Below are 106,050 nucleotides of genomic sequence, written 5' to 3' on the forward strand. Positions count from 1 at the left end.
GTTGTCCTTTTGTTGTCTACGCGTCGTGGGCGCCTGTCTGTGCGGGGGGGCGCTCGGCTTTTGGGGGCCCCCCCCCCCGCCCCGTCACGTCGGCCGGCCCGGCAGGGCCGTTACGCGTCCTTCGACAGGTTCGGACCGGTGCCACCGGCCGCCTGCTCGATCGGCGGGACGTCGGGCAGAGCCGACTTCTCCTCGCCGCGGAAGGTGAACTTCTTCTCCTCACCCTCGCCCTCGGTGTCCACGACCACGATGTGACCGGGGCGCAGCTCGCCGAAGAGGATCTTCTCCGACAGGATGTCCTCGATCTCGCGCTGGATCGTCCGGCGCAGCGGCCGGGCACCCAGGACGGGGTCGTAGCCCTTCTTGGCGAGGAGCGACTTGGCCGTGGCGCTGAGCTCGAGGCCCATGTCGCGGTCCTTCAGACGCTCGTCCACCTTGGCGATCATGAGGTCGACGATCTGGATGATGTCTTCCTCGGTGAGCTGGTGGAAGACGACCGTGTCGTCGACACGGTTGAGGAACTCCGGCCGGAAGTGCTGCTTCAGCTCTTCGTTGACCTTGACCTTCATCCGGTCGTAGTTCGACTTGACGTCGCCCTGGGCGGCGAAGCCCAGGTTGAAGCCCTTGGAGATGTCCCGGGTCCCGAGGTTGGTCGTCATGATGATGACCGTGTTCTTGAAGTCCACGACGCGGCCCTGGGAGTCGGTCAGACGACCGTCCTCCAGGATCTGCAGAAGGGAATTGAAGATATCGGGGTGGGCCTTCTCGACCTCGTCGAAGAGGACGACGGAGAACGGCTTCCGGCGCACCTTCTCGGTGAGCTGGCCGCCCTCTTCGTAGCCCACGTATCCGGGGGGCGAACCGAAGAGACGGGAAACCGTGTGCTTCTCGCTGAACTCCGACATGTCGAGGGAGATCAGCGCGTCCTCGTCGCCGAAGAGGAATTCGGCGAGCGTCTTGGAGAGCTCGGTCTTACCCACGCCGGACGGACCGGCGAAGATGAACGAGCCACCGGGGCGCTTCGGGTCCTTCAGACCGGCTCGCGTACGGCGGATGGCCTGCGAGAGGGCCTTGATGGCGTCCTTCTGCCCGATGACGCGCTTGTGGAGCTCGTCCTCCATGCGCAGCAGACGCGAGGACTCCTCCTCGGTCAGCTTGAAGACCGGGATGCCGGTGGCGGTCGCGAGGACCTCGGCGATCAGCTCGCCGTCGACCTCGGCGACGACGTCCATGTCGCCGGCCTTCCACTCCTTCTCCCGCTTGGCCTTCGCCGCCAGCAGCTGCTTCTCCTTGTCGCGGAGCGAAGCTGCCTTCTCGAAGTCCTGGGAGTCGATCGCGGACTCCTTGTCGCGGCGGACACCGGCGATCTTCTCGTCGAACTCGCGCAGGTCCGGCGGCGCGGTCATCCGGCGGATACGCATCCGGGAGCCGGCCTCGTCGATCAGGTCGATCGCCTTGTCCGGCAGGAAGCGGTCCGAGATGTACCGGTCGGCCAGGGTGGCGGCCTGGACCAGCGCCTCGTCCGTGATGGAGACCCTGTGGTGGGCCTCGTAACGGTCGCGCAGACCCTTGAGGATCTCGATGGTGTGCGGCAGCGACGGCTCCGCGACCTGGATGGGCTGGAAGCGGCGCTCGAGCGCTGCGTCCTTCTCCAGGTGCTTGCGGTACTCGTCGAGCGTGGTGGCGCCGATGGTCTGCAGCTCGCCTCGCGCCAGCATCGGCTTGAGGATGCTCGCGGCGTCGATCGCGCCCTCGGCGGCGCCCGCACCCACCAGGGTGTGGAGCTCGTCGATGAACAGGATGATGTCGCCGCGGGTGCGGATCTCCTTGAGGACCTTCTTCAGGCGCTCCTCGAAGTCACCGCGGTAGCGGGAGCCGGCCACCAGCGCGCCGAGGTCCAGGGTGTAGAGGTGCTTGTCCTTGAGGGTCTCGGGCACCTCGCCCTTGACGATGGCCTGCGCCAGGCCCTCGACGACCGCCGTCTTACCGACGCCGGGCTCGCCGATGAGGACCGGGTTGTTCTTGGTACGGCGGGACAGCACCTGCATGACCCGCTCGATCTCCTTCTCGCGCCCGATGACCGGGTCGAGCTTGGACTCACGAGCGGCCTGGGTGAGGTTCCGGCCGAACTGGTCGAGGACGAGGGAGGTCGAAGGCGTGCCCTCGGCCGGGCCGCCTGCCGTGGCGGCCTCCTTGCCCTGGTATCCGGAGAGCAGCTGGATGACCTGCTGCCGCACCCGGTTGAGATCGGCGCCCAGCTTCACGAGGACCTGGGCGGCGACGCCCTCGCCCTCGCGGATCAGGCCGAGCAGGATGTGCTCGGTGCCGATGTAGTTGTGGCCCAGCTGAAGAGCCTCGCGGAGCGACAGCTCCAGGACCTTCTTGGCACGGGGCGTGAAGGGGATGTGACCGGACGGGGCCTGCTGGCCCTGGCCGATGATCTCCTCCACCTGCTGGCGGACCGCCTCGAGCGAAATCCCGAGGCTCTCCAGGGCCTTAGCGGCGACACCCTCACCCTCGTGGATAAGGCCCAGGAGGATGTGCTCGGTGCCGATGTAGTTGTGGTTGAGCATCCGGGCTTCTTCCTGAGCCAGGACGACAACCCGCCGCGCGCGGTCGGTGAACCTCTCGAACATCGTTAATCGCTCCTCAGAGCGGTCAGGCAGTAAGGGGTCGGTCCCCTCCCTGTCCTTCCGCAGCTTAGTCCCGCAAGCGGGGACCGCTCATTCCAACTGCCGACACCCGTCTGTGGCCTCCTGACCCCTGAACGCCGACAACTGCTCCAACCCGATGGTGCGAGACGATGTTCCCGCAGGCCAGGCAGTTACCCCCACCGCCACTACGCCGATGGCGAACGTGAGACTGCCGTGCGAGCGTGTCGCCCCTCCCCACTAGGACTGTCTTACCCTCAGCCACCGACAGTCCATGCCGCGTGCACCCCGTCCCTCCGCTACGGGCGAACAACCTTGCGCCGTTCCGCGCGCGTGCGCGCCCCCGATTCCGTGACGGTCTGCACTGGATACGGCACTGTGCGTAACCCTCACGGCGGGTGCGGAGTTTGCGGGACATGCCCTTCACCGTGCCGTCCCCCCGCACGCCCTTCGAGGGCGGCGCCGCGCAGTGGTACCGCAGCGAGCTCGGCTGGGCGGCGACGGACGGCAGTCCCGTGCGGCTCGCGACGGGAGTGCGGTTCGACGTGCTCGACCTGTCGGCGGACGCCGGAGCGGCGGTGCTCCGCCGGGTCGCCTGCACCGGGCCGGTCGCCCTCATGGGGCGGCGCATGCGGCTGCTGGTCGCTCCGGGAAGCGCGGAGGAGCTGCCGGGACTGCTCGACTGGCTGGAATGGGGCGGTGTCGATCTCGACATCACGGCCCTCGGCGCGGGCGGAGCGATGACCGCCCCGCCGCCGCCCGGGCGTCCTGGCACCCGCCCGGCCGCCATGTGGCTGCGGCCCCCCGCGCCGGGGCGCGAGGCACAGCTGCCCGCTCTCGCCGGCCTCGGGGGCAGTGGGGATGCCCCCGATCTCGTACGGCTGGTGGACACGGCGGCCACAGAGTGCCACCGGGCCCGGCTGACGCGTACGGCGCGTGCGGACACGCGACGGGCGACAAGTCAGCCGTTGGCCTTCTCGTAAGCCTCACGAACCGTCGCGGGGACACGGCCGCGGTCGTTGACCTCGAAGCCGTTCGCCTTCGCCCAGGCGCGGATCTCGGCGGTGTCCTTGTTGCCGCCCGTCGTCGCGCGACCCTTGCCACGGCCGGTCGCCGCACGGCCACCGGTACGCCGGCCGCTCTTGGTGTACGGCTCGAGCAGACCCCGGAGCTTGTCCGCATTGGCGGTGGTGAGGTCGATCTCGTAGGTCTTGCCGTCCAGTGCGAACGTCACCGTCTCGTCCGCCTCGCCGCCGTCGAGGTCGTCGACAAGAAGGACCTGAACCTTCTGTGCCACCGGGATTTCCTTTCATCGAAAATGCAGTACGCGGAAAGGAAACCGCTTTTCCCTGGAAAACACAAACCCTTGACAGAGGTTCAGAACCGCGAGAACGCGGGAAACGTGCGCGATTCGGACATAGGGATCCGACGCTCTAGTGGCGATCACAGGTGCAGAAGCATCCGACTGTTGCCCAAGGTGTTCGGCTTCACTCGTTCGAGACCGAGGAACTCGGCGACACCCTCGTCATAGGAACGCAGGAGCTCGGCGTAGACATCGGTGTCGACGGGCGTCTGAGTCTCCCCGATCTCGACGAAGCCGTGCTTACCGAAGAAGTCCACTTCGAAGGTGAGGCAGAAAACTCTGCGCACTCCCAGCCTGCGCGCGGTGGCCACCAGCTTCTCGAGAACCCGGTGTCCGATGCCGTGACCCTTGAAGGCCGGGTCCACGGCGAGAGTGCGCACTTCCGCGAGGTCCTCCCACATGACGTGGAGGGCGCCGCAGCCGACAACCAGGCCGTCCTCGTCGCGTTCGGCGACCCAGAACTCCTGGATGGCCTCGTAAAGGGTCACCGTCGCTTTGTCGAGCAGGATGCCTTCACCGACGTACGGGTCCACGAGCCGGCGCACGTCCGGCACATCGCCGGTCCTCGCGCGCCGGACGGTGAAGGCATTTGCTGCGGCATAAGGCATGGGCCGACGCTATCGCTCCGCGGCTCCCGGGTCCTCGGCGGCCTCGTTGCCCTGAACGAGACGCACTGCGGCTTGCAGCGACTCGCGCTGCTCGGGGGACATCATGCCGAAGAAGGCGACAAGAGCCGCCGCGGGGTTGTCGCTCTTGGACCAGGCTTCGTTCATCAGTGCGGCCGCGTACGCGGCACGGGTGGAGACCGCTCTATATCGATAGGCCCGGCCCTCGACTTCCCGGCGGACCCAGCCCTTCTGATGGAGATTGTCCATTACCGTCATGACAGTGGTGTAGGCGATGGACCGTTCCTTCTGGAGGTCTTCCAGGACTTCCCTGACCGTCACCGGCCGGTTCCATTGCCAGATCCGTGTCATGACGGCGTCTTCGAGCTCTCCCAATTGGCGGGGCACACCACCACCATAGTGGGAGATCCAGGATCAACCGTCCTTCGACGTGACAAAAAGGACGCACGGCGGGAATTCCGCCGTGCGTCCTCGGTCGTCGGGGACGGCCCTCAGTTGTCGCGTCCGGTCTGCGGACCGGACTCCGTCCGGGCCAGCGCCGCGTCCACGGCGGCGTCCTCCTTGGCCTTGTTCGGACCGCCCTGGCTCTTGACGATCGTCACGACCAGGCCGATGAAGAACACGGCCATCACCACGGGAGGCACAAGCGCGGAAACGTAGTCCATGCCGTCCAGGGTAACTAGCCGACGGCCCACTGCTCCGGCGGGGGCACGGGCTTTCGGCGCGGCGGGAACACCTCGGAGGGCTTGGGAACGGGGCGCTCGTCCGGCGACGGCTGCTTCGGCTGAGGCTGCGGTTGCGGTTTGGGCTTCGGCGCGTCGGCGGCGCGGCCGCCGGGGAGGGCGAGGAGCCGGGCACGCCGGGGCGCCTGGGCGGGCGCCGGGACGTGGACGACGCGGCCGGCGAGCCGGTCGCGCACCGACTGCTCCGCCAGACCCTGACAGCGCCGCAGCACGGCCGCGGCGGCCGGATTGCCGCGCAGGGCGCGCAGAGCCGCCAGATCGTCCGGGCGTGGGTCGTAACCGGCGGCTAGGGCGTCCTGGAGGCGCTCCAGGTAGCTGGTGGCCGTGCCGGGCAGGGCGTCGCGGTAGCGGGCGAGGTCGGCGACGAGGAACGCACGCAGCCGGCCTGCCTCGCGGACCGCCTCGTCGACGGAGTCGGCCAGGCGCAGACATTCCCGGACATCGTCGTCGGCCAAGGGGACGGGGTGAAGGGCGACGGCGAGGGCGCGTCGGAGCACACGCAGCTCGTCCGCACCGAACGCCATGCCGCCACGGGATCCGTATGGCGTGGGCATGCCCCGGACCATACGTGCTAAATGGACAAAATCCTCTTAACGCCCGAATGTGGGCGCGGCGTGGGGTCCGGGTACGGATGACGTGGCGGCGCCCGGCCCGGTCCGCGCCGAGCTGAACCACGTCCGGCACCCCCCGGCGTCAGGGCCTCCGGGCCCGGAAAGGCCTCCAGCGCCCAGCGGCAGAGGGCCGGCAGGCAGGGCATCCGGCCCGCCGGCAGAAGTTGCAACGGCGGACGGCAGCGCTTCCCGCCCCCGCCGGGAGGCGCCGCAGACCCGGCGCCTCCGGGTGTCACATGCGGGAGACGTTGCGCTCGTAGACCAGGCGGAGCCCGATCAGCGTCAGCCACGGCTCGTGCTCGTCGATCGCCGTCGCCTCGCCGAGGACCATCGGGGCGAGACCGCCCGTCGCGATCACCGTCACGTCGTCCGGGTCCTCCGCCAGCTCGCGCTTCATCCGCTGGACGACGCCGTCCACCTGGCCCGCGAAGCCGTAGACGATGCCGGACTGCATGGCCTCCACGGTGTTCTTGCCGATCACGCTCCGCGGGCGGGCCAGCTCGATCTTGCGCAGCTGCGCGCCCTTGACGCCGAGCGCCTCGACGGAGATCTCGATACCGGGAGCGATCACACCGCCGGTGTACTCGCCCCGCGCGCTGACCGCGTCGAACGTCGTCGCCGTGCCGAAGTCGACGACGATCGCGGGGCCGCCGTAGAGGTCCACCGCGGCGACCGCGTTGATGATGCGGTCCGCGCCGACCTCCTTCGGGTTGTCCATCAGGATCGGCACACCGGTCTTGATACCGGGCTCCACGAGCACCGCCGGGACGTCGCCGTAGTAGCGGCGGGTCACCTCGCGGAGCTCGTGCAGCACCGAGGGGACGGTGGAGCAGATCGCGATGCCCTCGATGCCGTCGCCGAGTTCGTCGCCGAGCAGCGGGTGCATGCCCATCAGGCCCTGGAGCAGGACGGCGAGCTCGTCGGCGGTGCGCCGTGAGTCCGTGGAGATGCGCCAGTGCTCGACGATCTCCTCGCCGTCGAACAGGCCCAGGACGGTGTGGGTGTTGCCGACGTCGATGGTGAGCAGCATCAGCTCTCGACCTCGCGGAGGTCGAGGCCGATGTCGAGGATCGGCGAGGAATGCGTGAGGGCGCCCACCGCGAGGTAGTCGACGCCGGTCTCGGCGTACGCACGGGCGTTGTCGAGCGCGAGGCGGCCCGAGGACTCCAGGACCGCGCGGCCCGCGACCAGCGTGACCGCCTCCGCCGTCTCGGCCGGGGTGAAGTTGTCGAGCAGGATCAGGTCGGCGCCCGCGTCCAGGACCTCGCGCACCTGGTCGAGGGTGTCCACCTCGACCTCGATCGGCAGGTCCGGGAAGCGGTCCCGCACGGCCTTGAAGGCCGCCGCGACGCCGCCGGCCGCCACCACGTGGTTGTCCTTGACCAGCGCGGCGTCGGACAGCGACATGCGGTGGTTGACGCCGCCGCCGCAGCGCACCGCGTACTTCTCCAGGGCGCGCAGGCCGGCCGTGGTCTTGCGGGTGTCTCGGACCTTCGCCTTGGTGCCCTCGAGGACATCGGCCCAGGCGCGGGTGGCCGTGGCGATGCCGGAGAGGCGGCACAGGATGTTGAGTGCGCTGCGCTCGCCGGTCAGCAGGTCGCGGGTGCCCGCGGTGACGGAGAGGAGCTTCTGGCCCGCCTCGACGCGGTCGCCGTCCTCGACGTGCCGCTCCACCTCGAACTCGGTGGTGCAGACGATCGACAGGATCGCCTCCGCGACCCGCAGACCGGCGACCGTGCCCGCCTCACGGGCGGTGAAGTCGCCGGTGGCGACGGCGTCCTGGGGGACGGTCGCGACGCTCGTCACGTCGACGCCGCCGTCCAGGTCCTCCTCGATGGCCAGGTGCGCGATGTCCTCGACCTGGACGGGGTCGAGCCCTGCCTCGGCGAGGAGCGTGGCGAGCGCGGGGTCCAGACCGCACTCGTACACCTCGTCGGCGCAGCCGCAGTCGTCCCCGCAGCCGCCGCCGGCCGGGGCGCCGATCTGGATCAGCGGTACGTCCACGGGGCTCGGGCGTTCATCGGGCGTGCTCACGGTTACGGCTCCCTGGGTGCGTCGGGGACGGACAAGGTATCGGTGGACGGGAACCCGGTCCCGTCGGTGTGCCGGACGACGAGCCGGCGGTCCGGCTCGAGCCGTACGACGAGATGGCGCCGCCAGTCGGCGTCGTCGCGCTCGGGACGGTCCTCGCGCCAGTGGCAGCCGCGGGTCTCCTCGCGCTCCAGGGCCGCCGCGGTCAGCACGCGGGCCACGCACAGGAGGTTCGAGGTCTCCCACGACTCGACGCCGGGCTCCGCGGTCTTTCCGGAGCCTTCGCGCTCCTGCACGGCGGTCACGTACACCGACTCGAGGGCGGCGGCCGCGGCGGTGAGCGACGCCGCCGAGCGCAGCACACCCGCGCCGTGGGACATGATCCGCTGGATCTCCGCGCGCTCCTCCGGGGCGATGAGCGGCAGCAGGGACGGCTCCCGGGGTGCGGCGGGCGCGACGGCCGGCCAGGGCCGCCTGGCGGCGATGTCGGCGGCGATGCGCTCCGCGAAGACGAGCCCCTCGAGCAGCGAGTTGGACGCGAGCCGGTTGGCGCCGTGGACGCCGGTGCAGGCGACCTCGCCGCAGGCGTACAGACCGGGGACGGTGGTACGGCCCTGCAGATCGGTGCGCACGCCGCCCGACGCGTAGTGGGCGGCGGGAGCGACCGGGATCGGCTCGGTGACCGGGTCGAAGCCGTGGGACCGGCAGGCGGCGAGGATCGTGGGGAAGCGCTGCTCCCACATCTCGGCGCCGAAGTGGCGGGCGTCCAGGAGCATATGGTCGGCGCCCTGCTCCTGCATGCGGCGCATGATGCCCTTGGCGACGATGTCGCGGGGGGCGAGCTCGGCCAGTTCGTGCTGTCCGACCATGAAGCGGACGCCGGCCGCGTCGACCAGGTGGGCGCCCTCGCCCCGTACCGCCTCGGAGACCAGCGGCTGCTGGCCCTCGCTGTCCGGGCCGAGGAAGAGCACCGTCGGGTGGAACTGGACGAACTCGATGTCCGAGACCTCCGCGCCGGCGCGCAGCGCGAGCGCCACGCCGTCGCCGGTGGACACAGCGGGGTTGGTGGTCGCGGAGAAGACCTGTCCCATGCCGCCGGTGGCGAGCACGACCGTCGGCGCGTGGACCGCGCCCACGCCGTCGTGCTGGCCCTCGCCCATGACGTGCAGCGTGATGCCCGCCGTCCGCCCGTCGGCGTCGGTGAGCAGGTCGAGGACCAGGGCGTTCTCGATGGTCCGCAGCCCCTGGTCGCGAACCGCGTCGACCAGGGCGCGGGAGATCTCCGCGCCGGTCGCGTCGCCGCCGGCGTGCGCGATGCGACGCCGGTGGTGACCGCCCTCACGGGTCAGCTCGATCTCGCCGGACGCCGGGTCGGTGTCGAAGTGCGCGCCGGTGGCGATCAGCCGGCGCACGGCGTCGGGCCCTTCGGTGACGAGGGCCCGTACCGCCGCCTCGTCACACAGGCCGGCACCCGCCACCAAGGTGTCCTCCAGGTGCTGTTCCGGGGTGTCACCGTCGCCCAGCGCCGCGGCGATGCCGCCCTGCGCCCAGCGGGTGGAGCCGTCGTCGAGACGGGCCTTGGTGACGACGACCGTGTCCAGACCGGACGCTGCGCAGCGCAGGGCCGCCGTGAGTCCGGCGACACCCGAGCCGACCACGACGACGTCCGCGTCGATGGCCCAGCCCGGGGCGGGGGCGGTCAGCCGTATTCCGGTCACGTGGCGGCTCCGTCGGTCAGTGCGGTCCCGGGGTGGGCGGTCCCGAAGTCCAGGGGGATGTTGTCGATGAGGCGGGTCGAGCCGACCTTGGCCGCGACGGCGAGGACCGCCTCGCCCCTGTGGTCGTCGGCAACCTCCTCGAAGGTCGCCGGGTCGACGAGTGCCACATAGTCCAGCGCCAGCGGCGGTTTCGCCTTCGCCGCCTCGTCCAGGACGGTCCGGGCAGCGGCCCGTACGGCGTCGGCGCCGACGGGCGGCCATGCCTGCGCGACCGCGTGCGCGTCCGCCGCCGCGCGGGCCTCGCCGAGCTTGGAGAGCGCGGCGGCCCGGGCGGGCGCGGCCGGCACCGCTTCGGCCCTGGCGTGCAGGGCCTGCTGGGCGGCGAGCCGGTCGGCCGCCGCGAACAGGGCGCGGGAGAGGGCGAGGGCGGTCCGTCGCTCGCCCGCCGACAGGTAGCGGTTACGGCTGGACAGCGCGAGGCCGTCGTCCTCGCGGACGGTGGGCACGCCGACGATCTCGACCGGGAAGTTCAGGTCGCGCACCATCCGGCGGATCAGGGCCAGCTGCTGGGCGTCCTTCTGCCCGAACAGCGCCACGTCCGGGCCGGTGAGATGGAGCAGCTTGGCGACGACGGTGAGCATGCCGTCGAAGTGGCCCGGGCGGGTGCGGCCTTCGAGACGCTCCCCCATGGGGCCGGCCGTGATGCGGACCTGCGGCTGCCCGCCCGGGTAGACCTCGTCGACGGACGGGGCGAACACCACGTCGGCGCCCGCCTCTTCGGCCGTCCGGAGATCGGCGTCGAGGGTGCGCGGGTAACGGTCGAGATCCTCGCCCGCTCCGAACTGGAGGGGGTTGACGAAGACGGTGACGATGACGAAGCCCTTGGGTCCGACACGCTCACGCGCGGTACGGATCAGGGAGGCATGTCCCTGATGGAGGGCGCCCATGGTCATCACGACGGCGGTGCGGCCGGGGACGGCGTGGTGCTCCACCACGTACCGCAGGTCCTCCCTGGTCGGTACGAGCTCGAAGGCGCGGCTCATCGCAGGTCCCCCTCGGCCAGCACGCCCAGCAGGTCTTCCGCGAGCTCCGGCTTGAGCATGCCGTGCGCGAGGGCGCGGTCGGCGGTCGTACGGGCCATCGCCAGATAGCCGGCGACGGCGGCGGGAGCGTGTTTGCGCAGCTCGGCGACGTGCGCGGCGACGGTGCCCGCGTCGCCTCTGGCGACCGGCCCCGTAAGGGCCGCGTCACCGGAACGCAGGGCGTTGTCCAGGGCGGCGCCGAGGAGGGGGCCGAGCATCCTGTCGGGCGCGCCGACGCCCGCGGCGCGCAGCAGCTCCATCGACTGGGCGACCAGCGTGACCAGGTGGTTCGCGCCGAGCGCGAGGGCCGCGTGGTAGAGCGGGCGGTTCTGCTCCTCGATCCACTCGGGCTCGCCGCCCATCTCGATGACCAGCGCCTCCGCGGCCAGCCGCAGCTCCTCCGGCGCGGTCACGCCGAACGAGCAGCCGGCCAGCCGCTGCACGTCGACCGCCGTGCCGGTGAAGGTCATCGCGGGGTGCAGGGCCAACGGCAGCGCCCCGGCCCGCAGAGCGGGCTCGAGCACCTTGGTGCCGTACCGGCCGGACGTGTGCACGAGCAGCTGCCCGGGCCGTACGGCGCCGGTCTCGACGAGGCCCTCCACCAGGCCGGGGAGCGCGTCGTCGGGCACGGTCAGCAGCACGAGCTCCGCGCGGGCCAGCACGTCCGCGGGCGTCACCAGCGGGACATCGGGAAGCATGGCGGCGGCCCGGCGGACGGAGGCGTCGGAGACTCCCGACGCGGCGACCGGCCGGTGACCGGCGAGTTGCAGGGACGCGGCGAGCGCGGGCCCTACCCGGCCCGCTCCGACCACGCCGACGGTGAGCCGGGCGGGGCGGTCCCGCGGGTCGAGCGGTTCCTGTGGTGCTGTGGGATTCACGCGGCGGTGCCTTCCGTTCCAGTCCGCACGGGTACCGGACGTTTTCTCGTCCACGATGCTACGCCAGCGTTTCCGGCACCCCCGCAGTTGTCCACAGGCTGTGGGCGATGATCGGACCGTGACGGACACGAACGGAACGAACGAGTACGGCAAGCAGGCGGAGCCCGACGACCGGGACCACCGGACGGAGCCGGACGCCCTGGACGGACAGACCGGGCAGGACGGGCAGGACGCCCCGGACGAGCAGGAGGCGCGGCGCCGCCGCCTCGCCGCGTGGCGCGCGTCGGACCGCGTGCTGTCGCGTGTCTCAGCCGACCGGCGGATCGGCGAGCGCCTCGCGGCGCTGGCGGAGGCCGCGGGCGACGTGCACGACCTGGACGACTGGACCGACGTGTACGGCAACGGGGTCGTCACGGAGCTGGAGCGGCGTACGGCCTCGCTGCTCGGTTTCCCGGCCGCCGCGTTCTTCCCGACCGGCACGATGGCGCAGCAGGTGGCGCTGCGCTGCTGGGCGGCGCGCACCGGGAACGCGACGGTCGCGCTGCATCCCCAGGCGCATCCGGAGGTGCATGAACGCTCCGCCTTCTCCGTGGTGAGCGGCCTGCGCACGGTCCACCCGACGGCGGAGCCGCGGCTGCCGACGGCCGACGAGGTGCGCGAGTGCGACGAGCCCTTCGGCGCGCTGATGCTCGAACTGCCGCTGCGGGACGCCGGCTTCGTCCTGCCCACCTGGGACGAGCTGGTGGCTGTCGTGGAGGCGGCGCGTGAACGTGATGCGGTGGTGCACTTCGACGGCGCGCGTCTGTGGGAGTGCGCCCCGCACTTCGGCCGCCCGCTCGACGAGATCGCGTCCCTGGCGGACAGCGTGTACGTGTCGTTCTACAAGTCCCTGGACGGCATGTCGGGGGCGGTGCTCGCCGGCCCGGCGCCGCTGATCGACGAGGCACGGGCCTGGCGGCACCGGTACGGGGGCCAGCTGTTCCAGCAGTACCCGGCCGCGCTGTCGGCGCTGCTGGGCCTCGAGCGGGAGCTGCCGCGGCTGCCGTCGTACGTGGCCCACGCGAAGGTCGTCGCCGCGGCGCTCACGGACGCGCTGCGCGAACCGGCCGTCCCCTGGGCACGGATCCACCCGCCCGTTCCGCACACCCACCAGTTCCAGGTCTGGCTGCCGTACGACAAGGACGTGCTGAACGAGGCGGCACTGACCCAGGCGGAGGAGACGGGCGTGACGCTCTTCCGCCGCTGGTTCTCGGAAGGCTGCCCGCCGGGTGTCTCGGTCACCGAGGTGACGGTCGCGTCCGAGGGCCTCGAGTGGACACCGCGGGACGTGTCGGAGGCGGTCTCGGAGTTCGTACGCCGCGTCCGGGCGACCGCCCCCGCCTCGGCCTGACCCCCCGGCGGCCGCGCCTGTGCCGGCCGTCGCGGCAGGGCGCCGGCGTGCACGGCCCGGGGACAGCAGGACGCGCGGCGCGCAAGGGCGGGCGGTCAGCAGGCCGCCCTTGCGGGCATCGGGCCCGCAACAGCAGACGCCGACATCCATCGGCCGATCATCAGTGTGAACCCCGGCGGACCGCCCGGGGCGCGGGATTCCCGGCGGACCGGCCCGGTCGATGGGGCACCTGGCGCGCGATGACCCTGGGCGGCGGGACGCCCCGGCGCGCAACGGCAGGCGGTCAACGGGATGCCCGGGGTCGGCGCGGCCCGCCGGGTGGTCAGCAGGGCGCCCGGTGGGCATCGGCCGCCGGGCCGGCGGGCCGGCGGGCCGTGAGGACCGCGCGGAGACGGCGGTGGCCGCGTGCCTCGCGGAGCGCCCGCAGGTCGTGGTCGCCGGGGCGCGGCGGCGGTGGGGTGTCGGTCCGCGCGGCCCGGTACAGGTCGAGCAGGTGCTGCTGGATCGCGTTCATGGCTTCACGCTGCTCCCGCCGCCCGGCGCGCGTCGCGTCGATTGACGAGGCACGTCAAACGTGGCCGCGCCGGTCCCGGGACCCCGCACCATGGAGTCGTGAGCGTGACCATCGACATCACGGGGCTGGCCCCCGAGCGCATCGTCTTCGACATCTCCCCACTCGCCGAGCTGGGCGTGGCCCTGCACGCGCTCTCCGAGCCCGGGCACCATCCCGGGCTGCACGGCTGGGCCACGGCGACGGCGGCCGGGCTGAAGCCGGACCTCGCCGACCGGCTGCACGAGGCGGACTTCCTGTGGCGTTCGACGTTCTCGGACATCTTCCTGCCCTTCGCCGGGCTGCCGGCGGCGCCCGGACGGATCGGCACGAGCCTCAAGGAGGAGCTGGACCTGCTCGACCGGCTCGACGACGAGCGGTTCGTGTCGTCGGCGCTCGAGTTCACCTGTGCCAGCACGTACTCGACCGGCGCCCCGTCCCCGCTCGTCGACGCCTCACGACGGGCGCACGCGCTCGATCTGGCGGCCAATCGCGGGCCCCGCCAACTGGACTTCACCCGGCGGCTGCTGGCCGACCCGGCGTCCGTACGCGCCTGGCTGCGGCGGCTCTTCGAGGACTGCGACGACGCCTTCTTCGCGGACACATGGAGCCGCGTCTCGACCCAACTCGCCGCCGACGCCCGCCACAAGACCGAGCTGATGCGCCGCAAGGGCCTCGCGGAGGCGCTGCGGGCCGTCTCCCCCGCGCTGTCGCTCGACGAGGGCGGCACCGTGATCAGCGCCGACAAGCTCGCGGACGGGCGGACCACCGCCACCGACCCGGCGTTCGGCGCCGGGCTCACCCTGCTGCCGTCCAGCTTCGGGTGGCCGCATCTGATGGTGGTGCACGCGCCCGGCTGGCAGCCGGTGATCCAGTACCCGATCGGGGCGCCCGAACTGCCGGGCGCCGCCTCCGTGGAGCTGCTGAAGCTCCGCATGGACGCGCTCGCCCATCCGATGCGGATGCGGCTGTCCCGCAACCTCGGCCGGGCCGCGTACACGACCAGCGAGCTCGCGGACTCCCTCGGCATCAGCGCACCCGAGGTCTCGCGCCACCTGGCCGTGCTGAAGAAGGCCGAGCTGATCTCCACCCGCAGGCGCGGCCGTTACGTGCTGCACCAGCTGGACGTGACGGCCGTCGCACGGCTCGGGAGCGACTTCCTCGAGACGGTGCTGCGCTGACGGCGGGGCCGCGGCGTGGAGCCGTCGGCGGCAGGCCGGTCAGCCCGCCCCGCCACCGGCCCGGACCAGCCCGGTCTCGTAGGCGAGCACGACCACCTGCACGCGGTCACGGAGGCCGAGCTTGGTCAGGATGCGGCCGACGTGTGTCTTGACCGTGGCCTCGGAGAGCACCAGGCGGCCCGCGATCTCCCCGTTGGACAGGCCCTGGGCGACGAGCATCATCACTTCCCGCTCCCGCTCCGTCAGCCTGGCCAGCTCCTTCTGCCGAGGCTCCGGGCCGGCGCTGGGCAGCATCGGGGAGAAGCGGTCCAGCAGCCGCCGCGTCGTCGACGGCGCCACGACCGCGTCACCGCTGTGCACGGAACGGATCGCGCCGAGCAGTTCGCCGGGCGGCACGTCCTTGAGCATGAAGCCGCTGGCGCCGGCCTTCAGCCCCGAGAAGGCGTACTCGTCGAGGTCGAAGGTGGTCAGGATCAGCACCTTGGGGGCGTCCGGCTCCGCGCAGATGCGCCGCGTCGCCTCGACGCCGTCGAGCCGCGGCATGCGTACGTCCATCAGCACGACGTCGACGGCGGTCGACCGGAGGTTCTCGATCGCCTCCGCGCCGTCGCCGGCCTCCGCGACGACCTCCATGTCCGGCTGGGCGGCGAGCACCATGCGGAAGCCGGTGCGCAGCAGCACCTGGTCGTCGACGAGCATCACGCGGATGGACATGTGGGTTCCGTCCCTCGGTTCTGTGGGCACTAGTGGGCGGGCTTGAGCGGCAGCAGCGCACTGATACGGAAGCCTCCGCCGGGCCGGGGTCCGGCGTCCAGGGTGCCGCCGACCATACCGACGCGCTCCCGCATACCGATGAGGCCGTGGCCGCGGCCGTCCGCGCCGCCGTCCTCGTACAGCTCGTGCGAGGCGCCGCGGCCGTCGTCCTCGACGAGCAGCCCGAGCCCGTCGTCGAAGTAGACGAGCCGCACGCTGGCGCCGGCGTCCGGGCCGCCGTGCTTACGGGTGTTGGTGAGGGCTTCCTGCACGATCCGGTAGGCGGTGAGCTCGACACCGCTCGGCAGCGGACGCGGCGTTCCCTCGACCTTGAAGTCCACGGTCAGGCCCGCCCGGCGGACGTGCTCGACCAGTTCCTCGATCTGCTGCACATCGGGCTGGGGGACGTACTCGCCGCTCTCCGGCCCGTCGCCGGTGCGCAGCACGCCGAGCAGCCGGCGCATCTCCGCGAGCGCCTGGCGGCCGGTGCTCGAGATGGTTTCGAGGGCCTGCTTGGCCTGGTCGGGGGCGGCGTCCAGGACATAGGCGGCGCCGTCGGCCTGCACGACCATCACGGACACGTTGTGGGCGACGACGTCGTGGAGCTCGCGGGCGATCCTGGCCCGCTCTGCCGCCACCGCGACCTTGGCCTGCGCCTCGCGTTCCTTCTCCAGGCGGGTGGCGCGCTCCTCGAGCTGGTCGAAGTAGGCGCGCCGGGTGCGTATGGAGTCGCCGAGGACCCACGCCAGGACGAACGGCAGGCTCATGACGACGGTGATGAAGATCCGCTCGGAGACCGCGGACGCCTCCTCCGGCCAGCGGATCTGCGCCAGCGACGCCGCCGACAGACCGCCGATCAGGGCCAGCCGCGAGGCCCACCGGGGCGAGCCGACCGCCGCGACGGTGTAGATGATGACCATCATCGCGAAGTCCGCCGGATTGACGCCGACGTCGAACACGAGCTGCGCGACGCCCGCCAGCGCGGCGAGGACCAGCATGTGTTCGGGCATCCGCCGGCGCATCGCCACGACCAGGCTCAGTGCCGTGACGATGATCGCGGCCGCGCCGGTGCGGCCGGCGCCGTCCGGCACCTCGACCACCCACAGCATGGCGAATCCGAAGAGCGCGACGGCCCAGAAGGTGTCGACGCCCGTCGGGTGTCTGCGGATGAAGTCATAGAGGCGCTGCACGTAACCCAGAGTAGGGAAGGCAGATAGGTGCAGGGGTCAACCGGAGGGGCGATCCGGGGAGCGGAGGCGTACTCCGCAAGGTGGAGACTGGTGCCCGTGACGTATGAGACCGGCGATTGGCGCGGCTGGCGGGACGCGGCGGAGACCGCGCTCTACGGACCGCGGGGGTTCTACCGGCGGCCGGAGGGTCCGGCGGGCCATTTCCGTACCTCCGTCCACGCGTCCGGGCTGTTCGCCGCCGCGGTGGCCCGGCTGCTGGCCTCCACAGCCGGGTCGCTGGGCCTGGCGGAGCCGGCGCTGATCGACGTGGGGGCGGGCCGCGGCGAACTGCTGACCGGTGTGCTCGCCGCGCTGCCGCCCGGCCTGCCGGTCCGGGCGTACGCCGTCGAGCGGGCGGACCCGCCCGCGGACCTCGACCCGCGCATCGAGTGGACGTCGGAGATCCCCCAGGGTCTGAGCGGGCTGCTGTTCGCGAACGAGTGGCTCGACAACGTCCCCGTGGACGTCGCGGAGGTGGACGCGGACGGGGTGGTCCGCCGTGTGCTGGTACGCGACGACGGCGAGGAGCGGCTCGGCGGCGAGGTCACCGGGGCGGACGCCGACTGGCTCGCCCGCTGGTGGCCGCTCGGCGGGCCGGGAACACGGGCGGAGATCGGGCGGCCCCGGGACGAGGCGTGGGCATCGGCGGCGGGCTCGCTGGCGTCGGGGCTCGCGGTCGCCGTGGACTACGCGCACACGGCGGGGGCCCGGCCGCCGTTCGGCACGCTGACCGGCTTCCGCGACGGCCGCGAGGTGCGCCCCGTGCCGGACGGAAGCTGCGACATCACGGCCCATGTGGCGCTGGACGCGTGCGCCGCGCCGGCGGGCGCCGAGCTGGTCGGCCAGCGGGAGGCGCTGCGGGGACTGGGCGTGAGCGGGGAGCGTCCGCCGCTCGCCCTGGCGTCGTCGGACCCCGCGGCCTATGTGCGCGCCCTGTCACGGGCCGGGGAGGCGGCGGAGCTGACCGCGAAGGGCGGCCTCGGCGACTTCACCTGGCTCATGCAGCGGGTGGGCCGGCCTCTGAGAGACTGGGCGGCATGACGGAGACGACGGTCGGCATCGGCGGTGCGGCGGAGAACACCGACATGGTGCTCAACATCGGGCCCCAGCACCCTTCCACGCACGGCGTGCTGCGTCTTCGTCTGGTGCTCGACGGCGAGCGCATCCGGGAGGCCGAGCCGATCGTCGGCTATATGCACCGCGGCGCGGAGAAACTCTTCGAGGCCCGCGACTACCGGCAGATCGTGGTGCTCGCCAACCGGCACGACTGGCTGTCCGCGTTCTCCAACGAGCTCGGCGTCGTCATGGCCGTGGAGCGGATGCTCGGTATGGAGGTCCCGGAGCGCGCGGTGTGGTCCCGTACGCTCCTCGCCGAGCTGAACCGGGTCCTCAACCACCTGATGTTCCTCGGCTCCTATCCCCTGGAGCTGGGCGGCATCACGCCGGTCTTCCACGCGTTCCGCGAGCGTGAAGAGCTGCAGACCGTGATGGAGGAGATCTCCGGCGGCAGGATGCACTACATGTTCAACCGGGTCGGCGGCCTCAAGGAGGACCTGCCCGCCGGCTGGCTCGGCCGTGCCCGGCACGCGGTCGCGGACGTCCGCTCCCGCATGGACGTGTACGACCGCCTCGTCCTCGGCAACGAGATCTTCCGCGGCCGGACGCGTGACGTGGGAGTGCTCTCCGCGGACGCCGTCCACGCCTTCGGCGTCAGCGGTCCCATCGCCCGCGCCTCCGGTGTGGACTTCGACCTGCGCCGGGACGAGCCCTACCTCGCCTACCCCGAACTGCAGGACACGCTCCGGGTGGTGACCCGGCAGGAGGGCGACTGCCTGGCCCGCTTCGAGGTGCTCCTCGAGCAGACGCACAACGCGCTGGACCTGGCGGACGCCTGCCTCGACCGGATCGCCGACCTGCCGCCGGGTCCGATCAACCAGCGGCTGCCGAAGGTCCTCAAGGCGCCTGAGGGCCACACGTACGCCTGGACCGAGAACCCGCTCGGCATCAACGGCTACTACCTGGTCTCCAAGGGCGAGAAGACGCCCTACCGGCTCAAGCTCCGCTCGGCGTCCTACAACAACATCCAGGCGCTCACGGTGCTGCTGCCCGGGACGCTGGTCGCCGACATGGTCGCCATCCTCGGGTCGCTCTTCTTCGTCGTCGGCGACATCGACAAGTAGCGCCCGCCGCTGTCAGGAGACGGCGTTGCGCAGCCCGGCGACGTCCATCTGCTCCGTCTCGTCGTGGGCGGTCAGGTCGATGACCTTGCCGACCGCGCGGGGGCCGCTGACGCGCTGGGCCGCGAGGGCCTCCTCGCCCACCACGTCCGCCAGGTCCTCGTGCTGGACCGCTTCGATCGCCTTCTGCGTGCCGGGCGCCTCGATGGCCCGCAGGGCGGCGGCGCCCTCGACGGCCTTGACGCCGTCGCCGGCCTCGGCACCGGACCCGTCCTCGGCTCCGACGGGAGTTCCGTCGCCCGTACCGCCGTTCGCCGCACCGCCCGTGCCGAAGAAGTCGAAGCCGCCCTCAGGGCGCTTCACGCGGGAACGCTGACCGTACGGGACGATCGCGGCGGCGGCAGGAACGGTCCGGCGGGCGGGAAGGGCGGACGACGGGCGTACGTGCTGCTCGGCCCCGGCGCCCGCCGCGTGCTTCCCCTGCGGCTCGTCCGCCTCACGGGAACGCTCCGCGAGGTCCCGTCGGCGCGCTTCCTCGACCGTGTGTCTGGCCTCCTGCGCCGCGGCGTTGCGCGACAGGTCCTCCAGCGCCTTGGCCGCACGCAGATACGTCGAGGGCGTCGGCGTGGAACCGGCGGGCGGCAGTGCCTTCGCCGGCGCGGCCGCCTCGATCGCGAGCTGCCTGCGGCCCTCGAGGGCGCTGGCCCGCTCCGTCTCCGCGTTCGCGTACCGTCGCAGCAGCGCCGCGTGCTCGCCCCGCAGCGCGGCGAGCTCGACCCGCTTGGCGCGCAGCCTCGCGTCGAGCTTCAGGCGCAGCTCGCGGGACTCCTCGACGTCCGTCTCGAGCTCCGCTATGCGTTCCTCGAACTTCCACTGGTCGCCGGCCCGGCCACGCGTCAGCTCGGCGACCCTGCGCCCGGCCTCGCGGTCCCAACTGCGCATGAGGACGGCACCGGTGACAGCGGCGGCCGCCGCGGCGGCGACCAGCACACGGAGCGCCACGGCATCGCCGACGAACCACGCGCCGGCGGCGCACAGAACCGACGCTCCGGCGACCGCCGAGGGGGGCAGCAGCTTGTGCAGGGGCGGGGAATGGCGGTGGCGTCCTCGTGGCATGGCCCGAAATTTACCGTGCGTAGGCACTGAATGGGGCGTCGGCCCGGCAAATCTCTCGGAGAGAATGCCGGGCCCGGCGACCGCTACTTCCGCAGCAGTCCCTCCGCCTCCAGATAGGCCCTCGCGACGTCCGCGGGCTTCGCGCGTTCCCCGTCCACCTTGCGGTTCAACTCGGCGAGATCCTCGGTGGTCAGGGCCTTGGTCAGCCCGGCCAGGACATCGGCGATCTCCGCGCTGCCGGCATCCTTCGCATTGACGACCGGGAGAATGTTGTCCGCGTTCTGGAGCTTCTTGTCGTCCTCCAGGAGCACCAGGCCGTAGCTCTCGAGCGTGCCGTCGGTGGTGTAGGTGAGGACCATGTCGTCCTCACCGTCCTTGACGGCCTGCTTTGCCTGCGGGGTCCCCACGCCCTTCGGGTCGATGCCCGCGACGTCGATGCCGTAGGTCTTCTTCAGACCCGGCGCGCAGAAGGGCCGCACCTCACACTCGTCGCCGGCCGCGATCTTCACCGGTCGCTTCGTCCTGCCGAGATCGCTGAGCGTCTTCAGTTTGTTCTTCTCGGCGAATTCCTTCGTCACGGCGAAGGCGTTCTGGTCGACGGCTTCTCCGACGGGCAGCACCTTCAGTCCGAGCGGCTCCGCGAGCTTGGTGAGCTCCTGAACGGTCGCGGTGACATCACCCGACGCGACGGGCTTCTCCTCCGGCGCCTTGGGCCCGTTGACCTTCGCGTTGAGGAATTCGGCGAGGGTCGCCGCGTATTCCGGTACGACGTCGATCTCGCCCTTCTCCAGGGACGGTTCGTACAACTCGCGGTTCTTCACGGTGGTGACCGACGTCTTGTAGCCGGCGTCGCCGAGCAGCTGTGCGTACAGCTCGGCGAGGACCTTCGACTCGGTGAACGCCGCGGCCCCGACGACCAGGGTGCCCTTCTTTCCCGAGCCGGTCCCCGGTGACGTGCCGGCGTTCTCCTGCTCGAGGGATTCACCGCCGCACGCGGCGAGGGAACCCGTCAGGGCCACCACACCGAGTACCGCACCGGCGATGCGTGAGGTCTTGCTCATCAGGTTCTCCGTCCACAGCGACATGGGAAGCGAATCATCGACACGAGTAGGTCGGCGCGTGCCGTCAGCCCGACGACGGCACGGTCCTGCGCAAGGGACTCAGCAGCCGGTCGGCGGCCACCAGAAGCCCTTCCACGACGAGGGCCAGCAGCGCCGCGAGCAGCGCCCCCGCGACCACCTGCGGGGTGTTGTACGTGTTGAACCCGGCGGTGATGATGCGGCCGAGGCCTCCCTGGCCGACCATCGAGGCGATCGTGGCCGTGGCCACGACCTGGACGGCGGCCGACCTCAGCCCGGTCATCAGCAGCGGATAGGCGAGGGGCAGCTCGACCCGCAGGAAGACCTGCCCGCCCGACATGCCCATCCCGCGCGCGGCCTCCACCACGGCCCGGTCGACCTCCCGCATGCCCACGTACGCGTTGGTCAGCAGCGGCGGCACGGCGAACAGCACCAGGGCGATGATGGTCGGCACATAGCCTGCGCTGCGCAGCGGCGTGAGCATGAACAGCGCGAGGACCGCGAAGACCGGCACGGCCCGGCCCGCGTTGGAGATGTTGACCGCGAGCGCACCGCCCTTGCCGATGTGCCCGAGCCACAGGGCGACGGGCAGCGCGATCGCACAGGCGAGGACGAGAGCGACACCGCTGACGTAGACGTGTTCCCCGAGCCGGTGCCAGGCCCCGCCCTCCCCGGACCAGTTGGCGCCGGTGGTGAGCCAGGTCCACGCACCCGGGACCACACTCATCGGACCTTCACCTCCGCCGTCCGTACGCGGGTCCAGGGGGTGAGCAGCCGCTGCACGCCGAGAAGCAGGAGATCGGCGACGGCCGCCAGCAGCACGCACAGCACGGACGCCGTGAGCACCTGGGCCTTGAACGTGGTCTGCACGCCGTCGTCGATCAGATTGCCGAGGCCGCCCTTGCCGACGAGCGCGCCCACCGTCGTCAGCGCGATCGTCGACACGGTCGCGATCCGGATGCCCGCCATCAAGGCCGGCAGGGCCAGCGGCAGTTCCACCTCCCACAGCAGGCGCGCGGGGCCGTAGCCCATGCCACGGGCGGCCTCACGCGCCTCCGCCGGGACCGCTTCGAGCCCGGCCATGATGTTCCGCACGAGGATGGTGAGGGAGTAGAGCACGAGCCCCGTCACCACCAGGGCGGCGGACAGCCCGAAGAACGGCAGCAGCAGCGAGAACATGGCCAGCGAGGGGATCGTGTAGAGCAGCGTGGTGAGCCCCAGCACGGGTCCCGCGAACCGCGGCCTGGCACGGGCGAGCAGCGCCAGCGGGAAGGCCACCGCCAGCCCGATCAGTACCGACGCGACGGTGATCCAGACATGCTGGACCGTCGCGTCGGTCAACTCCTGGCTGCGGGAGCGGATGTACTCGCCGCAGATCCAGTCGTTCGCCGCGAGACAGCTCCCCGCCGCCCGCTCCGTGCCCGCCCACCCCGTACTCATCCACTCCCACCTCCCCCGCGACCGCCGAACGTATGTCTGGTGACCATAACCCTGGCCACCGACAATCCCCCGGAACCGCCACAGTGCAGCAACATGGCTTTCACACAGCACCCGTCACAATGGGGAGTCATGATCCGGTTCGAGCACGTCACCAAGCGGTACCCGGACGGCACCACGGCCGTCGACGATCTCTCCTTCGAGGTCGCGGAGGGTGAACTGGTCACGCTCGTCGGACCGTCCGGCTGCGGCAAGACCACCACCATGAAGATGGTCAACCGCCTCATCGAACCGAGCAGCGGGCAGATCTTCGTGGACGGCCGGGACATCGCCGGAACGGACCCGGTCGAACTGCGCCGCCGTATCGGTTATGTGATCCAGCAGGTCGGCCTCTTCCCGCACCGGACGGTCCTGGAGAACACGGCCACCGTCCCCCGCCTCCTCGGCGTCAAGCGGTCCGCCGGCCGGGCACGCGCCGCCGAACTCCTCGAACTGGTGGGCCTCGACCCGTCCGTGTACGGCGACCGCTACCCGGAGCAGTTGTCGGGCGGCCAGCGCCAGCGCGTCGGCGTCGCCAGGGCACTGGCCGCCGACCCGCCCGTGCTGCTGATGGACGAGCCTTTCGGCGCGGTCGACCCCGTCGTGCGCGAGCATCTGCAGAACGAGTTCCTGAAGCTCCAGGCCCAGGTCCGCAAGACGGTCCTGTTCGTCACCCACGACATCGAGGAGGCCGTGCGCCTCGGGGACCGCATCGCCGTCTACGGACAGGGGCGTATCGAGCAGTTCGACGCCCCCGCCACCGTCCTCGGGGCCCCCGCCACCCCGTACGTGGCCGAGTTCGTCGGCGCGGACCGCGGGCTCAAGCGGCTGTCCGTCACCCCCATCGAGCCCGCGGACCTGGAGCAGCCGCCGGTCGTCCACCTCGACGATCCGCTCCCCCGCGACCTCGGCGCCCGCTGGGCCGTCGTCCTGGACGGCGAGGAGAACCTGCACGGCTGGATCTCCGCGGAAGGAGCCCGGCAGAGCGGTTCGGTGCGCGACCACGCCCGCCGTATGGAGGCCTGGCTGCCGGTGGGCGCCTCGCTCAAGCAGGCGTTCTCCACGATGCTCCAGCACGACGCGGGCTGGATAGCGGTGATCGACAAGGAGGAGACCGGGCGCTTCCTCGGGGTCCTCACACCGGCCCGCCTGCACGAGGCACTACGGCGCTCGATCGACGCGGACGCCCAGGACATCGCGCGTGCGGAGGTGGCCCTGGAGTCCATCGCGAGCGTCCCGCCGGCAGGCCCCGTCACGAAGGACTGAGCCGGCCGGCCAGCCACTGAAGGGCCGGCGGGATCTCCCGCCGCCAGGTGTTGAAGTTGTGCCCGCCGCTGTCGAGGACGATCGACGACACCCGCGCCGGCGCCTTCACCTTCTTGACGAAGGCGCGCGTCCCCGCCAGGTTGCCTTCCCCCTGCCGGGAGGTGGTGACCAGGAACGACGAACGGCCCTGCGGCAGATGGTCCAGGCTCCACAGCAGGTCGGCCCGCTTGCGCTCCCGGTCGTCGCCGTGGAACAGGTCACCGGTCGTGGGGTCCTCGGCCGCCTTGTAGTACGCCGAGAGCCCGACACCCGCCGAGAACCGCTCCGGATGGTGCAGCGCGATCTTCAAGGCGCAGTAGCCGCCCGTGGAGTTGCCCATGAAACCCCAGTTCCGCGCGTGGGTCCCCACCCGGTAGGTCTCGGACACGGCCCTCGGCAGGTCCTCGGCGAAGAACGTCTCCGTCTTCGGTCCCCCGGGCACGTCCACGCATTCGGTGTCCCGTGGCGGCGCCACCGTCGGCCGCAGCATCACCAGGACCATCGGCTGCATCCGCCCCTCCTTGGCCTGCTCGTACGCGGTCCTCGGGTATTTGAGGCCCTTGAGCAGGTTCTCCGCGGTGCCCGGGTAGCCGGTCAGCACGACGGCCGCCGGAAAGGTCCGCTCGCGGTGCTCCGCATGGAAGTACTCCGGCGGCAGATAGACGTACGCGGGGCTGTCGATCCCCGACTTGGCCCCGGACACGACCACCTTGTGTATCTGGCCGCCCGTCTCCGGGCGGGACGCGCCCGGCACGCCGGGTCTCTGCTTCTCGACGACTCTCAGGTGCGTGCCCTGCGAGTGGTCCACGACCACGCCCATGTCCTGCTGCTGCCCGAAGAGATCGGCCCAGGAGCCGTAGAACAGGAAGGAGTTGTTGGCCGCGAGCCCGACCGCGGCGAACAGCGACAACTGCGTGGCGAGCAGCAGACCGACACGCCCCGCCACGGCACGCGGTCGGCGGTGCGCCAGTCGCGGCCACAACCACACCGTGGCGGCGAACAGCAGCACGGCCGCCGCGGCGGCCAAGGCCAGGACTTTGTTACTGGTCAGACCCATGACTCGGGTGTGCCTTCCGTGTCGACGAATTCCGGATGAGGATGAACCCGCCTCCCCGAAGTCCCGTCCTAGAGGGCGCAAATCGTCCGGGCCGACCGACCTGAGGCCTTGGGCACGGGATCTCATCCGAAATCACGGGAAGCGATGTCTGCAACGGTAGATGGGGACAAATCAGGATCGGTTCCGAATCGGGTGCGCCGCCTGCTGCACGGCCCACGGCCCGAGACGGTCCCGGCCCTCGTCGGCACGGCATGCACGTTCGTCGGCCTGATCGACATCGGGGCAGGGATCTTCCCGCGGTTCCGGCACAGCCGGATGCACACGATCGCCGAGGTACTGCCGGGCGCCACCGGCCCGTTCGCCGCCGCGCTCTCGCTGAGCGCGGGCATGCTGCTGCTCCTGCTGGCGCACGGGATCAAGCGCCACAAGCGCCGGGCATGGCGGGCGGCCGTCGTGCTGCTGCCGGCCGGGGCCGTCGCGCAGTTCGTCTACCGGCACTCCGTCATCGGCGTGCTGCTCTCCCTCGCGCTGCTCGCACTGCTGCTGCGCCACCGGGGCGAGTTCGCCGCCCTGCCCGACCCGCGCAGCCGCTGGCGGGCGCTCGCCAACTTCGTGTCGATGGGCGCCGGTTCGCTCGTCGTCGGCCTGGTGGTCGTCAGCGCCCACCCCGGCCGGGTCGTCGGCGACCCGGGCCTCACCGACCGCCTGGAGCACGTCATCTACGGGCTCTTCGGCTTCGAGGGCCCCATCGATTACACCGAAGGGGTCTCCTGGACCGTCGGCTACTGCCTCGGCGCACTCGGCCTGCTGACCGCCGTCACCACCATCTACCTCGCCTTCCGTCCCGAGCACCCCGCCGCCCGCCTCACCGAGGACGACGAGCGCCGGCTGCGCGAGCTGCTCGCCGTCCACGGCGGACGTGACTCGCTCGGCCACTTCGCGCTCCGCCGCGACAAGGGCGTCGTCTTCTCCCCCAGCGGCAAGGCCGCCGTCTGCTACCGCGTCGTGTCCGGCGTGATGCTCGCGAGCGGCGACCCGATCGGCGACGTCGAGGCCTGGCCCGGCGCCATCGAACGCTTCATGGACGAGGCGAAGGCCCACTCCTGGACGCCCGCGGTGATGGGCTGCTCGGAGACGGGCGGCGAGGTCTGGACCCGCGAGACCGGCCTCGACGCCCTGGAACTCGGGGACGAGGCGGTGGTGGATGTCGCGGATTTCTCCCTCACCGGGCGCGCCATGCGGAACGTGCGCCAGATGGTGAAGCGCATCGAGCGGGGCGGCTACCGCACCCGCGTACGCCGCGCCCGTGATCTCACCGACGACGAGGTCCGGCAGATCCGCCGCGCCGCCGCCGACTGGCGCGGCACCGACACCGAACGCGGCTTCTCCATGGCGCTCGGCCGCATCGGCGACCCCGCCGACGGCGACGCCGTGATCGCCACCGCCCACAAGGCCGACGAGAGCGGGGCGTCCCCGTACGGCGACCTGAAGGCCGTCATCCACTTCGTCCCGTGGGGCACGGACGGCATGTCACTGGAGCTGATGCGCCGCGACCGGTCCGCCGACCCGGGCATGAACGAGCTGCTGATCGTCGCCGCCCTCCAGGCGGCGCCCGGCCTGGGCGTCGAGCGGGTCTCGCTCAACTTCGCGATGTTCCGGTCGGCGCTGGCCAGGGGCGAGAAGATCGGGGCCGGACCGGTGCTGCGGCTCTGGCGCGGGCTGCTCGTGTTCCTCTCCCGCTGGTTCCAGATCGAGTCGCTGTACAAGTTCAACGCCAAGTTCCGGCCCCGCTGGGAACCCCGGTTCGTGGTCTTCCCCACCACCCGCGACCTGCCCCGTATCGGCTTCGCCGCGATGCAGGCCGAGGGATTCGTCAATCTCTCGCTGCCGCGCCCCTTCGCCCGCCGGCGCACCCGGGCGCCGCGCCCCTGCGCCCATCTGCCGGCCCGGCCGGAACCGCGCGAGGCCCGCGCGGCATGACCGGGTCCGCCCCCCGTGCGTCACCGCCCCGGTGGGGGCCGTGGACGCCCGGGTGCGGCACGAGCACGGCCCGAGCCCGCCCCCGGCGCCGCACAGGTCCCGCACGAGCCACACCCGGCCACGAGTGGCATGGGCGTGGTCCGTACGGGCCTAGGCTGGGTTCCATGAGTACGTTGCGCGGACGGGGCACGGCCGACGGCCTGCCGGAGTGGGATCGCTGTGCGGTCATGGGAGTCGTCAATGTGACGCCGGACTCCTTCTCCGACGGCGGGCGCTGGTTCGACACCACGGCCGCGATCAAGCGCGGTCTCGAGCTGGTGGCCGAAGGCGCCGACCTCGTCGACGTGGGCGGCGAGTCCACCAGGCCCGGGGCCAGCCGGGTCGACGAGGAAGAGGAGCTCCGCCGCGTCGTCCCCGTCGTACGGGGCCTCGCCGCGGAAGGCGTCACCGTCTCCGTCGACACCATGCGCGCCGTGGTCGCGGAGCAGGCGGTCGCGGCCGGCGCCGTGCTCGTCAACGACGTCAGCGGCGGCCTCGCCGATCCCAGGATGGTGCCCGTCGTGGCCGCGACCGGCGCTCCGTTCGTGGTCATGCACTGGCGGGGCTTCAGCGAGGACATGAACAGCCGCGCCGTCTACGGCGACGTGGTCGCCGAGGTGGTCGCCGAACTGCGCGCCCGTATGGAGGCCGTCGTCGAGGGCGGGATCGCGCCGGAGCGCATCGTCGTCGACCCGGGCCTCGGTTTCGCCAAGCAGGCGGAGCACGACCTCGCGCTCGTCGCGCATCTCGCGGACCTGCGGGCCCTCGGCCGTCCGGTCCTGGTGGCCGCCTCCCGTAAGCGCTTCCTCGGCCGCGTACTGGCCAAGGACGGCCCGCCGCCGCCCGCCCGTGAGCGGGACGCCGCCACCGCCGCTGTCTCCGCCATCTCCGCCCACGAGGGCGCCTGGGCGGTCCGGGTCCACGAGGTACGGGCCACGGCCGACGCCGTCAGGGTCGCGCGGGCCGTCGAGGGCGCCCGGTGAGCCTGACCGACACCGAGCTCGTCGAGCAGGCGAACACCGCCTTCTACGAGACGATGGAACGCGGCGACTTCGACGAGCTGTCCGACCTGTGGCTGGACGACGACATCTCGTGCATCCACCCCGGCTGGCCGGTGCTCTCCGGCCGCGGGGAAGTGCTCCGCTCGTACGCCCTGATCATGGCGAACACCGAGTACATCCAGTTCTTCCTCACCGACGTGAAGGTGCACCTGGCCGGTGACACGGCGCTGGTCACCTGTACGGAGAACATCCTCAGCGGCGGTCCGGCGGAGGACGGCGGCGAGCTCGGGCCGCTCGTCGGCCAGCTGGTCGTGGCGACCAATGTGTTCCGCCGCACGGCCGACGGCTGGAAGATCTGGTCGCACCACGGCTCCCCGGTGCTCACGGAAACCGACGGCGAAGAGGACGAGAACGGCCCCTCATAAGTGGGTAGGGGCCAACAAGAGGGTTCGTCGCCGCGCATGCGCGGGTATACGCGCCTACCCGGCCTCTCGTGAGTCCTCCACGGCCCCATGGGCAGGTCCTGTCGGTGCGCGCAGGTAGATTCGAACGCGGGCACCACGCCATCCGCATGTGGCCGCGTGCCCGCAGACCTACAGAAGCAGGAGTGATTCGCGTGGATCGTGTCGCGCTGCGCGGCCTCAAGGCCCGTGGGCACCACGGCGTTTTTCCCAAGGAGCGGGAAGAGGGCCAGACCTTCATCGTCGACCTGGTGCTCGGTCTGGACACCCGCCCCGCGGCGGCCGACGACGACCTGGCGAAGACCGTGCACTACGGAGTGGTCGCGGAGGAGGTCGTCGCCGTCGTCGAGGGCGACCCGGTGGATCTGATCGAGACGCTGGCGGAGCGGATCGCCCAGGTGTGCCTCAAACACGACCCCGTCGAGGAGGTCGAGGTGGTGGTGCACAAGCCGGACGCCCCGATCACGGTGCCCTTCGACGACGTCACCATCACGATCACCCGGAGCCGAGTATGAACCAGGCAGCGAGCGACCCGACCGTGCAGCCGGTGCCGTCGTCCGTCACGGAACAGGTCGACGCGGCCGACGTCACCCTGTCCAACCCGAAGGACGCCGTGCTCTCCCTCGGCTCCAACCTCGGCAACCGCCTGGAGACCCTCCAGGGCGCCATCGACGCCCTGGAGGACACTCCGGGCCTCCGGGTGAAGGCCGTGTCTCCCGTGTACGAGACGGAGCCGTGGGGCGTCGACCCGGGCAGCCAGCCGTCGTACTTCAACGCGGTGGTCGTGATCAGGACGACCCTGCCGCCGTCCTCGCTGCTGGAGCGCGGCCAGGCCATCGAGGAGGCGTTCGACCGCGTCCGCGACGAGCGCTGGGGCCCGCGCACCATCGATGTCGACATCGTCGCCTACGCGGACGTCGTGTCCGACGATCCGGCCCTCACCCTTCCGCATCCGCGCGCCCATCAGCGTGCCTTCGTCCTCGCCCCGTGGCACGACGTGCAGCCGGAGGCACAGCTCCCGGGCCGCGGCGCGGTGGCCGAGCTGCTGGCCGGTGTGGGCGCCGGCGGCGTCCAGCCGCGCGGCGACCTGGAACTGCGGCTGCCCGAGTAGTCGTTAGGCTCGTACGGAACGATCTCCCGCGGCGGGGTCGGCGGGTCACGAACGACAGGCGAAGGGCGGCTTTCTCGGTGAAGCAACTACGGCTCGGTGTGCTGGCCGGTCTCTTCGCCGTGGCAGGAGTCCTTTCCTGGGGCGGCGCCCGCCTGTGGGACTCACTGGGCACCCTGCCGAGCGTGCCGCTGGCCGCGCCGATCGTGCTCGCCGCGATCGCCGTCGTCCTCGCCGCCACCGCGCTCTCTCTGCGCGCCCGCCTTCGGGCGCAGCGCGAACGCCGGCCGGGCGCCAAGGGCGTCGAGCCTTTGATGGCCGCCCGCGCGGTCGTCTTCGGCCAGGCGAGCGCCCTGGTGGCGGCCCTCGTCAGCGGCATGTACGGCGGCACGGGCGTGTTCCTGCTGGGCTCGCTCGACGTCCCGGCCCGCCGCGACCAGGCGATCTACGCCGGATTCGCGGTGGTGACCGGCATCGCGGTGATCGCCGCCGCCGTCTTCCTGGAGCGGGTCTGCAAGCTCCCGGAGGACGGCGACGACGAGAACGGCGGCGGCGCGGCCAGGACCTGACGCCGGGCCGCCACGCCACGGCCGGCTTCACGCCGGTCATCCGGTCATCCGGTCATCCGGTCATCCGGTCAGAGCAGCGTGCCGCCCTCCACCTCGGTGGACGACAGGATCGCCGAGAGCCGCTCGAGCACCTCCCCCGGCAGCTTCACCCTCCCCGCCGCCAGGTTCTCCTCGATGTGCGCGGGCGTCCGGCTGCCCGGAATCGGGACCGCGTGCTCGTCCTGGTGCAGCAGCCACGCCAGCGCCAACTGGGCGGGCGTGATCGACAGCTCGGCCGCGATGCCGCGGACCGGGGCGAAGCGGTCGTTGTTGGCCTTGAGGTTGGCGGCGGCGAAGCGCGGCGCGTTCTGCCGGAAGTCGCCTTCCTTGACCTCGCTGACGGCGCCGCTGAGGAATCCGCTGCCCAGCGGGGACCACGGCACGATACCCACGCCCAGTTCCCGTGCGGCCGCCAGCAGCTCCGGGTCGATCGGCCGCCACATCGACCACTCGGTCTGCACGGCCGCCACCGGGTGGACGGCATGCGCGGCGCGCAGCTGCGCGGCGGTCACATTGGACAGACCGAGGTGCAGGACGAGGCCGTCCTCGACCAGTTCGGAGACCGCGCCGACGGTGTCCTCCAGCGGCACCCGCGGGTCCGGGAAGTGCGGGTAGTACAGGTCGATCCGGTCCGTACCGAGGCCGCGCAGGCTCGCTTCCGCGTAGCCGCGGACATGCTCCGGCGCGGCGTTGACGGCCAGCTCGCCGAAGGCGAACCCGACGGGGAACGGATGCGGTTCGACACCGTCCGGCAGCCGGAAGCCGAACTTCGTGGCGATGGCGACCTCGTCCCGCCTGCCACGCAGGGCCCTGCCGATGAGCTGCTCGTTGTGGCCGTCGGTTCCGTAGCCGTCGGAGGTGTCGATGAACGTGGCGCCGGCGTCGACGGCGGCGAGCAGTGCCCGCTCGCCGCGCTCGTCGTCGATCTCGCCGTACACACCGGGGGAAAGGACCATCGCGCCGAAGCCGAGTGCGGAGACCTCGAGGCCACCGAGCCGGCGCGTGGGCAGCAGTTGTTCGGTCATGCGACCGATCCTTGCAGCAACTCCCGGTTGTCACCGGGGAGTTGACGAAGAACGCGGGCTCTGTCCGGAGTGTGGGATCAGTGCGCCATGATCAGGCTCATCGCCTCGTTGCGCGTCGCGGAGTCACGCAGCTGACCGCGGACCGCCGAAGTGATCGTCTTGGCCCCGGGCTTGCGGATACCGCGCATCGACATGCACATGTGCTCGCACTCGACGACGACGATGACGCCCCGGGGTTCCAGGATCTCCATCAGGGAGTCGGCGATCTGGGTGGTCATGCGCTCCTGCACCTGCGGCCGGCGCGCGAAGACGTCCACCAGCCGGGCCAGCTTGGACAGGCCGGTGATCTTGCCACTGGTGGACGGGATGTAGCCGACATGCGCCACACCCCTGAAGGGGACCAGGTGGTGCTCACACGTCGAGTACACCTCGATGTCCTTGACGAGCACCATCTCGTCGTGGCCGAGGTCGAACGTCGTCGTCAGGACGTCCTCCGGCTGCTGCCACAGACCGGCGAATATCTCCTTGTACGCCCGCGCCACGCGCGCGGGCGTCTCACGCAGACCCTCGCGGTCCGGGTCCTCGCCGACCGCGATGAGCAGTTCACGAACGGCGTTCTCCGCCCGCTTCTCGTCGAAATCGGCGAGATAGCCCTCGCCGTCCAGCGTCACCGGGTCGGTCATCTGTGCCTCGTTCCTCTGCTCCGACGTGGCGCGAAAACGCCGCACCTCCCAGGCTAGAACCCGGGAGGTGCGGCGTTCATTCCGGGCCGGTGGCCCTGGAGCGACGAATGCCCTGGTCAGGCCTCCGGACGCTCCTCCGGGACCGGCTCGGCGGACGCCTTGGTGACATCGGTCACCGTGGTCGCCGTGGCCGAGGCCGACGTCGCACCGTTCGCGGCGCCGTTGGTCAGGGCCAGCTCCTTGGGCGAGAGCACCGGCGGGCGGGTGGAAGGCGTACGCCGCGAGGAGCCGGTCCACGCCGGGCGGGCCGGGCGCTTCACGATCGGCGCGAAGATCTCCGCGATCTCCTCCTTGCCGAGCGTCTCCTTCTCCAGCAGCTGGAGGACCAGGTTGTCGAGGACGTCGCGGTTCTCGACGAGGATCTCCCAGGCCTCGTTGTGCGCGGTCTCGATGAGCTTCTTGACCTCTTCGTCGACCAGCGCCGCGACCTCTTCCGAGTAGTCGCGCGGGTGGGACATCTCCCGGCCGAGGAACGGCTCGGTGTTGTCACCGCCGAACTTGATCGCACCCAGCCGCTCGGTCATGCCGTACTGCGTGACCATCGCGCGGGCCGTGGCGGTGGCCTTCTCGATGTCGTTCGCCGCGCCCGTGGTCGGGTCGTGGAAGACGAGCTCCTCGGCCGCACGCCCGCCCAGCATGTACGCGAGCTGGTCGAGCATCTCGTTGCGGGTGGTGGAGTACTTGTCCTCTTCCGGGAGCACCATCGTGTAACCGAGGGCACGGCCCCGGGACAGGATCGTGATCTTGTGGACCGGGTCGGAGTTGGGTGAGGCCGCCGCGACCAGGGCGTGACCGCCCTCGTGGTACGCGGTGATCTTCTTCTCCTTGTCGGACATGATCCGGGTCCGCTTCTGCGGGCCCGCCACGACACGGTCGATCGCCTCGTCCAGCGCGTGGTTGTCGATCAGCTTCTTGTCGCCGCGCGCGGTCAGGAGCGCGGCTTCGTTCAGCACGTTCGACAGGTCGGCGCCGGTGAAGCCGGGCGTGCGCCGGGCAACGGCGCCCAGGTCCACGTCCGGAGCGACCGGCTTGCCCTTCTGGTGGACCTTGAGGATCTCCAGACGGCCCTGCATGTCCGGCCGGTCGACCGCGATCTGCCGGTCGAAGCGGCCCGGGCGCAGCAGCGCCGGGTCGAGGATGTCGGGCCGGTTGGTGGCGGCGATCAGGATGACGCCGCCCTTCACGTCGAAGCCGTCCATCTCGACGAGCAGCTGGTTCAGCGTCTGCTCGCGCTCGTCGTGGCCACCGCCGAGACCCGCACCACGGTGCCGGCCGACGGCGTCGATCTCGTCGACGAAGACGATCGCCGGGGCGTTCGCCTTGGCCTGCTCGAAGAGGTCGCGGACCCGGGAGGCACCGACACCGACGAACATCTCGACGAAGTCGGAACCGGAGATCGAGTAGAACGGGACGCCCGCCTCGCCGGCGACGGCGCGTGCGAGCAGCGTCTTACCCGTACCGGGCGGGCCGTAGAGCAGCACACCCTTCGGGATCTTGGCGCCCACCGCCTGGAACTTGGCCGGCTCCTGGAGGAACTCCTTGATCTCGTGGAGCTCCTCGACGGCCTCGTCGGACCCCGCCACGTCGGCGAAGGTCGTCTTCGGGGTGTCCTTGGTGATCAGCTTGGCCTTGGACTTCCCGAAGTTCATGACCCGGGAGCCGCCGCCCTGCATCTGGTTCATCAGGAACAGGAAGACCACGACGATCAGCACGAAGGGCAGCAGGGAGAGCAGGACCGAGACGAACGGGCTCTGCTTCGACGGCGAGACCGTGTAACCGTCCTCGATCTCACCGGCCTGGAACTTCTCCTGCAGCTTGTCGGCCAGGTCGGCGCCCTGGGTGCCGATGTAGCTGGCCTGCACCTTGCTGCTGTTGTCGACCTTCTGGTCTTCCTTGAGCTCGATCTTGATGATCTGCTCGTCACCAGTGGTGAGTTTTGCCTGCTTGACCTGGTTCTTGTCGATCGCCTGGACGACCTCGCCGGTGTCAACCGTCTTGTAGCCACCGGACGAGCCGACGACCTGCATCAGCACGACCACGGCGAGGACGGCCAGCACGATCCACATGACCGGCCCACGGAAGTATCGCTTCACGTCCATCCATACGGGGCGGTGTCGCCCCGTCCCTCCTGCCCGTAGGTAAATGCTGCTGTGAGAAAAGACAACTGTTCTTCGGACGGTACCTCAGCATGGACGCCGACGACCGCCTTCCCCTGCTCCAACGGCGAAAAGGCGGGCTTGGTTCCCCGGCGTGCCGTTGCTTCAGCCTCCGTAGACGTGCGGCGCCAGCGTGCCCACGAACGGGAGGTTCCGGTACTTCTCCGCGTAATCGAGGCCATATCCGATGACGAACTCGTTCGGGATGTCGAACCCGATCCACTTCACATCGATCGCGACCTTGGCCGCGTCCGGCTTCCGCAGCAGGGTGCAGACCTCGAGTGAGGCCGGCTCCCGGGAGCCCAGGTTCGACAGCAGCCACGACAGGGTCAGGCCCGAGTCGATGATGTCCTCGACGATCAGGACGTGCTTGCCCTTGATGTCGGTGTCGAGGTCCTTGAGGATGCGGACCACACCGGACGACTGGGTGCCGGCGCCGTACGAGGACACCGCCATCCAGTCCATCGTGACGGGGGTGGACAGCGCGCGCGCCAGGTCCGCCATCACCATCACCGCGCCCTTGAGGACTCCGACGATGAGCAGGTCCTTGCCCGCGTACTCTGCGTCGATCTTCGCGGCCAGCTCGACGAGCTTCGCGTCGATCTCTTCCTTGGTGATGAGCACCGACTGAAGGTCGGTGCCCATGTCCTTCTCGTTCACCCGCGTCGCTTTCTCTCGGCGGTTCAGCCTTGCCGAATGACCAGTCTGCCACCCTGGCGTCGCGCTTCGACCCGGCCGGGCAGGTTGATGGCGCCCTGACCGCGCCATCCGGTGATGAGACGGTCGACTTCCTCGACGTGCCGGGCGAACAGCGATCCGGCGGGCGCCCCGGCCTCGATCACGGCCCGGCGCAGCACCCGGCGGCGCACCGCGGGCGGCAGGACGTAGAGCTTGGCGCATTCCAGCCGGCCGCTCTCGTCCCGCACGGTGGCCTCCGCGTCGGCGGCCCAGCTGTCGAGGGCGTCGGCATCGTCGCGGGAGAGCTGGGCGGTACGGGCCAGGGCCTCGACGACGCCCTTGCCGAGCGCCTTCTCCAGGGCGGGCAGTCCCTCATGGCGCAGCCGGGAGCGGGTGTAGGCGGGGTCGGCGTTGTGCGGGTCGTCCCACACGGGCAGCGACTGGACCATGCAGGCCTTGCGGGCCGTCTGCCGGTCGATGTGGAGGAACGGCCGGCGGTAGCGGCCGGCGGTGCCCGATACGGCGGCCATCCCGGACAGCGAGCGGATGCCGGAGCCTCTGGCGAGTCCGAGCAGCACGGTCTCCGCCTGGTCGTCGCGGGTGTGGCCGAGCAGCACGGCAGCGGCCCCGTGGCGCTCGGCGGCGTCGTCCAGGGCGGCGTAGCGGGCGTCACGGGCCGCGGCCTCCGGCCCGCCCTCGCGGCCGACCCGGACGGCGATGGCCTCGACCGGGTCCAGCTGCATCGCGGTGAGGCGTGCGGCGACCTCGGCGGCACGCATGCCGGAGCCGTCCTGGAGGCCGTGATCGACGGTGATGCCGCCGGCCCGGACGGAAAGTTTGCGGGCCTCGAAGGCGAGGGCGGAGGCGAGCGCCATGGAATCAGCACCGCCGGAGCACGCCACGAGGACGAGCGGGGGTTCGCTCGCGGGCGCCGGGCCCGGGGCGGAGTGCGCGAAGCGTGCGGCGTTCTCTGTCTGGTCGGTGAGTACGTCGTGGAGTACGCGGCGGACCGCCAGGCGTATCGCCGCGACCGCAGGATGGGGACCCATGTCCGGTGCCCTTCGTGAACGGTTCGGGAGTGGGGTGACTCGGTCGAGTCGGACGATCAGGACGGCCACTGGACGAAGACCGTCACTCCGAGAGCAGTCACTCAGAGTGCGTCGATGGTGACAGAACTGAGCCAATACCCGAGCATTGCACGCCTATCCACAGCCCACGGTCCCTCGGACGGGTGATTGGAGGGGCGCCCTTCTGCCGATGCCCGCCTGTCTTTCGCGACTCTCCTCTACGGCGCGCCCTCCCCCTTGCGGTGCACTCGCGCGACCCAGTCCGCCGGTTTGGCGATCTCCGCCTTGGTGGGGAGCGTGTTCGGTGAGGTCCAGACGCGGTTGAAGCCGTCCATCCCCACCTCCTCCACCACGGCCCGCACGAAGCGCTCGCCGTCGCGGTACTGGCGCAGCTTGGCATCGAGCCCCAGCAGCTTGCGCAGCGCGAGGTCCAGCCGGCTCGCGCCACGTGCCCTGCGCTGCTGGAACTTCTCCCTGATCTCCGCGACCGAGGGCACCACGGCGGGGCCGACGCCGTCCATCACGAAGTCGGCGTGGCCCTCCAGCAGGGACATCACCGCGGTCAGCCGGCCGAGGATCTCGCGCTGGGCGGGGGTCTGCACCATCTCGACGATGGAGCGGCCGTCCTCGTCCTGCTCGCCCTCCGGACGCGCTCCGACGAGCGACTGCGCGGCCTCCCGGAACCGCTCGAGGACGGTCATGGGATCCATCTCGGTCTCGCTGAGGAACGACTGGATCTCGCCCTCGAGATGGTCGCGCAGCCAGGGCACGCCGGTGAACTGGGTGCGGTGGGTCTCCTCGTGGAGGCAGACCCAGAGCCGGAAGTCGTGCGGCTCCACCTGCAGTTCGCGTTCGACGTGGACGATGTTGGGCGCGACCAGCAGCAGCCGTCCGCCGCCGTTGCCCTCGGTGAGATCGCCGGCCGGCAGGTCGCGGCCGCCCGGTGCGAAGGTCTCGTACTGTCCCAGCACCCGCGAGGCCAGGAACGACAGCAGCATGCCGACCTCGACGCCGGTCACCTTGCCGCCCACGGCGCCGAGCACCGCGCCGCCGGGAGTGCCGGAGCGCCGTTCCTGCATCTTGTCCAGCAGCGGGCGCAGCAGTTCGCGGAAGCCCGCGACGTTCGCCTTGATCCAGCCGGCCCGGTCCACCACGAGGACCGGGGTGTCCCGTGGCGTGGCGCCCTCCGGGATCATCCGGGTGAACTCCCGGACGTGCTCCTCCGAGGCCTTGGCGTGGCGGCGGAGCTCGGCGACGACGGCGCGCGCCTCGTCCCTGCTCACGTCGGGACCCGGCCGCACGAAGCGGGTCGCGGTCGCCACGGCGAGGTTCCAGTCGACCATCTCGGCACCACCGATGCTCGTCATGCGTCAACCGTACGTTCTCGGCCCGTGCCGCGGAGAGGTGTTGTCGCCCGCCGATCCGGTCCCCCGGCCGGTTCGGGCCCCTGCCGTCAGGACACCAGGGCGGCCGCCAGCCGGTCGAGAGCGGGCTGCGCCTCGTAGGGTGAGGGTGTGTCCGCGGCGAGGAACGCGAAGCCGAGGAGTCGGCCGCCCGGGGCAACGACGGTGCCGGCCAGGGAGTTGATCCCGGTGAGGGTGCCCGTCTTGGCGCGGACGAGGCCGGTGCCGGCGGAGGTGTCGGAGTAGCGGTCCTCGAGCGTGCCGCTGAAGCCCGCGACGGGCAGACCGGTGAGGATCGGCCGCAGCTCGGGATGGGCCGCGTCCGCCGCCCGCGCCAGAACGGTCGTGAGCAGCGCCGCCGACACCTTGTCGCGGCGGTCGAGCCCGCTGCCGTCGGCGAACCGGGTCCCGGCCAGCGGTACCTGGAGCCGGCGGAGCTGCTTGGTCACGGCCCGTTCCGCGCCGGCGAAGGACGCCTTGTCGCCGGTGGCGACGGCGGTCTGGCGGGCGAGTGACTCCGCGATGTCGTTGTCGCTGTCGGTGAGCATGCGCTCGACGACGGACGACAAGGGCTCGGAGAGGACCTGCGCGAGCGGGACCGCCTCGGCAGCCGCCCGCCCGGGGGCGGGTGGCGAGGTGCGGATCCCGCGTTCGGAGAGCTGCTCCCGGAAGACCCGGGCCGCTTCGCCGGCCGGGTCGGCGCTGCGGGTGGCGGGCCCTCTCGTGCGGTCGTCGAGCCGGCCCTGACCGACCATGAGGGCGGTGACGGGGGCGATGTTGTCGTTGGGGCCGATGGGATGCAGGACGGGGCCCTGGTAGAGCGAACCGTCGTACACGAGCCGGACCGTGGCGGCCTTGCCGCCCTTCTTCGCGCCTTCCGCGCGATCACGCAGGGCGCTCGCCGTCAGGTCGGCGAGTTCGGCGAGACGGACCCGGTCGAGGGTCGCGTCGCCGCCTCCGACCAGCGTGATCGTGTCGGCGTCCGGAGCGGCGACGACCGTGGTGGGGATGCGGTGGTCCGGTCCGAGTGCGGTGAGGGCCGCGGCGGCCGTGGCGATCTTGACGGTGGACGCCGGGACCATGGGGGTCTCTGCCCGCCTCCCGTACAGCCGCTCGCCGGTGGTGAGGTCGACGACGCAGACGGCGGGCGCGGGGCCGAGGCCGGAGTCGGCGAGCAGCGGGCCGAGCGTCCCGGCCAGGCCGTCAGCCCGCGGGTCCTCGGCGGACACGGTCCGCGGGCCGCCGAGGGCCTCGAGCACGGAGGCGGCGGAGGGCGCCGGTGCGGGGCGCTTCGGTGCGGGCGCTTCGTGATGTGCGCCACCCGTGGGGCCGTGGGCCGCCACCCGCTGCTTCTCGGCCTTACGCTGACCGGAGTCCCAAGGTCCCGCCGCGGCCACCACCCCGGCGGAGAGGGTGAGGCCGACCACGGCAGCACCTGCTGCGAGCTGCCACGTCCTGACCTTCGGCACCTCGCACCAGCCCCTTTCGCGATCACACATGTGCGTGAGGGACACTTAATCACCAGTACTGCGTCTTGCTATGTGTTGATCATGGAGGAGCCACCCGTGGAGTTCGACGTCACCATCGAGATCCCGAAGGGTTCGCGGAACAAGTACGAGGTGGACCACGAGACCGGTCGGATCCGCCTTGACCGTCGACTCTTCACCTCGACCAGCTACCCGGCCGACTACGGTTTCGTCGAGAACACCCTCGGCGAGGACGGCGACCCGCTGGACGCGCTGGTCATCCTCGACGAGCCGACCTTCCCGGGCTGCCTCATCAAGTGCCGTGCCATCGGCATGTTCCGGATGACGGACGAGGCGGGCGGCGACGACAAGCTGCTGTGCGTGCCGGCGTCCGACCCGCGCGTGGAGCACCTGCGGGACATCCACCACGTGTCCGAGTTCGACCGCCTGGAGATCCAGCACTTCTTCGAGGTCTACAAGGACCTGGAGCCGGGCAAGTCCGTCGAGGGCGCCGACTGGGTCGGCCGCGCCGAGGCCGAGGCCGAGATCGAGGCCTCCTTCAAGCGCCTCGAGGCGCAGGGCGGCGCGCACTGACGCCGTACCGCTGACGTACGCGACGCGGGCGGGACACTTCGGTGTCCCGCCCGCGTCGCGTTTCTCCCCATGCCCGTGCCCATACTGGGCAGAAGCGCCGGTCAAGGGGCGGTACGACAGGGAGCGAGGAACACGAGTGGTGGCGGAGCCCGAGGGTCCGGAAGACCGGAAGCCTCAGTCCGACGAGGCGCACAGCGCTTTCGTCCCGCCCGCGGGGGTGGAGCACCCCGAAGCGCCGGAAGACGACCATCCCAGTTCCGAGTTCGCCGTCCCCGAAGGTCTGGCCCCGGAACCGCCCGCGGAGCCGGAGGGCTCCGCGTTCGCTCCGCCGCGCACCTACAGCGCCAGGACGTCGCCGCCCGCCTTCACCCCGGCGCACGGCATCCCGATGGTGCGGCTCACCAAGGACGCGCCCTGGCAGGACCGTATGCGGGCGATGCTGCGGATGCCGGTGGGCGAGCGGCCGGTGCCCGAGTCACCGCACCGGCACGACGAAGCGGGTCCGGCCGTTCCCCGCGTGCTCGACCTGACCCTGCGAATCGGTGAGTTGCTGCTCGCGGGCGGCGAGGGGGCGGAGGACGTCGAGGCGGCCATGTTCGCCATCTCCCGCTCGTACGGGCTGGACCGCTGCGAACCGACGGTCACCTTCACCCTGCTGTCGATCACGTATCAGCCGTCCCTGGTCGACGACCCGGTGACCGCGAACCGGACCGTCCGGCGGCGCGGCACGGACTACACCCGGCTCGCCGCCGTCTACCGGCTGGTCCACGACATCAGCGTCGAGGAGTCGGACGTCACGCTGGAGGAGGCGTACCGGCGCCTCGCCGAGATCCGCCGGAACCGGCACCCCTACCCCGGCTGGGCGCTGACACTGGCCGGCGGTCTGCTGGCGGGTTCCGCCTCGGTGCTCGTCGGCGGTGACCCGGTGGTGTTCCTCGCCGCCGCGGTCAGCGCGATGCTCGGCGACCGGCTGGCCTGGCTGTGCGCCGGGCGCGGGCTGCCGGAGTTCTACCAGTTCGTCGCCGCGGCGATGCCGCCCGCGGCGATGGGTGTCGCACTGAGCCTGTCACCGCTGGAACTGCGGGCGTCCGCGGTCATCACCGGTGGACTCTTCGCCCTGATCCCGGGGCGTGCGCTGGTGGCCGGCGTGCAGGACGGTCTGACCGGCTTCTACATCACGGCGGCCGCGCGTCTGCTCGAGGTGGGCTATCTGGTGGTCGGCATCGTCGTCGGCGTGCTCGGGGTGCTGTATCTCGGGGTCGCGCTGGACGCCGGACTCAGCCCGGAGACCGCGATCCACAGCGTGCCGCGGCCGGTCACCCAGACCCTCGCGGCGATGGGCCTGTCCCTGTGCTTCGCGGTGATGCTCCAGCAGGAGCGCCGGACCGTGGCCCTGGTGACCTTCAGCGGCGGCGTGGCCTGGGTGGTGTACGGCGCGGTCGCGGACGTCGCCGGGGGCTCGCCGGTGGCCGCGACCGCCCTCGCCGCAGGCGTGGTGGGTCTGTTCGGCCAGATGCTCTCGCGGTTCCGGTTCGAGTCGGCCCTGCCGTACGTGACGGCCGCGATCGGCCCTCTGCTGCCGGGTAGCGCCACGTACTTCGGGCTGCTGGAGGTCGCCCGGGGCAATCTGAACACCGGTCTCGCCTCGCTGAGCAAGGCGGCCGCCCTGGCGCTGGCCATCGCGATCGGGGTGAACCTCGGTGGCGAGATCTCCCGGCTGTTCCTGCGGGCGCCGGGTGTCACCGGCGCCCTGCCGGGCGAGGAGACGCCGGGCGGACGCCGCGCGGCCAAGCGGACGCGCGGCTTCTAGGGCCTCCGCGTCAGCGCTTGGCGTGACGGCCGCCGCGGGACGACGGGGGGATCTCCCCGTCCGGCGCGGAGGCGGCGGCTGCCGCCGACTTCTTGTTCTTGGAGCGGGCCCGCAGGAACTCGACCGCGATCGGGACGACCGAGATCAGGACGATCAGGATCAGGATCGCCTCGATGTTCTTGTGGACGAACTCGACCTTGCCGAGCGCGGCGCCGAGCAGTGTGACGCCGGCGCCCCACAGGACGCCGCCGATGATGTTGAACGTGACGAACGAGCGGTAGTTCATCCGGCTCACACCGGCGATGATCGGCGTGAACGTGCGCACGATGGGCACGAAGCGGGCCAGGACCAGGGACTTCGGGCCGTACTTCTCGAAGAAGTCGTGCGCCTTCTCCACGTTCTCCTGCTTGAAGAGACGGGAGTCGGGACGCTTGAAGAGGGCCGGGCCGACCTTGCGGCCGAACAGGTAACCGACCTGGTCGCCGATGACGGCGGCCAGCACGATCAGCGTGCAGACCAGCCACAGGGGCATGTCGATCTTGCCGGTGGTCACCAGCAGACCCGTGGTGAACAGCAGCGAGTCGCCGGGCAGGAAGAACCCGATCAGCAGGCCGGACTCGGCGAAGACGATCACCAGGACACCGATCAGCCCGAATGTGGTGATCAGGTAGTCCGGGTCGAGCCAGCTCGGTCCGAGCGCAAGGGTGTTCACGAGGTCCGGGCTCCTGTGGTGATAGTCGTCGGCAGGGTCGGCTGCCCAAAGCTATCAACGCATACGGGTGACACCGGGTTCCACCTGCCTCTCCGGATGCGGGGTGAACGCAGGGCCACGAAGCTTTTCACCATGGGAATCGATGATTACGGCGGCGGGCAGGGCCCGCAGGCGGATGTGCTGGTCGTCACGACGAACGACCTCCCGGGCTTCCGCGTGGAGCAGGTGATCGGCGAGGTCTTCGGCCTGACGGTGCGCTCGCGCCATCTGGGCAGCCAGATCGGGTCCGGCCTGAAGTCGATGATCGGCGGTGAGCTCAAGGGCCTGACCAAGACCCTCGTGGAGACCCGCAACCAGGCCATGGAGCGTCTGGTCGAGCAGGCCCGGTCACGGGGTGCGAACGCGGTGCTCGCGTTCCGCTTCGACGTGACCGAGGCCGCGGACGTCGGCACGGAGGTCTGCGCGTACGGCACGGCGGTGAAGGCCGCCAGGGTGTGACACGGGCGGGGGCGGCGGACCGCCTGACCCCGGTCGCCGGTCCCCCGCCCGGCCCGTCCCCTTGGCCGCCTCCGTCCCGACCGCGCGGCTCAGAGGTGCCGGATCGCGTTCGCGAGGATCGCCTCCCGCTCGTACGCCGCCAGGCCCGGCCTGGCCTTGTCGATGTTGCGGGTGAACCGCTCGTCGGCGACGTACATCTCGGCCAGGCCCGTGTGGATCTCGTACGTGCAGGTGTAGTGGTTGCTCGAGATCCACCGGCGGTGGTCCTCCGCCACGTCCATCGCGGCCTGGGACTCCGGCTCCTCGCCCGCGTCCATCAGGGCCACGAAGCGCCGGGTGATCTCGTCGGCCTCGCGCTGGATGCGCAGCCAGTCCTCCTTCGTGTACGAGGCCGTGCGCCGCCGGGACTCCTGGTACGCGTCGGTGCCGCCCCAGCGCTGCTCGGTCTCCTCGGCGTACTCGTCGGGGTCGAAGTCCCCGAAGACCTCGAACTTCTCCTCGGGCGTGAGGTTGATGCCCATCTTCTTCGCCTCCATGGCTCGTTCCACGGCGGCGGCCATCTCCTTGAGCCTGGTGATCCGCGCCGAGAGCAGTTCGTGCTGCCGCCGCAGGTGGGCCTGCGGATCCGCGTCGGGGTCGTCGAGGAGTGCCGCCACCTCTTCGAGGGGAAAGCCGAGCTCCCGGTAGAACAGGACCTGCTGCAGCCGGTCCAGGTCGGCGTCGTCGTACCGCCGGTGGCCCGACCCGCTGCGGCCGCTGGGGCGCAGCAGTCCGATCTCGTCGTAGTGGTGCAGGGTGCGCACCGTGACTCCGGCGAAACGGGCGACCTGTCCCACGGAGTAGCTCATCGCCTTCGCTCCTTCGTTCGCGTGACGGACCCAGGCTGCTGCCTCACGTTGCGTGAGGTGCAAGCCCGTACGAGCCTGAGACCTATGGCACTCCACCAGGGCACCACCGGGACCGAGGACCACACGCCGGAACGGCGCAGACTCGCGGTCAACCCGTTCTTCGGTCCGGCGGACCCGGTCGGCGGGATGACGGCCGCCCCGCCCACGCACCGCCTCCCGGACGGCCCGATGCCGCCTCTCACGGCGTATCAGCTGGTGCACGACGAGCTGATGCTCGACGGGAACTCCCGCCTCAACCTCGCCACCTTCGTCACCACCTGGATGGAGCCGCAGGCGGCGCGGCTGATGGCCGAGTGCCGCGACAAGAACATGATCGACAAGGACGAGTACCCGCGCACGGCCGAGCTGGAGCGCAGGTGTGTGGCGATGCTCGCCGATCTGTGGCACGCGCCGGACCCGGCCTCGGCCGTCGGCTGTTCGACCACCGGGTCGAGCGAGGCCTGCATGCTCGCCGGGATGGCCCTCAAGCGGCGGTGGGCGAAGCGGAACGGCGACCGCTATCCGGCGAAGGCCCGGCCCAATCTGGTGATGGGCGTCAACGTGCAGGTCTGCTGGGACAAGTTCTGCGCCTTCTGGGAGGTCGAGCCACGGCTCGTGCCGATGGAGGGGAACCGCTTCCATCTCGACCCGCAGGCCGCCGCCGAGTTGTGCGACGAGAACACCATCGGGGTGGTGGCGGTGCTCGGTTCGACCTTCGACGGCTCCTACGAGCCGGTCGGCGAGCTCTGTGCCGCGCTGGACGACCTCCAGGAGCGCACCGGCCTGGACGTCCCGGTCCATGTCGACGGGGCGTCGGGCGCGATGGTCGCCCCGTTCCTCGACGAGGACCTCGTCTGGGACTTCCGGCTGCCGCGGGTGTGCTCGATCAACACCTCCGGGCACAAGTACGGGCTGGTCTACCCCGGTGTGGGGTGGGCGCTGTGGCGGTCGCCCGACGAACTCCCCGAGGAGCTGGTGTTCCGGGTGAACTACCTGGGCGGCGACATGCCGACGTTCGCCCTCAACTTCTCCCGCCCCGGCGCGCAGGTGGTGGCGCAGTACTACACGTTCCTGCGGCTCGGGCGCGAGGGCTACCGGGCCGTCCAGGGGACGGCCCGCGAGGTCGCGACGGGGCTCGCCGCCCGGATCGGGGCACTGGACGACTTCCGGCTGCTCACCGCGGGCGACCAGTTGCCCGTCTTCGCGTTCACGACCGCGCCCGAGGTGACGTCGTTCGACGTCTTCGACGTGTCGCGGCGGCTGCGGGAGAAGGGGTGGCTGGTGCCCGCCTACACCTTCCCGGCGAACCGCCGGGACCTCTCGGTGCTGCGGGTGGTCTGCCGCAACGGCTTCTCTGCGGACCTCGCGGAACTGCTCCTGGAGGATCTGCGGCTGCTGATTCCCGAACTGCGGGCCCAGTCGCACCCTTTGAGCAGGAGTACCGCGGAGGCGACGGCGTTCCACCACTGAGGGCGGCACCGCACCGGCCGCGGCGGTGTCCCGCCGCGGCCGGTGCGGTGTCCCGCCGTCTCAGCGGCCCAGACGCCGGAAGCGGGAGACCGCCAGCGGGAAGAAGACCGCGACCAGCACCAGCGGCCAGGCCACCGCCAGCAGGGCCGCGTGCTCCGCCGCCCACGAGCCCGTGGCCACGTCCGGGATGCCGGCGAGGTCGCGGACCGTCGTCGCGGTCGCCGAGATCGGGTTCCATTCGACGGCCGCGCCCAGCCAGCCCGGCATCGATTCGGGCGTCGCGAACGCGTTGGACAGGAAGCCGACCGGCCAGACGAGGATCTGCACGGCCTGCACCAGCTCCGGCTTCCCCGCGACCATCGCGAGGTGGATGCCGGCCCACAGCATCGCGAAGCGCAGCAGGAGGAGCAGTCCCACGGCCCCGAGCAGCGCGCCGAAGCCGCCGTTCCAGCGCCAGCCGATGGCATGGCCGACGCCGATCATGACCAGCAGGCCGAGTGCCGACTGGAGCATGTCCGCGAAGCTGCGCCCGACCAGCACCGCCGACGACGCCATGGGCATGGACCTGAAGCGGTCGATGACGCCCTTGTTGAGGTCCTGGGTGACGGCGAGCATCGTCGCCTCGAGGCCGAAGGCCATGGTCAGCGCCAGCATGCCCGGAATCAGGAAGTCGACGTAGGCCCCTTCCACGCCCCGGCCGCCGCCGATGAGATAGCCGAACATCAGCAGCAGCATCACGGGGAAGACGAGCCCGACGACGACCTGCACGGGCTGTCGTGCCCAGTGCGCGAGTTCGCGCCGGGTCATGGTCCAGGAGTCGGTCAGTACGTACCCGCTCATGCCGCGTGCTCCTTCGTCAGGTGGAGGAAGACCTCGTCGAGGGTGGGGCGGCGGACGGACAGGTCCTCTGCCTCGACCCCGGCCGCCTCCAGTGCCCGCACGGTCTCGGTCAGGGCGGCCATCCGGTCGCTCACCGGCGCGCTGACCATCCGCCGGTCGGTGTCCACGGTCGCCTCGCCGGGGAGCAGGGAGGCCACGAGGGCGAGGCGGTCCGCGTCCCGCAGGACCACGTCGATCCGGTCGCCGCCGGTCTTCGCCTTCAGCTCGTCCGCCGTGCCCTCCGCGATCACCCGTCCGGCGTCGACGACCGAGATCCGGTCGGCCAGCTGGTCGGCCTCCTCCAGGTACTGCGTGGTCAGCAGCACCGTGGTCCCGGCGCCGACGAGGGAGCGCACCGAGGCCCACACCTCGGCCCGGCCGCGCGGGTCGAGCCCTGTCGTCGGTTCGTCGAGGAACAGCACTTCGGGCTCGGTGATCAGGGAGGCCGCGAGATCGAGCCTTCTGCGCATGCCGCCGCTGTAGAGCTTGACCGCCTTGCGTCCGGTGTCCGCGAGGTCGAACCGCTCGAGCAGTTCGTCGGCCCTGGTCCCCGCCCGGCGCGCGCCGAGGTGGTAGAGCCGCCCGAACATCTCGAGGTTCTGCCGGCCGCCGAGCTCCTCGTCGACCGCCGCGTGCTGCCCGAGCAGACCGATCCGCCGACGGACCTCACCGGCCTGGGTACGTACGTCGTGACCGGCGACGCGCACCACGCCCTCGTCGTGCCGCAACAGTGTCGCCATGACCCGTACGGCGGTGGTCTTGCCGGCGCCGTTGGGACCCAGCACGCCGTGCACGGTGCCGCGCGCCACCGTCAGGTCCAGGCCGTCCAGAGCGCTCTTGTCCCCGTACCGCTTCCGTACACCCTCGACGACGATCGCGTCCGTCATCCGTCTCCTCCAGCACCCTCGGGGCAGTAGTCAAATTTGACCACCGCGTTAAGATAGTCCCCTGGAAACGATTGGTCAAACTTGATTAGCTGAGATCGCCCTCATGCGGCTCACCCGTCGCGTAAGGGTTCTCCTCACCCTCGGCCCGCACCCCGACGAACGGTTCGCCCTCACCCGCGAAGGTGTAGGCGCCCTCCTCGATCCGCCGGATCAGGCCGCGCGTCCACTCCGCGCCGAAGTCCGCGGACGAGACCCACATGTTCATGATCTCGCCGATGTGGCCCAGGGACTGAGGACCCTCTTCCGGCGTGTAGTACTCGGTGACCGACGCACGCCAGTGCTCCAGACCGCGCACCCTCTCCTTGAGCAGCGCCACCGCCTCGTCCCGGGGCAGATCGACGATGAACCCGATCGCGGCCGAGAGCACGTCCGTCTTCTGGTCGTGCGCCGTCAGGGATTCGCGCAGGAGCGAGAAGAACTCCTCGGTGCCCCGTTCGGTGATCTCGTACTCGGTGCGCGGCGGCCCGCCCGCCGTCGACGGGGCGATCTCATGGGCGTGCAGCAGTCCCTGCTTCGCCATCTGCTTGAGCGCGTGATAGATCGACCCCGGCTTGGCGTTGGACCACTCATGGGCGCCCCAGTACTCGAGGTCGTTGCGGACCTGGTAGCCGTGCGCCCGCCCGTGCTGGCGCACGGCCCCCAGGACGAGAAGCCGGATCGCTGACATCCGCGTACCTCCTGATCAACTTCGACCAGGGTACGCAGCGGTCGTCACGCGCCCCAGTCCCCACCCTGTTCCAGCGCGATCAGGTCGAACGCGCCCTTGCCGTCCAGCGACTCGCGGATGATGTCCGCGTGGCCCGCGTGCCGGGCGATCTCCTCGACCAGGTGCATCATCAGCCACCGCATCGAGACCCGCGCGTCCTTCGGGTACCAGGGCGCCGGGGGCAGCGGGAAGGTGTCGTCCATGCTGGGCACGGAGCGGATGAACTCCTCCGTCTCCTTCGCGACCGCGTCCCAGAAGGCCAGCACACCCGGCACTCGCTCGTCGCCGACCAGACGGAAGCTGTCGCCCCAGGTCTCCTCGCTGCGCTGCCGTTCGTTCGGCCGCTGCTGCGCCAGCCTCAGCCAGTTCAGCTCCATCTCCGCCACATGCTTGAGCAGCCCCGACAGCGACAGCTCGCTCGCGCTCGGCCGGCTCGCCGCCTGCTCCTCCGTCAGACCGAGGACGGAGCGCCGGATCGCGCCCCGCTGCGCCTCGACGAAGGACAGGAGCGCGCCGCGCTCGTCGCCGTGGGCCTCCGCGGGAACGTGGGTGACCATGGTGTGTCCGCCTTCCGGATCGTGGCGGGGGCCGTCCGCCCTCCTGCCGACACCTCAGAAGCTACGGGCCCTTGCGGTCAGCTTCTGTCCGCAAGGGCCCGGCGGCGGGAGGTTTCGTCAGAACGGGAACCGCGAGCGCCCGTGCTGCACCGAGATCCACTTGTGGGTGGTGAAGGCGTCGAGCATCGAGTCGCCGTTCAGCCTGCCGAGACCCGACTGCTTCTCACCGCCGAAGGGCACGATCGGCTCGTCGTGCACGGTGCCGTCGTTGATGTGGATCATGCCGGTGTCCACCCGCCTGGCGAGCCGCACACCCCGCTCCACGTCACCGGTGTGCACGGCGCCGCTGAGGCCGTACGGCGTTTCGTTGGCGATCCTGACCGCGTCGTCCTCGCCGTCGAAGGGGACGATCAGGGCCACCGGGCCGAAGATCTCCTGGGTCAGCACCGGCGAGTCGGCGGGGATACCGGTCAGCACCGAAGGGGACACGAGATTGCCGTCCGTGGCGCCGTGCAGCAGCGCCGTCGCGCCCGCCTCCACCGTCTGCTCGACCAGCGCGGAAACCGCGTCCGCCTGGGAGGAGTTGATGAGGGGGCCGATGTGGGTCGCCGGGTCGGCCGGGTCGCCCACCTTGAGGGTCCGCACCTTGGCGACGAACTTCTCGGTGAACTCCTTCTCGACCGAGCGGTCCACCAGGATGCGGTTGGCGGCCATGCAGACCTGGCCCTGGTGCACGAACCGGCTGAAGACCGCGGCGTCCACCGCGTAGTCGATGTCGGCGTCGTCGAGCACGATCAGCGCGCTGTTGCCGCCGAGTTCGAGAATGGCGTGCTTGAAGTTGGCCGCGCAGACGGTGGCCACGTGCCGGCCCACCTTGTCGGAGCCGGTGAAGGAGATCACCTTCGGTATCGGGTGCGCGATGAGCGCGTCGCCTATCTCGGCTATGTCCGTGATCACGACGTTCAGCAGACCGGCGGGCAGCCCCGCCTCCTCGAACACCTTGGCCACCAGCGAGCCACCGCAGATCGGGGTGTTCTGGTGCGGCTTGAGGACCACGGCGTTGCCCAGGGCGAGCGCCGGGGCCACCGACTTGACCGACAGCAGGAAGGGGAAGTTGAAGGGGCTGATGACGCCCACCACACCGACCGGCACCCGGTAGACGCGGTTCTCCTTGCCGTCGACCGGCGAGGGCAGGATGCGCCCCTCCGGCCGCAGCGCCAGGTGCACCGCCTCGCGCATGAACTCCTTGGCGAGGTGCAGCTCGAACGCCGCCTTGAGGCGGGTGCCGCCGAGCTCGGCGACGATCGCCTCGGCGATCTCCTCCTCGCGGTCCTCGATGATCCGAAGGGCCCGCTCGAAGACGGTCCGGCGGGCGTACGGGTTGGTGTCCGCCCACGCCCGCTGGGCGCGCTCCGCCGCCCGGTAGGCCTGGTCCACCTCGTCGGCCGTGGCCACGGCGATCGAGGCGAGCTTCTCACCGTCGTAGGGATTGAAGTCGATGATGTCCCAGGAGCCGGTCCCCGGCCTCCACTCGCCGTCTATGTACTGCTGGGCCAGATCGGTGAAGAAGGACATGTGATCCCTTACTCCAGAGGCATGAGCACGGACGTCTGATGTGGCGTCATCGTACTTATGTTTCAGATGAGTTGAAGGAGGCCCCGGAGAAGGTCCCGGGTCTCGGCCGGATCCGGACTGTCCTCGGTCAGCCGCCGCATCACCCGCTCGTACTGGGCGACCTCCTCGCGCTTGTCCAGATACAGCGCACTGGTCAGCTGCTCGAGGTAGACGATGTCGGAGAGGTCCGACTCCGGGAAGCGCAGCATGGTGAACGCGCCGCTCTCGCCCGCGTGGCCGCCGAAGCTGAAGGGCATCACCTGGAGCGTGATGTTGGGGTGCTCCGAGACCTCGATCAGATGGCGCAGCTGGGCCTGCATCACCGCCCGGTCGCCGTACGGGCGGCGCAGGGCTGCCTCGTCCAGCACGGCGTGCAGGTGCGGGGCCCGCTCGGAGACGAGGGTCTTCTGGCGCTCCAGGCGCAGCGCGACCCGGCGGTCGATCTCGGCCCGGGGCGCGTCGGGCATGCCGCGGGTGACGACGGCGTGCGCGTACGACTCGGTCTGCAGCAGCCCGTGCACGAACTGCACTTCGTAGATGCGGATCAGCGAGGCGGCGCCCTCGAGGCCGATGTATGTCTGGAACCAGCCGGGCAGTACGTCACCGAAGCTGTGCCACCAGCCGGCGACGTTGGCCTCCTTGGCGAGCCCGAGCAGCGCATCGCGTTCGCTGTCGTCGGCGACGCCGTAGAGCGTCAGCAGGTCCTCCACGTCGCGCGCCTTGAAGCTCACCCGGCCCAACTCCATACGGCTGATCTTGGATTCGGACGCGCGGATCGAGTAGCCGGCCGCCTCCCGCGTGATGCCACGCGACTCCCTCAGCCTTCTGAGCTGTGAGCCCAGCAGGATGCGCCGCACCACCGAACCTCCGCCCGGGCCCTCGGCGCGGGACTGTTCCCACGACCACGCTGACTCGCCTGCTGCCACGACTTCGACCCTCCCCATCCCTGCTGCGCACGCTCTGTTCGCTCGACACCGATGCTTCCGGAGGTCCCCCCGAACCCCAAGAGCCGGATTCTGCCACCAAAACGCTTCAGCCCGTACTCATTCGATTACGGAAATGGGAAGGCGCCGGGCAGAGCTCGCAAGATATTGGTGGAAGAAATGAGCAAGAACCGGCACGGGGACGGACAGGTCCGGCGCGTGCACGTGCATCTGCCCTTGCATCTGCCCTACGCATTCGGAACCATGGTCCTCGCGCACCTGCGTGCTCGTTCGTGTTGTAGCGTCACAGCCGCGATTCCCGGGAGTGCCTCGCATGGGACCGAATGGATCCACCATGCTCGAGCCGTTACGGCAGGGCCTTCCCCCCTTCGACCCCGCGGCCGTCTCGAGCTCGGCCTCGTGCGCCCTGCCCGCCCGCTTCGAAGCGGTACGCGGCGCCCGCCTGTTCACCAAGAACACACTGGGCCAATGGCAGCTGGACGAACGCTTCGACGATGTCGCCCTGGTCGTCTCCGAGCTCGTGACCAACGCCCTGCGGCACGCGCTGCCGTCCGACGGCACCGCGCACGAGCCCGCCAAGGAAGCCCCGGTCCGGCTGCACCTGATGCGGTGGACCGGCCGGCTGGTGTGCGCGGTGCGCGACCCCAGCCACGACGGCCCCCGGTCACGGGAGGCCGAGGAGGACTTCGCCGCCGAGTCCGGCCGCGGGCTCTTCCTGGTCGACTCCTTCAGCGACGGCTGGGGCTGGCACCCGCTCGCGGGGTCGCTGCGCGGCAAGGTGGTCTGGGCGCTGTTCCGTCTGGGCTAGGGCCTTTCGTCCGGAACCCGGTCGGGGGCCCGGCGACGCGCGCGCCGGCGCGGCCGGGCCTCACGCCCCCGCGATCAGGTGATCGAACTCCCCGTCCTTGACGCCCAGAAGCAGCGCTTCTATCTCCGCGGGCGTGTAGACGAGCGCGGGCCCGTCGGGGTGCCGCGAATTGCGCATCGCCACGTCGCCGCCCGGCAGTCTGGCGAGCTCCACGCACGAACCCTGCGAATTGCTGTGCCGGCTCTTCTGCCAGACGACCCCACGAAGCTCCGTCGCCGCCATGCCGTTGTAGACCTGGTGCACAAGTCGCTCCCGGGGTGCAAGGTGCAGGTGTCAACTATCCGGGATCATAGCTGTGTTCACATGCAGATGCATGAGGCGGATGCGCGAGCAGATGCACGTGCACGCCGGGTGTTCCCACGGTTACAGCGGCCCCGTTCATAGAGACGTCTGCCCCCGCCGATCGGTGCCATCCTTCGCGACCCGGTTCCGGCCCCGGGGATACGTACGGCCGCGCCCGCCCGTTCAGCCGGGCGAGCCGGAGGAGTAGGGCAGCAGCGCCATCTCCCGTGCGTTCTTGACGGCCCGGGCCAGTTGCCGCTGCTGCTGGGCGGTCACCCGGGTCACCCGGCGGCTGCGGATCTTCCCCCGGTCCGAGACGAACTTCCGCAGCAGGTCGGTGTCCTTGTAGTCGATGTAGGTGACCCCGTCCCGGTCCAGCGGATCGGGACGGGACTTGAGCGGCGTGCGCGTTTCCTTGCGGCGGGGTGACATGTCAGACCTCCAGGAGGGTGTCGAAGGCGGGTGGCAGCCGCTTCCAGGCCTCACGGCCCGCGGCGTACTCGGCGTCGGTCAGCAGGCACGACTCGAGGAGCCGCTCGAGTCCGTCGCGGTCGAGGCCCGGCGAGGTGAACACCAGGTGCTGGCAGCGGTCGCCGTGCTCGGGGTGCCAGTCCAGAGCGGCCGCCGCCCGGCGCACCGGCGGGACCATCTCCCAGGCGGCGTCCGGCAGCGAGGCGAGCCAGGGCCCCGCGCTCTCGACACAGAGCGCGCCCCCGGCGGCGTCCCAGGCCAGCAGGGTGTCCGGCCGGTCGGCGAGCCAGAACCGGCCACGGCTGCGGGCCGCCGCGCAGGTCAGGTCCTCCAGCGCCTGGTAGAGGCGCTCCGGGTGGAAGGGCCGACGGCTGTGCCAGACACAGGTGGCGACACCGTGGTCGTCGGCCTCCTGCGGCAGCAGTGCGCAGGCCGGATGCTGCGCGGCGGCGGCCGCGTCCACGTCGAACCCGGCGACGGCCGCGGCGGCCAACTCCTCGCCGTCCACGGCGATCCGCCGGGCCGTCGGGTGCAGCTGTGTCAGCAGGGCGCGGTCCTCGTCGTCCGCCTCTTCGCTGTCGACGAGGGCGAGGACCGGCGGATACTCCAGCTGACGCGCCCAGGTGTCCGCGATCGTGCGCCGGTCCGTGGCCGCCGCGGCGAGGCCCGCGTCCGCGAGGTCGTCGCCGTTGGCGAGATACGGCAGCAGCAGGGCGGGGTCCACGGCGGTCATCACCGAGGTCAGGGCGAGGCCTTCGCCACCGTGCGCGGCGATCACCTCGGCCATGGCCTTGGGCTCGACCGAGTCCCACAGCTCGACGATCGCGAGGCCGGTGGCGCCGTCCGCGGCGAGCCGCGCCAGCTCGGGCACCAGGTCCTCGCGCAGTGCGCAGCAGGCGCAGTCGTTGACGAGCGGCGTCTCACCGGTGTCGCGGACGCCCCGTGCGTCGCGGACCGTCCTGACGACCGTGCCCCGTCCGGCGGTCGAGAGGTCGTGGTGCAGGGCGACGCTGCCGGGCACCGTGGTGAGCAGCCGTTCCACCGCGGCCCGGCGGGCGTCCGCGTGCAGCCCGCCGACCAGTGCGACGGGCAGCGTCACTGTCGGCCTCCGTACCGGCGCTCGAAGCGTTCGACGCGGCCGGCGGTGTCGAGCACCCGTGCCGTCCCTGTGTAGAAGGGGTGGCTCGCGGAGGAGATCTCCACGTCGATGACGGGGTAGGTGTTGCCGTCCTCCCAGTCGACCGTCCTGTCGCTGGTGGCGGTCGACCGGGTCAGGAAGGCGAAACCGGCGGCCTTGTCGCGGAAGACGACAGGTGCGTAAGGCGGGTGGATACCGGACTTCATGTCAGCGCTCCTCTCGGAAGTCGACGTGACGGCCGGCGACGGGGTCGTACTTGCGCAGGGTCAGCCGGTCGGGGTCGTTACGGCGGTTCTTGCGGGTGACGTAGGTGTAGCCGGTGCCCGCGGTGGAGCGGAGCTTGATGACCGGGCGGATGTCGTTGCGAGCCATGGGGCTAGTATATGGAAATGATTTCCATTACCAAATGAGCTTTGACGAGAGGTGCATCACCATGTCCGCGCACTGCATGCTGACCGGGGCCCGGCCCGGCTTCGGCAACCGGATCTCCCACTCGCACCGGCGCACGTCCCGCCGCTTCGACCCCAACATCCAGCGCAAGCGCTACTGGCTCCCCGGCGAGGGCCGCCATGTCCGTCTCACCCTCAGCGCGCGGGCGGTCAAGACCGTCGACGTGATCGGCGTCGAGGCCGCCGTCGCCAGGATCCGTGCCCGAGGGGTGAAGGTCTGATGGCGAAGAAGAGCAAGGTGGCACGCAACGAGCACCGCAAGGCGGTCGTGGAGCGGTACGCGGCCCGGCGGGCGGAGCTGAAGGAGATCCTCCGCAGGCCGGACACGGGCGAGGAGGAGCGGCGGGCCGCGCAGGCGGAACTGCGCCGTCAGCCGCGTGACGCCAGTCCGACGCGCGTCCGCAACCGGGACGGCGTGGACGGCCGACCGCGGGGCCACCTGCGGAAGTTCGGGCTCTCCAGGGTGCGGATGCGTGAGCAGGCGCACGCCGGCTTCCTGCCCGGAGTACGCAAGTCCTCCTGGTAGCTTGGCGCGGTCTTGCTATCGATCAGGGGGACAGATCAGTGCTCAAGCTCGTACGTACATCGGCCGTCGCGGCGGGCCTCGTCGCCGCCCTCGCGCTGACCGGATGCGGCAGCGGCGACAGCGACGACGCCGGCAAGGACAAGGCCACGGCCTCGCCCACCGAGGCCGGCGGCGACAGCGGCGGCGGCGAGGGCAGGGCCCGTGACATCGAGGGCACCTGGACCGGTCTGAGCGACGGGAAGCCGGTCGCGCTGTCCGTCCAGGGCTCCAACGCCGCGATCGTCGCCGACGGGCATGCCTGCACCGGCGAGGTGCGGGACACGGGCAAGCAGATGCTGTCGCTGAAGTGCGCGGACGGGAACACCGACCGCGCGCTGGGCTCGATCGAGTCCAACGACGGGACGACGCTGGTCATTTCGTGGGACGCCGGCAAGAAGGACACGCTCAAGAAGAGCGAGGCGGGCGCGCTGCCCGACGGTCTGCCGACGGGCCTGCCGTCGGACTTCCCGACCCCGTGACGGCTGCGGCTCACCGACCGGCGGTCCGCCGCCGGTGAGCCGCCGGTGAGCCGCACCGCACGTCGCCTCGACCATCACCGGGCCGCGGGCCCCTCGTGGGTCCGCGGCCCGTCGTGGGTCCGCGGCCCGTCGTCGCCCCGCCTCGCCGCCATGGCGTCGGCCAGGTCGTCCAGGGCGGCGAGGAGTTGGACGGCGCCGCCCCGCAGGACGGCGTCGGACGTCTCCTTCGTCCCCCAGCGGTCCACGACCTCGTGCACCGGCCCCCAGTCCGGCACCCGGTTCTCGCGCACCGCCTCCGCGCCCTCCTCGACGGCGTTACGCAGCACCTCGGCCAGCGCGGCGGCGGCAGGTACCGGCGCGGCGCCCTGACCGCCGGCGTACTCGGGCAGGTGCGCCTCGATGAGCATCACGACCCTGCCCGCCTGGGCGAGCGCCCGGCCCGCGTCCTCCGCCGTGCTCCGTGACAGCACACGGGAGCGCACAGGCTCGTGCTTGGCCTTGGTCAGGGCGTCCCGCCAGGCGATCCGGGCGTCCCGCGAGTCGAGCAGCGCGCCCCGGACGTCCGCGGATCCGGGTGACCCGGCGGTGTCCTGACCGTCGGCGGGATCGGCGTACCGGTCGAGGACGGCCGCGGCGTAACGGCCGTGCGCGAGCAGCCAGTCGGCGAGCCGGTGATGCAGGCGCGGGGTCTCCCAGGCCGGGTAGAGGGCGTAGGCGAGCATCGCCAGCAGTCCGCCGAGGAAGGTGAGCAGCACCCGCTGGGGAACCGTCTGGGCCCAGTCTTCGCCGCCGGTGCCGAGCAGGAAGACCACGTAGGCGGAGATGAAGACGCTGGCCACCGCGTACCCGGTGCGCATGACGAGGTACATGCCGAAGGCGCACAGGACGGCGATGCCCGCGCTGACATAGGTGCCGGGACGGGCCGTCTGCACCACCGCCGTCGCCACGCCCACGCCCACGAGGGTGCCGGCGAAGCGGGCGACGGAACGGCCGTAGGTCTGCGAGAAGTCGGGGCGCATGACCATGACCGCCGTCAGGGGCGCCCAGTAGCCGTGGCCCAACGGGAGCGCCGTGCCCAGCAGATAGCCGGCGGCCACGACCGCCGACGAGCGGACCGCGTGCCGCAGCACCGGCGAGTCGGGCCGCAGCTCGTCGCGCATCGCCCGCAGCGCGCCGGGGACCAGCCGCACCAGTCCGTGCCGTGTGCGGTGGTCGGACTCGGCGGCGCCCGCGCCGCGTGCCGTGCCGACGACCTCGTCGAGCAGTGCGGTCAGACGCAGGGCCGCCCGGCGGGGCGGCCCGGACAGGAGGGCTCCGGTGTCGGGCGTCCGCAGGGCGGCGGTCGCCTCCGGCGGCACCAGGACGGCCTCCCCGTGGCGTACGGCACGCGCGGCCGCGTCGAGCACCGTCCCCGCGGCGTGGAGGAGTTCGCGCACCCGGTCGCGGGCCGGACCCTCCGCGGGGACGCCGACGGCCGGGTCGGCCAGTGAGGCGAGCACGGGCCTGATGCGTTCGGCGACGCCGCGGGTGCCGTGCAGCTCCGCCGGCCTGCGCCTGGCCTGCCGCGGGGTGACGGCGGCGGCACTGCGGGCGTGCATCAGCGGGGCCGGGTCGAAGGACGCGGTCGGGTCCTCGCGGAGCCGGCGCGCGTAGTCGGCCTCCGCCGCGAGCGCGTCGGCGAGCGCGTCGCGCTGCGCGCCCCAGCGGCGCACGGGGAACAGGACGACGAGCAGGGCCTGTACGACCCCGCCGACCGCGATCATGGCGGCGTGGCCCGCGGCGGCGGCGACCGACGTGGGCAGCGTGACGGTCACCAGCATGATGGCGATGTTGGAAGCGGCCATGATCCCGGCGGTCGGTCCCACGGCCCACAGGAGGCCGCCGAGAAAGGTCCACAGCGCCAGCAGGGCCATGAACAGGGCGATATGGGTGCCGGTGAGGTAGCCGAGGAAGGTGGAGACGGCCAGCGTCGCTCCTGAGAGCAGCGCGAGGACCGGCCGGGGCCGCCAGCTGCGCTGGAACGTCGCGATGGCGGACTGGAACGCGCCGAAGGCGGAACTCACGGCGACGGCGGGCCCGAAGAGCGTGAGCGCCGCGCCGACCACGAGTGCCAGCCCGGCGGCGCCCCGGACGGCGATGAGGGGTTCCAGCCGTTTCCGCTCGACCTTCAGCCCGGAAAGGGCGGTCTCCTTCAACGCCCGGAGCCAGCTCATGGGCCGAGCGTAACGACCTTTCCCGGCATTTCACCCGACCTACGGGCGCGGTGCACCTACGGGCGCGGTGCACCTACGGGCGCAGTGCGCTGCCCGACGGAGCGTGGCTGGTGGCGGGGCCGGCGCGTGGCGCGTCCCGCCGACGGGGCGTGGCTGGTGGCGGCGTCGGCGCTTGACGCGTCCCGCCCAGGAGGCGTGGCTAGTGGCGGGGCCGGCGCGTGATGCGTCCCGCCGACGGCGCCGCGCCCCGCCGCTCCGCACGGTCCGCCGCGGCGCGGCCGTCCTGCCAGCCGTCGAGGTCCGTCGCGCCGCGCACCCGGGTGGTCGTCGTCTCGGGGAACATCCGGTCCGTGTGCGAGGCCACCGCCACGTCCCGCGACGCCAGGACCGGCAGCAGGTCGGCGGTGACCACCTCGTCGGCCACAGCGGTCAGATGTTCGCCCAGGCGGCTCGCGTACGCGGTCCAGAACGACTGGCGGAAGGTCTTGGTCCGCCGGCGGCCGCCCGCGCGCTGCGCGGACTCCGCCTTGGTGAGGGCCGTCGTGCCCTGGACGAGCAGGGAGGTGTGGAGCAGTTCGACCGCCTCGAGGTCGCTCTCGAAGCCGACGACGGTCGAGAAGGCGAACGCGCTGTTCCATACCGCCCGGCAACGGTTCGCGGCGGCCACCGCGTCGAGCAGGACCGCCTTCGCCGTCTCGTACGGGGCGTCCACACCGATCCGGCACGCGGACGGCGCTTCCGGGCTGTGCGTGCGGGCGGCCAGCAGGGCCTCGTCGACGCTGTGCCGGGCCATCAGCTCCTGCGCCTTGGCGGTGAGCGCCTCCGCCTCCTCCGGGTAGTCGGTGGCCTCCGCCTTCGCCAGCAGCGCCCGGATCCGCCCGAGCATGCGCGGCTCGTACGGTGACGCCGGCACCGAGGCCAGGGACCGGCCCGGGACGGGACCGACCGGTTCGATCGCGGGGAGACGGGCGAGCAGCCGGTACAGCTCCAGCAGGGCCGTGGCGTGCGAGAAACGGTCGGACCTGGGCGGTTGCAGACCGGCGAGTTCGTCGAGCTGGGCACGGAAGCGGGGTGCGAGCCGCGGCCCGTAGCGCTTCGTCTCCGCCGTGATCAGCCCCGCCGCCAGCAGTTCGTGCGTGTCGTCGAGGTCCCGCCGGACCAGGCGCAGGACGTCGGCCGGCTGCCAGCCCCGCTCCCACGCCCGCCGTACGAACTCCTCGCCGCGAAGGCGCAGCTCGTCGTCGGCGGAGGGGTCGGCGGCCAGCAGGGACGCACCGGTGTCGAGCGCCTCGTCGCTCTCCCCGTACACCGCCGCCGCCAGCGCCTTTTCGACCGTACTCATACTTCGGATGGTCCCACGGACGGCGCGGCCGGTCCCGCGGGGTGCTCCCCGGGTAGGGCAGGCCATACCCCGGGAACACCCCCCAGTGGTCGTGATCACGACGCCGGGAGACGGAAGCCTGACGGCATGACCACAACAGCCGTACGGCTCACCGGACTCCGCCGCGTCCACCGTGACGTCACCGCACTCGACGGTGTCGACCTGGAATTCCCGCGAGGGTCCTTCACCGCCGTCATGGGGCCCTCCGGTTCGGGCAAGTCCACCCTGCTCCAGTGCGCCGCCGGGCTCGACCGGCCCACCTCCGGGACCGTGGAGATCGACGGCGTCAGGCTCGAAGGGCTGAGCGAGCGGCGGCTGACGCTGCTGCGGCGCGACCGGATCGGCTTCGTCTTCCAGGCCTACAACCTGATCCCGTCGCTGACCGCGGCCCAGAACGTCGCCCTGCCGCTGCGGCTGGCCGGACGGCGGCCGTCGCGCGCCGACGTGCACGGGGCGCTCGCCGAGGTGGGCCTCGAGGGCAGGGCGGGGCACCGGCCGGGCCGGATGTCGGGCGGGCAGCAGCAGCGGGTCGCTCTCGCCCGCGCACTGATCACCCGCCCGGCCGTGCTGTTCGCGGACGAACCGACCGGTGCGCTCGACACCGTCACCAGCAAGGAGGTGCTCGGGATCCTGCGGGGGCTGGTGGACCGCGAAGGGCAGACGATCGTGATGGTCACCCATGATCCGGTGGCCGCGTCGTTCGCCGACCGGGTCGTCCTCCTGGTCGACGGGCGGGTCGGCGGAGAGCTCACCTCGCCCACCGCCGAGCAGGTCGCGGCCCGTCTCGCGGGGCTGGAGGCGGTCCCGTGCTGACCGTCGCCTGTGCCGCGCTGCGGGCCCGCTGGGCCACGTTCGCCGCCGGCTTCGTCGCACTGGCGCTGGGCGTCGGACTGATCGCGACGATGGGCCTCGGCCTGGCCGCCACCTTCGAGGCGCCGCAGCGCCCGCCGGAGCGGTTCGCCTCCTCGCCGGTGGTCGTCATGGGGCAGGACCGGCTCACCGTGGAGGTCCGCCGGGGGCCGGGGACCGAGGAGGTGTCGAAGCCGCTCGCCCATCCACACCCTGTGGACACCGGACTGGTGCGGGAACTGACCGCGCTCGGCCGGGTGACCCGCGAGGGCGGCCCGGACGCGGTCGGCGTCGACGCCCCCGCCGACAGGGTCGAAGAAGTGGTGGGCCATCGGGCGCAGGTCCTCACCGGGGACGAACGGCGGCGGGCGGATCCCGGGACCGAGCGCGACGCCCAGGCTCTCGTCTCGGTGAACTCGCTGCTCGGCACGGCCGGCGGCGTGTCCGCGTTCGTCTCCGTCTTCGTGGTCGCCTCGACGTTCGCCTTCGCGGTGGCCCTGCGGCGGCGTGAGTTCGGGCTGCTGCGGACGGCGGGGGCGACACCCGGCCAGATCCGCCGGCTGCTGCTCACCGAATCGCTGCTCGTCGGCGTGCTCGCCTCCGCCGTGGGCTGCGCGCTCGGCGCGTGGGGAGCGCCGCGGCTGGCCCGGGCCCTCGTCGAAGGGCAGGTGGCACCCGAGTGGTTCGCGATCCGCGAGGATGTGGACTGGCCCTTCCACCTGGCGTTCTGGACGGGGCTGCTGGTCGCCCTCACCGGAGTGTGGGCGGCCTCGCGCCGGGCAGGGCGCATCGGTCCCGCGGAGGCGCTGCGCGAGGCGGACGTGGACACGGGCGTGCTGCCGCGCGGCAGGCTGCTCGCCGGCATCGCCCTCGCGGTGGCCGGCGTGGCGCTGCTGGCCTGGGGGCTCGCCACGGACCCGGCCGACCTGCTGAAACGCAAGACGTACCTGACACGGCCGATGATCCTGATCACCGCCGTCGCGTTGCTGGCTCCGCTGCTCGTGCGGCGCACCGCCAGGCTGCTGCCCCTGCCGGGCGCGGTGGGAATGCTCGTACGGGAGAACACCGCCGCGTCCGTGCGCCGCACGGCCGCCGTCGCCGCGCCCGTACTCGTCACCGTGGCACTCGCCGGCTCGATGACCGGGACCGCCGAGTCGGTGACGGCGGCGCGGGCGGCGGACGCCCGGGAACGGACGGCGGCCCACCTCGTCGTGACCGGCGAGCGGTTGCGGGTGCCGGAACGCCCCGCCGCCACACCGGTGACGAAGACCGCGACGGTCTCACCGTCAGCGTCCACCGCTGTGTACGTACGGGAGGAGGGCACCGCACTCGTCGGGTTCGAGGCGCGTGCGGTGACCGACCCCGCGGCGTTCGCGAAGCTGGCGCGGCTGCCGGTCACGGCGGGCGACCTGCGCGACCTGGACGACCGTTCCATCGTCGTCACCGAGGAATGGATGCGGCACGAAGTGGGGCGGACCATCGACGTGTGGCTGGGCGACGGCCGGCCGGCCAGGCTGCGTATCGCCGCCGTCCTGGCGGTCGGGACCGGCGGCGACGGCGCTTTCGTCACGGCCGCCAACGCTCCGACCGCCCCGGTCGACCGGATCGACGTACGGGCCGGCGCCGGCGCCTCCCCGGCCGCACTCGAAGCCCTCGCCGGCGAACTGCGGCGCTCCTTCGGCGGAACGGTCCGCGACGTGCACGAGTGGGCCGCGGCGACGCATCCCCGTACGAGCCCGCAGACGCGTCTCGGAATGCTCGTGGTCCTCGGGATCGCCCTTGTCTACACGGCGATCGCCCTCGCCGGGACGCTGCTGATGGCCACGTCGGCACGCGCCGGCGAACTCGCTTCGCTGCGCCTCGCGGGAGCGACCCGCGCGCAGGTGCTGCGAGTGGTCACGGGCGAGGCACTGCTCGCCGTCGCCGTGGGGGCCGTGCTGGGGGCGGCGATCACCGCGGTGAACCTGGGTGGGCTGGGGGCGGCGCTGGCCGCGCTGTCGGCGCCCGTGACCGTCGTGGTGCCATGGGGGACGGCCGGAGCGGCACTCGGGGTATGCGCGGCGGTGGCGGTCCTCGCGGCGCTGGCCAGCTGTCCGCGGCCCAGGTGAGGGACGCGGGCCGGCGAAAGGCGCGGGCCGGGGGAGGCACGCGGGCCGGCGAGAGGCGCGGGCCGGCGAGGGACGGGGGCCGGTGACGGTCGGGGGCTGTGGGACTCCCGAGGGCAGGGCGCCGGAAGTCCGGCACCCTGCCCCCGGTCCGTTCCCGGGGCCCGGTGGCGGTCAGGAAGCGCGCAGCGTCCGCTTCGCGAGTTCGTACGCGGGGAGCATCTGCTCGTGCTCCTGCGAGTCGAATCCGCCGAGGTCCACGACCACGAGGCCCTGCGGCGTGGCCACGGCGAAGGCACGTTCCTTCTTCGGGTCGTCGAGGAATTCGTTCTTGTTGATGTACGTGACCTCCGTGGCGGCGAACTTCCCCGCCTCGGTCTCCTTGTACACCTCGTCCGTCCGCTCCTTCGCCCCGTCGGCGACGAACGCCTGGAGCGCCTTGCGGGTGTCGTCCCCGGCCCCGGCACCGACCCACACCCGGATGAAGCCGATGTGCCCGGCGGGCTTGGCGTCGATCTCGCACACGAGCGTGACCGGGCCCTGCTCGAGGATCGCGGCGAACTCGCTGTCCTTGTCGCTCTCGACACGCTCGGGCTTCCAGTCCGCGGCGAGCGAGAAGGTGACGGGCATGGGGCAGGCGGAGCCGGGGGCGCCGACCGAACCGGCCGCTGCCGGCCCGTCGGCCGCCTTGTCATGTGTGTTGCTCTCTTCTTTCTTCGTGTCCTGCCGGCCCGCCGGACCGACCGCCTTCTCGTCGGAGCCGGCCTTCGACGAGCAGCCGCTCGCCACCCCCGTCACCAGAACCGCCGCCACCGCCCCGAGAGCCGCACCGCGCACACGCCCCCGCATCACATTCCGCACCGAAGGATCCCCACCCTGTCTGTCCGTGAACCCACCACCGCTGTCGGCGGCGTAGCAGGATCGATCCTACGGAGAGCCGGTGTCGAGGAAGGATTCGATCAGTGGGCGAGAACAAGGACCGGATGCTGGCCGGCGAGTGGTACCTCCCGGACGACGAGGAGTTGGGCGCGGACACCCGGCGCCGTGCAGAACTCTGCGCCGCCTACAACGGGAACGGCGGCGCCTCGCCCGACGAGCGGGCGGCGATACTCCGCGAACTCCTCGGCGCGCTGGGCAAGGACGTACGCATCCGGCCGCCTTTCCACTGCGACTACGGGCGCTACATCAGCATCGGGGACCGTACCTTCGTCAACTTCAACGCGGTCTTCCTCGACGCGGCGCCCATCACCGTCGGCGCCGACGTGCAGATCGGACCGAACGTCCAACTCCTCACCCCGACCCATGAAATGGACACGGATCGACGCCGAGCGGGCTGGGAGAAGGCGGTCCCGATCGTGATCGGCGACAACGTGTGGCTCGGCGGTGGCGTGATCGTCTGCCCGGGCGTCACCATCGGGGAGAACACCGTCGTCGGTGCGGGTTCCGTGGTCACCAAGGACCTGCCGGCCGGGGTGCTCGCCGTCGGCAACCCCGCCCGCGTCGTCCGCGCCCTTACGGACTGAGTCCCGCGGCGCACCAGCACGTCCCGTCCCGCACGCACCTGGCGCGGTGTCGCCCGGCCCGTCGACCGGCCGTTGTCGTACCCGGCTGCCACACTCGAACCCATGGGCGAACGATGGGCTCTGGCAGCGACGGAGGGGGACGGGGCCAGGCTCGTCCCCCTCCTTCCCGACGGCCTGCCCGCAGGGCCCGTGGTGGAGGAGCCCGACCTGGTCGAGGCGGTCCGTTCCCGTCCCGGGGTGGACCGGTGGGTGTGGCGGTCCACCGCCGGGGTCTATCCGCGGCTGCTGGCCGCCGGTGTCCGGGTCGAGAGGTGCTACGACATCGAGGACGCCGAGTTGCTGCTGCTCGGCCACGAGGGACGGCTCGGCGAGCCCCGCTCGGCGGCCGCCGCCTGGGCGCGGCTGCGCAACGCTCCCGTGCCGGCCGATCCGCCCGCCCGCGCGGCCGAGCCCGGCTCCCAGTCCTCACTGTTCGAGCCGCAGCCCGTCGCCGTGCCCCTGGAGGCGCTGCTCGAGGTCTACGCCGACCAGCAGCGAAGGCATCTGGCCGCCGAGCACCCCGGCCGGATGCGGCTGCTCACGGCCGCGGAGTCCGCGGGCATGCTGGTGGCCGCCGAGATGAACCGCGCGGGGCTTCCATGGCGGGCCGATGTGCACCGAGCAGTGCTGCACGAACTGCTCGGCGAGCGGTACGCGGGCGGTGGCGAGCCGAGACGTCTGGCCGAGCTCGCGGACGAGGTGTCGGCCGCCTTCGGCCGGCGCGTGCGGCCGGACCTGCCGGCGGATGTGGTGCGGGCGTTCGCACAGGCGGGGATCAAGGTGCGCTCGACCCGGCGATGGGAGCTGGAGGAGATCGACCATGCGGCCGTGAAGCCGTTGATCGAGTACAAGAAGCTGTACCGCATCTGGACCGCACACGGCTGGAGCTGGCTCCAGGACTGGGTGCGGGACGGCCGTTTCCGGCCCGGATACCTGCCCGGCGGCAGCGTCTCCGGCCGCTGGACGACCAACGGTGGCGGGGCACTTCAGATACCGAAGGTGATCCGGCGGGCCGTCGTCGCGGACGACGGCTGGCGTCTCGTGGTCGCCGACGCCGACCAGATGGAGCCGCGGGTGCTCGCCGCGATCTCGCGGGACCACGGCCTGATGGAGGTCGCGGGGCACGACGGCGACCTCTACACGGCGCTGTCCGACCGGGCGTTCTCCGGTGACCGCGACCACGCCAAGATCGCGCTGCTCGGCGCGATCTACGGCCAGACGTCGGGTGACGGCCTGAAGAACCTGGCCGCGCTCCGGCGCAGGTTCCCGAGGGCGGTGGCCTATGTGGACGACGCGGCGAAGGCGGGCGAGGAGGGCCGGCTGGTACGGACGTGGCTCGGACGCACCAGCCCCCGGGCCGCCGGCGCGGGCGACGACGACGAGGCGGGCATCCCCCAGGAGCCCGTCGAAGCCGCCCCTTCCGACGGCGAGTTCACGCCCGGCTACGCGTCGACCAACGCCAGGGCACGGGGCCGTTTCACCCGGAACTTCGTGGTGCAGGGGAGCGCCGCCGACTGGGCTCTGCTGATGCTGGCGGCGCTGCGTCGAGCGACCGCGGGGATGCGGGCGGAGCTGGTGTTCTTCCAACACGACGAGGTGATCGTGCACTGCCCGGCGGACGAGGCCCGCGACGTGGCGGAGGCGATCCGCTCGGCCGGTGAGCTGGCCGGGCGGATCGCCTTCGGTGAGACGCCGGTGCGGTTCCCGTTCACGATCGCGGTGGTGGAGCGCTACTCGGACGCGAAGTGACGTGCGCGGGCCCCAGGCCCGGCTCCGGGCCTGGGGCCTTGGAGGCACCGGAGCCCGTGCCGTGCACGCCCGCGCTGCGGGTGATCGGCACCTGGAGGCCCGGTCTGGCGCTCGGCGCGGTTGGGCCCGGCTGCGGAGACCAGGGGCCGGGGCGGCCCAGCTGGGGGAATCGGACCGGGGAGGCCCGGCTGCGGGGACCGGGGTCCCCGGGGCTCATCCGGCCGCCGTGCGCCACTTCTCGTCGAGGACGATGGTCTTCATCTGCTCGATGGTCAGGACCGGCTCTGCGCGGCTGGCGTCCTGGCCCTGCCCCGGAGCGTTGAAGGCCATCATCACGACCCGGAAGCCGTCGGGACGCAGGGTGTCGACCGTCCAGGCGACAGCGCCCTCGCCGCCCTTCTGATCGGGGTCGTTCTCCTTCCTCACCATGACCTTGGTGCCGTCCGCCAGGGTCGTGACATCGCCGGTGAAGAGCTCCGTCGCGAGGTCCTGCATGCCCGTCTGTGCGTTGACCTGGATGAAGCCGGCGCCCTTGCCGTCGTCGGCGACGACGAATCCGTAACCGGGGTCGCCCTGCTTGTCGTGGACCTTCAGTCCCTTGGGCAGCAGCGAGGTGAGGATCTTGTCCACCGATGTGCCGGTGGAGCCGGGCAGCGGTGTCTCCTTGTGGGGCTCGCCCAGCTGCGCGCCGATCGACCGCCACACGTCGTCCGTGACGAGCGCCTTCAGCTGCGGGCCCGTCAGGGGCGGCGCCGGCCGGCTGACCGGCGCGCCCTTCTCGGCGGGCGCGTTCCACTCGCCGGCGTCGACCTGTACCCCCTTGGGCGTGACCAGGACGGCCCGCCACAGCCGGGTGTCCACGCGCCGGTCGGGATACTCGTAGCCCTGGAACAGCATGAAGCGCGAACCGTCGGGGAGCGTCTCGGCCTTGCATGTGTCGTGCTGCACCAGCGCCTTGGACGGGCAGGTGACGGACTGGTCCGCGCTCTGTCCGGCCGGGTCGACGGTGCTCACACCGAGGCTGATCGCCGCCGCTCCTTGTCCGTCGTCGAAGACGACGGAGGCGTACGGGCCGCTCTTCCCGCCCTTGACGTCCTCGGTGATGCCCCGACCGGCCTCGCGGGTGATCTCCCCTTCGGGCAGGAGGGCCTTGAAGGCCTCGATCATCTTCTCCTTGGTGACCCCGCCCTCCGTGGACGAGCTCGGAGCGCCGGGCGTGGCCTGTCCCGCGACGGCGCTGGGCGTGGCGGGTGCCGCGGCCGATGCCTGACCGTCGCCGGAGCCGAGCGCACCGGTCGTGTAGCCGCCGGCGACGCCGACCACGGCGAGTGCCAGAACACTGCCGGTCACGGCGGCGGCGCGGCGGCGGGCCAGCCGCCGGCGGCCGCGGGTCAGGCCGCCGTCCACCAGACCCGGCCGGTCGGAGGGCCGGAAGGTGTCACCGGCACGGCGGATCGCATCACCGAGTTCGTCCTCGAAAGGCATGGGGAACCACACTCTCTGGTCGCGTGACATGGAAATGAAGTGGTGGAGCCCGCGGGGCGGCCCGCGGGAAGAACACGCCGTCGGGTGCCGCGCCTCAGCGGGCGGCGAACTCGACCAGGCTGCCGCCGAGTTGCTCACGGAGCTTGGCGAGCGCCCGTACCGCTCTGGTGCGCACAGCGGCGGAGCTGACGTTCATCGCGTCGGCGGTCTCCTCGATGCTGCGGTCCTCCCAGTACCGCAGCACCACCACCGCCCGGTCCTTCGGTGAGAGCCGGCCGAGCGCACCGAGGAGTGCGAGGCGCAGCTCGGGGTCGTCACCGGAGAGCAGGGCGGAGTCGGGCAGCTCGCCGACAGGGCGTTCCGAAGCGGAGCGCCGGCGCCTGTGAGTGAGGAACGAGCGGACGAGAACTGTCTGTGCGTATCCCGCCGGATTCTCGATCCGGGAGACGCGCCCCCACAGCACGTACATCCGGCCGAGCGTCTCCTGCACCAGATCCTCTGCGAGGTGTGTGTCCCCGCTGGTCAGGAGGCAGGCGGAGCGGTAGAGGTGCGCGGCGCGGTTCGCCGCGAACTCTCTGTACTCCTCCGTGCGGGACGCTCTCATCCCCTGCTCACTCTCCCCCGTCGTGCGCCGGCGACCCCTTCACCTCATTGACGCGGCAGCGTCCCCGTAATGTTTCAACCGTTCCAGAACTCGTCCCGTGCGGGGGTCAGGCCCCCACGTACTCCCGCAGATGGTGCGCGGTGAGGGTGTCCCCGTGGGCGACCAGGTCCTTGGGCGTCCCCTCGAAGACGATGCGGCCGCCGTCGTGTCCGGCGCCGGGACCGAGGTCGATGAGCCAGTCCGCGTGGGCCATCACCGCCTGATGGTGCTCGATGACGATCACGCTGTTGCCGGCGTCCACCAGCCGGTCGAGCAGCGCCAGCAGCTGGTCCACGTCGGCCATGTGCAGACCGGTGGTCGGCTCGTCCAGTACGTACGTCGCCGCCTTCTCCGCCATGTGGATGGCCAGCTTGATGCGCTGCCGCTCACCGCCGGAGAGGGTGTTGAGCGGCTGTCCGAGCCGGAGATAGCCGAGCCCGACGTCCCGCAGCCGCCCGAGGATGGTGCGTGCCTGACCCGAGGTGAAGAAGTCGTGGGCCTCGGCCACCGACATCCCCAGCACCTCGCTGATGTTCTTGCCGCGCAGGGTGTACGTGAGCACCTCGGGTGTGAACCTCTTGCCCTCGCACTCCTCGCACACCGATGCCACGCCGGCCATCATGGCGAGGTCGGTGTAGACCAGCCCGAGGCCGTTGCACTTGGGGCAGGCGCCCTCCGAATTCGCGCTGAACAGGGCCGCCTTGACGCCGTTGGCCTTGGCGAAGGCCGTACGGATCGGGTTCAGCAGACCGGTGTACGTCGCCGGGTTCGAGCGGCGCGAACCGCGGATGGGCGACTGGTCGGCGACCACCACGCCCTCACGGGCGGGCAGGCTGCCGTGGATCAGCGAGCTCTTGCCCGATCCGGCGACGCCGGTGACCACGGTCAGGACGCCGAGCGGTATGTCCACGCTCACGTCCCGCAGGTTGTGCAGGCCGGCGCCCTTGATGGACAGCTGTCCGCGCGGCTCGCGCACCTTCTCCCGCAGGCCGGCCCGGTGCTCCAGGTGCCGCCCGGTCAGCGTTCCGGAGGCACGCAGTCCGGGCACATCGCCGCTGAAGCAGATCTGTCCGCCTTCGGTGCCTGCACCGGGACCCAGGTCGACGACATGGTCGGCGATCTCGATCACCTCGGGCTTGTGCTCGACGACGAGCACCGTGTTCCCCTTGTCGCGCAGCCGCAGCAGCAGGTCGTTCATCCGCCGGATGTCGTGCGGGTGGAGACCGACGGTCGGCTCGTCGAAGACGTAGGTCACGTCGGTGAGGCTGGAACCGAGGTGCCGCACCATCTTCACGCGCTGCGCCTCACCACCGGACAGCGTGCCGGCGGGACGGTCCAGGCTGAGATAGCCGAGGCCGATCTCCACCAGCGAGTCGAGCAGGTCCCGCAGACCGGCGAGCAGCGGGGCCACACCCGGATCGTCGATCCGGCGCACGAACTTCGCGAGATCGCTGATCTGCATCGCGGAGCACTCCGCGATGTTCACCCCGTCGATCTTCGAGGAGAGTGCGGCGGCCGTCAGTCGCGTGCCCCCGCAGTCGGGACACTCGCGGAAGACCACGGCCCGGTCGACGAAGGCCCGGATGTGGGACTGCATGGCGTCGCGGTCCTTGGTCAGCATCGTCCGCTGGACCTTCAGCAGCAGGCCCTCGTACGTGAAGTTGTTGCTGCCGACCTTCACCTTGACCTGCGGCTTGTGGAGGAAGTCCGCCCACTCCTGCTCGGTGAAGTCCTTGAGCTTCTTGTCCGGGTCGTAGAAGCCGGAGTTGGCCATGATCTGCCAGTACCACGAGTCCACCGCGAAGTTCGGCACGGTGATCGCGCCCTCGTTCAGCGACTTGTCGCGGTCGACCAGCTGGTCGATGTCGATGTCCGACACCTGGCCGACGCCTTCGCAGCGCGGACACATGCCTTCCGGAAGATTGAAGCTGAAGGCTCCGGACGTGCCGATGTGCGGCGTGCCGAGGCGGGAGAAGACGATCCGCAGCATGGTGTACGCGTCGGTCGCCGTGCCCACGGTGGAGCGGGAGTTGGCCCCCATCCGCTCCTGGTCGACCACGATCGCGGCACTCAGGTTGTGCAGCGCGTCCACGTCGGGACGGCCGAGGCTCGGCATGAACGACTGGATGAAGGCGGTGTACGTCTCGTTGATGAGCCGCTGGGACTCGGCGGCGATCGTCCCGAAGACCAGGGACGACTTCCCCGAGCCGGACACGCCGGTGAAGACGGTGAGGCGCCGCTTGGGGATGTCGAGCGAAATGTCGGCCAGGTTGTTCTCGCGCGCGCCGCGCACCTGGATCACATGGTGGTTGTCGGCCGGGATCGTCATCCGGCCGACGTTAGCCCACCCCACTGACAACGGGGCCCGGTACCTGCGTCCCGCCCGTTGACAGCGGTGGGGCAGCGTTGTTTCGTCGTCTGGCAAGCGCTTTCCGGCCGAACCTTGGAGCGTTCAGGTGGAGTTCTCGCGTCGTTCCGTGCTGTCCGTGATCCCGGCGGCAACGCTGCTTGCCGTGGCACAGCCCCTGCGCGCCCGAGCCGCGCCCACAGTCCGCTCCTCCGCCTCCGGGCAGGCAGCCGACCACGAGACGCTGCTCCGCAACACGGTGGCGGTCTTCGCCGGCACGGCGGAGGCCAACGCCCGGCCCGAGGTCGCCACGAAGCTCGCGGCCGTCACCTCCGCGGCGCGGTCGCGGCTCGCCGCGATGGACGACGCCGGACCGGGCGAGCTCTTCGCGGGAGTCCCCCTCGGGACCAGCGATCCCAACCTGAGCAGGACGTTCCAGTACCTGTACGAAATCGCCCTGGCCACCCGGGCCCCGGCCTCCGGCCTGTTCGACGACAGTGCGGTCCGGCGCAGGGTCGCCGACGGCCTGGTCCGTCTCCACGACGAGTACTACGGCGACCAGTCGAAGGGCTACTACGGCAACTGGTTCAACTGGGAGATCGGCATCCCCGCCTACGCGACCAAGACCCTCGTTCTCCTCGGGGACGAGCTCGCGGCGTACCGGCCGGACCTCGCCGCGACCTACATCGCCTCCATGGACGCCTACCTGCGCAACGGCAAGAACGGTGACGTCGACCTCGACTCGCGCTTCCACACCGGGGCCAACCTCGCCGACATCACGACCAACCGGATCCTCCAGGGGGCGGTCCTCGGGGACGACGCCCGCGTCAGCAAGGCCGTCGCCGACCAGCTCACCGTCTTCGCCCGGATCGACCCGTACGACCTGCGGCACGGCGTGACCGACGGCTTCTACGCGGACGGCTCCTTCGTCCAGCACGCGTCCGTCGCCTACACCGGCTCCTACGGCAAGGGCCTGCTCACCCGGATCGTCCAGAGCGTCAAGATCCTCGACGGGACGGCCTATGTGCCCTCCGAGGACCTGGTCGGCGTCGTGCAGGGCTGGGTCGTGGAGGGCTTCGCCCCGGTGATCTTCGAAGGCTGGATGATGGAGATCGTCAAGGGCCGCGCCGTCTCACGCACCGGCACGGGTTACGCGGACGTCGCCGCCGTCGTGGAGGCCGTCGTCGACCTCGCCGGATACAGCACCGGCGGCGACGCCGAGGCGCTCGAGGGCTATGTCAAGTACGTCCGGCAGACCTCCAGGGCGAACCTGGACCCGGCCTCCTTCGTCTCCCCTGTCAGCATCGCCCGCTACGCCGACATCCTGAGCTCCCCGGTCCCGGCGAAGGACCTGGGGCCCGCCGCCTCCCACACCGCGTTCAACGCCATGGACAGAACCGTCCACCGGCGCCCCGGTTACGCCTTCGCCCTGGCACGCAGTTCTGACCGCATCAGCAAGTACGAGTACATGAGCGGCGAGAACCTGATGCCGTGGTTCCAGGGCGACGGGGCCCACTACCTCTATCTCGCCGGCCAGGACCAGCGGCAGGCGTTCGGCATCGACTACTTCACCACGGTCTCCCCGTACCGTCTGGCGGGCGTCACCGCGCCCGTGGAGGACCGGCGTACCGTGCCGGAGCTGTACGGAACGCTCTGGTACGACAACCCCGAGCGCGGTTTCACCTCGTCCTCCGAGTCCCAGAACACGTACGTCTACTTCCCGCGCGGCAGCCACCCGCACTCCGGCGGCGCCCGCCTCGGCGCGTACGGCGCCACCGCGCTCGTCCTGTCCGACGACGTGGCGTACGCCGCGAAGCAGGCGGGCGAACTGCCCGACGACTTCATCGCCTACCAGGGCGCCCGTGGCACCAGATCCTGGTTCATGCTCGACGACGAGATCGTCGTCCTCGCGGCCGGTGTCACGGGCCACGCGGGACGCGCGGTGACCACCACCGTCGACACCCGCATCGCTCCCCCCGGCGCCCCGGTCGCCCTCACCGGTGAACTCCACGACGGAACGCCGTGGCAGGGCACCGGCACCGCTCCGCTCGCCTGGCTGCGGTACGCCGATCCAGGGCAGCGGACCGCGGTGGGATACGTCTTCCTGTCGGGTCCCCGGCCGAACGTCGCGCTCGACACCGTCACCCGCGGCCTGCGCCGCGTCCGGCTGTCCAACCCGGACACCGCCGTGACCAAGCAGGTCTTCACGGTCTCCTACGACCGGCCCGCCGGTGCCGCGCCCACCGCCATGGCCCACGCGATCGTCCCGCACGCCTCCGAGCGCCAGTTGGCCGCCTACGCCGGAGGTCCGCTCTCCGCGCTCGCCAACACCGTCCGCGCCCAGGCGGTCAAGCACACCGGACTGGGCATCCTGGCCGTCAACACCTTCACCCCGGGCACCCATCACGTCGAGCGCCTCTCCGTCGACGGTCCGGCGTCGGTGATCCTCCGCCGGTCCGCCGACGGCACCTGCTCGCTCGCGGTGTCCGACCCGACCACGGAACGCCGCACGGTCACGGTGACCCTGCACGGCCGTGCCCTGCGCCCCGTGTCCGCGGACGACGGCGTCCGCACGACGCATGTCCCGGGCGGCACCCGCCTCGAGGTCACGACGCACCACGCCTACGGCGGCAGCTTCACGGCGACGCTGCGTTAGGGGTTCGTTCGCGTCGGCCCTCGCCCTGTCAGGGCCGGCGCGCGTACTCCTCAGAGAGGAACTTGATCGTCTGGTCGATGAACACCCGCATCTCGCGCGAGAGGGTCTTCCCGCGCCGCCAGGCGATCTGTGTGTGGACCTCGAACGGGATGGTCCAGGGCAGGGGTACGAGGGTGCCGCTCTCCAGGCTGTCGGCCACGGTGACGCTGGGCAGCAGGCTGATGCCGAGGCCGGCGGCGACACCGCGCTTGATGGACTCTATGGTGCCGAACTCGAGGAAGGGCAGGGATTCTCCGGTGCCGTCGTTGAGTTCCGCCTCGAACAACTCCCTGTAGGCACAGCCCGCTTCCGCGGAGATGACCTGGGTGGCGCGCAGATCGTCCGTCGTCACCTTCTCCGCGCGGGTGAGGGGGTGGCCCGGGGCCGCGACGACCGTGAGCGGCTCGGAGCCGAGCACTTCCGTCTGCACGCCGGGGTGCTGGGTCTCCGCCTCCATCAGGAAGCCCAGGTCGAACATGCCCTGGCGCAGGGCGTGGCAGGTCTCGGCGCACAGACTGGGGCGCAGCACGATCTGCAGCGCCGGATGGCGGTGGTGGAAGAACTCCAGCAGCGGCGGCATCCGGTAGGAGGTGATGCTCTCCATGGAACCGACGGTGAGCACTCCCGCCGGATCCTCGGAACCCAGCGCGGCACCGCGTGCCTCTCCCGCCAGGGCGAGCATCTGCTCGGCATAGGGGAGAAGCCGTCGCCCGGCCTCTGTGAGTTCGACCCGGCCGCCGAGACGGTCGAAGAGATTCACCTCGAGCGATTCCTCAAGGGCTTTGATATGCGCGGTGACACTGGATTGCGCGTACTTCAGTTCCGCCGCCGCGCGGGTGAAACTGAGCAGCGTCGCCACCTTGTGAAATGTCGCCAACTGCCGAATGTCCATGTCCCCTCCGTGGTCCGGTTGTCGCCGAACTCGTGGCGCATGAACCAGGAAATCAGCCGGGGAATGGGGACACCAGAACATCGGCCTGTCCGATCGAGGACAATGACCGTCAGGAATCTGCCACTTCGACACTGTCCGGATTGGCGGGCACGGCGCTCGTATCGGGGATCAGGCCCTGCTGAGCGAGGAGAAGTCCGGCCTGGAAGCGGCTGGTGGCGCCGACTTCCTCCATGATGGCGGAGATGTGGCGACGGCAGGTGCGGGTCGCCATGCCGAGCCGGCGCGCGATGCCCTCGTCCTTGAGGCCTTTCGCCATGAGCCGGGTGATCGAAACCCGCAGATCCTCGGTGATCTGCTGGTATTCGGCGGTCCTGCCCATTTCGAACGGCTGGCTCGCCTGCCAGATGGACTCGAAGGACCGGCAGAGATAGGCCACGACCGTGGGATCGGTGACAAGGGCGGCGCCCGGCGGCTCCTTGCCGGTGCGTTCCTTGGGAATGAAGGCGAACTTGCGGTCGTAGATGATCAGCCGCTCGGACAGTTCCTCCGCGGTCCGCACCTCCGCGCCCTGTGCGCAGATCTGGCGCACATAGGTACGCGTGGCGAGGCTCGCGCGGGCGGTGTTCTGATAGAGCGTGCGGATACGGATACCGCGTTTTCTCATCTCGAGCGTCTGCAGGAGGTCCTGCTCCAGCAGTTCGGCGCTGCGGCCGCCGCCGGGCTGGAGGCTGATGCGCTCCTCCGTGCAGCGCCGGCGGGCGAGGTCGATCTCGCGCCGGACGTCCTCGAAGTCGTCGAGGACCCGGATCGGCACATCGTCGGACGTGGAGCGGGCCCGGGAGCGGTACACCTCCGACAGGACCCGCAACTCCTGGTGTATACCGGCGATCTCGCGGCGACGCTGGGCGATGGACAGCTCGAGCGGCGTGACCAGTTCGGCTTCGGCGATGTCCGGATCGAGAGCGGCCACGACACGGCCGTTCGCCGATACGGCGAGCAGCCGGAGATCCTGCAGTGCCTCGCGGGCCTCACTGATCACCTGGACTTCGACACCCAGGCGACCTGCGATCTCCTCGTCCTTGAACGTTCCGTTACGCAATGCGTATTCGTAGACCTCGGCCGCGACGCCACCCAGCAGTTGATGCTCCCCCATCGGTCACCAACCCCAGCCAATTGCCCGATTTGTCGCTATCCACTTGCTGCCGCTCCATCATAGGACACTCCATGCCACTCGAACTCGATCTTCACTAGTGCCACCTTGTTCTTGCGGCCGGAGAGGGCGCGCATCGGATGAACAACGAGAGGGAAATACACGATGGCGAAGGCACACCGTTTCCTGGCTCATGGAATCTCGGTGACCGTGCTGGCGCTCGCGGTGATCCATTCCATGGCAGGGGTGACCACGTCCGTTCCCGAAGGCAACTCGTTATCCGGGGTCATTCTCGCGGACGACAAGTGGGACTCCCCGATGCCGGGCGAGGGATCGACCACCGCCGAGCGTGATCAGTACTGACCCAGTGGTACAGGCCAAAGGAGTATTGATGTCGGGGAATATGCCAATGGCCGGACGGCCCCGGGCAGTCGGAGCCACATGCGGCACTCTCCACTGGCCGCGGCGCCGCCGTTGACCTCGAGGCTCGGTGACGGCCCGCCGTTCACTTCGGCGGGCCGTCACGGCCGTCCGGGCCCCCGTTCCGGGCACCCCACCGGCCGGGTCCGGGTCAGAAGTGGACGCGCCGGTTCTGTGGCGTCACCCGGTACCGGATGTCCCACAGGCTGCGCCGCACATACGTGCGCTGCAGCCATCGGTCCCGCCCGTCGTGGCGCGCGCCGAACCGCGACCTCGCGTGAACGCCCTTGCGGTTGTTGACCAGAAGCGCCTGCCCCGGCTCCAGCCGCACCGGGTGCGCCACCTCGCGGCACGTCTCCTGGAGCCGCTCGAAGGCGGCCGCCGCCGCCTCGCTCAGCGCGCGAACACCGTTGGCCGACACGGTGATCTCCGGAAACTCCTCGGCACCGCTGATGATCGGGACCGGATCGGACAGCACCTCCGCACCGCCCGCGGCGCCGCGGGTGTAGCTGCCCGGCGCGTTGAGCCGGAACAGCGGACTGCGCAGCAGGCGCAGCTCGTCGTCCGGCAGCCGGCCGCAGATGTCGCGGGCGTCGGCGTAATAGGTGACCGCGACACCGAGAGGGTCGCCGCGCAGGCAGTTGAGCACCAGGAAGTCCGGATTGGCGACGTCGTACCGGCCCGTCGGGTCGTAGGTGATGTCGCTGTGGAAGTTCAGGAAGACCGCCGAGCTCTGGTTGGTCTGGGTACGCTCGCCGCCGGCCACCGGCACGATGTCGTGGATCAGCCGGCCGTCCTTCTCCGTGAGCACACCCAGGGGTTCGCCGAGCAGTCCCGTCAGCCCCAGCAGCACCCCCTCGGAGACGAAGCCGCGTTTGGCGCGGCTGGGCCCGCCGTCGTCGGGCGTCGGCGGCAGCACGGCGTCGACGGGGAGGTTCCGCACCAGGGCGACACCGGCCGTGTCGATGTGCCGGCCGAAGTCCATGACGGCCTGCAGCAGTTCGGTGGGCAGCGCCGCGAACACCTGGTGGCACCGCGCGGTGGCCCGGTCGATGTCCTCGCTCGGATCGGGCAGCCGGGAGAGACCGGCGTGGAGCGTGTCCCGCACCGCGTCGGGGAGCACCAGGTCGAGCCGGGTCGCGGCTCCGGGCCCCTCGGGCCTGCCGTACGGGCCGAGGGGCTCCCCGTGGACCGGGAATGCCGTCACCACGTCCTCACACCCCTGCCAGTGCGGCCGCGTCCCTCGGCTGCGGGAAGTCCATCCCGTCGTGCAGCCGCTGCGCCAGATGGAGCGCGTCCTCGCCGCTCTCGGCGAGATGCATCGTGACCTTGCTGCCCCGTACCTCGGCGACGGGCACGCCCATCTGCCGGCCCGGCCCGACCCCGGCCCTGCGCTGGACGGCCTCCACGTCGACGTAGCCGCCGACCACCGCGACCCCGGGCCGTCCCGTGAGCCGCACCGTGTCGATGCCGGCGCCGTGGAAGGCGTTGTGTGCCGCGTCGGCATGGGCGTCGTCGGGATATCCGAGCACCACGGAACGCTGGTTGAAGACCACGGCGGACGTCTGGGTGCCCTCCCCGCTGATGGTCGTCCCGGCGGAGAACGGGGCGCGGTTGTAGCGGAGCACGATCTCGATGCGGTGCCGCAGCGCGAGCTGCACGGCGCGCCGGTGCAGGACCTTGGCCCCGTACAGCGACATCAGGGCCGCCATGTTGTACGAGACCCGGGGCAGGATGCGGGCTCCGGCGATCAGATGCGGATCGGAGGTGTAGATGCCGTCGACGTCCGAATGGATCTCGCAGACGGTGCTCCCGACCGCCCGGGCCACCGCCAGGGCCGACAGGTCGGAGCTGTTCTTGCCGAGCCAGGTCGGCCGTCCTTCCCCGTCGACGGCCTGTCCCCCGGGTACCACGACGACGTCGTGCTCCGACAGCGCCCGGCGCAGCGGTGCCGGATCGGTCCTCACGACGCGTGCCCACAGGAAGGAGTTGTCGGTGGTCAGACCGAGCTGGTGGCCGGCGAGCACGGTGGCCGTGCGGCCCCTGCGGTGCAGTGCGGCGGCCAGCAGATGGGCGCTGAGGAGATCACCGGTCGCCAGCATGCCGGCGGAAGTGGCGTCCTCGGGCCGGGGATTGACCTCGTGCAGCCGGCCCCGCAGGCCCTCGGTCTCGCCCTGCATCGCACTGACCACGACGGCCATCGGGCGTTCCCCACGGCGGAGGCGTTCCCCGAGCCCGGCCGCGAGTTCGTCGTAGGCGGCGTGGGTGCGGAAGGTGGAGCCGCCGAATTTCAGTACCACCGGTCCGTTCACCGGGTACCTCCCGCCATGAAGCCGTGCCGGAGTACGTACTCGGCCACCTGGATGGCGTTGAGCGCGGCGCCGACGCGGAGGTTGTCGGAGACCAGCCAGAGCCAGAAGCCGCGCGGGTTGTCCGGGGTCACCCGGATCCGGCCGACGTGCACATGGTCGGGGTGCCCGGCCCGCAGCGGGGTCGGGAAGGCCCCTGGATTCTCGGCGTCGTGCACGGTGACCTCGGGCAGCCCGGCGAGCAGGGCGACGAGCTCGTCGCGGTCGACCGGAGCGCCGGCCTCCACCCAGACCGCCTCGGAGTGGGAGTTGACCACGGGTACGCGCACGCAGGTGGCGGTGAGGTCCAGATGGGGACGGTCCAGGATCTTCCGCGACTCCTGGAGCATCTTCTGCTCCTCCAGGGTGAACCCGGTGTCCAGGAGCCGGTCGATGGACGGGACCACGTTGAAGGCGAGCGGCGGCTTGAAGCGCTCGGCGGGCAGTTCGGCGTCCGGATCGCGCAGCGCCAGCTCGGTGCCCTCCAGCAGTTCCTCGATGCCGTGGTGGCCCTGGCCGGAGGCGGCCTGGTAGGTGCTGGCCACCACCTGGCGGATGCCCCAGCGGCGTTCGACCGGTTGCAGCACCCGCACCAGCGGGATGGTGGAGCAGTTGGGGTTGGCGACGATGCCGCTCTCAGGACGCCGCTCCAGTACGTGGGCGTTGACCTGCGGGACCACCAGGGGTGTGTCCGGGTCCATGCGGAAGGCGTTGGTGTTGTCGATCACGAGCGTGCCCTTGGCCGCCGCGACGGGCACCCACTCGGCGCTGATGGGGGTGCCCGCGGAGAAGAAGGCGATATCGGCCCGGCCGAAGTCGAAGTCCTCCAGGTCCTGGACGGCGTACGGCCGGCCGTCGACCATGAGCTCCCGGCCCGCGCTGCGGGCCGAGGCCACCAGATGCATCTCGCGGTAGTGCAACGACCTCTCCTCGATCAGTTCGATGAGGGTGTTGCCCACCACTCCGGTCGCACCGACGATGGCGATGCGCGGGGCTGCTGGGTCGGTGACGAGCGTCATCAGACTTCTCCGATCTGTACGGGTCCGGCTGCGGGTGCCAGAGCTGCTCGTACGGCTTCCAGGACGGGACCTGTGGGGCCGCACACCCGTGACGGCGGCGTCATCGACGCACCGCCTCGGCCTTCGGCGGGGCGGTGGGCGCGGGCTTCTGTGCCGTCCGGCGGCGCCCGCCGGGCAGCAGGGGCAGCCGGCCGAGGTTCACGGCGAGGGCCGCCGCGGCGATCAGCGCGACGCCGAGGGCCTGGAGGGCATCGATGCGATGCCCGTAGACGGTGAGGTCCACGAGGATCGCCACCGCCGGATACACGAAGGACAGCACCGCGATCCGGTCGGTGGCCAGCTTCTGGTACGACGAGTACAGAAGGATGTACATCACACAGGTGTGGATCACGCCGAGGCCCACGAGCCAGCCCCAGCGGGCGTCGAGACCGGCGGTGTCGCCGAGCCGGGTGAACGGCAGCAACAGCGGGATGCCGACCAGCACCTGGACGAGAGCGGTGACTTCGGGGCGCAGCGTGGTCAGCCGCTTGGCGATGACCGTGGCGAAGGCGTAGAAGAGCGCCGCCACCAGCGCCTCGCCGACGCCCAGCAGATAGCCGTCGCTGCCGCCGAGGTCGGCACCCGGCAGATCCGCCACCAGCACCACACCGGCGAAGGCGGCGAGGATCCAGCCGGCCCGGTACCTGTCGAGCCGCTCCTTGAAGAGGATCACCCCCAGCAGCACCACGTAGAAGGGCTGGGTGTGGTAGACGACGGTGGCCACGGATATCGACGTGCGGCTGTACGCGTCGAACAGCAGCACCCAGTTGAAGACGATGAACACGCCGCCGAGGGCGGCGAGCGCCAGGGTGCCCCGGGTCAGCCGGGTGTTCTTCAGATAGCCCCGGAACAGGCAGTACGCGGCCAGGGCCATGGCGCCGAAGAGGCACCGGAAGAAGACGACGTTGAAGGAGGAGGCGCCGGACTCCAGGACGAACACACCCAGGGTCCCCGACAGCCCCATGGCCGCGATGAGCTGGACGGCGCCTCTGCGCTGCCGGTCGGCCGGTACGGCCTCGTTGGTCATACGCCTCGACTCCCTCTCGGTGACGTTCGGATCGGTGCGGGCGGATCGGGTGCGGTCAGGCGGAGATCCGTGCGGGCGGGGTCAGTGCAGCGGGACGGCGTAGTGCAGGCCACCCGCGGTCCACAGCTCGTTCACCCCCCTGGGCACGTCGAGGCCCGACGCGGCGCCCAGGTTCCGTTCGTAGACGTCGGCGTACGTGCCCACGGCGGACAGGACCCGGTCGGCCCACTTCTCGTCCAGTCCGGCCGACGGCCCGTGGGGGCCCGCCAGCCGGGCCGCGTCCTCAGGGCCCTCGTGCTCGGCGGCCACCAGCAGTTGGAGCACCCACCGGACGAGCCGGAACCAGTGCGGATCGGCCTCGTGGACCGCCGCCGCCATGGGCTCCCGGGAGATCGACACCGGGAGGATCCGGTGATCCCGCGGCCGCGGCAGGCTCGCCCTGGCGCCGGCCAGCGCCGTGCGGTCCAGCACATAGGCGGCGCAGTCCCCGCCCGCGTAGGCGGCCAGCGCGTCGGCGGGGTCGTCGAAGCCGACGGGTTCGACGTCAAGGCCCCGGCGGCCGTACCACGACTCGAGGTTGACCACGGTGGTGCAGCCGTTGTGCACGGCGAGACGCCGGCCCGCGAGGTCCGCGGGATCACCGGCGCCGTCGGCCACACGCACGAGGAAGCCCTCGCCGTCGTAGCAGGTGATGCCGGCGAAGAGCACCGCACCGGCCGCCTCACGGCCCATCGTCCAGGTCAGGTTGCACACCGTGAGATCGGCCCGGCCCGACTCCAGAGTGCGCAGCCGGTCGGTGGCGCGTACCGGGACCCAGTCGACCGCGTCCGCGTCCCCGAGGGCGGCCGCGGCCACGGCGCGGCCGATGTCGGTGTCGAGCCCCGTCCACAGCCCGGCGGGCGTGCGCAGCGACAGACCGCGGACCCCCTGGGAGACGGCGACGCGCACGGCGCCGCGGACCTTGGCGGCCCGGAGGGTGGCGGTGGTGGCCGGGCGGCTCATGTCAGGCTCCCGAGCGGTTCGTGTTCCGGCCGGTCGAAGCGGCGCCGGTTGAAGGTGAGCAGTTCGGTGAGGCGCCGCGCGGTGAGGGGACCGCTCTCGGGGACGGCCGTCACGGGCATGCCGCCCGCGTCGCTCCAGCTGAGCACGGACCGTGCGTCGATGGTGGCCCGTGCGCGGTCGGCGTTGTCGGGGTGCGGGCAGAACGGCACATCGAGGATGCCGCGGGCGAAGGCCGCGACCAGGCACCGGCCGATGCTGCCGCCGAGTTCGAGGGTGGCGTCGACGAGGGCCCTCGCCTCTTCGTACAGGCCCGTGGACGTGGGCGCCGGGCCGCCGTTCGCGTCGGTGGCGTCGGCCACCGAGCGGGCGAACGCGATCGCCGCCGCGTTCTCCTCGATCGTGGGGATGCGGTGCGCCTCGGCCGGGGTCTTGACGATCAGCCGGTCGGCGCCGCCCTGCACGGCGAGCGGGACGCTCTCGGCGAGCAGCCGGCGGCTGCCGTCGCCGGTGCGGGGGAAGACGCCCATGAAGGTGTAGAGGACGATGTGGTGGTCGCCGCCGGCCAGCCGCTCGTCGGCGAGACGCCGTAACGCGGCGAGGGCCTCCCGGTCCTGCCCCGGGTGGACCTGCTGGGCGTAGCTGAGCGAGACGCCCGTCAGCCCGTGCTCCTGGAAGAACATCGCCTCCAGCACTCCGAGGGCGACCAGCAGCGACGGCGGGCACAACTGGCCCAGCATGCAGCCGCCGAACGTCTCCACATGCATCGGTACGGGCTGCGCCGCGAGCAGTTCGCAGCCGGCGCTCCATTCGCGCACGGCCTGTCCGAGCGGAACCCGGCTGTAGGGCAGGCAGTACGAGACGGGCCCGCCCTCCGTGGCATCCGCGCCGGCCCTGACCATGGCGTCGAGCACCCGCAGCGGGCGGGGGGTGCCGTGCCGGACCTGGACCGGGAAGCCGGACGAGGACGTCTCCTCCAGCATGGCCCGCACCGCGGGCACTCCGTGGGCGATGAGCGGGAAGCCGTTGAGGCTCTCGGGGTGCTCGCGCAGGGCGCGGCGGGCGGCGGTGAAGTCGTGGCAGCGGGTGTAGCTGTCCAGTGTGATCGTGCCGGCCGTGAAGGGGCCGGCGTCCCGTACGGCGCGCAGTCCGGCGCGCATGCGGTCGAGTTCACCGAAGCCCATACGGGCCTGGATGACGAGATGTCCCGCGCGGCGCGCTTCGCTCACCATGCCGGTGAACCGGTCGGTCTCCATCACGCCGCCCCTGCCGCGACGGCGAGCCGGGGTGCGGGGAAGGCCGCCACCTGGCCGGGAGCGGGGCGGGTCGCCGCAAGAGCGGCAGGACCGGGAACGGGGCGGGCCGTCTCACGATGAGCGGCGGGACCGTCACCGGGGCGGCGGCGAGCAGCGAGGGTGCCGAGGAAGTCGTCGAAGCGCGCCAGGGCCGCGTCGGGGCCGCCCTCGGCCGCGTCGTCGAACACCGCGTCGTAACCGGCGGCGGTCAGCAGCGTCGCGACCTCCGCGTGGTCGCGGTCGTCCACGCCGAGCTTCCCTCCGATGACGACGGGCATGGCGGCGAGTTCGGACGAGGCGCGCAGTGCGCGGATGAGGCGCGGCCCGTCCAGCCGGCCGTGCCCGTTGACGCTGCTGATGACGAGCAGGTCCGGCCGCCGGTCGCGGCATGCGCCGATGATCGTCGCGTCGGGCGTCACATTGCCCAGGTTCGACACGTCATGGCCGCGTTCCTCCAGCAGCAGCTGAAGGAAGACCAGGTTCCACAGATGGGCGTCGGAGGACAGGCCGGAAACAACGACTCTCAGACTCGGAGCAGAAGCTGTGCCGTTCATTCGTTCCCCCGGGGAGAAAAGGAGTTACGTCATGGAAACTATCCATGGGTCGGCGCCGCCCGGTCCAGCGGCATCGGTCGGCATTCCTGATAGGACGGATCAGGAATTCCTATCCCTCGGCGTCCGGCTCCCGGCCGTCTCCCGCAAGCCCAAGTCGAGCCGCGGCCATGCCCAGTTGGAAACGGGTCTCCACCTGGAGCTTCTCGCACATTCCGGCCAGGTAGCGACTCAGCGTGCGGGTGGAGATACCCAGCCTGCGGGACATGAACTCGTCGGACCTTCCCCGTCCCAGATGCCGCAGGATTTCCAGTTCCACATCTTCGAAGACCGCGTCGTCGTGACTTCCGCCGCCGACCGGTCTGGCGTGTTCCCAGATGTGGTCGAAAATCAACGACAGAAAGCCGACCGCCACCGGATCGCGGAGCAGTGCGGCACCGCCCGAGGCCGTGGACACGAACGCGCAGGTGTCGTCGAGCAGAATCATCCTGCCCGGTATCACGGCGGCGGTGCGCACCTGGGCCCCCAGATCACCGAGGCGCCTGACATGCTGCAGCGCCTCGCACTGCCGGCGAGCGGTGTGCGGTACCACCGTCCGGTACCGCACACCGCGGTCGAGGAGTCCGCGGTCGAGATCCAGGGCGGCGCGCAGCGTCTCGGGGCTGCCCAGTGTGGGGTGGGCCGTCAGCACGCTGTGCCGCACCTGGGCGGACAGATCGGTGAGCCGGTGGCGTACCGCGTCGCCGTCGGCGAACAGCTCGGTGGTGGTGCCGTCGAGCTCCTGCCGCCGGTGCGCCTCGTACGCCGTGCCCAGCGGCCCCAGTTCACGCCGGGTGGTGTCGATCAGCCGCACCAGCTCGTGCACCCGTGTGTGGCAGGCGGCGGTCAGTGCGGCGGCGGCGACGGCCGGGGAGAGCGCCTCGTGTCGGCCCGGTCCGTCGGGCCGGAGCAGCCGGCGGGCCGTCAGTCTCTTCACGGACTCGGCGACCTGCTCGCGGGAGAGCCCGAGCCGCCGGGCGCTCTCCTCGGCGTCGGGGGACGTCTCGAGCAACTGCCGGTAGACGCCGATGTCCTGGGCGGTGAGTTCGTCCGACATGGCCGCTCCCCCTTCCGGCGTGTGCTTCCCTCCTTCCGGTGTGCCGCTCACAGCGCGAAGTGGCGCCCGAGGAAGTCCGTCGCGATGTCTCCTCCGCGGAATTCGGGGTGGCGGAGGATCTCCTGGTGCATCGGTACGGTGGTGTGCACACCGGGCCCCCGGACGTCGAACTCCGACAGCGCGCGCAGGGCCCGGTCGACACAGGTGTCGCGGTCCGGCCCCCACACGATGAGCTTCCCGATCATGGAGTCGTAGTAGGGACTCACCCGCGCCCCGGGCACGTAGTCGGTGTCGACGCGGACCCACGGGCCGCCGGGGACCCGGTACTCCTCCAGCAGACCCGGCGTCGGGACGAATCCCCGTGCGGGGTCCTCGGCGTTGATACGGCACTCGATGGCGTGACCGCGGATCTCGATGTCCTCCTGCTTGAAGGACAGCGGGCTGCCGGAGGCCACACGCAGCTGCTCGGACACCAGGTCGACGCCGGTGACCAGTTCGGTGACCGGGTGCTCGACCTGGATACGGGCGTTCATCTCCATGAACCAGAAGGCCTCGTCCCCGGCCTCCAGCAGGAACTCCACGGTGCCGGCGCCCCGGTAGCCCACCGCACGGGCGCCCGCCACGGCCGCCTCGCCCAGCCGGTTCCGCAACTCGGGAGAGACCATCGCGGACGGTGACTCCTCGATGAGCTTCTGGTGCCTGCGCTGCACCGAGCAGTCACGTTCGCCGAGGTGGACCGCGCCGCCGAAGTCGTCGCAGACCACCTGGACCTCGATGTGCCGGGTCTTTCGCAGGTAGCGCTCCATGTAGACGGCGCTGTTCTTGAAGACGGCCTGGGCGCTCGCCCGGGTGGCGGTGTAGGCGTCGCGCAGGTCCTCCGGACGGTGCACGACGGTGATGCCGCGTCCTCCGCCGCCCGCCACCGCCTTGATGATGACCGGATACCCGATCTCGGCCGCCACGGCCACGGCCGCGTCCGCCGAGTCGACCGGTTCGACCGTGCCCGGCAGCAGCGGAAGGCCGGCCGCCGTCATCAGCCGTCGCGCCGTCGCCTTGTCGCCGACGTTCTCCATCACGTCCGGCGGCGGCCCGATGAAGGTGATGCCGTCGTCGGCACAGATCTCGGCGAAGTACGGGTCCTCGGAGAGGAATCCGTATCCGGGGTGGATGGCCTCCGCGCCGGTACGGAGGGCCGCCCCGATGATGTTGGGGATGTTGAGGTAGCTGCGGGCAGGGGCGCCCGGGCCGATGTGCACGGCCTCGTCCGCGGCCTTGACGAACTGGGCGTCCGCGTCGGGCGTGGAGTAGACCGCCACCGTACGCACGCCCAGATCGCGACAGGAACGGATGATCCGCAGCGCGATCTCACCGCGGTTGGCGATGAGTACCTTGTCGAACACGTCTCGGTCCTCCCGTGTGTGTGGCGCCGGCGGGTCAGTCGACCGGGACGAGATCGATGAGCGGCTGGGCGTACTCGACCACCTCGCCGTCCTGGGCGTGGATGGCGTGCACCCGGCCGCGGACGTCGGCGGTGATGGAGTTGAGCAGCTTCATCGCCTCGACGACGGCCAGTTGTGTGCCGGGTTCGACGATGTCGCCGACCTGGACGAACGGCTCCGCTCCCGGTGACGGCGCCTGGTAGTAGGTGCCGACCAGCGGCGCCGTGACCTGGACGAGGCCCGCGGGCGCCGCGTCCTCGGCGGGCGCGGCGGGGCTCTGCGGTGCGGCGGGGGCCGGCGCGGAGGGGGCCGGCGCGGAGGCCGGGAGCACGGCGACGGGGGCGGGAGCGGCCGGGGCCGTCTCCCACTCGACGTCGACGCTGATCCCGCCGGCCCGCAGCGTGATCCGGCGCAGGGTGCCGGGCAGTTCACCGGCCAGCAGCCGGGTCTGCGCTCTCAGCTCTTCGACCGTCATCGTGGCGGCGGCGGTCGGCGCCTCGGACGCCTCAGTGGTCATCACGCTTCTCCCAGTCGACGAGGGGCTGACGTTCGGGGTGCCCGAACCGGTCGAAACGCTCCCGGCGCAGTTCGACGAGCCGGTCTCCCGGAAGGTCGAGCAGCGGACCGAGGGTCCGCACCAGAGCGGTCTTCACATTGAGTGCCGTCGGGTACGGCGCCGTGTGCGCCCCGTCCGGCGGCTCGGGCACGATCGCGTCGACCACACCGAGGCGCAGCAGGTCGGCCGCGGTCAGCCGGAGCGCGTCGGCCGCCTGGCCCGCGCGCTCGGCGGTGCCGAACAGGATCGTGGAGCAGCCTTCCGGGCTGATCACCGAGTAGTACGCGTTCTCCAGCATCAGCACCGAGTTGGCGACGCCCAGCGCCAGGGCGCCGCCGCTGCCGCCCTCGCCGGTGATCACCGAGACCACCGGTACACGCAGCCGGGAGAGCTCGAGGATGCACTCGGCGATGGCGAGGCTCTGCCCCCGCTCCTCCGCGCCGATGCCGGGGAAGGCGCCCGGGGTGTCGACGAACGCCACGACGGGCAGGCCGAAGCGGTCCGCCAGCCGCATCAGCCGCAGCGCCTTGCGGTACCCCTCGGGGTTGGGCATGCCGAAGTTGCTGCGGACCAGCGCCGCGGTGTCATGGCCCTTCTGGTGGCCGAGCACGACGACGTTCCTGCCGCCGAGCCGGGCGACGCCGCCGGTCAGCGCATGGTCGTCGCCGAAGACCCGGTCGCCGTGCAGGCTCACGAAGTCGTCGAAGACGCAGCCGATGTACTCCTGCGTGGTGGGCCGCCCGATGTCGCGGGCCAGGGCGACGGTGTCGCGCGTGCCACGCACGGCCGGGGGCGGTGCGGTGAGCGGCTCCGCACCGCTCACCTCGGGCAGTTCGGGCACGGAGGGGCCGAGCAGGGTCAGCAGCCGGGCGAGGTGTTCGCGCTGGTTCTCGCGGGGGACGACCGCGTCGATCATGCCGTGCTCCAGCAGGAACTCGGCGCTCTGGAAGCCGGCGGGCAGTTCCTGCCGGATCGTGTTGCGGATGACCTGGGGGCCGGCGAAGCCGACCAGACTGCCCGGTTCGGCGAGGATGACGTCGCCGAGCATGGCGAAGGAGGCGCTGACGCCGCCGAAGGTCGGGTCGGTGTTGAGGTTGATCACCGGCAGCCGGGCCTCGCGCAGCCGGGCGACCCACTGGGCCGTCTTGGCCATCTGCATCAATGACAGCGCGCCCTCCTGCATCCGCGCGCCGCCCGAGGCGGCGATCAGCAGCAGGGGGAGCCGCCGGGACAGTGCGTGGCGGGCCGCCGCGGCGATGCCCTCGCCGACGACGGTGCCCATGCTGCCGCCCATGAAGCTGAAGTCGATGGCGGCCACGACCAGCCGGCGGCCCTCGATCGTCAGCTCACCGGCGAGCAGGGCGTCATGGCGGCCGGTCCTGGCCTGGGCGTCGCGCAGCCGGTCGGGATAGGGCTTGCTGTCCGTGAACTCCAGCAAGTCACGCGGACGGTGGTCGTCGGGGAACGGCCGGAAGCTGTCGGCGTCGGCCAGTTGCTCGATCCGGGTGTGCGGGGGGATACGGAAGTGGAACTGGCACTCCGGACAGACCTTCCGGTTACGGTCCAGCCGCTTGACGTAGACGAAGGCACCGCACGCCCCGCATCTGCGCCACTGCACCTCCTGGTCGGCCCTCACCGGGCCCTGTTGCCGGCTCACCGCCGATCACGCCCGCTCCGGGCCGGTGCTGCCCGGGACCGGCGGCCGGACGCGCTGCGGAACGGACTCGGTGGCGGCGGCGATCCCGAAGACGGGGATGTTCCGGTAGACGGTGTGCATACGCGCCGGATCGACGATGTACGCCTCATGGAAGATGCCGACGGCGCCGTCGTTGCGCACGGCCCGGTTGAACCAGGCCCACATGGAGCGGTGCTTGCCCTCCGTGTTGTGCGAGTAGCGCATCAGATCGTCCATGCTGCGCCAGTACTGGAGCATGATCACGGTCCGGTTGAACCAGGCCCGCGAGTAGAGGAAGCCGTGGTCCTTGTTCTTCTTCAGCTCGATCAGCATGGGGATCATCGAGGCGATGACGGGCAGCCAGCGGTGCACCATCCAGAACTTGTTGATGCGGGTGCCGATCAGCAGCACCACGGTGCCCTCGGGCGGCGCGGCTATGCGTGGCTCGGTGACGACCTTGAGGTCCATCGGGAGCTCCTCTCAGAACGGGTAGGCGCGGGCGGGGCTGCTGGTGGTGAGGGTGTGCCAGCGGGTGAACGCGTCGAGTGCGGCCCGGCCGCCGAATCCGGAGGCGTTGCCGGAGGCCCCGATGCCGCCGAACGGCAGCGCCGGGTCGTGGTTGACGGTCTGGTCGCCGACATGGACGACGCCGCAGCGCAGCCGGGGCGCGAGGGCGCGCCCCCGGTCGGCGTCGGACGTGTACACGGCGGCGGTGAGCCCGTAGTCGGAGGTGTTGGCGAGCGCGATCGCCTCGTCGTCATCGGCGAAGGCCGTGATCGCGGCGACCGGCCCGAAGACCTCCTTGTGGAAGACGGCCATCTTCGGCGTGACGTCGGCGAGCACCGTCGGCGGGAAGAAGGGGCCCTGCATACGGCCGCCGGTGACCAGTCGGGCCCCCTGGGCGACCGCTTCCTCGACGGCGGCAGCGATCCGGGTGAGCGCCCCGTGCTCGATGACCGGCCCGATCTGGGCGTCCGTGCGGTACGGGTCGCCGATGCGCAGCGCGGCGGCACGGCGGGCGAGGGTCTCGGTGTAGGCCTCCACCACGTCCTGGTGGACCAGATGGCGGCGGGCCGCCATACAGATCTGGCCCTGGTGCAGGAAGGAGCCCCAGGAGCCGGCGGACGCCGCCTGCTCGATGTCGGCGTCCGGCAGGACGACGAAGGCGTTCTGTCCGCCGAGTTCCAGGACGACCCGCTTGAGCAGCCGGCCGGCCGTGGCGCCGATCTCGCGGCCCACCTCGGTGGATCCGGTGAACGACACCATCGCCACGTCAGGCGCCTGGACCAGGGCGGCGCCGGCGTCCGCGTCGCCGTGGACCACCTCCAGGACGCCCTCGGGCAGCCCCGCGTCGGCGAGCACCTCGGCGAAGAGACGTCCGCCGGACAGCGGCGTGTGCGGATCCGGCTTCAGCAGCACCGTGTTGCCCAGCGCGAGCGCGGGGGCCACCGAGCGCATACCGAGCAGCAGCGGGAAGTTCCACGGCACGATCACCCCGACGACACCGAGCGGCACCCGGCTCACCTCGGTCTCCCGCCCGGGCTCGGAGCCGGGGCCGTGCGGGCTGTCGGGGCCGGTGGCGAGCGCGGCCGCGTGCCGCAGCTCCGCGGCCCCCGCGTGCACCTCGTAGAACGCCTTCCCGGTGATCGAGCCGCCCTCGCGGACCAGCAGGTCCATGGCCTCCTGGTCGCGCTCCAGCAGCAGTTCGGCGGCCCGGGACAGGATCGCGGCGCGTTCCGCGGCGGGACGCGCCGCCCAGGCGGGTGCCGCGGCGGCGGCGCGTCGGGCGGCCGCGGCCACGGCGCCCGGGGTGGCGAGCGGGACGCTGCCCAGTTCCTCACCGGTGATGATCTCCCGGCTCGTCAGGAGCGCGGCTTCGGTGGCGGTGGTCACCTGCATACCTCTGTTTCTTCGTGGGAGGGACGTGCCGGGCGGCTGCCGCGTGTCATGACCGCGTGGGCGGTGACCCGGCCGGCGCCGGAGGTGACGGAGAGGGAGATGTCGCCGCGCAGGACCGTCTCCGCGAAGCGGGCGACCTCGCCCCGGAAGACCAGGGTGTAGGGGCCGTCGTCGGCGCCCAGCAGTTCGACGTCCCGCCATCGGCCGGCCACCCGCGGCGGGGCGGCCAGGGCGCGCAGCGTCGCCTGGCGCAATGCCCACCGCACGGCGGAACCGCGCCCGGCGGGCAGCTTCAGCGCCTTGAGGCCGTGCCGGGCGATCAGCCTGTCGAGCGAGTCGACCGCGATGCCGTAGCTGCCGATCCGAAGGACGCTCTCCCCGTGCTCAGGCATGGGCGGCCTGCTCCTCGGCGAGCAGGTCCTCGACCATGGAGATCAGGTTCCCGATCGTCAGCCGGTCGAGCATGCGGTCGAGGGTGAGCCGGCCTTCCCATTCCGCGGGGTCGAGCTGCGGCATGACGGTGCGCAGTTGCGCCAGCCCCCGGCGGCTGATGATTCCCTTGGCGTCGCAGAATTCCGCGTCGGCCACATCGCCCTGCAGATATCTTCCGCAGCGCTCCACGGAGAGAACCACCGGCGCGCTGCATTCGATACGGAAGAAGATGTCCAGCAGATCCAGCGATTCCAGGCCGAGATCGGCGCTGAGGACGAGATCGGTGCGATAGACGGCGGCGTCGATTCCGAGCGTGTCGATGACGATGGAACGAACGAGTTCCTTCACGTCGTAGTGAGACATGCGCATCACTCCTGTCCGGCCTGCCCGGCCTCGAAGACCCCTTCTTCGCGGCCTCTACTCACCAGAGCCGCCGGACGGCGCGGACCGGACACGTCCGCGGGCTCCGGCGCGGCCGGGCAGCTGACGCAGCCGGCCGCCGCGGGCACGCGTTCCCCTGCCTCGACGGCGGCGAGCACCCGGCGGAGCCGGCGCAGGCAGCGCGTGCGTATGGGGCCGACCGAGCCGACGGACATGGACAGGGCGGCGGAGATCTCCTCGTACGAGGCGGGCGGGTCGTCCAGGGCGAGGAGCAGCACACCCCGGCACTGCTCGGAGAGGGTGCCGATGGCGCGCAGGACCTCTTCCCCGCTCTGGGCCCGTAAGGTGATCTGTTCCGGGCTTTCGCCGTGCCCGGAAAGGCCGTCGAGCGTTTCGCTGTCGCCGACCATGACGAGACGTTTTCCCCGCGTGACGACTTTGAGGGATTCACGGCGCGCCACGGTGGCGAGCCAGTCGCCGACACGGTCGGGATCGCGAATACGGTCCACGTTCTGCACGAGCCGGAACCAGGTGAGCTGTCGCACGTCCTCGGCGTCCACGTCGTTCATCCGGTGGCTGCGCACGACGGAGGACACGAGCCTGCCGTACCGCTCCACCATCTCGTCCCAGGACTCCTGTTCGCCGCGTGCGCATCCGGCCAGAAGTTCCGCATTCCCTTTACGGGTCATTGGAATTCCCTCGTAGCAAAACAACAGTGCCGTCGGCGGGGGGTACCTCTCATGCAAGCCGCCGCCGGCCGGGGCGGGCAAGCACATCGGCTGGCAGCTAGCGGACCGGCCACAGGTGGACACCGGGGCGGTCCCTGCCGGCGGGGCGGGGTCACGGGCCGGCCTCGCGGGGAAGGAGTTCCGCCATGGCCGAGCGCAACCGGACCGGCAGCGGCCCCGTGTCCTCGCTCCCTGCCCGGATGGCCACGCCGAGCGCGAACCTGTCCCAGACCTGCAACACCTGCACCTGCCACAGTTCACGCTCCTGTTCGGGGATCTCGTCGTCCACGACGGCCAGGCCCCCGTCACGCAGCCGGTGCACGGAGAAGGCGTCGAACCCACGGCACATGCCCATGCCGGTGGCCTTGGTGTACGCCTCCTTCGCCACCCAGGAGTCGGCGAAGGCGTGGCCGCGCTGGTCCTCCCGGTTGCGCCGGAGCACCTCGGTCTCCAGCGGGGTGAAGACCTTCGGCGCGAACTGCATCGCCTCTGTGCGGGCGGGGGTGACCTCGGCGTCCACACCGGCGGTCCGGCCGCGGACGACGATGGCCGCGATCAGTCCGTTGGTGTGGGTGATGTTGAAGTCCAGCCCCCAGGCCGCGCCCTCGACCTCCGGGCGGCCGTACTTGCCGGTGCGGAACCGCCAGGAGCCGGGCGGAACGTCCGCGTAACGTGACAGGACCTGGCGGGAGAGCAGCCTGGCACCGAGGAACCGGCGCCGGGCGGCGGGGAACAGCAGGCGGTCGTGCCGGGCCCGTTCGTCGTCGGTGAGCAGTGCGGCACCCCCGGTGGCCTCGGCGAACCGGTCGACGTCCTCCTCGGCGAGCAGCCAGACCTCGGCGGTGTCGGCGAGCGGGTCCTCGGGCGGCGCCGCCTGCGGGCCGTCGAGCGGGTCGGCGAGCCGTGCCCCGATGTCCATGGGTGTTCCTCCCTTCGTGAGTTCACCGGTTGACGGGAAAGGCCCGGAAGGAGAAGAGCCGGCCTTCGCCGTGCGCCGACGACAGCGCCGCGGCGACCTCGGCGATCTCCTGCGGTCCCGTGATCCGCCGGGTCGGGTGGAACCGCTTGAGCAGCCGTTCCAGGCACATCAGCAGCACCGCGGGGGAACGCAGCGCCGGGTCCATGCAGTGACCCCCGTTGAGGTGGAGGTGGACGACGGCGGCCGCGGCGGACACGGTGGTGTACTGCTTGGCCAGGTCGTACAGCTCCGCGGAGGAGGCGGCGTCCTTGCCCTGGTCGGAGAGGAGTTTGCGGTGCTCCTCCGCGATCCGGTCCAACTCGCCGGCGATCGCGCCGGCGGCGTCGGCCGCCGCGGCCAGCTGTGCCGCGTCGCGGCCGGTCGCGGCCCCGGCGGACCAGCGCAGCTCGTCGACGGCGGAGCGCAGCGCGAGCACCGGGTCGTCGACGCCCCGGCTGAACAGCTGCTGCTCCGCGGGCCGGTAGGGCTCCATGGGACGGGAGGGGTCGAAGAGCGGACCGGTCCTCGCCACCGCGCCGGCCACGGCCTCGGGGTCCTGGGCCGTTGCGTTGGCGAGCAGTTTCTCCAGCTGGAGGGCGATGTTCTTGAGGTTCACGACGGTGTTGCCGTCGGCGAAGTTGGAGATGGCGAAGTCCCGCAGGACCTTCTGGAAGATCGCATGCCGGGGATGGGAGCGCAGGTAGTAACGCGCACCCAGCACGGTGGTCAGCCGCCCGAGCGTCTCCTCCAGGAAGGTGGGGACGAAGTACTTCACCACCGACGACCAGATGCTCGCCTGGTCGGGGCTCAGCTGGAGGCTGCGCACCGCTCCGGTGGTCAGCGCGTCGGTGACCAGGAGGTCCGCGAAGCTCTCCACGAGCTGGCGCTGCGAGTAGGGGACCTCGAAGACCGGCCCGCCGAAGATGGTGCGCCGGACGGCGAAGTCGAGTGTGGTGCGCAGCGCCGTGTCCACACAGCTCATCGCGATACTGGCGATGGCCACCCGGGCCAACTGGCTGCTCTTGAGCGCGGTCTCGAGGCCCTGCCCGGCCCGGCCGACGAGCGCGGAGTCCGGTACGAAGCAGTTCCGCAGCCGCACCCCGCTCATGTCCAGCCCCCGCAGTCCGTGCAGCGGCTCGTCCGGCAGGTGCTCGAGCTGGTCGGCGGGTATGCCGGCCTTCTCGACGGCGAAGACGGAGTATCCGCCCGGGCCGCCCCGCTCCGAGGTACGGGCGAACACCATGACGACGTCGGCGACGGTGGCGTTGCCGATCGTCCACTTCTCGCCGTCGAGCAGCCAGCCGCCCCCGGTTCTGCGGGCGGTGGTGTCGTTGGCGAGGATGTCGCTGCCGTGCCGGCGTTCCGACAGCCCCCACGCCAGTTTCCCGCCGCCTCTGATCACATCGGCGAAGTGCTGGCGCTGCTCGGGGGTGCCGGCGATCCACACCGGCATGTAGCTGAGGCTGGTGAGGACCATGGCCGTCGCGGACGTGGGGTCCCGCCGCGCGACCAGCCGGTACAGGTTGAAGCCGTCCTGGACGTCGACGGCCTTCCCGCCGTTCTCGGCGGGGACGATCCAGTCGTACAGCCCCCAGGAGGCGAGGAGATCGACGAACTCGTGGGGATATTGCTCCCGTTCGTCCAGGTCGAGGATGCGCGAGAACGGCATGGGTCCGGCCGGGTCGTCCGGGTCTCCCAGGTGACGTTCGAGGTCGGCCATCAGGGCCGGCAGATCGGTCATCGCTTCTCGTCCTCCACGTCGTCCGGGCCGGCCCGGTGTGCGGTGCCGTCACTGAGCCGTACCGGCAGGGCCGTGAACAGCCTTCGTGCGGCGTCGAGTTCGTTGATCAGCCGCCCGGCCGGGGCGGCGTCGGGGCCCGCGGAGCGCGGCTCGCGGCCGTCCGCGAGCGTGGTCAGCAGACCGAGGACGGCGGTGAGCCACCCGGTGGCTCCGGGCGACGCGTCGCCGTACAGTCCGGCGCCGTCGCGGTGGGACCACCACGCCAGGGCCGCGGTCGCCGCCGCGTACAGCAGGCACAGCCGGTCGGCGAGGTCCAGCAGCTCCGGGGACGCCTTCAGCGAGCGGGCCCGGTCACGCTGGGCAGCCGCCGCCTCCCGTACGACGCCGCCGAGCGCCCGGTGGACACCCGTCACCAGGGCGGCGGCACGGGTGTCGCCCCTCCGGCCGAGTTCGGCGGCGATCGCGTCCGCGAGCCCGGCGAAACCCAGCAGGATGTCGTCCTTCGGGCGTACGCCCAGGTCGAGCGCCGCCGGGTCGACGCCCGGCAGGACGTCCGCGTCGCCGAACGCGAACACGGCGGTCAGCCGGCGCTCGCGGTCCGCAGTGGCCGTCCCGTCCGGCTGGGCCGCCCCGGCCGCTTCCCCGTCGTAGGCGGACGCGTACGCGGGCAGGTGCATGGCGATGGCCCGCAGGTTGCCGAGCACGCTGGTGTCGATGACCGCGACCATGGCGTTGTCGCGGACCGCCTTGTCCAGTACCGCGCCCCGCCCCTCACGGAGCACCCCGCGGGCCCCGGCCAGCGCACGGGACCGGGTGGCGCAGGCGGCGGTGAGACGGGTGGCCACGTGCTTGACGACCGAGGAGCAGAGGCCGAACGACCCCGGTGCGACATGGACGAGCCGCGCGGCGGCGAGCACGGTCACGTCGGTCGCGATCAGTTCGGCGGCGGCCAGGGCCAGTTCGCGGGATCCGTAGGGCGTGTCGGCGACGCGCTCGCCCCCTGTCCGGTGCGCACGGGCGAAGCGCAGCGCCGTACGCAGCGCCGTGTCGGCGGTGGCCAGGCAGCCCGCGGTGCTCATGAGCCGGACGACCTGCTGGGCCCGCAACGCCCCGGCCAGCCCGCTGCCGGTGTCCCCGACGACGGCGCCGGGCGGCACGGGGAGGCCGTCGAACTCCAGATCGGCGAAGTCGATGCCGCGCATCCCGGTGGTGGGCCGCGCCGGAAGGCGCCGCACGCGGCCGTCGGCCAGCTCCTCGGGCCCGAGCAGCAGGGCGGTGAACGCGGCGGGGCCGCGCTCGGCGGTGCGCGCCACGACGACGGCCGCGTCCGCCGAAGCGCCCCGGCCGACCAGCCATTTGACCCCGGTGAGCCTGCCGTCGGCGTCCAGCCGGCAGCTGTTGGCGAGGACGTCGCTGCCCGCCTGTTCCTCGGACAGCCCGAAGGCGATGGTGCGGCCGTCCCGCAGCCACGCGGCGACCGTGCGCTGCTGCTCGGCCGTACCGGCGGCGAGGACGGTCGTCACGGCCGAGATGCTGAACATCGTGGCGGGCATGACGTTCACGTCGCGGCGGGCGCAGACGCGCACCGTCACGTGGGTGTCCTCGAAGGAGCGCAGTGTGCCGCCCAGCGCCTCGGGAAGATGGCAGAGGTGGAAGCCCTCCGCACGCAGCCGGGTCTCTGCCGCCGCCGGGTACGTCTCCGCGGCGTCGCGGGCCGCCCCGGCCGCGAAGCCGTACGGGTTGCCCGGCAGCCAGGGGTCCCCCAGCGCCGCGTCCAGCGCCTCGGCGCGGGCGAACGGCGCGGCGGCCGGTACAGGGGCCGGGGCGGGCGCGGTCGCCGTGCGGGCCGCTGTCACCGCCCCACCCCCACCGTGGGATCGCAGGAGTCGGCGTCCTCCGGCGACGGACGGGTCGCGAAGCCCGCGGGGAAGGCGACGCCCGCGGCCCGCAGAACGGCCAGCCGCTGGTGGAACGCCGCCCCCGCCATGATCTGACGCGCCACGTCGGCCACCCGGCGGTGCTCGGGCGCCGCCAGGTAGGTGCCGCGCACCCAGGCGTTGAAGCTGCCCATCGCCGGCCCGCACCAGATCTGGAAGTCGACGGCGCGGTCCGCCTCCCCCGTCTTCGCCCAGCGCGAGGCCATGCCGAGGTACCAGCGGAAGATGAGGGCCGCGCGCCGCTTCGGGTTCCCCTCGGCGCGTGCGAGCTGGCCCGGGTCACGGCGGCGGAAGTACGCGGCGGTCTCCTCCCACACGTCGTCCAGCGGCCGCCGGAAGATCTGCTCCTCGACCCGGGTGCGTACGTCCGCCGGAATCGCCTCGATGCCGTCGTACGCGCGGTACAGCTCGTACAGCTGCTTGGCCCGCATCGGGAAGAACGTGCCGCGTCGGAGCACCTGGAGCTCGACGCCCATCTCGAACATGTCGGCGGCGGGCGCCATGTCGCAGTCGGCGATGCCCGCCTGGCTCAGCATCTCCTTGACCCGGGCGGACGTTCCGGCCTCGAGACAGGACTGGTTGACCGAGCCGGTGACGATGTAGTCGGCCCCCATGGCGAAGGCGGCGGCCGCCGCCTCGGGGGTGCCGATCCCGCCCGCCGCCCCGATCCGGATACGCGCGGGGCAGCCGGTCTCCTGCGCGACGGCGTCGCGCTGCCGCATGATCACCGGCAGCAGCGCGGGCAGCGGCCGGCGGTCGGTGTGGCCGCCGGAGTCGGCCTCGACGGTGATGTCGTCGGCCAGCGGGATCAGCGCCGCGAGGCGGGCCTGCTCCTCGGTGACCAGGCCGTCCTCGAGGAGCGCACGCACCATCGCCTCGGGCGCGGGCCGCAGGAAGAGGTCCGCGATCTCCGGTCGGGACACCTTCGCGATGATCTTGTTTGCGGCGATGACGCCGTGCGGCCCGCCCGCGGTGAGCCCGGCCACCCGGTAGCGGACCAGGTGCGGAGTGAGCTTGAGGAAGGCGGACGCCTCGACGCGTCGGACGCCGTACTTGAGGAAGAGGTCGACCGATGTGCGCTCGAGCCGCTCCTCGCTCGGGCTGTGGATCAGATTGCAGGCGTAGGCGAGTCCGGGGATCTCGTCGCGGAAGCGCACGAGTGCCTTCTCGACCGCCTCGGGCAGCAGGCCGGCCGCTCCGTACGAGCCGAGGAAACCGGCCCGTGCCATGGCGACGACCATGTCGGCCGACGCGATGCCGTTGGCCATGGCGCCGCTCATGTAGGCCTGGCGCAGTCCGTGGTCGGCGAGGAAGGCGGCGCTGCCCAGCCGTTCGGGGCCGAGCGGCGGCGCGGCGGCGACGATCTCGTGGTCACCGTCGGCGGTCACCGTGCCGCCGCTCGCGGCCCCCAGGCCGTACGGCCCGCGCAGGATGTACACGGGCTCGTCGAGCCGCGTCAGGGCCTGGTGGATCCCGGTGTCGCCGACCGCGGGCTGCCCGGGGCCGCTCCAGCGCGGCCGGTACACGTCGGTGGTCATGCTGAGTCTCCTGTAGGTCTCACGCCGGATCAGGCCTGGTCGTGGTGGATCTCGATGCCGATGCCACCGAGCTGGTAGATCCGCAGGGCGGACTTCCAGACGTTCGCGTCACCGAGCAGCTGGATCCGGCCCGGTTCGCGGCGCACCTCCTTGATGTGCACGTCGAACTCCATGTCCGGGTCGGTGCGCAGGATCTGACCGCGGTACGTCCAGGTCGTCTCGCTGCCGGACAGCAGCGCGAAACGCGGATTGACCAGGCCGTCCGTGAGTCCGGTCTCGACCGCGTACACCTGGAGGCCCTGGAGCAGCGCCTCGACGCCGAGCGAGCCGGGCATCACCGGGTCGCGGTGGAAGTGGCAGGAGAAGTACCAGTCGTCCGGGCGGATCGTGCGGTGGCCGCGCAGATAGCCGCGGCCGTGATCGCCGCCGCCCGGCAGGACGTCGACCCACTCGACGAGGTCGAGGTGGCCGCCCGCCAGCCGCGGGCCGCCGCGGGCCGGCTCCCCGGCGCGGTACGCCGGCAGCTCGACCCGGCGTATCCCCGCCGGACGGCCGGGCTGCCGGTCCAGCCAGGGCAGTACGTGCTTGCCCTTGTCGAGACCTACCTGGTTCTCCAGCGCCTTGGCGTTGAAGTAGCCGAAGAGGGACTCACCGGTGTAGAAGACCTCGCCGTCGGCGGAGAGTTCATACCGGTAGTTCTGCAGGACCGAGCCGGGCATCCGGTCGCTGGACAGCAGTGTGGAGCGGTGCTGAACGGTCTTGCCGCGCAGGTCGATGTCCTTCACGAGGGTGGCGCGCCCGTCGAGGTTGCGGATGCTGAACTGCTCGTCGGGTTCGTGGAGGGTGGCTCCCAGGTAGTAGCCGAGCAGGATGGCGGCCTGCAGACTCGACTCCATGTACACGCAGTTGGGCATGTGAGGGTGCCCGTTGTGGCTGTAGTACCAGGCGTCGTCCGGCGAGTCGTACTCGGTGACCATGACCGCGCCGCGCTTGAGGACACCCCGGGTGCCCTCGAGCTCCATCACACGGTCGACGAAGAGGAAGTCCCCGTTGGGGATGTACGGGGCCCTGCTGTCCGCGTAGATCTCGAACTCCGGCCCCATGGCGGTGGCCAGGTCGCCCTTGGCGGCGTGCGCCATGTGGAACTCGCTGAGCATCGCGGGCTGCCCCGTGGCCGGGCTCAGCCGCCCGAGGAAGTGCGGCACCTTGCCGCCGGCCTCCGGCCGGAACGGGGCGCCGGGCTTCTCCACCAGGCGGATACCGAGACCGCTGACGCTGATCGACGGTTTGCCGTCGCGCAGCACGACCACGTCCGCCGTGATCGCGGGCCGTGGCAGCAGGGTGAGTCCGGTGATGTCGATGCGGTACTCGATGCGCTCGGTGTCCGGGGTGATCTGTCCGCGGACCTTGACCTCGGTCTGCAGACCGGGAACGGGCTGGAAGCGGGCGTCGGGGAACGACAGATGCAGGCCGAGGGAGAGGGCGTACACCTCCAGCAGTTGGACGGCGCCCTCCGCGACGAGCGAGCCGGCGAGCACCGGGTCGTCCGGGAAGTGGCTCGTGAAGTACCAGCCGTCCGGGACGAGCCGCTTCACCGCCTCGATGCGCCCGAGGCCCGCCGGGCCGCCCGAGCGGTCGAGGAGAGTGACCTCGTCGGCCATGCGGAGGCGTTCCGTGGGCAGCCTCAGCGAGGTGTTGCAGCCCGCGGGCTGGCGGTGCCCCGGCCCGAACACCTCCGCGATCCGGCCGTCGGCGAGCAGCGCCAGGTCCGCGGAGGTGAGCGAGGTGCGCTCGGTGCGGGCCAGCGGCTTGAACGAGCTCGCACCGGAGAACGCGCCGTCGCCCTTGGGCGGAACGGCCTTGCCCTGGATGATGCCGAGGGAGCTGTCGAGCTCCTCGTCGGTGAAGAACCCGGCGCAGGCGTTGTTGAGTTTGAGGATCAGCTCGCCGTCGGCGTAGCAGTCGTAGTGGAAGAAGAAGAGCAGCGTGTCGCCCTGGCGCACGAACTGGTCGATCCAGATGTCGTAGCGCAGGGTCTGCCCGACGCGGGGCAGATCACCGACGAAGCTGAGGCAACTGTCCAGGAGGCGGTAGACGCGGTCCCCGCGGTTGGTGAAGTCGGCGCCCAGATAGCTGATCAGGAGCAGGTCGCACTGGCCGGCCTCGATGGTGACGGCCGGCGGGACCTGCCCGTCCACGGCGTACCAGGCGTCCACCGGGATGTCGTACTCGGTACGGATGAACGAGGGCTTGAACTCGCCCGGTTCGGCGTCCAGCGCCGTGACGCGGGTGGCGAAGTGGTACGGCGGCGCGGGCAGCCGGACCCGGCGGCGGTAGCCGTCGATCTCCGCGAAGCGGGGGCCGAAGACGTTGCCGATCTTGCCGGTCGCGAACTCGAGGAGATCGTGCTCGTCCCACACGACGCCTTCGGGCTTCGGCGGCCGGGGCGACGCGGGCGGGGCGAGTGCCGTGGGCGCCGTGGCGCGGCCGCCGCCGGACGAGAGCAGCGCGACGAGTTCCTCGCGCAGCTCGTGCTGGGCCTTGAGGACCTCACGGTGCGCCTCCAGCATGTCGCTGCGCAGCCCCCGCACGAGAACGGCGGTGGTCCCGTCGGCCGTCGCCGCCCGGTTCGGCGCGGGCTGGGCGGGCGGTACCGGCAGCGGCGCTCCGAAGATCGCCGGACCGGGCGGCTCGACCGTCTCCGCCCGCGTCTCGGCGGGTCCGGACGGCAGCACGACGGCTCCCGCCGGGATCATCGTGATGGGCTCCCGTTCCAGCACCAGGGCCGGCGCCTTCGGCTGCGCGGAGGGGCGGTTCGGCATTGCGGTGTCCCATTCCGTCGGGGTGTCTGAGCCCCTGGCGTGCGCCGGGGCAGGGATGAGGGGGCCACCGGCCCCCGGTACGGGCGCCGGTCGAGCACCGGAAGCGACGACGTCGCCGTGGCGAGGCCTCGCAGACGCCGCGCCGGGCTCGGCGGACACGTTCGGCGCGGACGCGCCGGGCTCGGGAGCAGTTGCGGCGGCACTCGCCCCCGCCGGCACCGGAGGCTCCCCCGCACTCGCCATCGCGGGCACCGGCGCTTCGGCCGCACGCGGCAGGTGCGGTACGGGTGGCTCGGCCGGCACGTTCGGCCCGGACGCGACGTCCAAGGGAGCAAGCCCCACGGCCGGCGCGAGCGGCGTGGCAGCATCCGAACCGGTCGGCACCGGCGGCACAGGCGCACCGGCCACCGCCGGCACCGCCGCGCGCGGCAGGTGCGGGACGAGTGGTGCCGCCGCCCGCGTCACCAGGCGCGGGACCGGGGCGCCGCCCGTCGGGAAGCTGCGGACGCCCACCGCCCTGCGTGGCCTGCCGGCCGGGGCGAAGGCGCCGAGGTCGACGGGGATGCCGTGGCCCGCGAGGCGCGCGGCGAGACGCGCGACGTCGCTCGCCCCGCGTGCCCCTCGGCGGTCGACGGAGACAGCGAGATGCGCAGTGCCGGCCAGGGTCTCCTGGATCCAGCGCGCGCAGGTGCTGCTCGGGCCCACCTCGATGAAGCAGCGGTATCCGTCGTCGTACGCGCGCCGCACCAGCCGGGGGAAGTCCACCGTCTCGCGCAGTGTCACCGCGATGTTCCCCGCAACGGCGTCCGCGTCGAAGTCCGTCACGGGCGCGTAGTGACGGCTGCTGTAGAGGACCAGGTCCCCGACGTCGCCCGTCGGATAGCGGTTCAGGTCCGCCAGGTCGGTCAGGACACCGTCCACCACGGGGCAGTGCATCACATGGTTGGCGGGGGATCGGGCGCTGCGGCAGTCGAGTGCGGCGATGAGCTCCTGGCACTGGCCCGGGTCGCCGGCGATCACCGACTCCTGGGGGGTGTTGACGTGCGTGAGGTACACCCGGTCGTAGCGCGTGACGGCCGCCCGTACCTTCTCGGCCGGAGCGAGCACCACGTGCGTCGCCCAGACGTCCCCGTCCGCCACCTCGTCGCCGAGGCCCCACAGCTCGCGCACCGTGCGCTTGGGCCCGCGCAGCATGTCGTCGAAGAGCGGCGAGGCGCTGATCTTCTCGTCCCCGCGCGCGCTCTTGATCCAGCCGCCCGTCGCGAACAGCATGCTGCTCTCACCGAGGCTGTAGCCGAAGGCCCCGTGCACCTCGATGCCCAGCACTTCCCGCACCAGGTCCGTCGACAGCAGGGCGTAGCTGGTGCCGGCCGCGAGCATCAGCGGGATGTCATCGACCAGTTCGCCCTCCCGCCGCATCAGCTCGCGGCGGTCCAGCGGGCCGCGCGACCGGGGATAGAGGGCGGCACTGCGCAGCAGTTCGGCGGGGAGTTCCGCCTGGGCCTCGAAACGGGGCAGCAGCCCGGGGAACGCCCGGAACAGCGAACGCCCCAGCCCCAGGTACGAGTTGAAGGCACCCGGGAAGACCAGGGCCACCTTCGCGCCGGGGCCCACCGGCCGCGCGGTGAAGAAGCTTCCCGACGGTGAGGACCACTCGCCGCGCGACCGCCACACGCCGGGCAGATCCTTGAGCGCCTGGTCGATCTGCCGGACGAGGCCCGCCGTGTCGTCGGCTACGAGTACGGCCTTGAGCGCGGCCGGCCTGTCCGGGAACACCTCGGCGTGGGCGTCCCCGTCGAGCGCCGACCGCACCTCCGCCAGCCGCCGGAGCAGGCCGTCGAAGTCGTCGGCGCCGACCGGCACCACCAGTCCCCCACCGGACCGCGACCAGTCGGTCGCGGCGAGTTCGCCGCGCACGGTGGCGCCCGTGAGCACCAGGTGCGCGTGGCTGCCGGCCGTGCCGGTGACGCTGACGGAAGCGGCACGCCGCCCGTCGCGCCGGGTCCGCAGCCAGGGGCGGGAGTCGCCGGCGAGGAAGAAGGCGGAGCCGTCGAGCCGTTCGGCGCCGATCCCGTCCGGCGCCACCGGGAAGTAGGCGTGGTGCAGGCACAGCGCCGCACGGATCACGCCGGCGAGCCCGGAGGCACAGCCGGTGTCACCGACGGCGCCCCGTACCCCGCTCAGGGCGGTCCGCAGCTCTCCGCCCGCCCGATCACCGGTCCACACCCGCGCCAGCCCCTCGACCTCCGCTGCGCCCGCGCGCCCGGCCTCGACCAGCTCGACGTCCCGCGGGGTCAGCCCGGCGGCCGCGAGGGCGTCCTCCGCGGCGCGTTCGACCAGCTCGGGGCGCACGGTGGGCGTGACGTCCGGCGCGTGGTGCACGGTGAGGGACCGCACCGTGGCGTACACGGTGCGTCCCTCGGCCACGGCGTCGGACCGGGTGACGACGACGGCGCCGGCGCCCTCCCCGAGGACGCGGATCCCGTCACGGACGGCGCCGGGTTCGAGCAGTTCGCGGGCGAGCGTGCTCTCCGGGCCCGCGGCGAGATCGACCGCGCCGACGAGCACGGCCTCGACGGTGGGGTCGAGCAGCAGCAGCCGGGCCACGTCGAGGGCTTCGACGCCGACCGCGCTGTCGGAGGAGAGCGTGAAGGAGGGGCCGGTGAAGTTCCACAGGGAGGCGACCCGGCTGGCCATGATGTTGCCGATGTAGCTGAGGACCTCGTTGGGTTCGATGGAGTCGTGGATGCCGTCGCGCGCGGCCCGGGTGAGTTCCGCCAGCTGCCGCGGCGAGGGCTCGACGCCCGCCGCCGCGCACCATTCGGTCAGCCGGCGGCCCAGCTCGTAACGTGCGCCGTGTCCGTGCGCGCTGGGCTCCATCTCCATGCCGATGACGACACCCACGCGGCGCGGGCCGCCGGCGGCGTCGGCGCCCGGACGGGGGCGTTCGTATCCGGCGTCGCGCAGTGCCTCCTCCGCGACACGCATCATCAGCAACTGCTGCTGGTTGAAGTGGTCGAGATCCTTGGGCGGTATCCGGTACGACGTGGTGTCGACCTCGAAGTCCTCGATGTACGCGCCGCGCGGGGCCGCCGGGCCGGCGAGCCCTGCCTGGTCCAGGGGGCCGCCCGGCACGGTCTCGAAGCCGCGCCAGCGCTGCTCCGGCAGGTCGCGTACGGCGTCGTGCCCTTCGTAGCCGGCCCGTTCGAAGTCGTCGAGCGTGGTGAAGGAGCCGAAGTGGGCGCCCATGCCGATCACGGCCAGCGGCGGCACCTCGGCACCCGGCTCGGCACCGGGTCCCGCTTCCGCCTCGGCCGGTGTTCCGTCCGGCGCCGACAGCACCACATGCGCGTTGGTGCCGCCGAAGCCGAACGCCGAGACACCGGCCCGCCGGGGCGAGCCCGCAGCCGGCTCGGGCCACGGAACCGCCTCGCGCACCACACGGTCGGCGACCGTTCCGGGAAGCGGGCGGTCGACGCCGATGGTCGGCGGGATCACGCCGTGCGACAGGGACAGGACGACCTTGAGGAGGCTGGACATGCCCGCGACGGTCAGCAGGTGACCGACATTGGCCTTGACGGACCCGAGGAGCGGGCCACGTCCGAAGAAGTCCTCGACGCCGCCGAGTTCGGTGCCGTCCCCGATCGGAGTGCCGGTGGCATGGCATTCCAGGTACTGGACGGCGGAAGGATCGACGCCGGCCTCCCCGTAGGCCAGTTCGTACGCCGCGAGCTGCCCGGTGACGTTCGGTACCAGCATGTGCCTGCCGGGCCCGTCGTTGGTGAGGGCGAGCGCGTCGATGACGGCGTGGACGTGGTCGCCGTCGCGCCTGGCGTCGGCCAGCCGCTTCACGGCGATCATCGCCGCGCCCTGGCCGGTGACGATGCCGCGGGAGCGTTCGTCGAAGGGCTGGCTGAAACCGTCCGGCGGGTAGGCCCGCAGGTCGGAGAAGGACAGATGGATGACGGTCGGGTCGGGTGCGCACACACCGCCCGCCAGCATGAGATCGGCACGCCCGGTCTCCAGATGCGCGCACGCCAGCTTCAGCGCGTACAGCGCGGACGAGCAGGCCGCGTCGAGGGTGAATCTGGGCCCCTCCAGGCCCAGGGCCGCGGCCACCACCCTGGCGGGCATGCCGCCCGCCCAGAGGTTGTGCGCGGCGGCCGTGGGGTGTGAGCCGGGACCGGGCCCGGCCACCGCGTCCGGCGGTACGCGCAGAGCGGCGTCCGCCAGTCCGTGGGCCACCGCGGAGTCCCACAGGTCACCGGTGAACCGGCCGGAGGCCGGGGTGGGGAACGGATAGTTCCCGAACACCACCCCGGTCCTCCGCCGGCTCGGACCGCCCGCGGTCGGGGGATGTCCCGCGTCGGCCAGTGCGTCCCCGGCCACCCGGAGCGCCCAGTGGAACGAGCGGTCCAGGCCGGCCAGGTAGTCGGACGGGAGAAGGTATCCGTTCGGTTCGAAGGCCGTGCTCTCGTCGTACTCGCCGAGGAAGCCTCCCCGGGTGCAGTAGATGCGGTGCCTGTCCTCCGGGTCGGTCTCCCGGGCCTGCGGGGAGTGCCCGAAGATCCGGTCGTTCCCGTCGGTGCGTGAGTCCACGCCGCCGATCAGGTTGCGCCAGTAGTCGTCGGGTGTCCCCGCCCCCGGGAAAAGGCAGGCCAGGCCGACGATCGCGTACTTGCCCATGGTTGGGTCAGCCTCCGAGTTGTCCGAATGTCCGCTCGGGAAAGTGGTCGGCGATCGGGCCGTCAGACCGTCACGGTCGCCGCGCCGGTCCGTTCGGCCGGCCCGAACTTCCCCTCGAGCTGCGGGTCCTCGACGACCGACACCCCCTCCATGACCTGAAGGACACGGCCCTCGCGATCGAGCGCGGTGACGGAGCAGGTGATGCCGGCCGGTCCCGCCACGATGTTCTCCACGGCGATCAGGAACTCCTGGTCCGTGGGGAGCTCGGCGAAGTAGCGGGCGCGGGCGATCTCCATCGGCAGGCAGGCCCGGTTGCGGAACCGCCGGACCCAGACCAGCGCGGCCTGGAGCATCAGATCGGCGAGCACCGGGCTGTGGAACCGCCCGTGGTACGCGCCGCGCGCCGGACGCGTGTCGCCGAGCCGTGCGCCGATCAGCAACAGCCGCTCGTCGGCCGCGAGGATGCCGCGGATGCCCCGCAGCGTGGGCCCGTGGAAGAGCGTCCCGTCGCGGTACAGGTGGGCCGCGTCGGTCCGGTCCGCCTCACGGGCGGCGCGGACGAGGTCCGGCCGGTCCGCGGGACGGCCGGCGGTCGGGTCCGTGCCGAGGACGCCGCCGTACGCGGGCCTGCTGCGCCCGGCGTCGTCCACCGCGGAGGCCAGCACGTCGACCGAACCGGGGGCGGTGGCCTGGCCGGGCTCCATGAACAGCCGCAGCCGGCCCGCGCCTCGGGCCTGTCCGTCGTTGCCGGCGTCGGCGTCGGCGCCGTTGCCGCTGCCGTCGCCGTCCAGGACGACGCCCTTGAAGACCCGGAATCCGCTCACCTCGGTGACCGGCTTCCCCGTCGCCGTCTCGGTGGTGTTGACCAGCGCGCCCAGGGCGGCCGTGGCGGGCAGTACCCGCCTGCCGCCGATCGCGTGGTCGGCGAGGACCGTCTCCGCCGCGATGTCCGCGAGTGTGCGGTCCACGAGCAGGGAGACCGGGGGCGCCGCACCGTCGGCCGGCGCTGCGGACAACGGCTTCAGCGGTCCGGCGACGATGACGGTGTCATGACCGCGGGCCGCGGTGAACTGCTCGGCGAAGATCCCCGCGCCGGTCTCCACCGGAACGAGCTCCACACCGCGCGAGGCGAACATCCGGCGCAGATCGTCGGTGACCATGCCGCCGTCCCACGCACCCCAGTTGACGGAGGTGACCCGCGCCGAGGGCAGTTCGTGCTTGAGCCGCACCGCGAGCCGGTTGAGCGCTTCGTTGGCGACGGCGTAGTCCGACTGGCCACGGTTGCCGAAGAACCCGGCGACCGAGGAGAAGAAGACCAGGTGACGCAGGGCCGCCGTGCCGCGCAGCGCGTCCAGCACATTGCCCAGACCCACGATCTTCGTCCCGAGGACCTTGGCGACCTCCTCCTGCGTCTTGTCCGCGATCAGCCGGTCGGCGAGCACTCCCGCACCGTGCACGACACCTGTGACACGTGCGGCGTACGGCGCGAGCGCGCGGGTCACGGCCTCCGCGTCGGTGATGTCGACGGTGACGTACTCGACGGTGGCGCCGGTCGCACGGAGCCTGGCCAGGTTGGCCTGGATCTCCCGGCTGCCGGTCACCTCCCGGTAGACCGCCTCGACCCCGCGAGGTGTCGGCTTCTCCCCCGTGGCGGCGATGCGCTTGGCGATGGTGCCCTTGAGGGCCGCGCCCTCCAGACCCAGCGCCCAGCCGGGATCGGCCGAGACCTCACTGCGGCCCAGGAGCAGCAGACCGGCCGGGCGTGCCGTGACCAGCGCCTCCAGACAGTCGGCGGTGATGCCTCGGGCCCCGCCCGTCACCACGAGCAGGTCCCGCGTGCTGATCTCGGGTACGGGCGTCACATGCACGGCCGGCGCCTCTGCCGACGGGACGACGGTGCGCCGTCCGTCCGCGTCGTGCGCCACGTCCGCGATGCCGGTCGCCAGATCCTGGATCTCGCCCAGGAAGCGGGCGGCGACGGTCGGGGCGTCCATGCCCGGCGCGAAGTCGACCGTACGGGCGAAGATCTCCGGCGTCTCGATCGCCAGCGTCTTCACCAGGCCGCTCACCCCGCCGAGCAGGGCCGATCCGGTGCCGCCGCCGCGGTAGCCGCTCGCACCGTCCATCTGCGTCACCGCGACGAACGCCGCCCTGCCGCCGGCCGCGGCAGCGGCCTTCAGCGCGGGCTGCGTCTGCTTCGCCACCAGGACGGTGTGCCCCAGCCGCCGGGCCGCGTCGGACCAGTTCTGCCCGGCCGCCGCCGCCATCTGCACCACGAGGTCGAGACGCCCGGCCGTGACGACACGGGCCAGTTCCTCGGCCTCCCAAGTGCGCAGCGACCGCACGGAGTCCGCCTCGACGGAGGTCGCGATACCGTCCGGCAGCCCGACGACCTCGACCCGCCAGCCGTCGGCCCGCAGTGCGGCCACGAGGGGCTGCGTCAGCGTCGAGCCGTCGTCCATGACGAGCGCCGTCCGCTGCTCGGCGTAGGCACCGACAACGGTGGAGGGAACGGGCAGTTCACGTATGCCGGCGAAGGTCCGGCCGACCCCGTCCGCAGCCGGGTACGTCACGACGAGCGGAGCCTCCACGTCGGGGCCGGAAGCCACTGGAGCGGGAACGGGAGCTGGAGCGGACACGGCGGGAGACGCGGACGACGCCAGGAACCCAGCGACGTCACCGAGCGTACGCAACTCACCCAGACGCTCAGGATCCACATCACCCGACACCGGGAACCGATCCTGCAACGCACCCATGATCTGAACCCGCTTG

General features: G+C 71.6%; 95 protein-coding genes. 26 read left to right on the forward strand and 69 right to left on the reverse strand.

The window, feature by feature from the left end:
• Positions 1-110: 110 nt before the first annotated feature.
• Positions 111-2,636, reverse strand: coding sequence for an ATP-dependent Clp protease ATP-binding subunit (locus AB0K36_RS13625; RefSeq protein ID WP_005314109.1), 2,526 nt, complete (start codon positions 2,634-2,636; stop codon positions 111-113).
• Between the two features lie 431 nt (positions 2,637-3,067).
• Between AB0K36_RS13625 and AB0K36_RS13630 the strand changes: the two genes are divergently transcribed.
• Positions 3,068-3,634: an SCO3374 family protein gene (locus AB0K36_RS13630; protein ID WP_364592748.1), complete on the forward strand. Its 567-nt coding sequence runs from the start codon at positions 3,068-3,070 to the stop codon at positions 3,632-3,634.
• Here the strand turns inward: AB0K36_RS13630 and AB0K36_RS13635 are convergent.
• The 10 genes from AB0K36_RS13635 to AB0K36_RS13680 form a co-directional block, all read right to left on the reverse strand.
• Positions 3,613-3,948: a histone-like nucleoid-structuring protein Lsr2 gene (locus AB0K36_RS13635; protein ID WP_189470348.1), complete on the reverse strand. Its 336-nt coding sequence runs from the start codon at positions 3,946-3,948 to the stop codon at positions 3,613-3,615. The two genes, AB0K36_RS13630 and AB0K36_RS13635, sit on opposite strands and share 22 nt — an antisense overlap.
• A 146-nt stretch (positions 3,949-4,094) precedes the next feature.
• Positions 4,095-4,622 (reverse strand): amino-acid N-acetyltransferase, encoded by a 528-nt coding sequence (locus AB0K36_RS13640; protein ID WP_189470351.1) that lies wholly within the window; start codon positions 4,620-4,622, stop codon positions 4,095-4,097.
• A gap of 9 nt (positions 4,623-4,631) precedes the next feature.
• Complete coding sequence (locus AB0K36_RS13645; protein WP_005314115.1) at positions 4,632-5,027, reverse strand: BlaI/MecI/CopY family transcriptional regulator; 396 nt, start codon at positions 5,025-5,027, stop codon at positions 4,632-4,634.
• Between the two features lie 104 nt (positions 5,028-5,131).
• Entirely contained in the window at positions 5,132-5,305 is a 174-nt protein-coding gene (locus tag AB0K36_RS13650; RefSeq protein ID WP_189470355.1) for a hypothetical protein, read from the reverse strand.
• Positions 5,306-5,319: 14 nt separating this feature from the next.
• Complete coding sequence (locus AB0K36_RS13655; RefSeq protein WP_364593024.1) at positions 5,320-5,907, reverse strand: hypothetical protein; 588 nt, start codon at positions 5,905-5,907, stop codon at positions 5,320-5,322.
• Positions 5,908-6,226: 319 nt separating this feature from the next.
• Entirely contained in the window at positions 6,227-7,024 is a 798-nt protein-coding gene (locus AB0K36_RS13660; RefSeq protein ID WP_005314126.1) for a type III pantothenate kinase, read from the reverse strand.
• Positions 7,024-8,028 carry a carboxylating nicotinate-nucleotide diphosphorylase gene (nadC, locus tag AB0K36_RS13665; RefSeq protein ID WP_189470359.1) on the reverse strand — a complete coding sequence of 335 codons (1,005 nt, stop codon included), beginning with the start codon at positions 8,026-8,028 and terminating at the stop codon, positions 7,024-7,026. Before nadC ends, AB0K36_RS13660 begins: the two co-directional genes overlap by 1 nt.
• Before the next feature lie 2 nt (positions 8,029-8,030).
• Entirely contained in the window at positions 8,031-9,743 is a 1,713-nt protein-coding gene (locus AB0K36_RS13670) for an L-aspartate oxidase (protein ID WP_364592755.1), read from the reverse strand.
• Entirely contained in the window at positions 9,740-10,786 is a 1,047-nt protein-coding gene (gene panC / locus AB0K36_RS13675; RefSeq protein ID WP_364592758.1) for a pantoate--beta-alanine ligase, read from the reverse strand. Before panC ends, AB0K36_RS13670 begins: the two co-directional genes overlap by 4 nt.
• Positions 10,783-11,703: a Rossmann-like and DUF2520 domain-containing protein gene (locus AB0K36_RS13680; protein ID WP_159689047.1), complete on the reverse strand. Its 921-nt coding sequence runs from the start codon at positions 11,701-11,703 to the stop codon at positions 10,783-10,785. The genes panC and AB0K36_RS13680 overlap by 4 nt, the downstream gene beginning before the upstream one ends.
• A gap of 199 nt (positions 11,704-11,902) precedes the next feature.
• Between AB0K36_RS13680 and AB0K36_RS13685 the strand changes: the two genes are divergently transcribed.
• Positions 11,903-13,093, forward strand: coding sequence for a threonine aldolase family protein (locus AB0K36_RS13685; protein ID WP_364593027.1), 1,191 nt, complete (start codon positions 11,903-11,905; stop codon positions 13,091-13,093).
• Between the two features lie 322 nt (positions 13,094-13,415).
• Here the strand turns inward: AB0K36_RS13685 and AB0K36_RS13690 are convergent, their stop codons facing one another.
• The gene (locus tag AB0K36_RS13690; RefSeq protein ID WP_364592761.1) at positions 13,416-13,607 is read right to left on the reverse strand and encodes a hypothetical protein; all 192 of its coding nucleotides are present in this window, start codon (positions 13,605-13,607) and stop codon (positions 13,416-13,418) included.
• 104 nt (positions 13,608-13,711) lie between these two features.
• Between AB0K36_RS13690 and AB0K36_RS13695 the strand changes: the two genes are divergently transcribed.
• Entirely contained in the window at positions 13,712-14,824 is a 1,113-nt protein-coding gene (locus AB0K36_RS13695; protein WP_364593030.1) for a DUF5937 family protein, read from the forward strand.
• 39 nt (positions 14,825-14,863) lie between these two features.
• On the opposite strand, the gene AB0K36_RS13700 is transcribed toward AB0K36_RS13695, so the two are convergent.
• Positions 14,864-15,538 carry a response regulator gene (locus AB0K36_RS13700; RefSeq protein WP_159689055.1) on the reverse strand — a complete coding sequence of 225 codons (675 nt, stop codon included), beginning with the start codon at positions 15,536-15,538 and terminating at the stop codon, positions 14,864-14,866.
• A 29-nt stretch (positions 15,539-15,567) separates the two neighbouring features.
• Positions 15,568-16,767, reverse strand: coding sequence for a sensor histidine kinase (locus tag AB0K36_RS13705; protein WP_189470370.1), 1,200 nt, complete (start codon positions 16,765-16,767; stop codon positions 15,568-15,570).
• An 87-nt stretch (positions 16,768-16,854) separates the two neighbouring features.
• Between AB0K36_RS13705 and AB0K36_RS13710 the strand changes: the two genes are divergently transcribed.
• Both AB0K36_RS13710 and AB0K36_RS13715 read left to right on the forward strand, forming a co-directional pair.
• Positions 16,855-17,847 (forward strand): SAM-dependent methyltransferase, encoded by a 993-nt coding sequence (locus AB0K36_RS13710; RefSeq protein ID WP_364593033.1) that lies wholly within the window; start codon positions 16,855-16,857, stop codon positions 17,845-17,847.
• Complete coding sequence (locus tag AB0K36_RS13715) at positions 17,844-18,986, forward strand: NADH-quinone oxidoreductase subunit D (RefSeq protein WP_159689061.1); 1,143 nt, start codon at positions 17,844-17,846, stop codon at positions 18,984-18,986. Before AB0K36_RS13710 ends, AB0K36_RS13715 begins: the two co-directional genes overlap by 4 nt.
• A gap of 12 nt (positions 18,987-18,998) precedes the next feature.
• Here the strand turns inward: AB0K36_RS13715 and AB0K36_RS13720 are convergent, their stop codons facing one another.
• The 4 genes from AB0K36_RS13720 to AB0K36_RS13735 all read right to left on the reverse strand — a co-directional run bounded on the left by AB0K36_RS13720 (position 18,999) and on the right by AB0K36_RS13735 (position 22,618).
• Positions 18,999-20,099 (reverse strand): hypothetical protein, encoded by a 1,101-nt coding sequence (locus AB0K36_RS13720; RefSeq protein WP_364592766.1) that lies wholly within the window; start codon positions 20,097-20,099, stop codon positions 18,999-19,001.
• An 83-nt stretch (positions 20,100-20,182) separates the two neighbouring features.
• The gene (locus AB0K36_RS13725) at positions 20,183-21,160 is read right to left on the reverse strand and encodes an ABC transporter substrate-binding protein (RefSeq protein ID WP_364592769.1); all 978 of its coding nucleotides are present in this window, start codon (positions 21,158-21,160) and stop codon (positions 20,183-20,185) included.
• 64 nt (positions 21,161-21,224) lie between these two features.
• Complete coding sequence (locus AB0K36_RS13730) at positions 21,225-21,905, reverse strand: ABC transporter permease (RefSeq protein ID WP_364592772.1); 681 nt, start codon at positions 21,903-21,905, stop codon at positions 21,225-21,227.
• Positions 21,902-22,618: an ABC transporter permease gene (locus tag AB0K36_RS13735; protein ID WP_364592775.1), complete on the reverse strand. Its 717-nt coding sequence runs from the start codon at positions 22,616-22,618 to the stop codon at positions 21,902-21,904. Before AB0K36_RS13735 ends, AB0K36_RS13730 begins: the two co-directional genes overlap by 4 nt.
• A gap of 129 nt (positions 22,619-22,747) precedes the next feature.
• Between AB0K36_RS13735 and AB0K36_RS13740 the strand changes: the two genes are divergently transcribed.
• Positions 22,748-23,920, forward strand: coding sequence for an ABC transporter ATP-binding protein (locus tag AB0K36_RS13740; RefSeq protein ID WP_364592778.1), 1,173 nt, complete (start codon positions 22,748-22,750; stop codon positions 23,918-23,920).
• Here the strand turns inward: AB0K36_RS13740 and AB0K36_RS13745 are convergent.
• Complete coding sequence (locus AB0K36_RS13745; RefSeq protein ID WP_364592781.1) at positions 23,907-25,016, reverse strand: alpha/beta hydrolase; 1,110 nt, start codon at positions 25,014-25,016, stop codon at positions 23,907-23,909. The two genes, AB0K36_RS13740 and AB0K36_RS13745, sit on opposite strands and share 14 nt — an antisense overlap.
• Before the next feature lie 144 nt (positions 25,017-25,160).
• Here AB0K36_RS13745 and AB0K36_RS13750 point away from each other — a divergent pair, with 144 nt between their 5' ends.
• The 6 genes from AB0K36_RS13750 to AB0K36_RS13775 all read left to right on the forward strand — a co-directional run bounded on the left by AB0K36_RS13750 (position 25,161) and on the right by AB0K36_RS13775 (position 30,174).
• A complete protein-coding gene (locus AB0K36_RS13750; RefSeq protein ID WP_364592784.1) occupies positions 25,161-26,996 on the forward strand; it encodes a phosphatidylglycerol lysyltransferase domain-containing protein in 1,836 nt (611 codons plus the stop codon).
• A gap of 164 nt (positions 26,997-27,160) precedes the next feature.
• Entirely contained in the window at positions 27,161-28,018 is an 858-nt protein-coding gene (folP, locus tag AB0K36_RS13755) for a dihydropteroate synthase (RefSeq protein ID WP_364592787.1), read from the forward strand.
• On the forward strand, positions 28,015-28,461 hold the full coding sequence (locus AB0K36_RS13760; RefSeq protein ID WP_189470390.1) for a nuclear transport factor 2 family protein: 447 nt from the start codon (positions 28,015-28,017) through the stop codon (positions 28,459-28,461). The genes folP and AB0K36_RS13760 overlap by 4 nt, the downstream gene beginning before the upstream one ends.
• A 191-nt stretch (positions 28,462-28,652) precedes the next feature.
• Positions 28,653-29,012 carry a dihydroneopterin aldolase gene (folB, locus tag AB0K36_RS13765; protein WP_005314173.1) on the forward strand — a complete coding sequence of 120 codons (360 nt, stop codon included), beginning with the start codon at positions 28,653-28,655 and terminating at the stop codon, positions 29,010-29,012.
• Positions 29,009-29,608, forward strand: coding sequence for a 2-amino-4-hydroxy-6-hydroxymethyldihydropteridine diphosphokinase (gene folK, locus AB0K36_RS13770; protein WP_189470392.1), 600 nt, complete (start codon positions 29,009-29,011; stop codon positions 29,606-29,608). Before folB ends, folK begins: the two co-directional genes overlap by 4 nt.
• A 77-nt stretch (positions 29,609-29,685) precedes the next feature.
• Positions 29,686-30,174: a DUF3180 domain-containing protein gene (locus tag AB0K36_RS13775; RefSeq protein ID WP_189470395.1), complete on the forward strand. Its 489-nt coding sequence runs from the start codon at positions 29,686-29,688 to the stop codon at positions 30,172-30,174.
• 68 nt (positions 30,175-30,242) lie between these two features.
• Here the strand turns inward: AB0K36_RS13775 and AB0K36_RS13780 are convergent, their stop codons facing one another.
• The 7 genes from AB0K36_RS13780 to dacB form a co-directional block, all read right to left on the reverse strand.
• On the reverse strand, positions 30,243-31,238 hold the full coding sequence (locus AB0K36_RS13780) for an aldo/keto reductase (protein ID WP_364592792.1): 996 nt from the start codon (positions 31,236-31,238) through the stop codon (positions 30,243-30,245).
• Positions 31,239-31,315: 77 nt separating this feature from the next.
• Positions 31,316-31,921 (reverse strand): GTP cyclohydrolase I FolE, encoded by a 606-nt coding sequence (gene folE, locus AB0K36_RS13785; RefSeq protein ID WP_364592795.1) that lies wholly within the window; start codon positions 31,919-31,921, stop codon positions 31,316-31,318.
• Positions 31,922-32,037: 116 nt separating this feature from the next.
• Positions 32,038-34,080 carry an ATP-dependent zinc metalloprotease FtsH gene (gene ftsH / locus AB0K36_RS13790; RefSeq protein WP_189470402.1) on the reverse strand — a complete coding sequence of 681 codons (2,043 nt, stop codon included), beginning with the start codon at positions 34,078-34,080 and terminating at the stop codon, positions 32,038-32,040.
• Between the two features lie 162 nt (positions 34,081-34,242).
• Positions 34,243-34,782: a hypoxanthine phosphoribosyltransferase gene (gene hpt / locus AB0K36_RS13795; RefSeq protein ID WP_037776439.1), complete on the reverse strand. Its 540-nt coding sequence runs from the start codon at positions 34,780-34,782 to the stop codon at positions 34,243-34,245.
• A 38-nt stretch (positions 34,783-34,820) separates the two neighbouring features.
• A complete protein-coding gene (gene tilS / locus AB0K36_RS13800) occupies positions 34,821-35,864 on the reverse strand; it encodes a tRNA lysidine(34) synthetase TilS (protein WP_364592800.1) in 1,044 nt (347 codons plus the stop codon).
• Positions 35,865-36,100: 236 nt separating this feature from the next.
• The gene (locus AB0K36_RS13805) at positions 36,101-37,249 is read right to left on the reverse strand and encodes a zinc-dependent metalloprotease (protein ID WP_364592803.1); all 1,149 of its coding nucleotides are present in this window, start codon (positions 37,247-37,249) and stop codon (positions 36,101-36,103) included.
• A gap of 86 nt (positions 37,250-37,335) precedes the next feature.
• Positions 37,336-38,784 carry a D-alanyl-D-alanine carboxypeptidase/D-alanyl-D-alanine endopeptidase gene (dacB, locus tag AB0K36_RS13810; RefSeq protein ID WP_364592806.1) on the reverse strand — a complete coding sequence of 483 codons (1,449 nt, stop codon included), beginning with the start codon at positions 38,782-38,784 and terminating at the stop codon, positions 37,336-37,338.
• Between the two features lie 66 nt (positions 38,785-38,850).
• Between dacB and AB0K36_RS13815 the strand changes: the two genes are divergently transcribed.
• Both AB0K36_RS13815 and AB0K36_RS13820 read left to right on the forward strand, forming a co-directional pair.
• Positions 38,851-39,345, forward strand: coding sequence for an inorganic diphosphatase (locus AB0K36_RS13815; protein WP_005314187.1), 495 nt, complete (start codon positions 38,851-38,853; stop codon positions 39,343-39,345).
• Positions 39,346-39,481: 136 nt separating this feature from the next.
• Complete coding sequence (locus AB0K36_RS13820) at positions 39,482-41,155, forward strand: threonine/serine exporter family protein (protein WP_364592809.1); 1,674 nt, start codon at positions 39,482-39,484, stop codon at positions 41,153-41,155.
• 10 nt (positions 41,156-41,165) lie between these two features.
• Here AB0K36_RS13820 and AB0K36_RS13825 read toward each other — a convergent pair whose 3' ends face one another.
• Positions 41,166-41,867: a DedA family protein gene (locus AB0K36_RS13825; RefSeq protein ID WP_364592812.1), complete on the reverse strand. Its 702-nt coding sequence runs from the start codon at positions 41,865-41,867 to the stop codon at positions 41,166-41,168.
• Positions 41,868-41,999: 132 nt separating this feature from the next.
• On the opposite strand from AB0K36_RS13825, the gene AB0K36_RS13830 reads away from it, so the two are divergent.
• Positions 42,000-42,365, forward strand: coding sequence for a YbjQ family protein (locus tag AB0K36_RS13830; RefSeq protein ID WP_189470420.1), 366 nt, complete (start codon positions 42,000-42,002; stop codon positions 42,363-42,365).
• A gap of 89 nt (positions 42,366-42,454) precedes the next feature.
• On the opposite strand, the gene AB0K36_RS13835 is transcribed toward AB0K36_RS13830, so the two are convergent.
• A complete protein-coding gene (locus AB0K36_RS13835; protein ID WP_364592815.1) occupies positions 42,455-43,213 on the reverse strand; it encodes a MerR family transcriptional regulator in 759 nt (252 codons plus the stop codon).
• 84 nt (positions 43,214-43,297) lie between these two features.
• On the opposite strand from AB0K36_RS13835, the gene gad reads away from it, so the two are divergent.
• The gene (gene gad, locus AB0K36_RS13840) at positions 43,298-44,722 is read left to right on the forward strand and encodes a glutamate decarboxylase (protein WP_364592818.1); all 1,425 of its coding nucleotides are present in this window, start codon (positions 43,298-43,300) and stop codon (positions 44,720-44,722) included.
• A gap of 60 nt (positions 44,723-44,782) precedes the next feature.
• Here the strand turns inward: gad and AB0K36_RS13845 are convergent, their stop codons facing one another.
• From AB0K36_RS13845 to AB0K36_RS13870, 6 genes are all read right to left on the reverse strand, one after another.
• Positions 44,783-45,562 (reverse strand): ABC transporter permease, encoded by a 780-nt coding sequence (locus AB0K36_RS13845; protein WP_189470427.1) that lies wholly within the window; start codon positions 45,560-45,562, stop codon positions 44,783-44,785.
• Complete coding sequence (locus AB0K36_RS13850) at positions 45,559-46,488, reverse strand: ATP-binding cassette domain-containing protein (protein WP_364592821.1); 930 nt, start codon at positions 46,486-46,488, stop codon at positions 45,559-45,561. The genes AB0K36_RS13845 and AB0K36_RS13850 overlap by 4 nt, the downstream gene beginning before the upstream one ends.
• An 85-nt stretch (positions 46,489-46,573) precedes the next feature.
• Positions 46,574-47,215: a PadR family transcriptional regulator gene (locus AB0K36_RS13855; RefSeq protein ID WP_364592824.1), complete on the reverse strand. Its 642-nt coding sequence runs from the start codon at positions 47,213-47,215 to the stop codon at positions 46,574-46,576.
• A 44-nt stretch (positions 47,216-47,259) separates the two neighbouring features.
• The gene (locus AB0K36_RS13860) at positions 47,260-47,811 is read right to left on the reverse strand and encodes a DinB family protein (RefSeq protein ID WP_364592827.1); all 552 of its coding nucleotides are present in this window, start codon (positions 47,809-47,811) and stop codon (positions 47,260-47,262) included.
• A 117-nt stretch (positions 47,812-47,928) separates the two neighbouring features.
• A complete protein-coding gene (locus AB0K36_RS13865; protein ID WP_364592830.1) occupies positions 47,929-49,386 on the reverse strand; it encodes an aldehyde dehydrogenase family protein in 1,458 nt (485 codons plus the stop codon).
• Positions 49,387-49,448: 62 nt separating this feature from the next.
• Positions 49,449-50,369, reverse strand: coding sequence for a Sco1979 family transcriptional regulator (locus AB0K36_RS13870; protein ID WP_364592833.1), 921 nt, complete (start codon positions 50,367-50,369; stop codon positions 49,449-49,451).
• Between the two features lie 313 nt (positions 50,370-50,682).
• On the opposite strand from AB0K36_RS13870, the gene AB0K36_RS13875 reads away from it, so the two are divergent.
• Positions 50,683-51,177 (forward strand): ATP-binding protein, encoded by a 495-nt coding sequence (locus AB0K36_RS13875; protein ID WP_364592836.1) that lies wholly within the window; start codon positions 50,683-50,685, stop codon positions 51,175-51,177.
• 60 nt (positions 51,178-51,237) lie between these two features.
• On the opposite strand, the gene AB0K36_RS13880 is transcribed toward AB0K36_RS13875, so the two are convergent.
• From AB0K36_RS13880 to rpmG, 5 genes are all read right to left on the reverse strand, one after another.
• Positions 51,238-51,480 carry a DUF397 domain-containing protein gene (locus AB0K36_RS13880; protein WP_189470441.1) on the reverse strand — a complete coding sequence of 81 codons (243 nt, stop codon included), beginning with the start codon at positions 51,478-51,480 and terminating at the stop codon, positions 51,238-51,240.
• Between the two features lie 222 nt (positions 51,481-51,702).
• Positions 51,703-51,951, reverse strand: coding sequence for a 30S ribosomal protein S18 (rpsR, locus tag AB0K36_RS13885; protein WP_364592839.1), 249 nt, complete (start codon positions 51,949-51,951; stop codon positions 51,703-51,705).
• A 1-nt stretch (position 51,952) separates the two neighbouring features.
• The gene (locus tag AB0K36_RS13890) at positions 51,953-53,089 is read right to left on the reverse strand and encodes a CobW family GTP-binding protein (RefSeq protein ID WP_364592842.1); all 1,137 of its coding nucleotides are present in this window, start codon (positions 53,087-53,089) and stop codon (positions 51,953-51,955) included.
• Positions 53,086-53,334 (reverse strand): type B 50S ribosomal protein L31, encoded by a 249-nt coding sequence (locus tag AB0K36_RS13895; protein WP_364592845.1) that lies wholly within the window; start codon positions 53,332-53,334, stop codon positions 53,086-53,088. The genes AB0K36_RS13890 and AB0K36_RS13895 overlap by 4 nt, the downstream gene beginning before the upstream one ends.
• A 1-nt stretch (position 53,335) precedes the next feature.
• Entirely contained in the window at positions 53,336-53,500 is a 165-nt protein-coding gene (rpmG, locus tag AB0K36_RS13900; protein ID WP_005314221.1) for a 50S ribosomal protein L33, read from the reverse strand.
• A gap of 61 nt (positions 53,501-53,561) precedes the next feature.
• Between rpmG and rpmB the strand changes: the two genes are divergently transcribed.
• From rpmB to AB0K36_RS13915, 3 genes are read left to right on the forward strand one after another with little or no spacing between them, the layout of a single operon-like run.
• Complete coding sequence (rpmB, locus tag AB0K36_RS13905; RefSeq protein ID WP_307707604.1) at positions 53,562-53,798, forward strand: 50S ribosomal protein L28; 237 nt, start codon at positions 53,562-53,564, stop codon at positions 53,796-53,798.
• Positions 53,798-54,103, forward strand: a complete 306-nt coding sequence (gene rpsN / locus AB0K36_RS13910) for a 30S ribosomal protein S14 (RefSeq protein WP_364592848.1) — start codon at positions 53,798-53,800, stop codon at positions 54,101-54,103. Before rpmB ends, rpsN begins: the two co-directional genes overlap by 1 nt.
• Before the next feature lie 38 nt (positions 54,104-54,141).
• Positions 54,142-54,621, forward strand: coding sequence for a hypothetical protein (locus AB0K36_RS13915; RefSeq protein ID WP_364592851.1), 480 nt, complete (start codon positions 54,142-54,144; stop codon positions 54,619-54,621).
• Between the two features lie 74 nt (positions 54,622-54,695).
• Here AB0K36_RS13915 and AB0K36_RS13920 read toward each other — a convergent pair whose 3' ends face one another.
• Both AB0K36_RS13920 and AB0K36_RS13925 read right to left on the reverse strand, forming a co-directional pair.
• Positions 54,696-56,834, reverse strand: a complete 2,139-nt coding sequence (locus tag AB0K36_RS13920) for an FUSC family protein (RefSeq protein WP_364592854.1) — start codon at positions 56,832-56,834, stop codon at positions 54,696-54,698.
• 199 nt (positions 56,835-57,033) lie between these two features.
• Positions 57,034-58,176, reverse strand: coding sequence for a DUF2786 domain-containing protein (locus AB0K36_RS13925; protein WP_364592857.1), 1,143 nt, complete (start codon positions 58,174-58,176; stop codon positions 57,034-57,036).
• A 126-nt stretch (positions 58,177-58,302) separates the two neighbouring features.
• Here AB0K36_RS13925 and AB0K36_RS13930 point away from each other — a divergent pair, with 126 nt between their 5' ends.
• Both AB0K36_RS13930 and AB0K36_RS13935 read left to right on the forward strand, forming a co-directional pair.
• On the forward strand, positions 58,303-59,028 hold the full coding sequence (locus tag AB0K36_RS13930) for an ABC transporter ATP-binding protein (protein WP_364592860.1): 726 nt from the start codon (positions 58,303-58,305) through the stop codon (positions 59,026-59,028).
• Positions 59,022-61,172, forward strand: coding sequence for an FtsX-like permease family protein (locus tag AB0K36_RS13935; RefSeq protein ID WP_364592862.1), 2,151 nt, complete (start codon positions 59,022-59,024; stop codon positions 61,170-61,172). The genes AB0K36_RS13930 and AB0K36_RS13935 overlap by 7 nt, the downstream gene beginning before the upstream one ends.
• A 171-nt stretch (positions 61,173-61,343) precedes the next feature.
• On the opposite strand, the gene AB0K36_RS13940 is transcribed toward AB0K36_RS13935, so the two are convergent.
• Positions 61,344-62,030, reverse strand: coding sequence for a lipoprotein (locus AB0K36_RS13940; RefSeq protein WP_364592865.1), 687 nt, complete (start codon positions 62,028-62,030; stop codon positions 61,344-61,346).
• Positions 62,031-62,131: 101 nt separating this feature from the next.
• Here AB0K36_RS13940 and AB0K36_RS13945 point away from each other — a divergent pair, with 101 nt between their 5' ends.
• Positions 62,132-62,692, forward strand: coding sequence for a sugar O-acetyltransferase (locus AB0K36_RS13945; protein WP_364592868.1), 561 nt, complete (start codon positions 62,132-62,134; stop codon positions 62,690-62,692).
• A 102-nt stretch (positions 62,693-62,794) separates the two neighbouring features.
• Positions 62,795-64,480: a bifunctional 3'-5' exonuclease/DNA polymerase gene (locus AB0K36_RS13950; protein ID WP_364592871.1), complete on the forward strand. Its 1,686-nt coding sequence runs from the start codon at positions 62,795-62,797 to the stop codon at positions 64,478-64,480.
• Between the two features lie 213 nt (positions 64,481-64,693).
• On the opposite strand, the gene AB0K36_RS13955 is transcribed toward AB0K36_RS13950, so the two are convergent.
• The 3 genes from AB0K36_RS13955 to AB0K36_RS13965 all read right to left on the reverse strand — a co-directional run bounded on the left by AB0K36_RS13955 (position 64,694) and on the right by AB0K36_RS13965 (position 68,937).
• The gene (locus AB0K36_RS13955; RefSeq protein WP_364592874.1) at positions 64,694-65,965 is read right to left on the reverse strand and encodes a hypothetical protein; all 1,272 of its coding nucleotides are present in this window, start codon (positions 65,963-65,965) and stop codon (positions 64,694-64,696) included.
• 94 nt (positions 65,966-66,059) lie between these two features.
• The gene (locus AB0K36_RS13960; protein ID WP_189470478.1) at positions 66,060-66,569 is read right to left on the reverse strand and encodes a SigE family RNA polymerase sigma factor; all 510 of its coding nucleotides are present in this window, start codon (positions 66,567-66,569) and stop codon (positions 66,060-66,062) included.
• A 106-nt stretch (positions 66,570-66,675) separates the two neighbouring features.
• Positions 66,676-68,937 (reverse strand): ATP-binding cassette domain-containing protein, encoded by a 2,262-nt coding sequence (locus AB0K36_RS13965; RefSeq protein ID WP_364592878.1) that lies wholly within the window; start codon positions 68,935-68,937, stop codon positions 66,676-66,678.
• Between the two features lie 127 nt (positions 68,938-69,064).
• Here AB0K36_RS13965 and AB0K36_RS13970 point away from each other — a divergent pair, with 127 nt between their 5' ends.
• Positions 69,065-71,611: a polysaccharide lyase family 8 super-sandwich domain-containing protein gene (locus AB0K36_RS13970; RefSeq protein ID WP_364592881.1), complete on the forward strand. Its 2,547-nt coding sequence runs from the start codon at positions 69,065-69,067 to the stop codon at positions 71,609-71,611.
• Positions 71,612-71,639: 28 nt separating this feature from the next.
• On the opposite strand, the gene AB0K36_RS13975 is transcribed toward AB0K36_RS13970, so the two are convergent.
• Together AB0K36_RS13975 and AB0K36_RS13980 are read right to left on the reverse strand one after the other, a co-directional pair.
• Positions 71,640-72,527: a LysR family transcriptional regulator gene (locus AB0K36_RS13975; protein ID WP_364592884.1), complete on the reverse strand. Its 888-nt coding sequence runs from the start codon at positions 72,525-72,527 to the stop codon at positions 71,640-71,642.
• A gap of 124 nt (positions 72,528-72,651) precedes the next feature.
• On the reverse strand, positions 72,652-73,695 hold the full coding sequence (locus tag AB0K36_RS13980) for a helix-turn-helix transcriptional regulator (RefSeq protein WP_364592887.1): 1,044 nt from the start codon (positions 73,693-73,695) through the stop codon (positions 72,652-72,654).
• Positions 73,696-73,857: 162 nt separating this feature from the next.
• Between AB0K36_RS13980 and AB0K36_RS13985 the strand changes: the two genes are divergently transcribed.
• Positions 73,858-74,055, forward strand: a complete 198-nt coding sequence (locus AB0K36_RS13985) for a hypothetical protein (RefSeq protein ID WP_189470488.1) — start codon at positions 73,858-73,860, stop codon at positions 74,053-74,055.
• A 208-nt stretch (positions 74,056-74,263) separates the two neighbouring features.
• On the opposite strand, the gene AB0K36_RS13990 is transcribed toward AB0K36_RS13985, so the two are convergent.
• The 22 genes from AB0K36_RS13990 to AB0K36_RS14095 all read right to left on the reverse strand — a co-directional run bounded on the left by AB0K36_RS13990 (position 74,264) and on the right by AB0K36_RS14095 (position 105,851).
• Entirely contained in the window at positions 74,264-75,322 is a 1,059-nt protein-coding gene (locus AB0K36_RS13990) for a TauD/TfdA family dioxygenase (RefSeq protein ID WP_364592890.1), read from the reverse strand.
• A gap of 4 nt (positions 75,323-75,326) precedes the next feature.
• Entirely contained in the window at positions 75,327-76,424 is a 1,098-nt protein-coding gene (locus AB0K36_RS13995) for an amino acid kinase family protein (RefSeq protein ID WP_364592893.1), read from the reverse strand.
• On the reverse strand, positions 76,421-77,479 hold the full coding sequence (locus AB0K36_RS14000) for an aspartate-semialdehyde dehydrogenase (RefSeq protein ID WP_364592896.1): 1,059 nt from the start codon (positions 77,477-77,479) through the stop codon (positions 76,421-76,423). Before AB0K36_RS14000 ends, AB0K36_RS13995 begins: the two co-directional genes overlap by 4 nt.
• Positions 77,480-77,579: 100 nt before the next feature.
• Positions 77,580-78,545: a DMT family transporter gene (locus AB0K36_RS14005; RefSeq protein WP_364592899.1), complete on the reverse strand. Its 966-nt coding sequence runs from the start codon at positions 78,543-78,545 to the stop codon at positions 77,580-77,582.
• Positions 78,546-78,626: 81 nt separating this feature from the next.
• Complete coding sequence (locus AB0K36_RS14010; protein WP_364592902.1) at positions 78,627-79,547, reverse strand: transporter substrate-binding domain-containing protein; 921 nt, start codon at positions 79,545-79,547, stop codon at positions 78,627-78,629.
• Complete coding sequence (locus AB0K36_RS14015) at positions 79,544-80,800, reverse strand: methylaspartate mutase (RefSeq protein ID WP_364592905.1); 1,257 nt, start codon at positions 80,798-80,800, stop codon at positions 79,544-79,546. The genes AB0K36_RS14010 and AB0K36_RS14015 overlap by 4 nt, the downstream gene beginning before the upstream one ends.
• The gene (locus tag AB0K36_RS14020) at positions 80,800-81,393 is read right to left on the reverse strand and encodes a cobalamin B12-binding domain-containing protein (protein WP_364592908.1); all 594 of its coding nucleotides are present in this window, start codon (positions 81,391-81,393) and stop codon (positions 80,800-80,802) included. Before AB0K36_RS14020 ends, AB0K36_RS14015 begins: the two co-directional genes overlap by 1 nt.
• 109 nt (positions 81,394-81,502) lie before the next feature.
• Positions 81,503-82,486: a helix-turn-helix transcriptional regulator gene (locus tag AB0K36_RS14025; protein ID WP_364592911.1), complete on the reverse strand. Its 984-nt coding sequence runs from the start codon at positions 82,484-82,486 to the stop codon at positions 81,503-81,505.
• Between the two features lie 47 nt (positions 82,487-82,533).
• Entirely contained in the window at positions 82,534-83,886 is a 1,353-nt protein-coding gene (gene accC, locus AB0K36_RS14030; protein ID WP_364592914.1) for an acetyl-CoA carboxylase biotin carboxylase subunit, read from the reverse strand.
• Positions 83,887-83,920: 34 nt separating this feature from the next.
• On the reverse strand, positions 83,921-84,442 hold the full coding sequence (locus AB0K36_RS14035; RefSeq protein WP_364592917.1) for an acetyl-CoA carboxylase biotin carboxyl carrier protein: 522 nt from the start codon (positions 84,440-84,442) through the stop codon (positions 83,921-83,923).
• Complete coding sequence (locus AB0K36_RS14040; RefSeq protein ID WP_364592920.1) at positions 84,432-86,117, reverse strand: acetyl-CoA carboxylase carboxyltransferase subunit alpha; 1,686 nt, start codon at positions 86,115-86,117, stop codon at positions 84,432-84,434. The genes AB0K36_RS14035 and AB0K36_RS14040 overlap by 11 nt, the downstream gene beginning before the upstream one ends.
• A gap of 27 nt (positions 86,118-86,144) precedes the next feature.
• A complete protein-coding gene (locus AB0K36_RS14045; protein ID WP_189470511.1) occupies positions 86,145-86,624 on the reverse strand; it encodes a DUF4188 domain-containing protein in 480 nt (159 codons plus the stop codon).
• A gap of 12 nt (positions 86,625-86,636) precedes the next feature.
• Positions 86,637-88,055, reverse strand: a complete 1,419-nt coding sequence (locus AB0K36_RS14050) for an aldehyde dehydrogenase family protein (RefSeq protein ID WP_364592923.1) — start codon at positions 88,053-88,055, stop codon at positions 86,637-86,639.
• Complete coding sequence (locus AB0K36_RS14055; RefSeq protein WP_364592926.1) at positions 88,046-88,447, reverse strand: holo-ACP synthase; 402 nt, start codon at positions 88,445-88,447, stop codon at positions 88,046-88,048. Before AB0K36_RS14055 ends, AB0K36_RS14050 begins: the two co-directional genes overlap by 10 nt.
• Positions 88,440-88,850 (reverse strand): acyl carrier protein, encoded by a 411-nt coding sequence (locus AB0K36_RS14060; RefSeq protein ID WP_364592929.1) that lies wholly within the window; start codon positions 88,848-88,850, stop codon positions 88,440-88,442. Before AB0K36_RS14060 ends, AB0K36_RS14055 begins: the two co-directional genes overlap by 8 nt.
• A 5-nt stretch (positions 88,851-88,855) precedes the next feature.
• Positions 88,856-89,557: an RNA polymerase sigma factor gene (locus AB0K36_RS14065; protein WP_364592932.1), complete on the reverse strand. Its 702-nt coding sequence runs from the start codon at positions 89,555-89,557 to the stop codon at positions 88,856-88,858.
• Between the two features lie 151 nt (positions 89,558-89,708).
• Positions 89,709-90,515 (reverse strand): 4'-phosphopantetheinyl transferase family protein, encoded by an 807-nt coding sequence (locus AB0K36_RS14070; RefSeq protein WP_364592935.1) that lies wholly within the window; start codon positions 90,513-90,515, stop codon positions 89,709-89,711.
• A 22-nt stretch (positions 90,516-90,537) separates the two neighbouring features.
• Positions 90,538-92,295 (reverse strand): acyl-CoA dehydrogenase family protein, encoded by a 1,758-nt coding sequence (locus AB0K36_RS14075; protein ID WP_364592938.1) that lies wholly within the window; start codon positions 92,293-92,295, stop codon positions 90,538-90,540.
• On the reverse strand, positions 92,292-94,151 hold the full coding sequence (locus AB0K36_RS14080) for an acyl-CoA dehydrogenase family protein (RefSeq protein WP_364592941.1): 1,860 nt from the start codon (positions 94,149-94,151) through the stop codon (positions 92,292-92,294). Before AB0K36_RS14080 ends, AB0K36_RS14075 begins: the two co-directional genes overlap by 4 nt.
• Positions 94,148-95,770: a PfaD family polyunsaturated fatty acid/polyketide biosynthesis protein gene (locus AB0K36_RS14085; protein WP_364592944.1), complete on the reverse strand. Its 1,623-nt coding sequence runs from the start codon at positions 95,768-95,770 to the stop codon at positions 94,148-94,150. Before AB0K36_RS14085 ends, AB0K36_RS14080 begins: the two co-directional genes overlap by 4 nt.
• A 29-nt stretch (positions 95,771-95,799) precedes the next feature.
• Complete coding sequence (locus tag AB0K36_RS14090; protein WP_364592947.1) at positions 95,800-103,278, reverse strand: beta-ketoacyl synthase N-terminal-like domain-containing protein; 7,479 nt, start codon at positions 103,276-103,278, stop codon at positions 95,800-95,802.
• 62 nt (positions 103,279-103,340) lie between these two features.
• A complete protein-coding gene (locus AB0K36_RS14095) occupies positions 103,341-105,851 on the reverse strand; it encodes an SDR family NAD(P)-dependent oxidoreductase (protein ID WP_364592950.1) in 2,511 nt (836 codons plus the stop codon).
• Between the last annotated feature and the right edge of the window lie 199 nt (positions 105,852-106,050).

The organism is Streptomyces kurssanovii, assembly GCF_040677245.1.
Taxonomy (GTDB): Bacteria; Actinomycetota; Actinomycetes; order Streptomycetales; family Streptomycetaceae; genus Streptomyces; species Streptomyces kurssanovii.

What these genes read in the sequence shown, in the direction of transcription:
- AB0K36_RS13655 (WP_364593024.1), bottom strand. Translation starts at nt 5,907, where the DNA reads ATGGCGTTCGGTGCGGACGAGCTGCGTGTGCTCCGACGCGCCCTCGCC.
- AB0K36_RS13725 (WP_364592769.1), bottom strand. Translation starts at nt 21,160, where the DNA reads ATGAGCAAGACCTCACGCATCGCCGGTGCGGTACTCGGTGTGGTGGCC.
- AB0K36_RS13660 (WP_005314126.1), bottom strand. Translation starts at nt 7,024, where the DNA reads ATGCTGCTCACCATCGACGTCGGCAACACCCACACCGTCCTGGGCCTG.
- rpmB (WP_307707604.1), top strand. Translation starts at nt 53,562, where the DNA reads ATGTCCGCGCACTGCATGCTGACCGGGGCCCGGCCCGGCTTCGGCAAC.
- AB0K36_RS13850 (WP_364592821.1), bottom strand. Translation starts at nt 46,488, where the DNA reads ATGACGGACGCGATCGTCGTCGAGGGTGTACGGAAGCGGTACGGGGAC.
- AB0K36_RS14015 (WP_364592905.1), bottom strand. Translation starts at nt 80,800, where the DNA reads ATGGAGACCGACCGGTTCACCGGCATGGTGAGCGAAGCGCGCCGCGCG.
- AB0K36_RS13720 (WP_364592766.1), bottom strand. Translation starts at nt 20,099, where the DNA reads ATGCCACGAGGACGCCACCGCCATTCCCCGCCCCTGCACAAGCTGCTG.
- dacB (WP_364592806.1), bottom strand. Translation starts at nt 38,784, where the DNA reads ATGTGTGATCGCGAAAGGGGCTGGTGCGAGGTGCCGAAGGTCAGGACG.
- panC (WP_364592758.1), bottom strand. Translation starts at nt 10,786, where the DNA reads ATGAGCCGCGCCTTCGAGCTCGTACCGACCAGGGAGGACCTGCGGTAC.
- AB0K36_RS14055 (WP_364592926.1), bottom strand. Translation starts at nt 88,447, where the DNA reads ATGCCTGAGCACGGGGAGAGCGTCCTTCGGATCGGCAGCTACGGCATC.
- AB0K36_RS14000 (WP_364592896.1), bottom strand. Translation starts at nt 77,479, where the DNA reads ATGACGCTCGTCACCGACCCAGCAGCCCCGCGCATCGCCATCGTCGGT.
- AB0K36_RS14075 (WP_364592938.1), bottom strand. Translation starts at nt 92,295, where the DNA reads ATGACCGATCTGCCGGCCCTGATGGCCGACCTCGAACGTCACCTGGGA.
- rpsN (WP_364592848.1), top strand. Translation starts at nt 53,798, where the DNA reads ATGGCGAAGAAGAGCAAGGTGGCACGCAACGAGCACCGCAAGGCGGTC.
- AB0K36_RS13805 (WP_364592803.1), bottom strand. Translation starts at nt 37,249, where the DNA reads ATGACGAGCATCGGTGGTGCCGAGATGGTCGACTGGAACCTCGCCGTG.
- AB0K36_RS13920 (WP_364592854.1), bottom strand. Translation starts at nt 56,834, where the DNA reads ATGAGCTGGCTCCGGGCGTTGAAGGAGACCGCCCTTTCCGGGCTGAAG.
- AB0K36_RS14070 (WP_364592935.1), bottom strand. Translation starts at nt 90,515, where the DNA reads ATGGACATCGGGGCACGGCTCGCCGACCCGCTCGACGGCCCGCAGGCG.
- AB0K36_RS13870 (WP_364592833.1), bottom strand. Translation starts at nt 50,369, where the DNA reads ATGGGGAGGGTCGAAGTCGTGGCAGCAGGCGAGTCAGCGTGGTCGTGG.
- AB0K36_RS13865 (WP_364592830.1), bottom strand. Translation starts at nt 49,386, where the DNA reads ATGTCCTTCTTCACCGATCTGGCCCAGCAGTACATAGACGGCGAGTGG.
- AB0K36_RS13845 (WP_189470427.1), bottom strand. Translation starts at nt 45,562, where the DNA reads ATGAGCGGGTACGTACTGACCGACTCCTGGACCATGACCCGGCGCGAA.
- AB0K36_RS13965 (WP_364592878.1), bottom strand. Translation starts at nt 68,937, where the DNA reads ATGACGATCCCGGCCGACAACCACCATGTGATCCAGGTGCGCGGCGCG.
- AB0K36_RS14065 (WP_364592932.1), bottom strand. Translation starts at nt 89,557, where the DNA reads ATGACCCGTAAAGGGAATGCGGAACTTCTGGCCGGATGCGCACGCGGC.
- AB0K36_RS13860 (WP_364592827.1), bottom strand. Translation starts at nt 47,811, where the DNA reads ATGGTCACCCACGTTCCCGCGGAGGCCCACGGCGACGAGCGCGGCGCG.
- AB0K36_RS13740 (WP_364592778.1), top strand. Translation starts at nt 22,748, where the DNA reads ATGATCCGGTTCGAGCACGTCACCAAGCGGTACCCGGACGGCACCACG.
- AB0K36_RS13640 (WP_189470351.1), bottom strand. Translation starts at nt 4,622, where the DNA reads ATGCCTTATGCCGCAGCAAATGCCTTCACCGTCCGGCGCGCGAGGACC.
- AB0K36_RS13960 (WP_189470478.1), bottom strand. Translation starts at nt 66,569, where the DNA reads ATGAGAGCGTCCCGCACGGAGGAGTACAGAGAGTTCGCGGCGAACCGC.
- AB0K36_RS14090 (WP_364592947.1), bottom strand. Translation starts at nt 103,278, where the DNA reads ATGGGCAAGTACGCGATCGTCGGCCTGGCCTGCCTTTTCCCGGGGGCG.
- AB0K36_RS13690 (WP_364592761.1), bottom strand. Translation starts at nt 13,607, where the DNA reads ATGAACGCGATCCAGCAGCACCTGCTCGACCTGTACCGGGCCGCGCGG.
- AB0K36_RS14060 (WP_364592929.1), bottom strand. Translation starts at nt 88,850, where the DNA reads ATGTCTCACTACGACGTGAAGGAACTCGTTCGTTCCATCGTCATCGAC.
- AB0K36_RS13700 (WP_159689055.1), bottom strand. Translation starts at nt 15,538, where the DNA reads ATGTCCATCCGCGTGATGCTCGTCGACGACCAGGTGCTGCTGCGCACC.
- AB0K36_RS14020 (WP_364592908.1), bottom strand. Translation starts at nt 81,393, where the DNA reads ATGAACGGCACAGCTTCTGCTCCGAGTCTGAGAGTCGTTGTTTCCGGC.
- AB0K36_RS14045 (WP_189470511.1), bottom strand. Translation starts at nt 86,624, where the DNA reads ATGGACCTCAAGGTCGTCACCGAGCCACGCATAGCCGCGCCGCCCGAG.
- folP (WP_364592787.1), top strand. Translation starts at nt 27,161, where the DNA reads ATGAGTACGTTGCGCGGACGGGGCACGGCCGACGGCCTGCCGGAGTGG.
- gad (WP_364592818.1), top strand. Translation starts at nt 43,298, where the DNA reads ATGGCACTCCACCAGGGCACCACCGGGACCGAGGACCACACGCCGGAA.
- AB0K36_RS14025 (WP_364592911.1), bottom strand. Translation starts at nt 82,486, where the DNA reads ATGTCGGACGAACTCACCGCCCAGGACATCGGCGTCTACCGGCAGTTG.
- AB0K36_RS13625 (WP_005314109.1), bottom strand. Translation starts at nt 2,636, where the DNA reads ATGTTCGAGAGGTTCACCGACCGCGCGCGGCGGGTTGTCGTCCTGGCT.
- AB0K36_RS13730 (WP_364592772.1), bottom strand. Translation starts at nt 21,905, where the DNA reads ATGAGTGTGGTCCCGGGTGCGTGGACCTGGCTCACCACCGGCGCCAAC.
- hpt (WP_037776439.1), bottom strand. Translation starts at nt 34,782, where the DNA reads ATGGGCACCGACCTTCAGTCGGTGCTCATCACCAAGGAAGAGATCGAC.
- AB0K36_RS13630 (WP_364592748.1), top strand. Translation starts at nt 3,068, where the DNA reads ATGCCCTTCACCGTGCCGTCCCCCCGCACGCCCTTCGAGGGCGGCGCC.
- ftsH (WP_189470402.1), bottom strand. Translation starts at nt 34,080, where the DNA reads ATGGACGTGAAGCGATACTTCCGTGGGCCGGTCATGTGGATCGTGCTG.
- rpmG (WP_005314221.1), bottom strand. Translation starts at nt 53,500, where the DNA reads ATGGCTCGCAACGACATCCGCCCGGTCATCAAGCTCCGCTCCACCGCG.
- AB0K36_RS13780 (WP_364592792.1), bottom strand. Translation starts at nt 31,238, where the DNA reads ATGACCGAACAACTGCTGCCCACGCGCCGGCTCGGTGGCCTCGAGGTC.
- AB0K36_RS13830 (WP_189470420.1), top strand. Translation starts at nt 42,000, where the DNA reads ATGGGAATCGATGATTACGGCGGCGGGCAGGGCCCGCAGGCGGATGTG.
- AB0K36_RS14035 (WP_364592917.1), bottom strand. Translation starts at nt 84,442, where the DNA reads ATGACCACTGAGGCGTCCGAGGCGCCGACCGCCGCCGCCACGATGACG.
- AB0K36_RS13955 (WP_364592874.1), bottom strand. Translation starts at nt 65,965, where the DNA reads ATGCCTTTCGAGGACGAACTCGGTGATGCGATCCGCCGTGCCGGTGAC.
- AB0K36_RS13980 (WP_364592887.1), bottom strand. Translation starts at nt 73,695, where the DNA reads ATGGGGGAGCATCAACTGCTGGGTGGCGTCGCGGCCGAGGTCTACGAA.
- AB0K36_RS13650 (WP_189470355.1), bottom strand. Translation starts at nt 5,305, where the DNA reads ATGGACTACGTTTCCGCGCTTGTGCCTCCCGTGGTGATGGCCGTGTTC.
- AB0K36_RS13750 (WP_364592784.1), top strand. Translation starts at nt 25,161, where the DNA reads ATGTCTGCAACGGTAGATGGGGACAAATCAGGATCGGTTCCGAATCGG.
- AB0K36_RS13855 (WP_364592824.1), bottom strand. Translation starts at nt 47,215, where the DNA reads ATGTCAGCGATCCGGCTTCTCGTCCTGGGGGCCGTGCGCCAGCACGGG.
- AB0K36_RS13875 (WP_364592836.1), top strand. Translation starts at nt 50,683, where the DNA reads ATGGGACCGAATGGATCCACCATGCTCGAGCCGTTACGGCAGGGCCTT.
- AB0K36_RS13835 (WP_364592815.1), bottom strand. Translation starts at nt 43,213, where the DNA reads ATGAGCTACTCCGTGGGACAGGTCGCCCGTTTCGCCGGAGTCACGGTG.
- AB0K36_RS13745 (WP_364592781.1), bottom strand. Translation starts at nt 25,016, where the DNA reads ATGGGTCTGACCAGTAACAAAGTCCTGGCCTTGGCCGCCGCGGCGGCC.
- folK (WP_189470392.1), top strand. Translation starts at nt 29,009, where the DNA reads ATGAACCAGGCAGCGAGCGACCCGACCGTGCAGCCGGTGCCGTCGTCC.
- AB0K36_RS13925 (WP_364592857.1), bottom strand. Translation starts at nt 58,176, where the DNA reads ATGAGTACGGTCGAAAAGGCGCTGGCGGCGGCGGTGTACGGGGAGAGC.
- AB0K36_RS14005 (WP_364592899.1), bottom strand. Translation starts at nt 78,545, where the DNA reads ATGACCAACGAGGCCGTACCGGCCGACCGGCAGCGCAGAGGCGCCGTC.
- AB0K36_RS13715 (WP_159689061.1), top strand. Translation starts at nt 17,844, where the DNA reads ATGACGGAGACGACGGTCGGCATCGGCGGTGCGGCGGAGAACACCGAC.
- AB0K36_RS14050 (WP_364592923.1), bottom strand. Translation starts at nt 88,055, where the DNA reads ATGCAGGTGACCACCGCCACCGAAGCCGCGCTCCTGACGAGCCGGGAG.
- AB0K36_RS13930 (WP_364592860.1), top strand. Translation starts at nt 58,303, where the DNA reads ATGACCACAACAGCCGTACGGCTCACCGGACTCCGCCGCGTCCACCGT.
- rpsR (WP_364592839.1), bottom strand. Translation starts at nt 51,951, where the DNA reads ATGTCACCCCGCCGCAAGGAAACGCGCACGCCGCTCAAGTCCCGTCCC.
- AB0K36_RS13895 (WP_364592845.1), bottom strand. Translation starts at nt 53,334, where the DNA reads ATGAAGTCCGGTATCCACCCGCCTTACGCACCTGTCGTCTTCCGCGAC.
- AB0K36_RS14085 (WP_364592944.1), bottom strand. Translation starts at nt 95,770, where the DNA reads ATGACCACCGACGTGTACCGGCCGCGCTGGAGCGGCCCCGGGCAGCCC.
- AB0K36_RS13950 (WP_364592871.1), top strand. Translation starts at nt 62,795, where the DNA reads ATGGGCGAACGATGGGCTCTGGCAGCGACGGAGGGGGACGGGGCCAGG.
- AB0K36_RS14010 (WP_364592902.1), bottom strand. Translation starts at nt 79,547, where the DNA reads ATGAGCCGCCCGGCCACCACCGCCACCCTCCGGGCCGCCAAGGTCCGC.
- tilS (WP_364592800.1), bottom strand. Translation starts at nt 35,864, where the DNA reads ATGGGTCCCCATCCTGCGGTCGCGGCGATACGCCTGGCGGTCCGCCGC.
- AB0K36_RS13985 (WP_189470488.1), top strand. Translation starts at nt 73,858, where the DNA reads ATGGCGAAGGCACACCGTTTCCTGGCTCATGGAATCTCGGTGACCGTG.
- AB0K36_RS13735 (WP_364592775.1), bottom strand. Translation starts at nt 22,618, where the DNA reads ATGAGTACGGGGTGGGCGGGCACGGAGCGGGCGGCGGGGAGCTGTCTC.
- folE (WP_364592795.1), bottom strand. Translation starts at nt 31,921, where the DNA reads ATGACCGACCCGGTGACGCTGGACGGCGAGGGCTATCTCGCCGATTTC.